The organism is Mesorhizobium sp. M0848 (assembly GCF_040319805.1).
Classification (GTDB): domain Bacteria; phylum Pseudomonadota; class Alphaproteobacteria; order Rhizobiales; family Rhizobiaceae; genus Mesorhizobium.
Genome location: NZ_JAMYOM010000009.1, coordinates 1 through 112,234 on the forward strand (window position 1 = coordinate 1; position 112,234 = coordinate 112,234).

The 112,234-nt window shown below is 63.9% G+C and carries 114 protein-coding genes (1 of these 114 cut by a window edge); 42 read left to right on the forward strand and 72 right to left on the reverse strand.

Annotation, left to right across the window (positions count from 1 at the left end):
- Positions 1-151: 151 nt before the first annotated feature.
- The 4 genes from NKH95_RS12105 to NKH95_RS12120 form a co-directional block, all read right to left on the reverse strand.
- The gene (locus NKH95_RS12105) at positions 152-1,183 is read right to left on the reverse strand and encodes a BMP family protein (protein ID WP_023811183.1); all 1,032 of its coding nucleotides are present in this window, start codon (positions 1,181-1,183) and stop codon (positions 152-154) included.
- A gap of 154 nt (positions 1,184-1,337) precedes the next feature.
- Positions 1,338-2,543 (reverse strand): 3-oxoadipyl-CoA thiolase, encoded by a 1,206-nt coding sequence (gene pcaF / locus NKH95_RS12110; protein ID WP_352442123.1) that lies wholly within the window; start codon positions 2,541-2,543, stop codon positions 1,338-1,340.
- 1 nt (position 2,544) lies between these two features.
- Complete coding sequence (locus NKH95_RS12115) at positions 2,545-3,342, reverse strand: CoA-transferase subunit beta (protein WP_352442122.1); 798 nt, start codon at positions 3,340-3,342, stop codon at positions 2,545-2,547.
- A complete protein-coding gene (locus tag NKH95_RS12120; RefSeq protein WP_023811186.1) occupies positions 3,339-4,196 on the reverse strand; it encodes a CoA transferase subunit A in 858 nt (285 codons plus the stop codon). The genes NKH95_RS12115 and NKH95_RS12120 overlap by 4 nt, the downstream gene beginning before the upstream one ends.
- A gap of 120 nt (positions 4,197-4,316) precedes the next feature.
- Here NKH95_RS12120 and NKH95_RS12125 point away from each other — a divergent pair, with 120 nt between their 5' ends.
- Positions 4,317-5,087, forward strand: coding sequence for an IclR family transcriptional regulator domain-containing protein (locus tag NKH95_RS12125; protein WP_352555572.1), 771 nt, complete (start codon positions 4,317-4,319; stop codon positions 5,085-5,087).
- 238 nt (positions 5,088-5,325) lie between these two features.
- Here the strand turns inward: NKH95_RS12125 and NKH95_RS12130 are convergent, their stop codons facing one another.
- From NKH95_RS12130 to NKH95_RS12145, 4 genes are read right to left on the reverse strand one after another with little or no spacing between them, the layout of a single operon-like run.
- Positions 5,326-6,627, reverse strand: a complete 1,302-nt coding sequence (locus NKH95_RS12130) for an NAD(P)/FAD-dependent oxidoreductase (RefSeq protein WP_352891629.1) — start codon at positions 6,625-6,627, stop codon at positions 5,326-5,328.
- 2 nt (positions 6,628-6,629) lie between these two features.
- A complete protein-coding gene (locus NKH95_RS12135; protein ID WP_352891711.1) occupies positions 6,630-8,009 on the reverse strand; it encodes a glutamine synthetase family protein in 1,380 nt (459 codons plus the stop codon).
- 5 nt (positions 8,010-8,014) lie between these two features.
- The gene (locus NKH95_RS12140; protein ID WP_352891630.1) at positions 8,015-9,298 is read right to left on the reverse strand and encodes a nucleotide disphospho-sugar-binding domain-containing protein; all 1,284 of its coding nucleotides are present in this window, start codon (positions 9,296-9,298) and stop codon (positions 8,015-8,017) included.
- Positions 9,299-9,308: 10 nt separating this feature from the next.
- Positions 9,309-10,247 (reverse strand): GntR family transcriptional regulator, encoded by a 939-nt coding sequence (locus NKH95_RS12145; protein ID WP_352891631.1) that lies wholly within the window; start codon positions 10,245-10,247, stop codon positions 9,309-9,311.
- 239 nt (positions 10,248-10,486) lie between these two features.
- On the opposite strand from NKH95_RS12145, the gene NKH95_RS12150 reads away from it, so the two are divergent.
- From NKH95_RS12150 to NKH95_RS12190, 9 genes are all read left to right on the forward strand, one after another.
- Positions 10,487-11,551 carry a polyamine ABC transporter substrate-binding protein gene (locus NKH95_RS12150; RefSeq protein ID WP_023811192.1) on the forward strand — a complete coding sequence of 355 codons (1,065 nt, stop codon included), beginning with the start codon at positions 10,487-10,489 and terminating at the stop codon, positions 11,549-11,551.
- 318 nt (positions 11,552-11,869) lie between these two features.
- On the forward strand, positions 11,870-12,712 hold the full coding sequence (locus tag NKH95_RS12155) for an ABC transporter permease (protein WP_352891712.1): 843 nt from the start codon (positions 11,870-11,872) through the stop codon (positions 12,710-12,712).
- Complete coding sequence (locus NKH95_RS12160) at positions 12,705-13,499, forward strand: ABC transporter permease (RefSeq protein WP_352891632.1); 795 nt, start codon at positions 12,705-12,707, stop codon at positions 13,497-13,499. Before NKH95_RS12155 ends, NKH95_RS12160 begins: the two co-directional genes overlap by 8 nt.
- Positions 13,496-14,569, forward strand: coding sequence for an ABC transporter ATP-binding protein (locus NKH95_RS12165; RefSeq protein WP_352891633.1), 1,074 nt, complete (start codon positions 13,496-13,498; stop codon positions 14,567-14,569). Before NKH95_RS12160 ends, NKH95_RS12165 begins: the two co-directional genes overlap by 4 nt.
- Before the next feature lie 12 nt (positions 14,570-14,581).
- Positions 14,582-15,856, forward strand: a complete 1,275-nt coding sequence (locus NKH95_RS12170) for a glycosyltransferase (RefSeq protein ID WP_352891634.1) — start codon at positions 14,582-14,584, stop codon at positions 15,854-15,856.
- A gap of 232 nt (positions 15,857-16,088) precedes the next feature.
- A complete protein-coding gene (locus tag NKH95_RS12175; RefSeq protein WP_352891635.1) occupies positions 16,089-16,439 on the forward strand; it encodes a cupin domain-containing protein in 351 nt (116 codons plus the stop codon).
- Positions 16,440-16,456: 17 nt separating this feature from the next.
- Entirely contained in the window at positions 16,457-16,798 is a 342-nt protein-coding gene (locus NKH95_RS12180; protein ID WP_352891636.1) for a cupin domain-containing protein, read from the forward strand.
- Between the two features lie 23 nt (positions 16,799-16,821).
- Positions 16,822-17,166, forward strand: coding sequence for a cupin domain-containing protein (locus NKH95_RS12185; protein ID WP_352891637.1), 345 nt, complete (start codon positions 16,822-16,824; stop codon positions 17,164-17,166).
- Between the two features lie 20 nt (positions 17,167-17,186).
- Complete coding sequence (locus NKH95_RS12190; RefSeq protein ID WP_352891638.1) at positions 17,187-18,695, forward strand: aldehyde dehydrogenase family protein; 1,509 nt, start codon at positions 17,187-17,189, stop codon at positions 18,693-18,695.
- A 119-nt stretch (positions 18,696-18,814) separates the two neighbouring features.
- On the opposite strand, the gene NKH95_RS12195 is transcribed toward NKH95_RS12190, so the two are convergent.
- The 6 genes from NKH95_RS12195 to NKH95_RS12220 all read right to left on the reverse strand — a co-directional run bounded on the left by NKH95_RS12195 (position 18,815) and on the right by NKH95_RS12220 (position 24,690).
- A complete protein-coding gene (locus tag NKH95_RS12195; protein WP_352891639.1) occupies positions 18,815-19,585 on the reverse strand; it encodes a hypothetical protein in 771 nt (256 codons plus the stop codon).
- Positions 19,586-19,888: 303 nt separating this feature from the next.
- Complete coding sequence (locus NKH95_RS12200; RefSeq protein WP_352555545.1) at positions 19,889-20,650, reverse strand: SDR family NAD(P)-dependent oxidoreductase; 762 nt, start codon at positions 20,648-20,650, stop codon at positions 19,889-19,891.
- Between the two features lie 10 nt (positions 20,651-20,660).
- A complete protein-coding gene (locus NKH95_RS12205) occupies positions 20,661-21,473 on the reverse strand; it encodes an ABC transporter permease (RefSeq protein ID WP_352891640.1) in 813 nt (270 codons plus the stop codon).
- Positions 21,473-22,336, reverse strand: a complete 864-nt coding sequence (locus NKH95_RS12210) for an ABC transporter permease (protein ID WP_352891641.1) — start codon at positions 22,334-22,336, stop codon at positions 21,473-21,475. Before NKH95_RS12210 ends, NKH95_RS12205 begins: the two co-directional genes overlap by 1 nt.
- 73 nt (positions 22,337-22,409) lie before the next feature.
- On the reverse strand, positions 22,410-23,573 hold the full coding sequence (locus tag NKH95_RS12215) for an ABC transporter substrate-binding protein (RefSeq protein WP_352442108.1): 1,164 nt from the start codon (positions 23,571-23,573) through the stop codon (positions 22,410-22,412).
- Complete coding sequence (locus NKH95_RS12220) at positions 23,554-24,690, reverse strand: ABC transporter ATP-binding protein (RefSeq protein ID WP_352442107.1); 1,137 nt, start codon at positions 24,688-24,690, stop codon at positions 23,554-23,556. The genes NKH95_RS12215 and NKH95_RS12220 overlap by 20 nt, the downstream gene beginning before the upstream one ends.
- Positions 24,691-24,804: 114 nt before the next feature.
- Between NKH95_RS12220 and NKH95_RS12225 the strand changes: the two genes are divergently transcribed.
- Positions 24,805-25,611 (forward strand): response regulator transcription factor, encoded by an 807-nt coding sequence (locus NKH95_RS12225; protein ID WP_352864670.1) that lies wholly within the window; start codon positions 24,805-24,807, stop codon positions 25,609-25,611.
- Between the two features lie 29 nt (positions 25,612-25,640).
- Here NKH95_RS12225 and NKH95_RS12230 read toward each other — a convergent pair whose 3' ends face one another.
- From NKH95_RS12230 to NKH95_RS12270, 9 genes are all read right to left on the reverse strand, one after another.
- Positions 25,641-27,713, reverse strand: a complete 2,073-nt coding sequence (locus tag NKH95_RS12230; RefSeq protein WP_352891642.1) for a 3-hydroxyacyl-CoA dehydrogenase NAD-binding domain-containing protein — start codon at positions 27,711-27,713, stop codon at positions 25,641-25,643.
- A 336-nt stretch (positions 27,714-28,049) separates the two neighbouring features.
- Complete coding sequence (locus NKH95_RS12235) at positions 28,050-28,997, reverse strand: ABC transporter permease (RefSeq protein ID WP_023811208.1); 948 nt, start codon at positions 28,995-28,997, stop codon at positions 28,050-28,052.
- Positions 28,998-29,000: 3 nt separating this feature from the next.
- Positions 29,001-29,981, reverse strand: coding sequence for an ABC transporter permease (locus NKH95_RS12240; RefSeq protein ID WP_352891644.1), 981 nt, complete (start codon positions 29,979-29,981; stop codon positions 29,001-29,003).
- A 1-nt stretch (position 29,982) separates the two neighbouring features.
- Positions 29,983-31,452, reverse strand: a complete 1,470-nt coding sequence (locus tag NKH95_RS12245; protein ID WP_352891645.1) for a sugar ABC transporter ATP-binding protein — start codon at positions 31,450-31,452, stop codon at positions 29,983-29,985.
- A gap of 49 nt (positions 31,453-31,501) precedes the next feature.
- Positions 31,502-32,515, reverse strand: a complete 1,014-nt coding sequence (locus NKH95_RS12250) for an ABC transporter substrate-binding protein (RefSeq protein ID WP_352442103.1) — start codon at positions 32,513-32,515, stop codon at positions 31,502-31,504.
- Positions 32,516-32,605: 90 nt separating this feature from the next.
- A complete protein-coding gene (locus NKH95_RS12255) occupies positions 32,606-33,496 on the reverse strand; it encodes an SMP-30/gluconolactonase/LRE family protein (RefSeq protein ID WP_352891646.1) in 891 nt (296 codons plus the stop codon).
- A 195-nt stretch (positions 33,497-33,691) separates the two neighbouring features.
- Positions 33,692-34,660, reverse strand: a complete 969-nt coding sequence (locus tag NKH95_RS12260) for a YihY/virulence factor BrkB family protein (RefSeq protein ID WP_352891647.1) — start codon at positions 34,658-34,660, stop codon at positions 33,692-33,694.
- Between the two features lie 114 nt (positions 34,661-34,774).
- Complete coding sequence (locus NKH95_RS12265) at positions 34,775-35,497, reverse strand: response regulator (RefSeq protein ID WP_352891648.1); 723 nt, start codon at positions 35,495-35,497, stop codon at positions 34,775-34,777.
- On the reverse strand, positions 35,497-36,777 hold the full coding sequence (locus NKH95_RS12270) for a sensor histidine kinase (RefSeq protein WP_352612966.1): 1,281 nt from the start codon (positions 36,775-36,777) through the stop codon (positions 35,497-35,499). Before NKH95_RS12270 ends, NKH95_RS12265 begins: the two co-directional genes overlap by 1 nt.
- 401 nt (positions 36,778-37,178) lie before the next feature.
- Here NKH95_RS12270 and NKH95_RS12275 point away from each other — a divergent pair, with 401 nt between their 5' ends.
- The 8 genes from NKH95_RS12275 to NKH95_RS12310 all read left to right on the forward strand — a co-directional run bounded on the left by NKH95_RS12275 (position 37,179) and on the right by NKH95_RS12310 (position 46,522).
- The gene (locus tag NKH95_RS12275) at positions 37,179-39,596 is read left to right on the forward strand and encodes a glucan 1,4-alpha-glucosidase (RefSeq protein WP_352891650.1); all 2,418 of its coding nucleotides are present in this window, start codon (positions 37,179-37,181) and stop codon (positions 39,594-39,596) included.
- 64 nt (positions 39,597-39,660) lie between these two features.
- Positions 39,661-40,674, forward strand: coding sequence for a phosphogluconate dehydrogenase (NAD(+)-dependent, decarboxylating) (gene gnd / locus NKH95_RS12280; RefSeq protein ID WP_352891651.1), 1,014 nt, complete (start codon positions 39,661-39,663; stop codon positions 40,672-40,674).
- Between the two features lie 22 nt (positions 40,675-40,696).
- Positions 40,697-42,073 carry a glucose-6-phosphate dehydrogenase gene (gene zwf / locus NKH95_RS12285; RefSeq protein WP_352442098.1) on the forward strand — a complete coding sequence of 459 codons (1,377 nt, stop codon included), beginning with the start codon at positions 40,697-40,699 and terminating at the stop codon, positions 42,071-42,073.
- Between the two features lie 12 nt (positions 42,074-42,085).
- Positions 42,086-42,805 carry an ROK family protein gene (locus tag NKH95_RS12290; RefSeq protein WP_352442097.1) on the forward strand — a complete coding sequence of 240 codons (720 nt, stop codon included), beginning with the start codon at positions 42,086-42,088 and terminating at the stop codon, positions 42,803-42,805.
- A gap of 215 nt (positions 42,806-43,020) precedes the next feature.
- A complete protein-coding gene (locus NKH95_RS12295) occupies positions 43,021-43,482 on the forward strand; it encodes a Ros/MucR family transcriptional regulator (protein ID WP_023811220.1) in 462 nt (153 codons plus the stop codon).
- A 180-nt stretch (positions 43,483-43,662) separates the two neighbouring features.
- Complete coding sequence (locus NKH95_RS12300; protein WP_352891652.1) at positions 43,663-44,763, forward strand: aminotransferase class I/II-fold pyridoxal phosphate-dependent enzyme; 1,101 nt, start codon at positions 43,663-43,665, stop codon at positions 44,761-44,763.
- A gap of 162 nt (positions 44,764-44,925) precedes the next feature.
- Positions 44,926-46,164: an MFS transporter gene (locus NKH95_RS12305; protein ID WP_352891653.1), complete on the forward strand. Its 1,239-nt coding sequence runs from the start codon at positions 44,926-44,928 to the stop codon at positions 46,162-46,164.
- Positions 46,165-46,213: 49 nt separating this feature from the next.
- Positions 46,214-46,522, forward strand: a complete 309-nt coding sequence (locus NKH95_RS12310) for an NIPSNAP family protein (RefSeq protein ID WP_352891654.1) — start codon at positions 46,214-46,216, stop codon at positions 46,520-46,522.
- Positions 46,523-46,620: 98 nt separating this feature from the next.
- Here the strand turns inward: NKH95_RS12310 and NKH95_RS12315 are convergent, their stop codons facing one another.
- The 6 genes from NKH95_RS12315 to hemC all read right to left on the reverse strand — a co-directional run bounded on the left by NKH95_RS12315 (position 46,621) and on the right by hemC (position 52,710).
- Complete coding sequence (locus tag NKH95_RS12315) at positions 46,621-47,337, reverse strand: glutamine amidotransferase (RefSeq protein WP_023811224.1); 717 nt, start codon at positions 47,335-47,337, stop codon at positions 46,621-46,623.
- A gap of 14 nt (positions 47,338-47,351) precedes the next feature.
- Positions 47,352-47,831, reverse strand: coding sequence for a tellurite resistance TerB family protein (locus NKH95_RS12320; RefSeq protein ID WP_352612978.1), 480 nt, complete (start codon positions 47,829-47,831; stop codon positions 47,352-47,354).
- 36 nt (positions 47,832-47,867) lie between these two features.
- A complete protein-coding gene (locus NKH95_RS12325) occupies positions 47,868-49,469 on the reverse strand; it encodes a heme biosynthesis protein HemY (protein ID WP_352891655.1) in 1,602 nt (533 codons plus the stop codon).
- 10 nt (positions 49,470-49,479) lie between these two features.
- Positions 49,480-50,955: a COG4223 family protein gene (locus tag NKH95_RS12330; protein ID WP_352891656.1), complete on the reverse strand. Its 1,476-nt coding sequence runs from the start codon at positions 50,953-50,955 to the stop codon at positions 49,480-49,482.
- Between the two features lie 110 nt (positions 50,956-51,065).
- Complete coding sequence (locus NKH95_RS12335; protein ID WP_352891657.1) at positions 51,066-51,782, reverse strand: uroporphyrinogen-III synthase; 717 nt, start codon at positions 51,780-51,782, stop codon at positions 51,066-51,068.
- 1 nt (position 51,783) lies between these two features.
- On the reverse strand, positions 51,784-52,710 hold the full coding sequence (gene hemC, locus NKH95_RS12340) for a hydroxymethylbilane synthase (protein WP_352678978.1): 927 nt from the start codon (positions 52,708-52,710) through the stop codon (positions 51,784-51,786).
- Between the two features lie 101 nt (positions 52,711-52,811).
- On the opposite strand from hemC, the gene tsaD reads away from it, so the two are divergent.
- From tsaD to NKH95_RS12370, 6 genes are read left to right on the forward strand one after another with little or no spacing between them, the layout of a single operon-like run.
- A complete protein-coding gene (gene tsaD, locus NKH95_RS12345; RefSeq protein ID WP_352891713.1) occupies positions 52,812-53,897 on the forward strand; it encodes a tRNA (adenosine(37)-N6)-threonylcarbamoyltransferase complex transferase subunit TsaD in 1,086 nt (361 codons plus the stop codon).
- Entirely contained in the window at positions 53,894-54,916 is a 1,023-nt protein-coding gene (locus tag NKH95_RS12350) for an NAD(P)H-dependent glycerol-3-phosphate dehydrogenase (RefSeq protein WP_352891658.1), read from the forward strand. The genes tsaD and NKH95_RS12350 overlap by 4 nt, the downstream gene beginning before the upstream one ends.
- Positions 54,917-54,952: 36 nt before the next feature.
- Entirely contained in the window at positions 54,953-55,249 is a 297-nt protein-coding gene (locus tag NKH95_RS12355) for a YciI-like protein (protein WP_127296565.1), read from the forward strand.
- Between the two features lie 36 nt (positions 55,250-55,285).
- Positions 55,286-55,711 carry an EVE domain-containing protein gene (locus tag NKH95_RS12360; protein ID WP_352797744.1) on the forward strand — a complete coding sequence of 142 codons (426 nt, stop codon included), beginning with the start codon at positions 55,286-55,288 and terminating at the stop codon, positions 55,709-55,711.
- Entirely contained in the window at positions 55,666-56,364 is a 699-nt protein-coding gene (locus NKH95_RS12365; protein ID WP_352891660.1) for a class I SAM-dependent methyltransferase, read from the forward strand. Before NKH95_RS12360 ends, NKH95_RS12365 begins: the two co-directional genes overlap by 46 nt.
- A gap of 52 nt (positions 56,365-56,416) precedes the next feature.
- A complete protein-coding gene (locus NKH95_RS12370) occupies positions 56,417-56,833 on the forward strand; it encodes a DUF1761 domain-containing protein (protein WP_352891661.1) in 417 nt (138 codons plus the stop codon).
- A gap of 96 nt (positions 56,834-56,929) precedes the next feature.
- Here NKH95_RS12370 and gcvA read toward each other — a convergent pair whose 3' ends face one another.
- A complete protein-coding gene (gcvA, locus tag NKH95_RS12375; RefSeq protein WP_023811236.1) occupies positions 56,930-57,865 on the reverse strand; it encodes a transcriptional regulator GcvA in 936 nt (311 codons plus the stop codon).
- Between the two features lie 131 nt (positions 57,866-57,996).
- On the opposite strand from gcvA, the gene NKH95_RS12380 reads away from it, so the two are divergent.
- Complete coding sequence (locus tag NKH95_RS12380; protein WP_023811237.1) at positions 57,997-58,263, forward strand: hypothetical protein; 267 nt, start codon at positions 57,997-57,999, stop codon at positions 58,261-58,263.
- A gap of 136 nt (positions 58,264-58,399) precedes the next feature.
- Here the strand turns inward: NKH95_RS12380 and NKH95_RS12385 are convergent, their stop codons facing one another.
- A complete protein-coding gene (locus NKH95_RS12385; RefSeq protein ID WP_206638052.1) occupies positions 58,400-58,936 on the reverse strand; it encodes a L,D-transpeptidase family protein in 537 nt (178 codons plus the stop codon).
- A 144-nt stretch (positions 58,937-59,080) separates the two neighbouring features.
- On the opposite strand from NKH95_RS12385, the gene NKH95_RS12390 reads away from it, so the two are divergent.
- From NKH95_RS12390 to NKH95_RS12405, 4 genes are all read left to right on the forward strand, one after another.
- Positions 59,081-59,764, forward strand: coding sequence for a response regulator transcription factor (locus tag NKH95_RS12390; RefSeq protein ID WP_013528898.1), 684 nt, complete (start codon positions 59,081-59,083; stop codon positions 59,762-59,764).
- Positions 59,765-59,884: 120 nt separating this feature from the next.
- Entirely contained in the window at positions 59,885-60,340 is a 456-nt protein-coding gene (locus tag NKH95_RS12395; RefSeq protein ID WP_023811239.1) for a cyclic nucleotide-binding domain-containing protein, read from the forward strand.
- A 284-nt stretch (positions 60,341-60,624) separates the two neighbouring features.
- Positions 60,625-61,677 carry a glycosyltransferase family 9 protein gene (locus NKH95_RS12400; protein WP_352891662.1) on the forward strand — a complete coding sequence of 351 codons (1,053 nt, stop codon included), beginning with the start codon at positions 60,625-60,627 and terminating at the stop codon, positions 61,675-61,677.
- A gap of 122 nt (positions 61,678-61,799) precedes the next feature.
- A complete protein-coding gene (locus NKH95_RS12405) occupies positions 61,800-62,579 on the forward strand; it encodes a DUF8692 domain-containing protein (RefSeq protein WP_164892947.1) in 780 nt (259 codons plus the stop codon).
- A gap of 29 nt (positions 62,580-62,608) precedes the next feature.
- On the opposite strand, the gene NKH95_RS12410 is transcribed toward NKH95_RS12405, so the two are convergent.
- The 7 genes from NKH95_RS12410 to tesB all read right to left on the reverse strand — a co-directional run bounded on the left by NKH95_RS12410 (position 62,609) and on the right by tesB (position 70,824).
- Positions 62,609-63,415: an exodeoxyribonuclease III gene (locus tag NKH95_RS12410; RefSeq protein WP_128304241.1), complete on the reverse strand. Its 807-nt coding sequence runs from the start codon at positions 63,413-63,415 to the stop codon at positions 62,609-62,611.
- A gap of 235 nt (positions 63,416-63,650) precedes the next feature.
- Complete coding sequence (locus NKH95_RS12415; protein WP_128304317.1) at positions 63,651-64,334, reverse strand: outer-membrane lipoprotein carrier protein LolA; 684 nt, start codon at positions 64,332-64,334, stop codon at positions 63,651-63,653.
- Between the two features lie 151 nt (positions 64,335-64,485).
- Entirely contained in the window at positions 64,486-67,155 is a 2,670-nt protein-coding gene (locus tag NKH95_RS12420; RefSeq protein WP_352772631.1) for a DNA translocase FtsK, read from the reverse strand.
- Between the two features lie 253 nt (positions 67,156-67,408).
- The gene (locus NKH95_RS12425) at positions 67,409-67,684 is read right to left on the reverse strand and encodes a hypothetical protein (protein WP_023811245.1); all 276 of its coding nucleotides are present in this window, start codon (positions 67,682-67,684) and stop codon (positions 67,409-67,411) included.
- Between the two features lie 255 nt (positions 67,685-67,939).
- Positions 67,940-69,379, reverse strand: a complete 1,440-nt coding sequence (locus NKH95_RS12430) for an ammonium transporter (RefSeq protein ID WP_502895218.1) — start codon at positions 69,377-69,379, stop codon at positions 67,940-67,942.
- Between the two features lie 13 nt (positions 69,380-69,392).
- Positions 69,393-69,731, reverse strand: a complete 339-nt coding sequence (locus NKH95_RS12435) for a P-II family nitrogen regulator (RefSeq protein WP_013892292.1) — start codon at positions 69,729-69,731, stop codon at positions 69,393-69,395.
- A 217-nt stretch (positions 69,732-69,948) separates the two neighbouring features.
- Positions 69,949-70,824 (reverse strand): acyl-CoA thioesterase II, encoded by an 876-nt coding sequence (tesB, locus tag NKH95_RS12440; protein ID WP_352891663.1) that lies wholly within the window; start codon positions 70,822-70,824, stop codon positions 69,949-69,951.
- A gap of 97 nt (positions 70,825-70,921) precedes the next feature.
- Between tesB and NKH95_RS12445 the strand changes: the two genes are divergently transcribed.
- Positions 70,922-72,199 (forward strand): ubiquinone biosynthesis hydroxylase, encoded by a 1,278-nt coding sequence (locus tag NKH95_RS12445; RefSeq protein WP_352891715.1) that lies wholly within the window; start codon positions 70,922-70,924, stop codon positions 72,197-72,199.
- 240 nt (positions 72,200-72,439) lie between these two features.
- On the opposite strand, the gene NKH95_RS12450 is transcribed toward NKH95_RS12445, so the two are convergent.
- The 3 genes from NKH95_RS12450 to NKH95_RS12460 all read right to left on the reverse strand — a co-directional run bounded on the left by NKH95_RS12450 (position 72,440) and on the right by NKH95_RS12460 (position 73,681).
- Positions 72,440-72,967, reverse strand: a complete 528-nt coding sequence (locus NKH95_RS12450) for a hypothetical protein (RefSeq protein ID WP_352723301.1) — start codon at positions 72,965-72,967, stop codon at positions 72,440-72,442.
- Positions 72,968-73,106: 139 nt separating this feature from the next.
- Positions 73,107-73,463 (reverse strand): YciI family protein, encoded by a 357-nt coding sequence (locus NKH95_RS12455; protein ID WP_352891664.1) that lies wholly within the window; start codon positions 73,461-73,463, stop codon positions 73,107-73,109.
- Entirely contained in the window at positions 73,460-73,681 is a 222-nt protein-coding gene (locus tag NKH95_RS12460) for a hypothetical protein (RefSeq protein WP_352891665.1), read from the reverse strand. Before NKH95_RS12460 ends, NKH95_RS12455 begins: the two co-directional genes overlap by 4 nt.
- A gap of 221 nt (positions 73,682-73,902) precedes the next feature.
- Here NKH95_RS12460 and NKH95_RS12465 point away from each other — a divergent pair, with 221 nt between their 5' ends.
- Entirely contained in the window at positions 73,903-74,328 is a 426-nt protein-coding gene (locus NKH95_RS12465) for an OsmC family protein (protein ID WP_352891666.1), read from the forward strand.
- A 56-nt stretch (positions 74,329-74,384) separates the two neighbouring features.
- Here NKH95_RS12465 and NKH95_RS12470 read toward each other — a convergent pair whose 3' ends face one another.
- The 6 genes from NKH95_RS12470 to NKH95_RS12495 all read right to left on the reverse strand — a co-directional run bounded on the left by NKH95_RS12470 (position 74,385) and on the right by NKH95_RS12495 (position 79,309).
- Positions 74,385-75,014, reverse strand: a complete 630-nt coding sequence (locus NKH95_RS12470) for a YceH family protein (protein ID WP_352891667.1) — start codon at positions 75,012-75,014, stop codon at positions 74,385-74,387.
- Positions 75,015-75,047: 33 nt separating this feature from the next.
- On the reverse strand, positions 75,048-75,827 hold the full coding sequence (locus tag NKH95_RS12475) for a succinate dehydrogenase iron-sulfur subunit (protein WP_013528877.1): 780 nt from the start codon (positions 75,825-75,827) through the stop codon (positions 75,048-75,050).
- 9 nt (positions 75,828-75,836) lie between these two features.
- Positions 75,837-77,672 carry a succinate dehydrogenase flavoprotein subunit gene (gene sdhA / locus NKH95_RS12480; RefSeq protein WP_352891668.1) on the reverse strand — a complete coding sequence of 612 codons (1,836 nt, stop codon included), beginning with the start codon at positions 77,670-77,672 and terminating at the stop codon, positions 75,837-75,839.
- Position 77,673: 1 nt separating this feature from the next.
- The gene (gene sdhD, locus NKH95_RS12485) at positions 77,674-78,069 is read right to left on the reverse strand and encodes a succinate dehydrogenase, hydrophobic membrane anchor protein (protein WP_127297680.1); all 396 of its coding nucleotides are present in this window, start codon (positions 78,067-78,069) and stop codon (positions 77,674-77,676) included.
- A gap of 2 nt (positions 78,070-78,071) precedes the next feature.
- Positions 78,072-78,491 (reverse strand): succinate dehydrogenase, cytochrome b556 subunit, encoded by a 420-nt coding sequence (gene sdhC, locus NKH95_RS12490; protein ID WP_352723305.1) that lies wholly within the window; start codon positions 78,489-78,491, stop codon positions 78,072-78,074.
- Positions 78,492-78,751: 260 nt separating this feature from the next.
- Positions 78,752-79,309, reverse strand: a complete 558-nt coding sequence (locus NKH95_RS12495) for a hypothetical protein (protein WP_352891670.1) — start codon at positions 79,307-79,309, stop codon at positions 78,752-78,754.
- A 133-nt stretch (positions 79,310-79,442) separates the two neighbouring features.
- On the opposite strand from NKH95_RS12495, the gene NKH95_RS12500 reads away from it, so the two are divergent.
- On the forward strand, positions 79,443-79,805 hold the full coding sequence (locus NKH95_RS12500) for a hypothetical protein (RefSeq protein ID WP_023811258.1): 363 nt from the start codon (positions 79,443-79,445) through the stop codon (positions 79,803-79,805).
- A gap of 62 nt (positions 79,806-79,867) precedes the next feature.
- Here NKH95_RS12500 and NKH95_RS12505 read toward each other — a convergent pair whose 3' ends face one another.
- Together NKH95_RS12505 and NKH95_RS12510 are read right to left on the reverse strand one after the other, a co-directional pair.
- Positions 79,868-81,085 carry a GGDEF domain-containing protein gene (locus NKH95_RS12505; RefSeq protein ID WP_352891671.1) on the reverse strand — a complete coding sequence of 406 codons (1,218 nt, stop codon included), beginning with the start codon at positions 81,083-81,085 and terminating at the stop codon, positions 79,868-79,870.
- 75 nt (positions 81,086-81,160) lie between these two features.
- A complete protein-coding gene (locus NKH95_RS12510) occupies positions 81,161-82,357 on the reverse strand; it encodes a GGDEF domain-containing protein (protein ID WP_352891672.1) in 1,197 nt (398 codons plus the stop codon).
- A gap of 159 nt (positions 82,358-82,516) precedes the next feature.
- On the opposite strand from NKH95_RS12510, the gene NKH95_RS12515 reads away from it, so the two are divergent.
- Positions 82,517-82,834: a hypothetical protein gene (locus NKH95_RS12515; protein WP_352442073.1), complete on the forward strand. Its 318-nt coding sequence runs from the start codon at positions 82,517-82,519 to the stop codon at positions 82,832-82,834.
- A gap of 39 nt (positions 82,835-82,873) precedes the next feature.
- On the opposite strand, the gene leuC is transcribed toward NKH95_RS12515, so the two are convergent.
- From leuC to rplS, 7 genes are all read right to left on the reverse strand, one after another.
- Complete coding sequence (gene leuC / locus NKH95_RS12520) at positions 82,874-84,283, reverse strand: 3-isopropylmalate dehydratase large subunit (protein ID WP_127297674.1); 1,410 nt, start codon at positions 84,281-84,283, stop codon at positions 82,874-82,876.
- Between the two features lie 270 nt (positions 84,284-84,553).
- Positions 84,554-85,189, reverse strand: coding sequence for a class I SAM-dependent DNA methyltransferase (locus NKH95_RS12525; RefSeq protein WP_352891673.1), 636 nt, complete (start codon positions 85,187-85,189; stop codon positions 84,554-84,556).
- Positions 85,190-85,244: 55 nt separating this feature from the next.
- The gene (locus NKH95_RS12530; protein WP_352891674.1) at positions 85,245-86,057 is read right to left on the reverse strand and encodes an amino acid ABC transporter permease; all 813 of its coding nucleotides are present in this window, start codon (positions 86,055-86,057) and stop codon (positions 85,245-85,247) included.
- Between the two features lie 210 nt (positions 86,058-86,267).
- Entirely contained in the window at positions 86,268-87,065 is a 798-nt protein-coding gene (locus NKH95_RS12535; RefSeq protein WP_128304255.1) for a transporter substrate-binding domain-containing protein, read from the reverse strand.
- A 176-nt stretch (positions 87,066-87,241) separates the two neighbouring features.
- Complete coding sequence (locus NKH95_RS12540; RefSeq protein WP_023811267.1) at positions 87,242-87,745, reverse strand: MarR family winged helix-turn-helix transcriptional regulator; 504 nt, start codon at positions 87,743-87,745, stop codon at positions 87,242-87,244.
- Entirely contained in the window at positions 87,742-88,176 is a 435-nt protein-coding gene (locus NKH95_RS12545; protein WP_023811268.1) for an organic hydroperoxide resistance protein, read from the reverse strand. Before NKH95_RS12545 ends, NKH95_RS12540 begins: the two co-directional genes overlap by 4 nt.
- A gap of 140 nt (positions 88,177-88,316) precedes the next feature.
- Positions 88,317-88,865, reverse strand: coding sequence for a 50S ribosomal protein L19 (rplS, locus tag NKH95_RS12550; RefSeq protein ID WP_023811269.1), 549 nt, complete (start codon positions 88,863-88,865; stop codon positions 88,317-88,319).
- Between the two features lie 328 nt (positions 88,866-89,193).
- On the opposite strand from rplS, the gene NKH95_RS12555 reads away from it, so the two are divergent.
- The gene (locus NKH95_RS12555) at positions 89,194-89,946 is read left to right on the forward strand and encodes a sulfite exporter TauE/SafE family protein (protein ID WP_352891675.1); all 753 of its coding nucleotides are present in this window, start codon (positions 89,194-89,196) and stop codon (positions 89,944-89,946) included.
- Here the strand turns inward: NKH95_RS12555 and trmD are convergent.
- Both trmD and rimM read right to left on the reverse strand, forming a co-directional pair.
- Entirely contained in the window at positions 89,928-90,632 is a 705-nt protein-coding gene (gene trmD, locus NKH95_RS12560) for a tRNA (guanosine(37)-N1)-methyltransferase TrmD (RefSeq protein WP_352612855.1), read from the reverse strand. The two genes, NKH95_RS12555 and trmD, sit on opposite strands and share 19 nt — an antisense overlap.
- Entirely contained in the window at positions 90,629-91,228 is a 600-nt protein-coding gene (gene rimM / locus NKH95_RS12565; RefSeq protein ID WP_023811273.1) for a ribosome maturation factor RimM, read from the reverse strand. The genes trmD and rimM overlap by 4 nt, the downstream gene beginning before the upstream one ends.
- 194 nt (positions 91,229-91,422) lie before the next feature.
- On the opposite strand from rimM, the gene NKH95_RS12570 reads away from it, so the two are divergent.
- Together NKH95_RS12570 and NKH95_RS12575 are read left to right on the forward strand one after the other, a co-directional pair.
- Positions 91,423-92,361, forward strand: a complete 939-nt coding sequence (locus NKH95_RS12570) for a tyrosine recombinase XerC (protein ID WP_352677512.1) — start codon at positions 91,423-91,425, stop codon at positions 92,359-92,361.
- A gap of 122 nt (positions 92,362-92,483) precedes the next feature.
- Positions 92,484-93,554 carry a TraB/GumN family protein gene (locus tag NKH95_RS12575; RefSeq protein WP_352772753.1) on the forward strand — a complete coding sequence of 357 codons (1,071 nt, stop codon included), beginning with the start codon at positions 92,484-92,486 and terminating at the stop codon, positions 93,552-93,554.
- A 2-nt stretch (positions 93,555-93,556) separates the two neighbouring features.
- On the opposite strand, the gene NKH95_RS12580 is transcribed toward NKH95_RS12575, so the two are convergent.
- Positions 93,557-94,027 carry a DUF2867 domain-containing protein gene (locus tag NKH95_RS12580; RefSeq protein ID WP_352612853.1) on the reverse strand — a complete coding sequence of 157 codons (471 nt, stop codon included), beginning with the start codon at positions 94,025-94,027 and terminating at the stop codon, positions 93,557-93,559.
- A gap of 193 nt (positions 94,028-94,220) precedes the next feature.
- On the opposite strand from NKH95_RS12580, the gene NKH95_RS12585 reads away from it, so the two are divergent.
- A complete protein-coding gene (locus tag NKH95_RS12585) occupies positions 94,221-94,565 on the forward strand; it encodes a hypothetical protein (RefSeq protein WP_352793135.1) in 345 nt (114 codons plus the stop codon).
- 114 nt (positions 94,566-94,679) lie between these two features.
- Here NKH95_RS12585 and lpdA read toward each other — a convergent pair whose 3' ends face one another.
- From lpdA to NKH95_RS12650, 13 genes are all read right to left on the reverse strand, one after another.
- Positions 94,680-96,086 (reverse strand): dihydrolipoyl dehydrogenase, encoded by a 1,407-nt coding sequence (gene lpdA / locus NKH95_RS12590; protein ID WP_352612851.1) that lies wholly within the window; start codon positions 96,084-96,086, stop codon positions 94,680-94,682.
- A gap of 23 nt (positions 96,087-96,109) precedes the next feature.
- Positions 96,110-96,865 carry an SDR family oxidoreductase gene (locus NKH95_RS12595; protein ID WP_127296321.1) on the reverse strand — a complete coding sequence of 252 codons (756 nt, stop codon included), beginning with the start codon at positions 96,863-96,865 and terminating at the stop codon, positions 96,110-96,112.
- Complete coding sequence (locus NKH95_RS12600) at positions 96,862-97,380, reverse strand: hypothetical protein (RefSeq protein WP_023811279.1); 519 nt, start codon at positions 97,378-97,380, stop codon at positions 96,862-96,864. The genes NKH95_RS12595 and NKH95_RS12600 overlap by 4 nt, the downstream gene beginning before the upstream one ends.
- 58 nt (positions 97,381-97,438) lie before the next feature.
- The gene (odhB, locus tag NKH95_RS12605; RefSeq protein ID WP_352891677.1) at positions 97,439-98,719 is read right to left on the reverse strand and encodes a 2-oxoglutarate dehydrogenase complex dihydrolipoyllysine-residue succinyltransferase; all 1,281 of its coding nucleotides are present in this window, start codon (positions 98,717-98,719) and stop codon (positions 97,439-97,441) included.
- Between the two features lie 47 nt (positions 98,720-98,766).
- Positions 98,767-101,754 (reverse strand): 2-oxoglutarate dehydrogenase E1 component, encoded by a 2,988-nt coding sequence (locus NKH95_RS12610; RefSeq protein ID WP_128304263.1) that lies wholly within the window; start codon positions 101,752-101,754, stop codon positions 98,767-98,769.
- A 149-nt stretch (positions 101,755-101,903) separates the two neighbouring features.
- Complete coding sequence (sucD, locus tag NKH95_RS12615) at positions 101,904-102,806, reverse strand: succinate--CoA ligase subunit alpha (RefSeq protein WP_023811282.1); 903 nt, start codon at positions 102,804-102,806, stop codon at positions 101,904-101,906.
- A gap of 14 nt (positions 102,807-102,820) precedes the next feature.
- Positions 102,821-103,240, reverse strand: coding sequence for a PIN domain-containing protein (locus NKH95_RS12620; RefSeq protein WP_352891678.1), 420 nt, complete (start codon positions 103,238-103,240; stop codon positions 102,821-102,823).
- On the reverse strand, positions 103,230-103,460 hold the full coding sequence (locus tag NKH95_RS12625) for a hypothetical protein (RefSeq protein WP_023811284.1): 231 nt from the start codon (positions 103,458-103,460) through the stop codon (positions 103,230-103,232). Before NKH95_RS12625 ends, NKH95_RS12620 begins: the two co-directional genes overlap by 11 nt.
- A gap of 64 nt (positions 103,461-103,524) precedes the next feature.
- Complete coding sequence (locus NKH95_RS12630; protein WP_023811285.1) at positions 103,525-103,896, reverse strand: cupin domain-containing protein; 372 nt, start codon at positions 103,894-103,896, stop codon at positions 103,525-103,527.
- A 4-nt stretch (positions 103,897-103,900) separates the two neighbouring features.
- Positions 103,901-105,094: an ADP-forming succinate--CoA ligase subunit beta gene (sucC, locus tag NKH95_RS12635; RefSeq protein ID WP_128304265.1), complete on the reverse strand. Its 1,194-nt coding sequence runs from the start codon at positions 105,092-105,094 to the stop codon at positions 103,901-103,903.
- Between the two features lie 43 nt (positions 105,095-105,137).
- Positions 105,138-106,106, reverse strand: coding sequence for a malate dehydrogenase (gene mdh / locus NKH95_RS12640; RefSeq protein WP_013528846.1), 969 nt, complete (start codon positions 106,104-106,106; stop codon positions 105,138-105,140).
- Positions 106,107-106,853: 747 nt separating this feature from the next.
- On the reverse strand, positions 106,854-108,056 hold the full coding sequence (gene zapE, locus NKH95_RS12645; protein WP_352793140.1) for a cell division protein ZapE: 1,203 nt from the start codon (positions 108,054-108,056) through the stop codon (positions 106,854-106,856).
- A 53-nt stretch (positions 108,057-108,109) separates the two neighbouring features.
- A complete protein-coding gene (locus NKH95_RS12650; protein ID WP_023811288.1) occupies positions 108,110-108,649 on the reverse strand; it encodes a protease inhibitor Inh/omp19 family protein in 540 nt (179 codons plus the stop codon).
- A 261-nt stretch (positions 108,650-108,910) separates the two neighbouring features.
- On the opposite strand from NKH95_RS12650, the gene NKH95_RS12655 reads away from it, so the two are divergent.
- The 4 genes from NKH95_RS12655 to mtaB all read left to right on the forward strand — a co-directional run.
- A complete protein-coding gene (locus NKH95_RS12655) occupies positions 108,911-109,930 on the forward strand; it encodes an MBL fold metallo-hydrolase (protein WP_023811289.1) in 1,020 nt (339 codons plus the stop codon).
- Between the two features lie 77 nt (positions 109,931-110,007).
- Positions 110,008-110,169: a DUF1328 family protein gene (locus tag NKH95_RS12660; RefSeq protein WP_023811290.1), complete on the forward strand. Its 162-nt coding sequence runs from the start codon at positions 110,008-110,010 to the stop codon at positions 110,167-110,169.
- A gap of 96 nt (positions 110,170-110,265) precedes the next feature.
- Entirely contained in the window at positions 110,266-111,150 is an 885-nt protein-coding gene (gene dapF / locus NKH95_RS12665) for a diaminopimelate epimerase (RefSeq protein ID WP_023811291.1), read from the forward strand.
- Positions 111,150-112,234, forward strand: partial view of a tRNA (N(6)-L-threonylcarbamoyladenosine(37)-C(2))-methylthiotransferase MtaB gene (gene mtaB / locus NKH95_RS12670; protein ID WP_031213274.1) — the 5' portion only. 229 nt of this gene lie beyond the right edge of the window; 1,085 of the gene's 1,314 nt are visible here — the first part of the coding sequence; it begins with the start codon at positions 111,150-111,152; the stop codon falls past the right edge of the window. Before dapF ends, mtaB begins: the two co-directional genes overlap by 1 nt.

Below are 112,234 nucleotides of genomic sequence, written 5' to 3' on the forward strand. Positions count from 1 at the left end.
CGCTGCCCCGCCACCCCGGTTGGGGTGCGTTGGCCGCCCCACGTCACCCGACGCGTCTTGTCTGCCCGGGGTTGGGCATGCGCCCTACGAGGACCCCCACCCCGCTCCGCTTCGCGGATCGACCCTCCCCACAAGGGGGAGGGTAAAGAAATCAATCCGAAACCGGCGTATTCTCGTCCACATCCACCCGGAAATTGCCTTCCAGAATCTCCGCCTTCTTCTTTTCGACCAGCTCCTTGACGTCCGCCGGCAGCGTCTTGTCGAACTTGTGGTAGGGCGCCAAATGCGAGCCGCCCTTGGCCATGCGCGAGAAATCGCCATAGTCCTGCGCGGTGAAGACGCCGGCCCTGACCAGTTTGATCGCCTGCTCGACCGTCGGATACATGTCCCAGACCGGACCGGTGATGACCGTGTCGGGGCCGAGACTCGACTGGTCGGACATGTTGGAGATGGCGAGGATCTTCTTGTCCACCGCGGCTTCGATGACACCGAAGCGCTCGGCGTAGATGACGTCGACGCCGGCGTCGATCTGCGCGACCGCCGCTTCCTTGGCCTTGGGCGGATCGAAGAACGAGCCGATGAAGGCGACCTTCTTCTTGATGTTGGGATTGACCTCCCTGGCGCCGGCGAAGAAGGCGTTGACCAGCCGGTTCACCTCCGGAATGCCCATCGCCGCGACGGCGCCGATCGTACCCGACTTCGACATCTTGCCAGCGATCATGCCCGAGAGATAGGCGGGCTCGTGGATCCAGTTGTCGAACACCCCGAAATTGGGTTCCGCCGGGCCGGCGCCGGAGCCGAACAGCCAGGCGGTCTTCGGGAACTGCTTGGCGGTGCGGCGCGATTCGCGCTCGGCGGCGAAGGCGTCGCCCAGCACCAGTTGGTAGCCGCCTTGCGCATATTCGCGCATGACGCGGCTGAAATCGGCGGTCTGCACCTTCTCCGACCATTTGTATTCGATGCCGAGTTCCTTCTCGGCCTTCTGCAGGGCGACATGGATCTGGTTGTCCCATGGCTCCTCGATCGGCGTGGCGAAGATCGCCGCCACCTTCAGCTTCTTGTCCGCCGCGAAGGCGGCGCCCGGCAGCATCGTTGCCGCCAAACTAAGCGCGCCCAGCTCCAGTACATTGCGTCGCGAAAGCCCTTCGCGTTTTATCTGCGATTTATTGTTCCGGTTTTCCATTGCATTCCCCTCTGTTCGACAGCCGTGTCGAGCCGGCTGTTCGTGAAAATGTCAGACGGGGAAGTATGGAACGACGCCAGACTTTTGTCCACGTGGTCAAATTTGAACCGCGCACCGGATTCTTGATCTTAGCCGGCCAAGCAAGGGCCGCCGATCAAACCCGTTCCAGCGCGATCGCGATGCCCTGGCCGACACCGATGCACATCGTGGCAAGCGCATAGCGGCCGCCGCGCTCACGAAGCTCCAGCGCCGCCGTGCCGGAGATGCGGGCACCCGACATGCCCAGGGGATGGCCGAGCGCGATGGCGCCGCCATTCGGGTTGACGTGCGGTGCATCCTCGGCAATGCCAAGCTGGCGCAGCACGGCGATGCCTTGCGAGGCAAAGGCTTCGTTGAGCTCGATGACATCGAACTGTTTTGGTGTCAGGCCAAGCCGCGCGCAGAGTTTTTGCGTCGCCGGCACCGGGCCGATGCCCATGATGCGCGGCGCAATACCGGCGGCAGCGCCGCCGAGGATGCGGGCGATCGGCGTCAGGCCATACTTTTTCACGGCTGCCTCGGAGGCAACGATCAGGGCCGCCGCCCCGTCATTGACGCCGGAGGCATTGCCGGCCGTCACCGTGCCGCCCTGGCGGAACGGTGTCGGCAGCCTGGCCAGCGCATCGACCGTCGTGCCAGCACGGGGATGTTCATCCTTCGAGACGACAACCGCATCGCCCTTGCGCTGCGGGATCGTCACTGGCGTGATCTCCTTGGCCAGCCGGCCATTGGCTTGCGCGGCGACCGCCTTGTCCTGGCTGCGCACGGCAAAGGCATCCTGGTCCGCGCGGGAGATGGCGAACTCTTCCGCGACATTCTCGCCGGTCTCCGGCATCGAATCGACGCCATACTGCTTCTTCATCAGTGGGTTGACGAAGCGCCAGCCGATGGTGGTGTCGTAAATCTCGGCATTGCGCGAAAACGCCGTGTCGGCCTTGGGCATGACGAAGGGTGCCCGGCTCATCGATTCGACGCCACCCGCGATCATCAGTTCCGCCTCGCCTGCCTTGACGGCCCTGGCTGCGATGGTCAGCGCATCCATGCCGGAGCCGCACAGGCGGTTGACGGTGGAGCCCGTAATCTCCTTCGGCAAGCCTGCCAGCAGCAGCGCCATGCGCGCCACGTTGCGGTTGTCCTCGCCGGCCTGGTTGGCACAGCCATAGACGACATCGTCGACAGCCTGCCAGTCGATGCCGGGATTGCGCTCGACCAATGCCCTCAGCGGTATCGCGCCGAGATCGTCGGCACGCACGGAAGACAGCGAGCCGCCGAAGCGGCCGATCGGCGTGCGGATGTAGTCACAGATGTAGGCCTCGGCCATGTCATGCAGCCTTTGCTTTTCCGGTTCCCTCATGCGCCGCCTTGGTGCGGGCCTGCAGGTCGCGCAATGTCTTGAGTTCGAGTTCGCTTGGCGCCGGCGTTTCGTCAAGCGCCTCGCCGAACTTAACCACCCAGCCACAGCTCTCCTGCACCTGCTGGCGGGTGACGCCTGGATGCAGCGACACGACGGTGAATTCCTTGCTCACCGGATCCGGCTTCCAGATGGCGAGATCAGTGATCAGCAAGGTCGGGCCGGCGGTGTCGATGCCCAGACGCTTTCGATGATCGCCGCCCTCGCCATGGCCGAAGGAGGTGAAGAAATCGATCTTCTCGACCATGCCGCGCTTGGTCTGCGCCATGGTGATGTAGATCTCCTTCGACGACGTCGCGATCTCTGGCGCGCCGCCGCCGCCGGGCAGCCTGGTCTTTGGGTGAAAATAATCGCCGATGACCGTGGTGTTGATGTTGCCAAACTTGTCGAGCTGCGCCGCACCGAGGAAGCCGATCGAGATGCGCCCACCCTGCAGCCAGTAGCGGAACATCTCCGGCACCGCGACGGTGGTGACGGCGGTTTCGCACAATTCGCCATCGCCGATTGACAGTGGCAGCACGTCGGGCGCGGTGCCGATCGTGCCGCTCTCGTAAATCAAGGTGATGTCGGGCGCATGCGTCAGCCGCGCGACATTGCAAGCGGCGGATGGCGCGCCGATGCCGACGAAACAGACATCGTCATTGCGCAGCGCGCGGCTGGCGGCGATCGTCATCATCTCGTTGGGGGTGAAGCCCTGATTGTCGCTCATGCCGCTTTCCTCAGATGCTCGACCCGGGCCTCGAAATCGCCGGCACTCTTCTCGATGACGTTGGCCCGCATCCACGCCTGGAATTTCTCGCGGTCGGCGGCGATTTCGTCCCATTCGAGATAGGCGGCATTGTCGCGCGCATAATAGCCATGCGCGTAGGACGGATGCGAGCCTCCGGGCACGACCGATATCGCGGCAATCGTCCAGCGCGGCAGCACGGTCAGGTTGGGGTGCAGATCGTCGAAATTGTCGACCACTTCCTCGACCGTCACCACCGCGCGTTTGGCCGCCAGCACCGCTTCCTTCTGGATGCCGATGATGCCTTCGACCAGCACATTGCCTTTCTTGTCGGCCTTCTGCGCATGGATGAAGGTGACGTCAGGCCGGATCGAAGGAACAGCGGCCAGCACCTCGCCGGTGAACGGACAGGTGACAGACTTGATGTTCGGGTTGACCGCCGCGAGGCCAGCACCGCGATAGCCGCGAAACACCGCGCAGGGCAGGCCGGCAGCACCCGCTTCATAGGCGTTGGCCATGCCGGCATGGCTGTGCTCCTCGATTTCAAGTGAGCGCGGGAAACCGTTCTCGATGGCATCGCGGGCGCGGCGCAGCAGGCCGACGCCGGGATTGCCGACATAGGAGAAGACGATCTTCTTCGCCATGCCCATGCCGATCATCTGGTCGTAGATCAGGTCCGGCGTCATGCGGATCAAGGTCAGGTCGCGAAAACCCTGGCGGATCGCCTCATGCGCCGCTGCCGTCGGGATCAGATGGGTGAAGCCCTCGAAGGCAGCCGTGTCACCATCTTTCAAATTCTCGGCCACGGCCTGTTTGAGCGGCAGGAACTTGACCATCGCATCGGCTCCAGGCTGAGAAAGTTCGTATTGCGAACATATGTTTTATATGCGATACTTTCTATGCTGAGCAGAGGCGTGGAGTCAATCCTGACGCCGATGTCGTTCTGCGGAGACAAGATGGACGAAGAGGCTGTTTCCCGTGATCATGTCGGCTCGCTTGAACGCGGCCTTGCCGTCATGGAGATCCTGGCCCGCCATCCCTCGGGCATGACGTTGACTGAAATGGCCGAGGAAGCGGGCCTGACCCGCGCCGGCGCCCGCCGCTTCCTGCTGACACTCACCGCCACCGGCTATGCAACACAAGCCGGCCGCGTGTTCTCGCTGTCGCCGCGCCTGCTGACGGTTGCCCGCACATGGCTCGGCGGCGCCTCGCTATGGGCCTTCGCCGCCCCCATCATGCGCGCGGTCGCCGCACAACTGAACGAGGCCTGCTCTGCGGCCATCCTGTCGGGTGAGGATGTCGTCTATGTCGCCCGCATTCCCGGCCGCCGCATCCTCAGCGTGTCGCTCGATGTCGGCACCAGGCTGCCGGCCTATTGCACCTCGATGGGGCGCATCCTGCTGGCCGGGCTGACATCAGGGGAATTGGACGCATTCCTCGGCCAGGCGACCATCGAGAGACGGACGCCGAAGACGATCACCAACAGGCGTTTGTTAGCCAACGCCATCGCCAAGGCGAAGGCTGACGGCTTTGCCATCGTCGATGAGGAACTAGAACTCGGCCTGCGCTCGGTCGCCGTACCGATCCGCGACCGAGCGGAGCGCACGGTCGCGGCCATCAACGTCTCGACCCAGTCGGCACGATTTTCGGTCGCGGAGATGGAGCGGGAGATACTGCCGGCACTACTGGAGGCCAGGCAGCGGATTGAGGATTTCTTTGTGGTTTAAGAAGCTTCATCCAACCTTCGACGTCGGCGGGACAGCACCCCCCTCTGGCCTGCCGGCCATCTCCCCCGCAAGGAGGGAGATCAGCTGTTATCGCGGCTTTCGCCAATCTACACCGTTATAGGGTGATCGCAGCGCTGAACCTGCCAATCTCCCCCCTTGCGGGGGAGATGTCCGGCAGGACAGAGGGGGGTGTGAAGGATCGCTACGGTACTATTTGTGCCGTTGCAGCAACGCCCCCTCAATGCTTGATCCGATCCCGCATCGCATACCAAAGCATGCCCAGCACATAGAGCGGACCGCGCAGCGCCGTGCCGCCCGGGAACGGCATCGGGGTCAGCGTCGAGAACAGATCGAGCCGCGAGACATCGCCGGTGATCGCTTCGGCCAGCAGCTTGCCGGACAGCGTCGACAGGATGACGCCCTTGCCGGAATAGCCATGCGCGAAATAGACCTCGCCATAGTGCCCGACGTGCGGCAGCCGCGATGTCGTCACCGACACAAGCCCGCCCCAGGCATGATCGATGCGGCAGCCCTTGAGCTGCGGAAAGGTCTTTTCCATATGCGACCGCACGAAGCCGGCGATATCGGCCGGCGGTGAAGGCGTGTAGCGCTCGCCGCCGCCGAACAGCAGGCGTCCATCCGCCGACATCCGGTAGTAGTTGACGACGAAGCGGGTATCGGAGACCGCGACATTGGCCGGGATGACGTTGCGCTTGCCCTCAAGCGGCTCGGTGGCGACGATGTAGTTGCCGACCGGCATGATGCGGCTGTTGACGCGCGGCTCCAGCCCGTTGAGCAGAGCGTCACCCGCCAGCACGACATGTCTGGCCCGAACCGATCCCTTTGCGGTCGAGACCCGGATCGAAGGCTCACGCTCCAGCCGCACGGCGACCGAATTCTCGTGGATGGTGACGCCGGCAGCAACCGCTGCGCGGGCAAGGCCGAGCGTATAGTTCAGCGGATGCATGTGGCCGCCGAGCGGCTCATACATCGCGCCATGGTAGGGTGTATCGACCTTGGCTCGGGCTTTAGCCGCCGATAGGATTTCCGCATGCGGGAACTTCATCACCGTGGCCAGGCACTCGGCCTCTTCCTCGAGATCCCTAAGGTCGGAGCCGTTGACCGCGCCGACCAGATGGCCGGTCAGCCTGAGATCGCAATCGATGGCGTGGCGCTCGATAATATCGAGCACCAGCCCGCGCGCCTCGAAGGCAAGATCGAACAGCACCTTTGCCCGCTCCGGCCCGTAGAGTTTGACCAGTCCCTTGGCGCCCTTGCGCAGGCCGGGGATCATCTGGCCGCCATTGCGGCCCGACGCGCCCCAGCCGATCTTGCCGCCTTCGAGCAGCACCACTTTCAGGCCGCGCTCGGCGGCGTGAAGGGCGGCTGACAGGCCGGTGCAGCCGCCACCGACGACCGCCAGGTCGGCTTCGACATCGCCGACAAGCGCCGGATGGTCCGGCGCCCGATTGGCCGTGGCGACATAATAGGATTTACCGATATCGAGGCCCGAATTGAAACCCGTTGAACTGGAAGCCATGATCACACCTTCAGCAGCAGGTGGTCGCGTTCCCAGCTCGTCACCACGCCTTGGAACAGGTCGAGTTCGACGCTCTTGACGCGCAGATAGGTCTGGAAGAAATCCTCGCCGAGCAATTCCCGCACCGGATCGCAAGCAGCGAAGCGGTCCAGCGCCTCCTCCATCGTTTTCGGCAGCGTGCTCTTGATCTTGTAGGCATTGCCCGACGCTTCGGCCGAGCGTGCCAGTCTCTGTTCGACGCCGAGATAGCCGGCGAGAAGCGAACCGGCGATCGCCAGGTAAGGATTGGAATCCGCACCCGGCAACCGGTTCTCCACCCGCCGCGCGGAGCGGCCGCCGGCCGGCACGCGCAGGCCGCAGGAACGGTTGTCATGCGACCATTCGATGTTGGCCGGCGCGCTGTGGTTCGGGCGGATGCGGCGGAACGAGTTCACGTTCGGTGCGAACAGCGGCATGATTTCCGGGACATATTTCTGCAGGCCGCCGATGAAATGGCCGAACATCTCGGTGTCGGCATCGTCGTTTCCGGCAAACAGCGTCTTGCCGGCCTCGTCGATGATGGACATGTGCAGATGCATCGAGCTTCCCGCCTGCGCCGCGATCGGCTTGGCCATGAAGGTCGCATGCATTCCGCTTTGCTGCGCGGCCTGGCGCGTCAACCGCTTGAACAGCAGCACCTTGTCGGCCAGCGGCAGCGCATCGCCATGCAGGAAGTTGATCTCAAGCTGCGCCGTACCTGACTCGTGGATCAGCGTGTCGAGCGGCAAGCCGGCTGCCGCGGCGTAGTCGTAGATGCGGCGGATCACCGGCTCGAACTCCTCGAGCGCGGCCATGTCATAGGGATGCTGCACACCCTCGGCACGGCCATTGGCACCGACCGGAGCGGTCAGCGGCTGGTCGGGATCGGGATTGGGCGCGGTCAGATAGAATTCGAGCTCCGGCGCCACCACCGCCCGCCAGCCGTGCTTGGCGTAGAGGTCGAGCACGGCGCGCAGCACATGGCGCGGCGAGGCCATCCAGGGCCGGTCGTCCATATGGAAGGCATCGGCAAAGACATAGGCCTTGCCGGGAGCGGCACCCGGCGCCAGGTAGAGCGTCGATACATCAGGCACCATGCGCATGTCCGGATCCGAATAGGCAAAACCCTCGTCGATCGAGCCGGAGTAGCGGCCGTCGATGCTGACCAGGAAAGCGCTGCTCGGCAGATAGAGCGCGCGGTCTTCAAGCGCCTGGAGAAATTTGGCCGTCGGCAAGGCCTTGCCGCGCAGGACGCCATTCATGTCGGGCACCAGGCACTCGACTTCGTTGATGCCGTGCCGGACCAGCCAGGCTTTGGCATCGGTACCGCTGGAGAGCGAGATGTTCGTGTTGTTGTCAGGCATTTCGTTCATGTCCGTATCAGAGAGAGTATGGCTTGCGCGGCCACATCCGTTCCAGGTTTCAGCGCCATTTGGGCTGCATTGTCCTTGAGGCGGGTGCGCATTGCATCGTCGGCCAGCAGGCCGAGAATAGCTCTCTCCAACACTCCTTCGGTCCAGGCGTCGCGGCCGATATGGTCACCGACGCCGGCTTCTCCGGCGCGGCGCGCATTGTCGTGTCCGTCCCAGCAATAGGGCATGATCAGTGACGGCACGCCGAAGCGCAGCGCCTCGCAAAAGCTGTTGTTGCCACCGTGGTGGATGAACAGGTCTGACTTCGCCACCACCGAGGGCTGTGGAAACCAGGCGTCGAGATAGACGTTGTCGGGCACCGCGCGATAGGCATCGCGCAGGCCGCCGGCATTGACGATGAAGCGCGCCGGCAGCCTGTCGAACACGGCCAGCATGCGCTCGATCAGCCCGACATCCATGGCGCCGAGGCTACCGAAGCTGACATAGACCAGCGGCCCGCCATTGCGCGGAAATACCGGCACCTCGAATGGCCCTTCCGAACGCACGCAGCCTTCGAGATAGACGAAGCGCTCCGGGTCGAGCGGCTCGGCGCGCTCGCGGCGCACGATCGAAGGCGTCAGCAGCAAATTGAGGTCGGGCGACGTCTCCAGGAACAGGCCCTTCGGCAGCGGCGCCAGGCCGGCATCCATCCGGAAGCGGTTGAAGCGATCATGTGCGGGCGTGCAAGCCGCCAGATACCTGGCCTCGAACGCGGCGCGTTGCGGGTCGTCGACGCCAAGCCCCGACAGATAGGGCGGTACCTGTGCATCCGGCAGCTCGGTCTCGGCGCAGGAGACGACACGCACCCAGGGACAGCCGGCGGCGGCGATCGCCGGGAACATGATGACATTGTCGAGAACCACCGCGTCCGGCTTCAGCCGCGCCAGCAACTGGCGCAGCGGCGCCTCGGCATTGACCGCGGTGTCGACGATGGCCTGCCAGGTTGGCGCGACATAGGTTTCCAGCTGGTCGATCGGGCTCAGCCTGAAATGCGGCAGGTGCCTGCGCACGAAGGCCTGCCAGTAGCTCTGGCGTTCGCTGTCGCTCAGCGGCTCGTCGGTCGGCAGCTGGTATTCCTGGAAACCATAGTCGGCAAAGACGCCGGAAAAGCCGGCATGACAGATGAATACCGGCCGGGCTCCCTTGGCACGCAGCGCCTGCGCGATGCCGACGCAGTTCAACGCCGCGCCGAAGCTTGCTTCGGGGAACAGCGCGATGGTCGGGCTGGCTTTACGCGTCAATTAATCCTCGTCAATCCGGCCGGCTGATCATGCCGAACAGGGCAGGCGCCCCGCGACTGGCCGCTTGCGGTCGCTGGTTGCGGGAGAGCCGCAGGTGGATGCGCAGCAGATCGGCAGCCACCTCATACTGCAGGCTTTCAAGATGGTCGAGTATAACAAGGTGTTCGCGCAGCGATTGCCGCAGGCGGAAGACGTTGACGCCGGCATAGATGCCCGGCAGCCGGCGCAGCCTGAGGTGATCGGCGAGTGTGTCGGCCACGAAGCGGTTGGCGCAGCCTTCGGCGAGCATGCCATGAAAATCGATGTCCAGCCGCTGGAACTCGCGTGTGTCGAAGGCGGCGTCCGGCAGCGCCACCAGCGCTTCCATGCCCTGGCGCAACGTCGCCGCCCGCGCGCCATCCAGCCGGAAACCCGGCGTCAGGATGGCCGCGGGCTCCAGCAGCAGACGGAATTCATAACTGTCGCCTTGCGCCTCCGGATCGTCTGGCGTGCGTCGAAACAGCCAGGACTGGCCGGGCGCACGGTCCAGCAGATTCTCTTCGGTCAGTTTGTTGAGCGCTTTTAGTACCGTCTTGCGCTCGGCACTGTAGCGCCGCATCAGTCCCGCGACGGTCACCGTCTGGTCCAGCCGCCGCGCCGACCGGTCGCGCAGGATCGCCTCGGCCAGCTCGTCCTCCTCGGCAGCGGGCAATTCCGTGGCGACCGAAGCCTGCGCGGTGAGGTCGATCGCCAAATGATAACCCGAATCCGCCTCCCACCGTACGACGCCCCGCTCCGCAAGCAGGCTAAGGGCCGCGCGCACGGGCGTGCGCGAGACGCTGCACAGCGACGCGATCTGCTGCTCCGGCAAGCGTGCGCCCGGCTCGAAACCACGTTGCCGCGCCACATCCAGGATGCGCTGCGCCAGATCGAGATGGTTGGTGCGGGGTCGTCGGGCTACGGCTTGCATGACTGGTCCAGTGGAAAACGACATGACCGCATTGATTTGACCGATCGCCCGCACGGACGCAATCGGCCAGATTCCTCGATCGCTTGACAAATTATGGATTGACGTACTTTTTTCTGCAATAGTACTGTCAGGACAATCGGCGAGAAAAAGACCGAGGGAACAGGATCGAGGCAGCGGCAAGGTCGCAGGCGTTGGTCCGGCGAATGAAATTCGACGATCAACCGGAATGGGAGTCTGTCATGACCGCTACCAGCCTGCGGCGCCGTGCGCTGAAAACATCTTCGCTCGCACTTGGCCTGGCCTTGGCGCTGTCCGCGCCGGCGATGGCTGCTGATCTCGTCATTTCCAACTGGGATGGCTACATGGCGCCCGACGCGATGGCCGCCTTCAAGACCGCGACCGGCGTTTCGGGTGAGGTGGTGGTGCACGCCACCAATGAAGAGATCATGGGCAAGCTGATCGCCGCCGGCGGCAAGGGCTATGACGTGGTCTTTGTCTCCTCGCCCTTCGCCGAGGTGCTGAACAAGCTCGGCCTGACCGAACCGATCGACCACACCAAGATACCGAACCTCGCCAACCTCTATCCGGAAGCAACCAAGCTGCCTCACGATGCCGGCAATGCATTCTCGGTGCCCTACACCTGGGGCACCACCGGCCTCTGCTATCGCTCGGACCTGATGAAGGTCGCACCAACCAGTTGGAGCGACCTGCTCGCGCCCTCCGACGAATTGAAGGGCAAGACCACCATGCTGGCGACCGACCGTTGGCTGCTGGCCGCCGGCCAGCTCGACAAGGGCTATTCGGTCAACGAAACCGACCCGGCCAAGATGGCTGAGGTCAAGGATCTGCTGATCTCGGCCAAGAAGACCCTGCTCGCCTATGACGACACCACCTTCTATTCCAAGCTGGTGTCCGGCGAGGCGCTGATGGTGCAGGCCTGGGACGGCTGGTGCAATTACGGCATCGCCGAAAAACCCGAGATCAAATACGTCATTCCCAAGGAAGGTTCGGACCTCTGGGTCGACACGATGGTGGTGATGAAGGCCTCCGCCAACAAGGACGCCGCCTTCCAGTTCATCAACTTCATGCTCGACGCCAAGAACCACGCCTGGGCAGCGCAGAACATCGACTACAAGGTGCCGAACAAGCCGGCCATGGAAAGCCTGCCTGCCGATTTCCTGGCCAAATTCCCCAACATGGCGATGCCGGTGGCCGACCTCGTCAAGTTCGAGCAATTGCGTGACGTCGGCGACGCCCAGCGCGACTATTCGAAGATCGTCAGCGAGATCAAGGCGGCGCAGTAGGGACTGTTCCAGCAGCATCTTGGAATCAAGCTTGCGTTCCGTGTCGCCCCCCTCTGGCCTGCCGGCCATCTCCCCCTCAAGGGGGGAGATTGGCTGTGGCATTGCTTTCGCCAATCTTCGATTTTTCAAAGTAAGCGAAAGGTTGGAACTGCCGATCTCCTCCCTTGAAGGGGGTAAGAAGTGGTCCGCGCAACGGACGGAAAGCCAATTGCTTGGCTTTCCGAACGACGAACGCCCGAAGCGAAAGCGAAAGGCCGGGTCCGGCAGGGCAGAGGGGGGCATTTCGTGAAGCACCTACCCTCTCGCTCCTCCTTGCTGATGGCCCCGGCGCTGGTCTGGCTGACCGCACTGATGGTGGTGCCGTGCGCGCTGGTGCTGGCGCTCGCCTTCTTCCGGCGCGGCATCTATGGCGGCATCGACTATACCTTCACGCTGGAGAATTTCGGGTTGGTTTTCGACCCGCTCTATGCCGGCATCTTCCTCAATTCGGCGCGCATCGCCGGCACCGCCACCCTGATCGCGGTGGTGATCGGCTATGCCGCCGCCTACGCCATCGCAGCCGCCCCGCGCCGGTGGCAGCCGGTGTTTCTGTTCTTCGCCGTGCTGCCGTTCTGGTCCAACTACCTGATCCGCACCTACGCCTGGATCGTGCTGCTCAACCGCGAAGGCCTGATCACGCAGTTGTTGCGCTGGTTCGGTTACACCGGCGAGCCGCCATCGATGCTCTATACGGAAGGCGCGGTTATCGCCGGTCTGGTCTACAACTATCTCCCCTTCGTCATCCTTGCCTGTTACGCGCCGCTGTCGCGCCTCAACCCGGAACTGGCCGAAGCCTCGCGTGACCTCGGCGCCTCCGCCGCCACCACATTCCGGCGTGTCATCCTGCCGCTGACCGTGCCGGGCATCGCCGCCGGCGCGGTGTTCGTTTTCGTGCTGTCGATCGGCAATTTCGTCACGCCCGCGCTGCTTGGCGGCGGCCGTTTCCAGATGATCGGCAACCTCGTCTACGACCAGTTCCTGACCGCCAACGACTGGCCGTTCGGCGCCGCGCTCGCGATGGCGCTGATCGCCATCATGCTTCTGGTGCTGATGGCGCAGGCGCTCGCCGCCAATCGCGCCTCGGGCCACGCCGCGCAAGCCGGCGGAGACACCGATGGCTGAGCGCTCTCCCGCCACGCGGCGCACGCTCTGGGTCGTGCTCAGCCTCGTCTTCGCTTTCCTTTACATCCCGATCGCCGTGCTGGTGGCGCTGTCCTTCAACGAAGGCGGGCTGCCGACGGCGTGGTCGGGCTTTTCGCTGAAATGGTACGCCTCGCTGGCCGGCAATTCGGCGATCCTCTCCGCCGCGCTCAACACGCTGATCGTCGCGCTGGTCTCGACGACAATCGCGACCTTGCTCGGTACCTTGCTGGCGATTGGCATCGAGATGCGCCGGCAATACGGCAAGGGGCTCGAAGCGTTGATCTTCGCGCCGATGATCATTCCCGACATCGTGCTGGCGATCGCGCTGCTGTCGTTCTTCTCGATGCTCGATCTGACCATGGGCCTGCACACGATCATCCTCGCCCATGTCGTCTTCAATCTCGCCTTCGTCTGCTCGGTGGTGCGCGCAAGGCTGAAGAGCTTCGACTGGTCGATCGTCGAGGCCTCGGCCGATCTCGGCGCCTCCGCGCTCACCACCTTCCGGCGGGTGACATTGCCGGTTATCGCGCCGGCGGTGATCGCAGGCGCGCTGCTCGCCTTCACGCTCTCGGTCGACGAGTTCATCATCGCTTTCTTCACCGCCGGCGCCGGCCGCACCTCGACGACGCTGCCGATGCAGATCTACGCGATGATCCGCTTCGGCATCACGCCGGAGATCAACGCACTGGCGACCATCGTCATGGCGGTCTCGATCACCGCACTGACCCTGTCGCAGCGGCTCAACCGTGGGATCATAGGCCAATGAGCGAACCCCGCACGCTTCTGGCCATCGATCATGTGTCGAAAAATTTCGGCCGGGTAACCGCCGTCGATGGCATCTCGCTCGACATCCGCGAGAATGAGTTCTTCGCGCTGCTCGGCCCGTCGGGCTGCGGCAAGACCACGCTGCTGCGCATGCTGGCCGGCTTCGAGACGCCCAATGACGGGCGCATCCTGCTCGACGGCCGCGACATTGCCAAAACCCCGCCCAACAAGCGGCCGGTCAATCTGATGTTCCAGTCCTACGCGCTGTTTCCGCATATGAGCGTCAGGGCCAACGTCTCCTACGGCCTCGAAATGGAGCGCTTGCCGGCCGCCGAAATCCGCTCCCGCGTCGACGCCATCCTGGCGACGACCGAGCTTGTCCCCTTCGCCGACCGTAAGCCGGAGCAATTGTCGGGTGGCCAGAAGCAGCGCGTCGCGCTGGCCCGCGCGCTGGTCAAACGGCCCCGTCTGCTGCTGCTCGACGAGCCGCTTGGCGCGCTCGACAAGAAACTGCGCGGCGCCATGCAGCTGGAATTGAAGCGCCTGCAGCATGAGGTCGGCATCACCTTCGTCATCGTCACCCACGACCAGGAAGAATCGCTTGTGATGGCCGACCGCATGGCGGTGCTCAAGGACGGCAGGCTGCTGCAATGCGACACGCCGCACGCGATCTATGAGCATCCGGCCGACCGTTTCGTCGCCGACTTCATCGGCGTGATGAATTTTGTGCCGGGCAAGGCCGCCACCGATGGGGTTGTCGCCGCGAATGGCGCGCCAATATCCGGCAAGGTTCCAGCAACGCTCTCGCCCGGCGCATCCGCTGTCGCTTCGGTGCGGCCGGAGCGCATCCGGCTGTTCCCAGAAGCTCAGACCGCCAACCGCACCACCGGCACGGTCGAGGCGCTGGCCTATCAGGGGCTCGACCTGCAACTGCATGTCCGCACGGGCCTGTCGCCAAAGCCGTTCCTGGTGCGCGTCACCGCTGATGCCGCAGACCGCCGGCCGGTCGCATCGGGCGATCAGGTCGAACTCGGCTGGGACGCCGCCGATGTCAGAGTTTTCGCAGAATAAAGGAGAGGCCTGATGGCGCAGAAGACGATCGCGTTTTTTCCAGAAGCAGCTTATGGCCCGGCGCTCAATTCCGTCGGCATCGCCCAGGCGGTCGAGGCACGCGGCCACAAAGCGGTGTTCCTGTCAGATCCCGGCTTCGTCGACGTCTACAAGGGCTACGGCTTCGAGGCCCATCCGGTGAACCTGTCCGAGCCGATGCCGCCAGAGCAGATGGCCAAATTCTGGGAGGATTTCATCAACGGCCACATCCCCAACTTCCGCAAATCGCCCTACGACCAGGTCGACAATTACGTCAAGGATTGCTGGACGGCGATCGTCGACAGCGCCAAATGGGCGCAGAAGGATCTGCCGCACGTTCTCTCAGCCATCAAGCCGGATGTGATCTGCGTCGACAACGTCATCCTGTTCCCGGCTATCAAGCAGTACGGCAAGCCGTGGGTGCGGGTCATTTCCTGCTCGGAAAACGAAATCGAGGACGAGGACATCCCGCCGCATCTCTCCGGCTGCGGCGAAAACGACCATGCCGGGCATCAGCGCTACCGCGACCATTTCAACGCGGTGATCGAGCCGATCCATGAGGACTTCAACGCCTTCCTGACTGCCAACAACGAGGCGTCCTATCCGATCGGCCAGTTCTTTGAGGCCTCGCCCCATCTGAACCTGCTGCTCTATCCCGAAGCGGCAAAGTTCAAGCGCCGCCATCCACTCGACCCGGCCAAGTTTCAGTACCTGGAAGGCTGCGTGCGGCAGGAGAAGCCTTACACGGTGCCGACCTTCGCTGAAAATAACGACGGGCCGCTGCTCTATGTCTCCTTCGGCAGTCTCGGCGCCGGCGATGTCGAGCTGCTGAAGCGCATCATCGCGACGCTGGGCATGACGCGCTACCGGGCGCTGGTCAATGTCGGCGGCTACAAAGACCAGTACACGGACGTGCCCGGCAATGTCATCGTCGAGAGCTGGTTCCCGCAGCCTTCGGTCATCCCGCAGGTCGACGCTGTTATTCACCACGGCGGCAACAACTCGTTCACAGAGTGCCTCTATTTCGGCAAGTCGGCGATCATCATGCCCTATGTCTGGGACGGTCACGATAACGCCACCCGCGTCGAGGAGACCGGCCACGGCTTCGGCATGCCGCGCTACGACTGGACCGATGCCGAGCTGATCGCGAAGATCGAGGCCTGTCTGACCGACCCGAAGATGAAGGCAAAGCTGGCCAAGACATCGGCACAGATGCAGGGGCAGAATGGGCCGGAAAAGGCGGCGGGTTTGTTGGAGAAGTTGCTGTGAGCGAGATGGTTGATATATCGCGCCTGAGCACCCCCCTCTGGCCTGCCGGCCATCTCCCCCGCAAGGGGGGAGATTGGCAGCTTCACCGCCGGTTCTCACTCTGCAACCTTGGTGATTGGCGAAGGCCGAGGCAACATCCGATCTCCCCCCTTGCGGGGGAGATGGCCGGCAGGCCAGAGGGGGGTGCCCTGGCGCAGCATATGAATAGCAACCATCGCGCAGGAGCCTCCGCATGACCTCCTCCGCACCACACCTCCACCACGCCTCCACCCGAACCGATCTCGTCGACTGGGGCGCCCAACCCGACGCATTGTCAGGCACTTCGCACTCGACCGGCAGGCTCGTGCACAAGGGCCCGAACAGCCAGCCGGAATCCGGCATTTGGGTGTGCACGCCGGGGCGCTGGCGCCTGAGCATCCCGCGCGATGAATTGTGCCATTTCGTCGCCGGCCGCGCGACCTACCGGTCAGATGTCGGTGAGCTGATAGAAATCTCCGCCGGAACTGTGGTCATGTTCCCGGCTGGCTGGACAGGCGAATGCACCGTGCATGAAATCATGCGCAACGTCTACATGCTGGCGTGACCACGGAGCTTGACGACATGCCGACACCGCACTGGCCGAAGGCCTCGAGCGTGGAACAGGAGGACTGGGGCGCGGGCAGCAACACGCTCGCCGGTTCGCCGCGCGCCTCGGGCAGGGTCCTGTCCCGGAACCCGGACGGCTCCAGCGAATGCGGCCTGTGGTCATGCACGCCGGGCACGCGCAAGGTCACCTTTGGCGCCGACGAGTTCTGCCATTTCCTCTCAGGCCGTGGCAGCTATGTCCATGACGACGGCGAAGAGATCCCGGTCGAGGCCGGCATGCTGGTGTTCTTCCCGGCCGGCTGGACCGGCATCTCCATCATCACGCAAACGCTGACCAAGGCCTTCATGTGCCGCTGAGCACTCCTTTCAAGGAAATCGATATGACCACACCCATCATGAAATCCCCGCTCGCCATTACCGACCTCGTCGACTGGGGCGTCATCCCGACCATGATCGAGGGGCAATCGCACACCTCGGGGAAGCTGCTGCACAAGGGGCCGGAAGGCCGCTCCGAATGCGGGCTTTGGGTCTGCACACCAGGCAAATGGCATTGCCATGTCACCCGCGACGAGTTCTGCCACTTCCTCGAAGGGCGCTGCACCTACGTGCATGAATCCGGCGAGGTGATCGAGATCGAGCCGGACACCGCAGCCTTCTTTCCGCAGGACTGGAAAGGCGTCTGCACCGTCCATGAGACGATCAAGAAAGTCTACATGATCCGCTGAGCGGATCTGAGAGGATGCCTATGGATTTCTCAGCTGACCGGCCGGCTTTCTTCGTCAACCCGGATTACCGGCCGATGGCCGGCACAAACAAACCGGTGATCGATCCGGCGACGCTGGAAACCGTCGGGGCGATCGCTGCGGCCGGCGATAGCGAGATCGATGCCGTGCTCACCGCCGCGACCAGGGCGCAGGCCGCCTGGAAGAAGCTCGACGCCAAGAGCCGGGCCAAGCACCTGCATGCCGTCGCCAACGCCATCGAGGCGGCGGACTTCACCCGCTGCGCCGAGCTGATGGTGCGCGAGATGGGCAAGCCCTATCCCGAAGCGGTCGGCGAGATCGCCAACTGCGCGCCGATCTTCCGCTACTACGCCGAGATGGCGCGCGACGATGCCGGCAAGATCGCCGGCACGACACAGGCCGGTTCGTTCCAGTATGCGCGCTACGAGCCCTATGGCGTCTCCGTCCACATCATGCCCTATAATTTTCCGATCCTGCTGATGTGCTGGACGGTCGCCGCCTCGCTCGCCGCCGGCAATGCCTGCATCATCAAGCCGGCCGAGGCGACGACGCTGTCGACGCTGGACTACATGACCGTGTTCCGCTCGCTGCCGGAGGGGCTGGTCTCCTGCCTGCCTGGTGGAGCGACCACGGCGCAGGCGCTGATCGCCTCCGACCGCACCCACGCAGTTGCCTTCACCGGCTCGGTCGCCGCCGGCAAGGCGGTTGCGGTGGCCTGCGCCGAACGCATGAAGCCTTGCGTCATCGAGGCCGGCGGCAGCGATCCGCTGATCGTCAGCCAACATGCTCCGCTTGAGATCGCGGCAGCCGGCAGCGTCACCGCGGCCTTCCATCTCACCGGCCAGGTCTGCACTTCGGCCGAGCGCTTCTTCGTCGTCGATGCCGTCCATGACCGTTTCGTCGAACTGTTCGCCGAAAGGACACGCGCGCTGCGCATCGGCAACGGCATGGACAAGACCGAGATCGGCCCGCTGGTCAGCGAAAGCGCGCGGACCAAGGTGATGCGCTTGGTCGACGATGCGATCGCCCATGGCGCCGTCGCAGTCACCGGCGGGCGCATCCCGCCAGCGCATAACACCGGCTGGTTCTACGAACCGACGATCCTGACCGGCGTCACCCCGGACATGGCGATCGTGCGCGAGGAATGCTTTGGACCCGTCGCCGCCATCTGCCGGGTCAGGGATTTCGATGAGGCGATCCGGCTTGCCAATGACAGCCCGTTCGGGCTCGGCGCCTCTGTCTTCACCACTGATCTGGCCGAAGCCCACGAGGCGGCTGAACGGCTCGAAGCCGGAATGGTCTGGGTCAACAATCCGCTGATCGACAATGACGCCCTGCCCTTCGGCGGCTGGAAGGCCTCGGGCCTCGGCCGCGAGCTCGGACGCCAGGGGCTCGACGCCTTCCGCCGCTCCAAAATGGTGATCATCGACCACAAGCCGACAATCCAGGAATGGTGGTATCCCTATCCCGACAGCTGGTTCCGCGCGACCGGCGGCCGAAAGCACGTCTGAGTGTTTCGAACCTCGCCAGCTCCGGATAGCCAGTCCATGGCCGGGAAAAAGCAATGCCGCCGGGCGGGGCCCGGCGGCATCTTTCATCGATTGGCTACTGCCGTTTCGACGGCAAGTCGTTACGGCGTCGTTTCTGCTTCCATCGCGGCGGCCGTCTGGTCGATCTTGTCGGCAAGGACGCCCTGAGCCCAGGACGTGACCGCAGCGTCGACCGGCTTGTTGGCCATGTCCGTCAGCGCCGCGTCGAGCGATGCATCATCGGTGCCGACCTCTGCCGCGGCAGCCGCCTCATTGGCGGCGGTGACCTCTGCCTCCTGGGCAGTGATTTCGGCCTGCAGATCCGTTATCTTCCCAGGCAAGGCCGCCTGATCTTCGGGCGTCATGGCCGCAATCTGCTCGGGCGTCAGCGATGTCAGCGCGTTCAACTGCGAATTCAGCGCATCCAGCTTCTCCTGGGCCGCTTCAGCGGCGGCCTCGGCGACCTTGGCTTTGGCGGACTGCGTCACGAAGGCCTGGATGGCAGCGAACTTCTTGCTCTTCGAGTTCATATAGGCGTTGATGTTGCGCTGAAGCGAGTTCAGCCGGCCGAGCTTGGCGTGGATGTTCTTCTCCTTGGGCACGGCCGAGACCTTTGCGGTCTTGTCGACCGTGGTGTCGTCCGCTTTGGCCTTTGCCACCTGCCCCCGAGCCGACGACGACTTGCCGTGCGAAGCGCCGCTCTTGCCATTGCTATTGCCGCCGTTACCGCCGGCATTTCCCCCGCCGTTGCCGTTGCCGCCGGCATTGCCACCGCCATTGCCGCCCCCGTGGCCGTTGCCGCCGGCTATCGCCGGAGATGCCAGAAGCGCCAATGCGGCAAGCGCCGCGAACAGAGTTTTTCGGTTTGTCATGGTAATCTCCTCGGGGAATCGCCGCCCTTCGCCCAACCGCTAGGCGACCGTCGTATGAGGAATTACTAATTGTACAGAGTAAAATTTAGACAAATGTTGTCTCAATACGCGATCTGACAACCCGCCGGCACCATAACTAATTGATATTAAACACAAATCAACGCTCTTGATCGGCCATGGCACTGAAGTCCCATGCCGGCCGGACCATAGTCCTATCTGCCGACCAGCGGCACCAGGAAGGTCGTAGAGCAGTGTATTGGAAAGGCGCTGAAATAAAGGAGGTTGATGACGAAAGCATAGGTCTCAGCCGATGCTTTCGCCGCCATCGATCACCAGCGCCTGACCGGTCATGAAGGATGAGCGGTCGGAGACGAGGAACAGGATCGCTTCGGCGATCTCATCGGCGCTGGCCCAGCGCCCCATCGGAATCTTGGTGCGGACATAGGTTTCGATCGCCTCGCGTCCGCCCATCTGGGCGATGAACGGTTCGTTGAACGGCGTGTCGACCCAGCCCGGACAGAGCGCGTTGACGCGGACATTGTGCCGGGCATAGTCGAGCGACATCTGCCGCGTCATTGCCACCACCGCATGTTTGGAGGTGGCGTAGGCAATCATCTCGCGGTCGTAGAACACACCCGAATTGGAGGCGGTGTTCAGGATGACGCCGTTGCCTCGTGCGATCATCGACGGCATGACCATCCTGGCCGCCAGAAACTGCGCCCGCACATTGACCCGCCATGACGCGTCCATGCCGCCGACCTCGACCTCTGTCAGCGTTCCGCCGACTTGGATGCCGGCGTGATTGTGCAGGATGTCGATGCGACCATGCCTGTCCAGCGTGCCGGCAATGAGTTGCTCGACCGCTGCGTCATCGGCGACATCGGTGGCGATTGCCTCGGCTTGGCCACCCACTGCCCTTATGTCCAAAGCCGTTGCTTCGCCGGCGGCCTCATCCCTGTCGGCGATGACGACTACCGCGCCTTCCCTGCCCATGATCATGGCGCCGGCGCGCCCGATGCCGGAGCCGGCGCCTGTCACCACGGCGATGCGGTCTTTGAGGATCATGATGCGACTTTCAGTTCGACGGCTTGCGCTGGCGCAATTGCCATTGGGCAAGCACCACGAGCAGCACGGAGGCGACGAGCACGATCGTCGCGATAGCATTGATCTCCGGCGTCACGCCGCGCCGGATCGACGCGAAGACATAGATCGGCAGCGTCGTCTGCGCCCCGGCGACGAAGAAGGCGATGATGAAATCGTCGAAGGAAAAGGTGAAGGCGAGCAGGAAGCCGGCAACGATGGCCGGCATGATCTGCGGCAGCACGATCGAGCGGAACGTCGTCAACGGCGTGGCGTAGAGATCGCTCGACGCCTCGACCAGATTGCGGTCGAGGCTGCCGAGCCGCGTGCCGACGATCATCGTCACCAGCGCCATGGAGAACAGGCCGTGCGCTGCGATGATCGAGCCGTAACCGAGCGCCAGGCGCGGCGGCTGGTCGTCGGGCCAGATCGAGGCGAGGAACGGATTGACGACCGTGAACAGCTGGACGAGCGCGACCAGCGTCGAAATGCCGATGACGACGCCCGGAACGACGATCGCGGCGCCCAGAAGCGCATCGAATACCGCGCGTGTTCTGATGCCGACACGCGCCAGGCCGAGTGCCGCCGCCGTGCCGCAGAACGCCGCCAGCAAGGCGCTGGTGGTGGCGATGAACAGGCTGTTCTTCAGCGCTTCGACCAGGAACGGGTTCGCCAGCGCCTTGCCGTACCATTGCACCGAAAAGCCGGTGAACTCGCTGGCATGGCGGCCGGCATTGAAGGAGAACAGCACGACCAGGGCGATCGGCAGATAGAGGAAAGCGAAAACGGCAATGACGAAGGTGCGCATCAGATCAGATCCACCCGGCGAGCGCCCGAAACCCGGGTCGAGATGCGGTTGGCGGCAATCAGCACCACCACCGATACCAGCACCAGCGTGATCGCGATGGCCGATCCGAACGGCCAGTTGCGCGATTGCAGGAATAGGTCGACCAGTGCGTTGCCGATGAAGAACACCTTGCCGCCGCCAAGCAGCGTCGGGATCAGATATTCGCCGAGCAGCAGGATCATGACCAGCGAGAAGCCGGTCATCACGCCCGGCAGCGACAGTTTCAGGGTCACGCCGAGGAAGGTCGAGAGCGGCGTGGCGCCAAGATCGGCGGAGGCCTCCAGCAGCCGGCGGTCGAGCCGCTCGAGGCTGACATAGATCGGCAGGATCATCAGCGGCAGATAGCCGTAGACGATGCCGAGCAGCACTGCGCCCGGCGTATTGATCAGCCTGACATCCTCGAACCCGATATAAGCAAGCAATGCTGGGATGCCGCGCCCGCCTAGCACATACATCCAGGCATAGGTCCGCATCAGGAGGCTGGTCCAGAACGGGATGACGACCAGCGCCAGCAGGATCAGCCGCCAGCGCTGCGGCGCGCGCAGAGCGAGGTAGTAGGCGACCGGGTATGCGACGAGCAGACAGGCGAGCGCTCCCACCGGCGCCAGCACCATCGTATTCCAGAAGGCGGTCGCCCGCGCCGGAAGATTTGCGTACTGCGCGAAGGTAAAAGCCGCTTGATAGCCGCCTTCCGGTGCCCGTTCGCCGACGCTGAACACCGCGATGGCGATGAATGGCAGCACCAGAAACACCACCAGCCACGCGGTCGCCGGACCGAGCAGCATGGCGGTCAGAAAATTCCTGCGAAGACGGCTGCCGTGCATGGAGAGATTTGCCCCGTGCCGGCGGGTATGAACCCGCCGGTCAACTTATCCGAAAAGAATTTGAGGCCGTCGCTCAGGCCGACTTGAAGCGCGCCATCAATTCGGCGCGGCCGGGATCCGTCAGCGTTGCCGCCGCGCCGAATTCCAGCGGCGTCAACAGGTCGGCCGCCGGATAGAGGATCGGATTGTCGAGCACTTCCTTGGGCAGCAGCTTGTTGACCCGCGCATCGGTGGACGGCGCACCATTGGCCAGGTGCTCCTTCACCGCCACCTGCGGATTCATCAGATAGTTGAGCAGGGCGTAGCCGGCCGGCTTGTTCGGCGCATCCTTCGGAATGGCGTAGAAATCGGTCCAGATCTCGCCGCCTTCCTTGCCCAGCACATAGGCGATCTCCGGAATGTCGCGATGCAGCTGCGCGCCATCGTTCGTCCAGCACATCGTCATCCAGGCGTCGCCGGCGCGCATGCCCGGCTGGTAGTCGGAGGAGACCGCGAACAGATGCGGCTTGACCTTCAGCAGCAGTTCCTCCGCCTTGGCCAGTTCGTCCTGCTTGAGCGAGTTGAACGAGTAGCCGTAATATTTCAGCGCATTGCCGATCGTGGTCAGCTGGTAGTCATGCACCATGGTGCGGCTGTCGCCTTCCGCCATGGCAGTGTCCCAGAACTCCTTCCAGCTGGTCATCGGCTTGGTCAGCTTCTTGGTGTTGACGGCAAAGCCGGTGGTGCCCCAGTTCTTCGGCACCGCATAGGTCACCCCTTCGATCGTGCCTTCCCCGGTAAACCGCGGATCCTCCTGCGAGCCATCGAAATTCGGCAGTTTCGCCATCTCCAGCGGCTCGATGATGCCGAGTTTCTTGTAAGTCGAGATCGTGTAGTTGGTCGGCACGAAAAGGCTCCAGCCCGAGGCGCCCGCCTGCAGCTTGGCCAGCATCTCCTCGTTGGAGCCGAACACGTTGACCTCGACGGCAACGCCGGTGTCCTTCTTGAAGTTCTCGAAGGTCGCCGGGTCATGATAGTTCGGCCAGGTGGCGATCGACATGCGGTCGCCAAGGCTTTCCGCGGCAAAGGCTGGTGTCGGCATGATGCCGATCTCGCGCGCCATCACCGCCGTGGCAATGCCAAGGCCGGTGAGGCCGAGGAAGTCGCGGCGGCCGATCGAGCCGCGCTTGAGGCGCATCAACTGGTCGACGAATTTTTCAGGGCTTATCGGCAGTCCGTCACGATATGATTTCGACATGTTTATCTACCCTCTGGTTGGCCCCGTTGTTTTTGGTCTCCGCAAACGCCAGCGGCGTTCCGGAGGCAAAGCCGATGGCGACGGGTTCACCCGGCTTGAAGAGATTGCCGTGGCCGATCAGGTGATCGGCCTTGGCCAGCAGCGTTCCAATGCCCTTGACCTCGATCGCGTATTCCGCCGTCGAGCCCAGGAAGATCCGGTTACGGACGACGCCTTTGAATGGCCCGCTTGTCCGAGCGCCGAGACTGAGCGATTCAGGACGCAAGCTGACCGAAACGGCCTCGCCCTGCTGCAAGGCGGTCCGCTTGCGCGCGGCAATGACGGTGCCATCCGCTAGCGCCACCTCCACCAGCTCGCCCGCATGCCCGGCGACGGTGCCGCTCAAGAGATTGGTCTTGCCGACGAAGTCGGCGACGAACAAATCGGCGGGCTCGTCATAGATCTCGCTCGGCTGTCCGAGCTGGACGATGCGGCCGCCATTCATGACGCAGACGAAATCGCTCATCGACAGCGCTTCCTCCTGGTCGTGCGTGACCAGCACGAAGGTGATGCCGATCTCGCGCTGCAGGTTCTGCAGCTCGATCTGCATATCGGTGCGCAGCTTCTTGTCGAGCGCTGCCAGCGGCTCGTCGAGCAAAAGCACGGCCGGCTTGTTGACCAGGGCGCGGGCGAGCGCCACACGCTGCTGCTGGCCGCCGGACAGTTCATGGATCTTGCGGCGGCCGTAGCCGGCGAGCCGCACCATTTCGAGCGCCTCGCCCGCCCTTGAAGCGATCTCGCGCGACGACAGCCTTGGCCGCGTCTGGCGCAGCCCGTAGGCGACGTTGTCCTCGACATCGAGATGCGGAAAAAGCGCGTATTGCTGGAACACCATGTTGACCGGCCGCCGGTAGGGCGGCGTACCGGCCATGTCCTGCCCGCGAATGAACACCTGGCCTTCGCTCGGCTGTTCGAAACCGCCGATCATGCGCAGGCAGGTCGTCTTGCCGCAGCCGGATGGTCCAAGCAGGGCGACAAAGGCGGATGGCGGGACAGCAAGATCGATGCCGCTCACTGCCGTCACGCTGCCATAGCGCTTGGTGACGCCGCGAAACTCGATGTCTGGCACTGCGGTCAAGGCTGTAGGCTCCAGCGACAGGGCAATATCGGGACGCTACCAGAGCCAATGGCGGCTAGTATATACCTCTCAGGTGGTATATCTGATCTATTTTCTCGTTTAAGGGGGTATAGATTGTCCCGCAGCGACGAATACAGCCAGCTCGCCACGCTCGTCGCGGCGACGCGGGAGACCAGCGGCGACCTGTTCGGCAATGCGCTGGTCGATTGGCTGCGGCTCCATGTCAGCTTCGACCACTGCGTGGTCTTCGGCTATCGCGGCGCGGCGCGCCCGCCGCTGCTGTTCGAAACCTTCTCGCCGGCCGAAAGCCACGTCTTCGTCGCGCTCTATCAGGAGGGACCCTATCTGCTCGACCCGTTCCACCACGCTGCGGTCGAGCGCAAGGAAGGATTCTGGCGCATGCGCGAACTGGCGCCGGACCGTTTCTATGCCAGCGAGTATTTCCGCTCCTACTATAGCCAGACCAGGCTGGCCGAGGAGGTCGGCTTCTTCGTGCCGCTGCCGGGCAAGGATGCGCTGGTGCTCTCACTGATGCGGCTGCGCGTCTCAGGCCCGTTCGGCACCGCCGATGCCAGATTGCTTCGCGACATGGCGCCGGCGGTGATCAGCTTCGCCAGGCTGCGCTGGCCCGCCCTTCCGGCCGACGAACCGGCAGAGGCGCAGCAGGACGAGACGACCACTCCGGTCAACGAGTTCGACCGCGCCCACATCTGGCAGAGCCTGTCGCTGACGCCGCGCGAAAAACATGTCGTCGACCTGGTGCTGCAGGGGCATTCGACGGAATCGATCGCCAGGGCCATGCGCATCGTGCCGGGAACCGTGAAGGTCCATCGCCGCAACATCTACCGCAAGCTCAAGATCAAGTCGCAGGCCGGCCTGTTCGCACGTTTCGTCGAGATCATCGACGCGCGGATACGATAATTCCTACCACCCCTCAATCCGCCGTTTGATCAGGCTGTTGCGCCGGCTTCCCACGATCCGGTCTCGGCCATCCGCTTCAGCAACGGCGCTGGCTGGAACACATCCTTGCCCGTCCGCTGATGCCAGTACTCGAGCCGCTCGATAATCTTGCCCGGGCCTTCAAGGCCAGCCCAGAACAGCGGTCCGCCCTTGCCGATGGGAAAGCCGTAGCCATTGACCCAGACGACATCGATGTCGGACGCACGGGCCGCTATGCCTTCCTCCAGGATCTTGGCGCCCTCGTTGATCAGGGGGTAAAGCGTGCGCTCGATGATTTCTTCCGCACTGATCGCGCGCGGCGCGATGCCCCTCTCGGCCGCCTTGTCGCGGATCAGCACCTCGACCTCCGGATCCGGGGCCGGGGTACGCGAACCGTTCTCGTAGAGATAGAACCCCCAGCCGGTCTTCTGGCCGAAACGCCCTTGTTCGCACAGCGTATCGGCGATGACGGCCGTCTGACCGCGCGCCTTGCGGTTGCGCCAGCCGATGTCGAGGCCGGCAAGATCACCCATCTGGAACGGACCCATCGGCCAGCCGAAATCGGTGAATGCCTGGTCGATCTGGCTGGGTGTCGCGCCTTCCAGCAGCAGCGCCTCGGATTCGGCGCCACGCGCGGCCAGCATTCGATTGCCGACGAAGCCGTGGCAGACGCCGACGACGACCGCCACCTTGCCGATCCGCCGCGCCAGATCGACGACGGTGGCCAGCGCATCGGGCGCGGTCACCTCGGCACGCACGATCTCCAAGAGCTTCATGACATTGGCCGGCGAGAAGAAATGCAGACCGAGCACATCCTGCGGCCGCGAGGTCGAGGCGGCGATTTCGTTGATGTCGAGATAGGAGGTGTTGGTGGCGAGGATCGCGCCCGGTTTGGCCACGGCATCGAGCTTGCCGAACACCTCCTTCTTGACCGCCATGTCTTCGAACACCGCCTCGACGATCAGGTCGCAATCGGCGAGATCGGCATAGTCGGTGGAGCCCTTGAACAGGGCGAGGCGCTCGCGCTTGGCATCTGCCGTCAGCGAGCCGCGCGTGACGGACACCGAGTAGTTCTTGTCGATGGTCGCCAGCCCGCGCTGCAGCGCCTCATGGCTGGTTTCCAGCATGGTGACGGGGTAGCCGCCATTGGCGAAGGCCATGGCGATGCCGCCGCCCATCGTACCGGCGCCGATGACGCCGACGCGGGCGATCCTGCGCTTGACGATGTCTTTTCCGGGAAGCTTTGCCGCCTCACGTTCGGCGAAGAACACATGGCGCTGCGCCCGCGACTGGTCGCTGGCGACCAGCTTGACGAACAGCGCACGCTCCGCCGCCAGCGCCGCATCGAAGGGCAGCATGACGGCATTGCGCACCGACAGCGCACAGGCGATCGGCGCCTCGAGCCCGCGCGCTTTCCTGGCAAGATCCGCAGCCTCGGCGTCGAAAGCCGCGAGGTCGGTCTCCTTGAGCCCCTCATTGCGATCACGCACCGGCGTAAAGGGACCACCCTTGCGGGCTATTTCCCTGGCCAAGTTCACGGCATGCGTGGTCAGACCGCCTTCGAAGACGGCATCGACCAGACCGGCGGCATGCGCCTCGGTCGCACCGACCGGCGTACCGGAGACGACCATCCTGAGCGCCTTCACCGCGCCGACCAGGCGCGGCAGCCGCACCGTGCCGCCGCCCCCCGGCAACAGGCCGAGCTTCACCTCCGGCAGGCCGAGCTTGGCGCCGGCATCGGCGACGCGGAAATGGCAGCCCAGCGCCAGCTCCAGCCCGCCGCCGAGCGCGGTGCCATGGATGGCGGCGACCGTCGGCTTGGCGATGGTCTCCAGCACAGCCACAATGGCGCGTAGCTCGGGCTGTTCCATCGGCTTGCCGAATTCGGTGATGTCGGCGCCGGCGACAAAGGTCCGGCCCGCGCATGCAATGACGATGGCGGCAACCGACGGATCATCCCGCAACTCGACCAGCGCCTGCATCAGCGGTTCGCGGACATGAAAGCTCAGCGCGTTGACCGGCGGGTTGTCGATGGTGACGATGGCGACGTCGCCGTCTCGGCTGACCTTCACAAAATCGGACAAGCAAACCTCCGGACAATGGTGAACGGCCTGCAGCCGCGCGATTGGATTTACAGCGCTATGACGTGGATGGAAACCAGAGGGAGGCCTGGCACAATGATTAGCGGCTCGAGGTGCCCGGCTGCCATCATCGCCGAAGTAGAGATCCTTCACACCCCCCTCTGCCCTGCCGGGCATCTCCCCCGCAAGGGGGGAGATCGGACGTCACGACGGCCTTCCCAATTTTCAACGTTGAAAGGCGGACGAAACGGCGAAGCTGCCGATCTCCCTCCTTGCGGGGGAGATGGCCGGCAGGCCAGAGGGGGGTGCTGTCCCGCCAGCGTCGGCGTCCTGCTCCCGCTACCGCGGCGCTTTCTGCCCGCCCGCCGCCGTGATCACCCCGACAATGATCAGCCCCGTGAGCAGCAATCGCACCCCGGCACTCACCCCAAACGTGTTGAGCATGGTCAAAAGCAGCACCAGGAACAGCGCCGCGCCCCACACGCCAGGCACATTGGCCTTGCCGCCGGCGACCGACGTGCCGCCGATGACCACGACGGCGATCGAGGCCAGCAGATATTCATTGCCGATATCGACATTGGCGCCCCGGAAATAACCGGCGAGCAGCGCACCGTCGATGCCGCCGAGCGCGCCCGACAGCGTGTAGGTGAGGAAGCGGATGCGGCCGACATTGACGCCGGCGAGCCACGCCGCCCGAATGTTCTGGCCGATCGCCAGCACCGAGCGGCCATAGATCATACGCTGCAGGGCGACGGCCGCACCGATGGTGAACAGCACGGTGAGGATCGCCAGCACCGGAATGCCCAGCACCTGCCGGTTGGCGAAATCGGCGAAGCCCGGCGGCGGCTTGATCTGCAAGCCGCGTCCGTAGCTGATGTCGATCGACTGGATGATGAAGCTGGCCGACAAAGTGGCGATGATCGGCGGGATGCGCAGCGCCCAGATCAGCAGATAGTTGGCGGCGCCGATCGCCGCCCCGCAGGCAAGCGCCGCCAGCAGCCCGACCGCGATCATGGAATCGTTGCCGTCCATCACTTTCATCGCGACGGCGCTGGCAAGGCCGATATTGGCCGGCAGCGACAGGTCGACATTGCCCGGACCCAGCGTGATGACGAACATCTGGCCGACGCCGACAATGACGGTGAACACCGCAAGCGACAGGGCCGCAGTGACCATGCCGCCGGCGCCATAACCGCCGGTGAAGGCGATCGTCGCCAGCCACACCAGAAGCGCGCCAATGAACGACCAGATCCAGGGTTTGGTGAGCAGCGATTTCACCGATGTCATCGCTCACCTCTCCTTGCGGCTGATCAGCACCCGCGCCGCCAGCACGATGATCAGGATGGCGCCGTTGGCGGCCACCTGCCAGTCGGGCGGGATGTGCATGAAGGTGAGCAATGGCGATGCGGCCAGCGCCAGCGTCAGCGCGCCGATCACAGCACCTATCGGCGATACCCGGCCGCCGACGAATTCGCCGCCGCCGAGGATGACGCCGGCGATCGCCAGCAGCGTGTAGCCATTGCCGATATTGGCATCGGCCGAGGTGGTGATGCCGATCAGCGCCATGCCGGACAGCACGCCGAACAGACCCGCGAGCGCAAACAGCACGATCTTGGTCTTGAGCAGCGACCAGCCGGCGCGCCCGAGTGCCGCCGGATTGCCGCCGGACCCGCGCAGGATCACGCCGTAGGAGGTGCGCATCAGGCCAAAATGAACGATGAGGCCGATCAGCAGCGCGGCGATGATCGGGAACGGCACGAAAGGCGGCTTGAAGGCCATCAGCCCGAGCAGCCAGTCCGGCGCCTTGCCGCCGGGTTTGGGCAAAACGAGAATGGCGAGGCCCTGCCAGACGAAGCTCATGCCGAGCGTCACCACGATGGAAGGCAAATTGCGCAGATGGATCAGCGCGCCGAGCAGCGCATAGACACCGATCGATCCGAGCAGGATGGCGGCACCGATGAGCGGCGCGTCCTTCAGCCAGGTCGCCGTGACGCAGCCGACGAAGCCGACGAAGGTGCCGATCGACAGGTCGAGCTCGTTGCCGGCAATGACGAACATCTGCGCGATCGTCGCCAGGGCGATCGGGATTGCCAGGTTCAGCATCAGGCTGAAGCCGAAATAGCTGATGGCGCGCGGGTTGAGCCAGGCGATGGCGAGCAGCACCAGCGCCAGCGACAGCGCCGGCAGCAGCCCGCGCAGCAGGCGCGCGCGGGCCAGCGCGCCACGTTCGGCGGATGTCCTGGCGGCGGTGTCGAGGCTGGCGCCCGTCATCTCAGGCCGCATCGCCGAAGGAGGACTGGATGATCTTCTCTTCGGTCAACTCGTCGCGGCGCAGATTGGCGACGATGCGGCCGTTCTTGAAGACATAGATGTAATCGCAATTGTCGAGCTCTTCGGTTTCCGTGGTGTACCAGAGGAAGGTGCGGCCTCGGGCGGCCTCTTCGCGCACGAGGTCGTAGACCTCCAGCTTGGTGCCGATGTCGACGCCGCGCATCGGGTCGTCCATCAGCACGATCTGCGCGTCCGAGCCGAGCGCACGCGCAAACAGCGCCTTCTGCTGGTTGCCGCCCGACAGTGAAAAGATGTTGTTGTTCATATCCGGCGTGCGGATGCCGATCTTCTTTTGCCAGAATGCAGCAAGCTCCGCCTCGCGCTGCGGCGAGATCAACAGCCCGCTGCGCAGCCGCGCCAGCGAGCGGATGCCGATATTCTCAGCAATCGACCATTGCGGGAAAATGCCGTCCGACTGGCGGTCGCCGGCGACCAGCGCCACCGGTGCCGTCACCTCGATGCCGGTTCGGGCCCGCGACGCCGCAGCGAAGATCGTCAGCAGCAGGTCAGTCTGGCCGTGGCCAGCCAGCCCGGCAAGGCCGATGATCTCCCCGGCACAGGCGACAAGGTCGGTGCCGTCCTTCTGCGCAGCGGGCCGCGCCCGGACCCGCAGCGGACTGGCGGCGGGCTTGGCGGCAGCGATTTGCGCCGCGATCTTCTGGCGCGCTTCCGCGCCGCCCATCGCCGTCACCAGCCGGTCGCGGTCGAAGGCGCTGGCGGCGTCGGCGACAACCACCTTGCCGTCGCGCATCACCACGATGCGGTCGGCGTTGCGCAGCACCTCGCCCAGCACATGCGAGATCAGGATGCAGCTTTTGCCGCCGGCAACGAAGCGGCGCACGAAGGCCAGCAATTGGCCCGCCGTATGCGCGTCGAGCGACGAGGTCGGCTCGTCGAGGATGACGAGGTCGAGCCGGTCCTGAGTGGCGGTGAAGGCGCGCGCCACCTCGACCATCTGGCGCCGGCCGATCGACAGGTCGCCGACGATGTCCACCGCCGAAATGCTGTGGCCCGGAAAGATCTCGTCGAGCTTGGCGGCGATCAACTCGGCCGCCTTGCGCCGCCAGCCAAATCCGCGCAGCGAAGCGTGGTTGATGCGCGTGTTCTCGGCGACGCTGAGATTGGGGCACAGCGACAGTTCCTGGAACACGCAGCGTATGCCGAGCTGCTGCGCGCGCGACACCGAGTAGTTGTCCTCGGTGTCGCCATGCACGCCGATCTGCCCGCTGTCGGGCACCAGCGTGCCCGCCACCATGTGCATCAGCGTCGATTTGCCGGCGCCATTATGGCCGACGAGACCGACGCACTCGCCGGGGCCGACGTGAAAATCGACGCCGCCCAGTGCGCGAACGGCGCCGAAATGCTTTTCGGCGCCGTTCAGTCTGATGATGTCAGCGTTCCCTTCAGGCATGCTCAACGATATCCGCTCGGCGATACGGACGGCAACGCTGCCGTTATGCTCACTTGATGTTGGCTTTAATGGCCGCGATCGCGTCTTCCTGCGTGTATTCGTGGCTGGCGACGCCGCCCTTGGGGATCTTCGGCAGCTCGGCCTCGAAATCGTCCTGTGTGAAGGCCAGGTACGGCACCAGCAGATCGTGCGGAATGTCGGTGCGGCCGTCGAGCACCTGCTGCGCCACCCAGAAGGCGAGCGACGAGACGCCGGGCGCGATCGAGGCCGACCAGGTCTGGTAGCCGTCCTTGTCCTTCTGTTCCTTCCACCACTGCAGCTCGTCCTGGCGGTTGCCCATGATGATGGTCGGACGCGGCTTGCCGGCGGCGGCGAAGGCCTGGGCCGCACCGTAACCGTCACCGCCCTGGTCGACGACGCCGACGATGTCGGGCAGCGACGGCAGGATGGTCGCCACCGCCTTTTGCGCCGTCGTCTGGTCCCAGTCGCCGGTCACCGAACCGACGATCTTGAACTCGGGATGGGCGGCGACGCCTTCGAGGATGCCGGCATGGATGGCATCGTCGATCGAGGTCCCGGCAAGCCCACGGATTTCCAGAAGATTGCCGCCCTTGGGCTGGAATTTGGCCATCTGCTCGACTTCCTGCTTGCCCATGTCCTTGAAGTCGACGACGACGCGGTAGGCGCAAGGCTCGGTCACCGTGCCGTCGAAGGAGACGACGACGATGCCGGCATCGCAAGCCTGTTTGATGGCGCCGTTGAGCGCATCCGGCGAGGCGGCGTTGATGACGATCGCGTCATAGCCCTGCAGGATCAGGTTCTGCACCTGTGCTGCCTGCGTCGGCACCTCCTTGTCGGCGGTGGTGAAGATGTCGGCCGCGCCGACGATCTTGTCGGCGACCGCCTTCTTGGTGACGATGCCATAGCTGTCGAGCATCGCCTGCCGCCAGGAATTGCCGGCATAATTGTTGGAAAAAGCGATCTTCTTGCCACTGGTGTCGGCCAGCGCCGTGCCCGAGGCGAGCATTGCGGCCAGAGCGCCCAGAACGAACAGTTTCTTCATGTCGTTATCCTCCCAGATGTGTTGACTGCTGCATTCCCACCGGCTTTGACCCCGGCCTCAACTCTGATTTGAGCACGGATTGTCGCGAGCTCAAAACAGTCTCAATCCCGGCACGCGCACCCTGAGCCGGTACAGCGACGTCGACGCGGTGATGTAGAGGCTTTGCAAATCGTCGTCACCGAAGGTGAAATTCGCGCAATCTTCGGGCGTCCGGATGACGCCAAGAATGGCGCCCGACGCGTCGAAAATGTGGATGCCGCCGGGACCGGTGCAGTAAAGATTGCCGCGGCTGTCGATCTTCATGCCGTCGGGCGCTCCCGGCTCCTCGCCCTCGGTTACTGCCCAGACCGCGCCGCCATTGAGGTCGCCATTGGCTTCCACACCGAACACCCTGATGTGCCCGCGTTCGGTGTCGTTGATGAACAGCCGCGACTCGTCGAGCGAAAAGCACAGCCCGTTTGGCTGCCCGAAATCGTCGGCCAGCAATGTCAGCCGGGCGCCGTCGCCATCGATGCGGTAGACGCCTTGGAACGGCAGGTCCTGTGGCCGTGGCACGCCATAGAATTCCCTCCGGCCATAGCCCGGATCGGTGAAGTAGATCGATCCGCCGGTGGCAATAACGATGTCGTTCGGGCTGTTGAGCTGCTTGCCCTGATGATGCGTGGCAAGCACGGTCACGCTGCCGTTGGGCTCGGAGCGGGTCACGCGGCTCGTCGCATGCTCGCAGGTGACCAGCCGCCCCTGGCGGTCCAGCGTGTTGCCATTGGCCTTGTGGCTCGGCGCGCGGAACAGCTCGATCTCGCCTTCGGCACTGCGGCGATACATCCGGCTTTCCGGAATGTCGGAGAAGACCAGCCATTTCTCGTAGGGGTGCCAGACCGGCCCTTCGAGGAAGCCGAAGCCGCTCGCCAGCGTCTCAATGGTCGCATCGCCGACGACGTCGTCGAAACCGGAATGGCGCGCACGCGCCGACACCGACATCATCGGCTCCCGGCGCGAACAGCCGTGCTACTCCGCATGGTGACGAATGGCATGAGCGCTTCCCGATACAGTCTTCTTGTTGGAGTAGAGCGTAGGCGCGGTACCGACGAGTCGATACGGGTCAAAGCGCACGGCCGACTGTGCGTTTGCACAGTCGGCCGTGCCTATCGAGCATAGGATAGCGGCGACGTCAGATCAGGGCCGGCGAACACGCCGCAAAAGCGCGGTCAGGGTTGCGCTCGCGCAAGCTACGGCCACAAGCACGACCACGCCGGCAGCGTTGGATTTTTGCCCTGCGCGAAATGGGTCTTGCTGCGTGGGTTGAGGGCTGTGAACCAAGGTGTTCAGATCGGACCGGCTGCCGTGCCGAACGGAATAGGCCCTCGTGAACTCGGCACCGAGAAGGAAAATTTCCGACGAGTAGTAAACCCAGAGCAGTATGACGAGCAGTCCGCCGGCGGCGCCATACGAAGACGCAATCGCGCTGGTGCCGATATACCAGCCGATAAGCGATTTCCCCAGTGTGAACAGGGCCGCGGTCCCGACAGCGCCAATTGCCACATCGCGCCATTCCAGGGTTCGATCGGGTAAAACCTTGTAGATGGCGGCAAACATCACGGAGATAAGCGCAAACGAAACGACGCCATTGATCCCGCTGAGTATGATCGTTCCGAACGGCAGATGGGCGTTGATGAAAGCGCCCAGTGCCGAGATCGCGGCGCTTGCGATGAGAGAGACCAGCAACAGGAACCCGAGTGCGGCCACCAATCCCAGACTGGCGGCCCGCGCCCGCACCAGACGCGACAGGGAGTTGCCTTGCGGTTCGATCTTCCAGATTGTGTTCAACGACTGCTGCATCTCGCCGAAAACGCCAGACGCGGCCACCAGCAAGGTGACCAGCCCTATGATCGCGGCCCAGGTGCCGTACAGACTGTCGGATGCACTTTCCAGCGCAGTCTTCAGGAGATCGGCGCTTTCCGGTCCCATCAGCCCTGATATCTGCGCGGACAAGGCCAATTGTGCGGCATCGTGGCCGAAGACGAGACCAGCAATCGCAACCACGATCAGCAAGATCGGCGCCAGCGAGGTGGTGGCATAGAAAGCCATCGCCGCACCATGACTAAGCGCATTATCGTTGATGAAGCCGACTATGCTTTCACGCACCAGGTGCCATGAATCTGTGATTGAGGGTCGCACTTCGGGTCCGCAGGCATCGAGTTGGCGTTCACTAGCAATGCGCCGGACCTTCGGAAGTTCCGGGGCGTGGCCGCCGCTGTTTCAGTGCTCCGCCAGCCAGGCATCGAGCCGGTCCTGTTCGCGGCGCAGTGCGTCGATGTTGATCAGGCCACGCGCCATGGCGAGATAGATCGCCCGCGTCCGCGAGTTGAACACGGAAGCATCGCCGGCGCCGTCCTCCGCCGGCACGATGCCGAGCTTGTCGTAGCAGTGCTTGATGCGGCTCTGCGCACCACGGATCGACAGGCCGCGCCGCGCCGCGATCGCCCGGTCGGTCAGGCCGAGCGCGATGTCGATAACGCTCTCATATTCACCGTCGGTGATGCCCTCGAACTTGTCCTGCACGCGGTGTTGGATGCCGCGGATCTCGCGGTCGATGATGCAGTGGCCTTCGCGGAAAACCCCGCGCAGGGCGGACCGCATGCCCTCCTCCGTCGCCGATTTGAGCACATAGCCGTAGACCGAGCCGGGCGGCACGATGCGCGCCACGCCGCGCACATAGGCTTCGTCGGCGAAATTCGACCAGAACAGGATGTGCGTGCCGGCGCGGCGGTTCCAGATCGCCTTGGCAACTTCGATTCCCGTCGCCTTCGGCATCTGCAAATCGAGCACGACATGCAGTGGCTCGCGTTCGGCCGCCAGGTTGATGGCGTCCTCGCCGTCACTCGCTTCGATGACCTCGACGTCGCCGGGCCACAACTGCTCCACCGTTCGCCGCGCGAAGCTACGGTGCAGCCCGTCATTCTCGGCTATCATCACAAGCATCACATGGCCTCCGATACGGCGAGCTCGCCAGGAACCGCTGCAGCCGCCGCCAGGTCTCGCGACGGCTGGCGGTCGATCTCGACGACGACACGGGTGCCGCCGTTCTTGCGGCCGGCCTGGCCGATACGCAGCCGCGCCCCGATAAGGGCTGCCCGCGTGTGCATATGGCCGATGCCGCCATACGCGGCCGGATCAACAGCGCCGCAGCCCTGGCCGTCATCCGTCACGATCACCCGCAGCACGCTCGCGGTCGACGCCAGCAGCACGTCGATGCGGTGCGGCGCGGCATGGCGCACGGCATTGTTGATCGCTTCCTGCACGATCCGGTAGAGCGCGGTCCGCACTGGCTCGGACAGGCTGTCGGCGCCACCGTCGCTGGTGTCGGCGATGCGCACGGCGATCGGCGGCTTGGCCCTGGCGACGCTGCGGTTGAGATGCGCCTCGACCGCGTCGCGCAGGCCGAACAGTTCGAGCACACTCGGCCGCATGTCGTCGACGATGTGGCGCAGTTCCGTCAGGCAGCCGGCGACCTCCTTTTCGAGATCGGCAAGCTGTGCCGCCCGCGCCACGCCCTGGCCGCGAAGCGCCGAAAGCTGGCGCGCGATGCGGGCGAGATCGGCAAGCGTCTGGTCATGCAGGTCCATGGCCATGCGCCGGCGTTCGCGCTCCATGCCTTCGGTCAATTGCGAGGCGCCGACGCGCAGCAGCTCGACGCGGTTGCGCGCCTCGCTCTCGGCCAGCATGGCGCGGCGCGCCTCCTCAGTCTGGATCAGCGCGAAGATGTAGGGCGCGATCAGGTCGGCGCATTGCTGGGCGACCGCGACATCGGCAAGCGTGTAGCAGTCGACCTCGTGCCGGCTGATGTTGAGCGCGCCGATGATGCCGCCCCGCGCCCTGAGCGGCACGACGATGCGGCTGCGCAGCCTGGCGGCGAAGATCGGGCCGTCGATAGCGGTGGCGAAATGGAACCGCTCGTCGCTCAACGCGTCGTCGGCGAGCAGATAGGGGACTTCGCCCCACAGCACCGAGCGGATCGGGCTGACTTCGGTCGGCAGCGGATGCTGGGCAAGCTCGCTCCAGCTGGTGTGGAAGCCGGCTTCGTAACAGGCGTGCCGGCGCCCGTCATGCGACAGCACCGCCAGATCCATGTGGTCGTGCGGAATGAGCGAGCCGATCTCGATGGCGGTCGCGCGGAACGCCGTGCCGGGATCGATATGGCCGGCAAGCGCCCGCGATATCGCCAGCAGCCGGTCGATCAGGACCAGGGACACTTCCGCCATTGTTTTCACGATCCTCCCGTGCCGCGAAATAGTGGACGCATGCCGCCGCCGCTGTCAACGACGGCGCCGTTGGCCATAGGGCCCCGCACTCAGCTTGACAAAAGAGCTGACGACAGCTCGGCGGTGTCGGCAGCCTTGTGGCGGTATAGGAATTTTTTCTTGACTGCGTGCCCTCAGCTATGGTACATTTTTGTCCATGGTGCTGATTTGCGCCAGTGACCCGCCGCACAGGCGGGTTTTTCGTTTGATGCTTCGTCAGCTACGCGCGGGCGAAGGCTCCGAAGAAACCCGTCAGCCCGAGTTCGTTGCCCTGCCGTTGGCCCGCCCGATCAACTTGCGGTGCAATGATTGTAAAGGGTTCGCGTCCTGGTCTAGGGAGGAGGCCAGGAGACCGAAACAGAATGCCAGTGACGCAAAACGTTGCTCCGGGCGCCCCGGGAATCCCGGCGCGCTGGACATCAAGCGCCAAGAGTGGCGTCGGAACGTCGCTTTCGCCGGCCGGCCGGATCTGGTTCACGATCAGCCACGGCATCCTCAACGAAGTCTACTATCCGCGCGTCGACAGCGCCTGCACCCGCGACCTCGGCTTGATCGTCACCGGCCCCGGCGGCTATTTTTCGGAAGAGAAACGCGATGCCGTGCATACGATCGAACCGTTCGAGGACGGCGTGCCCGCCTACCCGCTGGTCAATACGGCGAGCGACGGCGCCTGGCGGATCGAAAAGCGCATCCTCGCCGACCCGGAGCGCCCGGCGCTGCTGCAGGAAATCACCTACACGGCGCTGAAAGGAGTGCCCGGTGACTACCGCGTCTACGCGCTTCTGGCGCCGCATCTGGTCAATGCCGGCATGGGCAACACCGCATGGGTCGGCGAGCACAAGGGAAAGCCCGTGCTGTTCGCCTCGGGGCGCGGCTCTTGCCTGGCGCTGGCTTCGTCGCTGCCCTGGAAAACCGGTTCGGCCGGCTATGTCGGCTTTTCCGACGGCTGGCAGCAACTCCACAACACCGGAGAACTCGATCCGGCTTGCCAGCGGGCCGAGGACGGCAATGTCGCGCTGACGGGCGAGATCGGCTTTTCCGCCACAGAGACCAAGGCCTTGCTGGCGCTTGGGTTTGGCGCGACATCAGACGAGGCCGCGGAACATGCTTTCGCCAGCCTGAAGCAGGGTTTTGAACCCGCGGCGAAATCCTACCTCCAGAACTGGCGCAATTGGCAAAAGGGCTTGCTGCCGCTGGACCGGCACGCGGTGCCCGGGATCAACTTCTATCGCATCTCGACGGCGGTACTGGCGACGCACCGGTCGATCGCCACACCGGGCGCCGCGGTCGCCAGCCTGTCGATCCCGTGGGGCTTCAACAAGGGTGACGACGACCTCGGCGGCTACCATCTGGTCTGGCCGCGCGATCTGGTCGAGACGGCGGGCGGCTTTCTTGCTGCCGGCGATGCTGCCTCGGCTCTGCAAATCCTCGATTACCTCAGCTCCATCCAGCAGCCGGACGGCCATTGGCCGCAGAACGCCTGGCTCGACGGATCGGCCTATTGGCCCGGCATCCAGATGGACGAATGCGCCTTTCCGCTGCTGCTGGCCGATGCTTTGCGCCGCGCCGGCCATTTGCCGCGCGCCAGGCTCATGACCTTCCTGCCGATGATCGAGCGCGCCGCCGGCTATGTCGTGCGCAACGGACCCGTCACCGGCGAGGACCGCTGGGAAGAGGATGCCGGCTACAGCCCGTTCACGCTCGCCGTCGAAATCGCCGCACTGCTTGCCGCGGCAGACCTGCTCGACGCCTGCGGCAAGACAGACGCCGCGACCTACCTGCGCGAGACATCAGACGTCTGGAACGACCAGGTCGAGCGCTGGACCTACGTCACCGGCACGGCGACCTGCAATCAAGTCGGCGTCGAAGGCTACTATGTCCGCATAGCATCACCCGACAGCGCCGAGGCCGGTTCGCCGAAGGACGGCTATGTCCCAATCAAGAACCGGCCGCCCGGCGACACGGATCGGCCCGCCAAGGAGATCGTCAGCCCGGACGCGCTGGCGCTGGTGCGCTTCGGCCTGCGGGCAGCCGGCGACCCGCGCATGACAGACACGGTCAAGGTCATCGACGCGCAATTGCGCTGCGATCTGCCGCAAGGGCCGCTCTGGTACCGCTACAACGGCGACGGCTATGGCGAGCACGAAGACGGCGCAGCCTTCGATGGCACCGGCCAGGGTCGCCCCTGGCCGCTGCTGGCCGGCGAACGCGCCCACTATGAGCTGGCAGCGGGGCGCAGGGAAAAGGCAGCCAGCCTGCTGGCAGCGCTGGAAGGCTCGGCCGGATCGGGGGGCCTGTTGCCGGAGCAGGTCTGGGACGGCGCCGATCTGCCGGAACGCGAACTGCTGCATGGCCGCCCCTCAGGCAGCGCCATGCCGCTGGTCTGGGCGCATTCGGAGCATATCAAGCTGCTGCGCTCCCTGCGCGACGGCGCGGTCTTCGACATGCCGCCGCAAGGCGTCCAGCGCTATATCGAGGACAAGACCGTATCGCCGTTCAGAACCTGGCGGTTCAACAACAAGATCCGCACCATGCCGGAGGGCAAGACACTGCGTGTCGAAGTGTTGGACCCGGCTACAGTCCACTGGAGCACCGACAACTGGGCGACCGCCCATGACAGCCGGACGGTAGAGAACGCCTTCGGCATCCATCTTGCCGATCTGCCCGCGGCAAACCTCCACGAGGGAAGCACGCTGACCTTCACTTTTTTCTGGCCCGGGACCGGCGATTGGGAGAATGTCGACTTCTCCGTCATATCGGGCGACCAAGATGGCCAGTAGATCATAGCCAGTAGACCTTCCCTCGATAGACCCCATAAATCTCCTAGAAAACAGGGACGAAACCATGCAGATCGGAATGATGGGACTGGGCCGGATGGGCGCCAACATGGTCCGGCGCCTGATGCGCGATGGCCACGAATGCGTCGTCTACGACATCAACCCGGCCAGCGTCGCGGCCCTGGTGACGGATGGCGCGTCAGGGGCGGCCTCGATGGAAGAATTCGTCGGCAAGCTGGCCAAGCCGCGCTGCGTGTGGCTGATGCTGCCGGCGGCGATCACCGGCAGGATCATCGACCAGGTGGCGGCCCTGATGGAGCCCGGCGACATCGTCATCGACGGCGGCAATTCCTATTACCACGACGCCGTCGACCAGGCCGCGAAACTGACCGGCAAGGGTATCCATCTTGTCGATGTCGGCACCAGCGGCGGCGTCTGGGGCCTGGACCGTGGCTACTGCCTGATGATCGGCGGCCCAGACGTGGCGGTGCAGCACCTCGATTCGATCTTCGCCACGCTGGCGCCGGGCGCCGATGCCGGCTCCAATCCGCCTGGGGATGCCGGGACCGCGCCCTTTGGCTATCTGCATTGCGGACCGAGCGGCGCCGGCCACTTCGTCAAGATGGTCCACAACGGCATCGAATATGGCGTCATGGCCGCCTATGCCGAAGGCATGAACATCCTGAAGTCGTCCAATGCCGGCAAGCGGCAACGGACGGCGGACGCCGAGACCAGTCCGCTGGAAAACCCGCAATACTACCAGTTCGACATCGACCTTCCCCAGGTGGCCGAGGTCTGGCGGCATGGCAGCGTTATCGGCTCCTGGCTGCTCGACCTGACGGCCGGCGCATTGAAAAGCGATCCGGGCCTGGTGAATTTCGGCGGCCGCGTCTCGGATTCCGGCGAAGGCCGCTGGACGCTGAAGGCGGCTATCGACACCGGCGTGCCGGCTCCGGTGCTGTCCTCGGCGCTGTTCGACCGCTTCTCCTCGCAGGGCGAATCCGAATTCGCCGACAAGCTGCTCTCCGCCATGCGCTATGCCTTTGGCGGCCATGTCGAGAAGCCGAAGGCCGGCAAGTGACGACACTGGGGGAGACACGCGCATGAGCCAGGAACGATCCGACACGCTGGTGCTCTTCGGGGCAACCGGCGACCTTGCCCACAAGAAGATATTTCCAGCCCTTTACCAGATGGTCGCCAAGGGCACGCTCACCGAACCGGTGATCGGCGTCGCCTTCGATGCCTGGGACCTCAAGCAATTGCAGGCGCGCGCCCGCGACGGCATCGTCAATGCGCTCGGCAAGATCGACGAAAAGGTGTTCGCCAAATTCGCCTCGCTGCTGCGCTACGTCAGCGGCGACTACCGCGATGGAGCGACGTTCGAGAAACTGAAAAACGCCCTCGGCACCGCGCAGCGGCCGCTGCACTACATGGCGGTGCCGCCGACCATGTTCGAGACCGTCGTCCAGGGACTGGAGCAATCAGGCACCGCGCATGGCGCGCGGCTGATGGTGGAAAAGCCCTTCGGCCACGACCTGCAATCGGCGCGCTGGCTGAACCGCGTCCTGCATCTGGTGTTCGACGAACAGTCGATCTTCCGTATCGACCATTATCTGGGCAAGGAAGCGATCCAGAACCTGCTCTATTTCCGCTTCGCCAATTCGCTGCTCGAGCCGATCTGGAACCGCAACTACGTCGAAAGCGTGCAGATCACCATGGCCGAGGATTTCGGCGTCGAGGGCCGTGGCCGCTTCTATGACGATGTCGGCTGCATCAGGGACGTCATCGAGAACCACCTGCTCAACATCCTGTTGCTGCTTGCCATGGAGCCGCCTGTCGGCCGTTCCGCCGACGACCTGATCGACGAGAAGGTGCAAGTGCTGCGCGCGATCAGGACGCTGACAAAAGACGATGTCGTGCGTGGCCAGTTCACCGGCTATCTCGCCGAACCCGGCGTGGCGCCGAACTCGCCGGTCGAGACCTTCGCGGCGGTGCGTTTCTTCGTCGACACCTGGCGCTGGCAGGACGTGCCGTTTTTCATCCGCGCCGGCAAGAACATGCCGGTGCACGTCACCGAAGTGGTGGTGCGGCTGAAGCGGCCGCCGCTCGATGTCTTCGATCCGATCAAGCCCGCCGACCAGAACTACGTCCGCTTCCGCATCGACCCGCAGGTGGTGATCGCCATCGGAGCACAGCGCAAGGCACCGGGCGACGACATGATCGGCGAGCAGGTCGAACTGACGGCGCTCGACGACAGCAAAAGCGACATGCCGCCCTACGAGCGGCTGATCGGTGATGCCATGAACGGCAACGGCCAGCTGTTCACCCGCCAGGACGCCAGCGAACTGGCCTGGCGCATCGTCGGCCCGGTGCTTGGCGACACCACGCCGCCGCACCTCTACGAGCCGCTCACATGGGGACCCGCGGACGTCATGGCCGGGTTCGGACCGCCCAATGGCTGGATCGATCCGGTGAAGTGAGAGGATCACACGATGGCCAAGGCAGTGAAGCAACCAGCATCGGGCACCGAGAAGCCGGACACTAAAAAAATCGTGCTCACGATCGACATCGGCGGCTCGCACGTCAAGATCCTCACCAGCGCCGGCGGCGAGGAGCGCCGCGCCGATTCGGGGCCGGGCCTGACGCCGCGGCAGATGATCGATACGGTCAACAAGCTCGCCGAAGACCTGTCCTACGACGTCGTCTCGATGGGCTATCCCGGTCCGGTCAACCACGACAGGCCGCTCGCCGACCCCGCCAATCTCGGCAAGGGCTGGGCTGGATTCGACTTTGCGGGTGCGTTCGGCAAACCGGTGAAAGTGGTCAATGACGCGCTGATGCAGGCCATCGGCAGCTACGAGGGCGGGCGTATGCTGTTCCTCGGGCTCGGCACCGGTCTCGGTGCGGCGATGATTGCCGACAACGTCGCCCAACCGATGGAACTCGCGCATTTGCCCTACAAGAAGGGCAGGAGTTTCGAGGATTATGTCGGCGAGCGCGGCCTGGAAAAGCGCGGCAAGAAGAAATGGCGCAAACACGTCTTCGACGTCGTCGACCGGCTCCGTGCCGCCATGCAGCCGGACTATGTCGTGATTGGCGGCGGCAACGTCGACAAGCTCGATGAATTGCCCGCCGACTCCAGGCGCGGCGACAACACACGCGCCTTCGAAGGCGGGTTTCGTTTGTGGCGCGACAAGGCGCTGATAGTCTGATACTGTTATTGTTTAATATAGTTGTTCAAAATAACGTGTGATATGCCATCAAGTCGTTGCAATACGCAGATTTGCCGACTAGGAATTCCGCGCTACACCAACGCCATTCGTCCCGTGGACGCACGAAGGACGCCATAGCATTTTGATTTCGCGCATGATCCTTTCCGGAAGTCGAATCCGATTTTCAGGTCATTCGCTGTAGACGGAGAAATAGAGTGACCGACGATAGCAACAGTGCCCGTAAAGACATCGATCTGCTCGAGCTGACCGCTCACATCGTGTCCGCTTACGTCGAGAAGAACCGCTTGCCCGCCTCCGGCCTGGCCGACCTCATCGCCAGCGTCAGCGCCTCGATAAACGGGCTCGGCAAGCCTGCGGTCCCGGTGGCTGCCCCCTTGGTCCCGGCGGTCAACCCCAAGAAGTCGGTGACGCCCGATTTTATCATCTGCCTCGAAGACGGCAAGAAGTTCAAATCGCTGAAGCGTCACCTGGGCGTGCATTTCGGCCTGACGCCGGACGCCTATCGCGCCAAATGGGGCTTGCCGTCGGACTATCCGATGGTCGCTCCCAACTATGCGGCCTCGCGTTCGCTGCTGGCGAAATCGATCGGCCTCGGCCGCAAGGCGGCCCCCGTGAAGGCACCCGCCAAGGGCAGGAAGGCCAAGGCCTCGGCCTGAGGCATGTCGCCCAAAAGTGCGCAGCGGTTTTGGGACGACGACCTGCCTAAAGCAGAGATCTAGTTCAGTCCTGAGCCAACAGTTAGGACGACTGGAACAGAAGCCTGCCGGCGAATCCGCCTTGGCAGGCTTGATGTTTTTATGGCTTGGATGGACGGACGGGGCCTTGGGGAGCGAGCCATGAACTACACCAGGATGGTGATCGAGAAAGAAGCGCCGGAAGAATACGGCTACGACCGTATCCGCTACAATCTTTCGGAAAGTTCGATCGCCGACCAGAAGCTCTCCGACATCGGCCTTTCGCTGCCTGATCTCACGCTTTTCTATGGCGAGCATCGCGGCGACAAGCAGTTGCGTGCACTAATATCGGCGCAGGATGCCGGCATTTCGCCGGATGATGTCTTGGTCACCGCCGGTGCCGCGGGTGCGCTGTTCATCATCTCGACCTCGCTTTTGTCGGCCAATGACCATCTCGTCGTCATCAGGCCCAACTACGCCACCAACATCGAAACCCCAAGGGCGATCGGCTGCGCCATCAGCTTTGTCGACCTGGCCTTCGAGGAAGGCTTCGCCATTGATGTCGAGCGCGTCAAGGCGGCGATGCGGCCGGACACGAAGCTGATCAGCGTCACCTGCCCGCACAACCCGACCGGCACGATGATGAGCCGAGCTGAACTCGATGCCCTGGTGGCGCTTGCCGAAAGCAGCAACTGCCGTCTGCTGGTCGACGAGACCTATCGCGACCTTTCCTACGGCCGGCGGCTGCCGATTGCTGCCTCGCTGAGCCCGAAGGCGATCAGCGTCTCGTCATTGTCCAAGGCCTTCGGCATTCCCGGTATCCGCATCGGTTGGCTGATCACCAGGGACGCTGAGCTTCAGGAAAAATTCCTCGCCGCCAAGGAGCAGATCGGCATCTGCGGCAGCGTTATCGACGAAGGCATTGCGCGCGGCATGCTCGAACGCCGGGGCGCTTTCCTGTCGACGCTGCTGCCCGAAATGGCCAGGCGCCGCGACATCGTCCAGGCTTGGATCGATCGCGAACCGCTGGTCGACTGGGTGCGGCCCGAAGGTGGCGTCGTAGGCTTCCCGCGCCTCAATGTCGAACCTGGCTTCGACCTCGACCGGTTCTATGTGAACCTGCTGGAAAACCATGGCACCTATGTCGGGCCCGGCCACTGGTTCGAGATGGAGAAGCGCTTCTTCCGCGTCGGCTTTGGCTGGCCGACGGAAGCCGAATTGCGCGGCGGCCTCGACGCGATCTCCGTCGCGCTGCGGCAGTAACTCCATAGTGTGGTCGGCGGAGCAGGCTGAAAATTTCTTGATCCAGCGCTGATTTTGACGCATATCCGCAGCGAACTGAGCTAAAAGTTCCGCCAGCCGGACCAGCGCCCATCGTGGAAGTGCCCCGCCAGCTGACGTCACTGCAACGGGGCCTCTTAAATCATGACAGCAGAACAGATATCGCCGGATCAGCGCTATGCCGCGTTCCGCCATCGCTCCTTCCTGAGCTATTGGGCGGCGCGTTTCCTCACCACATTCGCCACCATGATCGTGTCTGTCGCGGTCGGCTGGCAGATCTATGATTTGACGCGCGATCCCTTCGATCTCGGCATTGTCGGCATCGTCCAGTTCCTGCCGTCGCTGCTCCTGGTGCTGGTCACCGGCGTCGTCGCTGATCGCTTCGGCCGCCGCCTGATCATGGCGCTGGCGGTCGTGGTGGAGGCGATGTGCGCGCTGGCGCTGCTGTTCCTGACGCTGCGCGGCATCAGCGGGCCGCTGCCGATCTTCTGCGTGCTTGCCATGTTCGGCGTCGCCCGCGCCTTTTTCGGTCCGGCCTCCGCCTCGCTGTTCGCCAATCTGGTGCCGCCTCAGGATTTCGCCAACGCCATCGCCTGGAATTCATCGGCCTGGCAGACGGCGACCATCGTCGGCCCGGTGGCCGGCGGCCTGCTCTACGGCGTGTCGCCGGAAGCGGCCTACGGAACCGCGGCCGTCCTGATGCTCGTGTCCGGGCTGCTGATCTTCACCATCCCGAAGCCGTCGCAGCGCACCGAGTCGGACAAGCCGACGATGCAGCACCTGCTCGGCGGGTTCAGCTACATCTGGAGCGAGAAGATCGTGCTGGGCGCCATCTCGCTCGATCTGTTCGCCGTGCTCCTGTCCGGCGCCTCGGCGCTGCTGCCGGTCTATGCGCGCGACATCCTCCAGCTCGGCCCCTGGGGTCTCGGCCTGCTGCGATCGGCGCCCAGCATCGGCGCCATTTGCGTCGCCATCTGGCTGGCCGGGCATCCGCTGCGGGACAATGCCGGCAAGATCATGCTCGGCTTCGTCGCCGCGTTTGGCGCCTTCACGGTGCTGTTCGGTCTGTCGACCATCACCTGGCTATCGATCGTCGCCCTCGCTGGCCTTGGCGCCACCGACATGTTCAGCGTCTACATCAGGGAGACCCTGATCCAGCTGTGGACGCCCGACGAGGTGCGCGGCCGCGTCAACGCCGTCAACCAGGTCTTTGTCGGAGCCTCCAACGAGGTCGGCGAATTCCGCGCCGGCACGATGGCCGCACTGATCGGCACGGTGCCGGCCGTGGTGATCGGCGGCATCGGCGCCATCGCCGTCGCGGGCCTGTGGATGGTGCTGTTCCCGCAACTGCGCAAGGTGCGCCACCTCAACGGACGCAACTGATCTCTTACGGCTGACAGCCGACATGCCTCGCCTATACACAGGAGCTCCCATGATCACTTGCCACCTGAAATATGTCATCGACCCCTACAAGCTTGCCGAGTTCGAAGACTATGGCCGTCGCTGGATAGGCCTGGTCAACCGCCTCGGCGGAAACCATCACGGCTATTTCCTTCCGAGCGAGGGGGCTAACAATGTCGCTTTTGCCATGTTCAGCTTCCCGAGCCTCGCCGCCTACGAGGACTATCGCAAGCGTATGGCTGCCGACCCGGAATGCCAGGAAGTGTTTGAAATGGAAAAACGCAATCGCAGCATTCTCAGCTACGAGCGCAGCTTCCTGCGGCCGGTGCTCGAACCTTAAAAGGCGTCGCGTCGAAACAGATTCACGCGCCGCGCTTTAGATCTTTGTTTTATGCATGTCGTCTTCCCAACACAGAGGTCACTTTTGGGCGACATGCATTAGCTATCGCTCGGCTTGCCGAAAATCATCCGCAGGAACTCGTCCAGCCAGCGCTTGAGATGCATGTCCCAGATCAGCCGGCCGCCGAGATGGTCGCGGCCGGGCTGGGCGCCGGGCAATTCGAAGCGATGCGCGCCGCGCACCACCCAGCGCTGCATCATCACCCTGGTCAGTTCGCCATGGAACTGGATGCCCCAGGCATTGTCGCCGTAGCGGAAGGCCTGGTTGGGATAGGTTTCGGCGGTCGCCAGCAGCGTCGCGTCCCTGGGCAGCGAAAAACCCTCGCGGTGGAACTGGTAGACCATCTCCGGCCAGTGCATCAGTTGCTTGCCGGCTTCGGTCGCCTTCAGGGGATACCAGCCGACCTCGACCAGCCCTTCACCGTGACCCTCGACCTTACCGCCGAGACAGTTGACCAGCATCTGCGCGCCGAGACAGATGCCGAGACATGGCCGGTTCTCCCTCAGCGGTATTTCCAGCCAGTTGGTCTCGCGGCGAACGAACTCGTCCTCGTCATTGGCGCTCATCGGGCCGCCGAACACCACCGTGCCGGCGTGGTCGTCCAGTGTTTCGGGCAAGGCGTCGCCAAGCGGCGGCCGGCGGATATCGAGATCGAACCCTTCTTCCAGCAACATGTGTCCGACACGTCCCGGGCTCGAACTCTCCTGATGCAGCACGATCAGGATCTTTGGCTTCGAACTCGTTTGGCGCGGCATGGGAAGCGAAGATCCTATTCGTCGCTCGATGTTCCGGTGGCGCCGGGCGCGTGCGCCGCCGCCTTGCGGCGCGCCTCGACACGATCATGGCGTTCGACGCCGATCAGCTCGGCGACGCGCCAGACGGTGTTGTCCTCGAGCTCGTGCAACTCGCCATCGGCATAGACGATTTCCCACATCAGGCCGATGAAGGCCTTGCGCGCATCGGCATCGAGATGGCGCTTCAGGACACTGGTGAAGGCATAGAGATCGATCGCCTCGTTGTCGGCCCGCTCGCCGGCGGCGGCAAGCGCTTCGAGTTCCGTGCCGCTGATCGAATAGCTCTCCGCCAGCACCGCTTTGAACCGCTCCCACTCGACATCCTGGCGCACGCCATCGGCGTTCATCACATGGTAGAGCAGCGCCGAGGCAGCGATGCGCGGATCGTCCGTGCTGGCATGCGTGCCGGCACCGGCCGGCAAATCCCTGAGAAACGACAGAACGCGTTCAAACATAGATCCATACCCCAACGGCCTGACGGCCTGCCCAACTCAAAACAACCGAAACCGGCGCGGCGATTTCTCCGCTTCCTCGTCCGGATCGACGCCGGGATCGTCCGGCAGCCGCGCAAGCTCCTCGGCCGGCTCGACGCCCTCCGCATCACTCGGCACCGCGGCGAAGGCCGCTGCCGTGATCGGCCTGACATGATCCTCGTGGCGCTCGGCATCCTTGCCCGCAAACGTGTCAGGACCGGCATCATCGATCACCTCGACCGGCCTTTTTTCGCTCGTCGGCTTTGCCAATGCTTCGATGACCGGCGCCGCGCTGGTGGGCACGTCATCATGGCTGTCGATCAACTGGCCAAGACGCTCCATCGGCGCACGCCACTCGAAGGCGTCGAGCCGGCCGGTGATCGGCGACACCGGCGCCCAGCGTTCCGACACCACGCCGTCTGCGACCCAGGCCGGATCGCGCGGCGCCCGCACCGCCCTGGACAGCAGCTGCCGCACCTTGCCCTGATCGCCGGTCTCGGCCTCCTCGATGTCTGCGAGCAGCAGATAGGCGCCCTCGCGGCGGTCCATCCGGATCGCCGCCTCGGCCTCGCGGCGGGCGGTCGAATAATCCTGCGCGTCGAGCGCGGCGCGCGCCACCGTCATCGAGGACTCGGCGTGGTTCTTCTTCATTTCCTGCAGCTTCTTCGCCCGGTTGAGGCGGTCGAGCACGGCGTCGCCCGGCCTGGCATGGGTATAGAGCTCGGCAACCTCCGGATGCGGCTCCGCCTTCCACGCCGCCTCAAGGATCTTCGAGCCCTTGCGCACGTCGTTCTGCTTGAACAATGCGGCCGCGGCGGCAACGGCGGCGGGCGCGAAGTCGGGCCTGAGCTTGTTGGCCTCGATTGCCGCCGTCCTGGCGGCGGCGGGATCGATATCGGCAAGCGCCTGCGCCTTGGCGGTCAGCAGCACGGCGCGGCGACGGTTGGCGGCATCGCGTTCGATCTGCCGTGTCGATTTCTGCGCGTCGACCAGTTTCAGGGCGCCGTCCCAGTCGCTGCGCGCGGTCAGCTCTTCCAGCGTCGATTCCGCTGCCCAGGCCAGCTGCGGCGCCATCACCGCGGCGCGGCCGGCATAATGCCTGGCAGCGTTGCGGTCGCCGAGCCGTTCGGCTTCCAGATAAAGCCCGCGCAAGCCCAGCAGCCGCATCTCGGGATCGTCGAGCATGCTCTCGAACTTCTGTCGCGCGCCTTCATGATCGCCTTCGAGCAGCGACGCCTGTGCTTCCAGCAGGTGGATTAGCGGCTCCTGGTCGGAACGGATCAGCTTGGCGGCTTCCTTGGTCTTCTTGCGGGCCAGCGCGCCATCGCCGGCGCCGGCGGCAATCATGCCGGTCGACAGCGCCTGATAGCCACGGTCGCGGCGGCGGACACGGAAATAGCGCGAGATGGTGTAGGGGCTGTTCCACAGCGACTTGAGCAGCCACCACAGGATCATCACCGCGGCGACCACGGCAACGACGGCCACCGCCGCCACCATTAGGCTGACCTGGTATTGATAGCCGTTGAAAGTGACGACCATGTCGCCCGGCCGGTCGGCCAGCCAGGCAAAGCCCAGCCCGAGCGCGAAAACGACGATGAGGAAGGCGAGCAGGCGGATCATTGTGTTGCCCTCATGCCTTCATCGCGCCCGAGATCAGCGCATCGACCTGGGTTTCGACCTCGATGCGTGCTTTCAGCTTGCCGGCAAAGTCCGCGCCAGCGGCCTTGGCGGCCTCGGGCAGCGTTTCATACTCGCTGAGTGCCTTGGCGTAGTCGCCCTGGTTGACCGCCGCCTCCATGCGCGCGACGGTTTCCGGTGCGCCGGCGCCTTCGACGGCACCGATCGGCCTGACCTTGACCAGCGATTCGGCGCTCGACATCAGATTCTGCAGGAAGCCGGCATTCTCATCGACGGGCGTCGCGGCAGTGACCATGGCATTGGCGGCGGCATCAGCCTGCGATGCGATCTCGGCGCGGGTCGGAACGCCCTTTTCAGCATAGGGGCGCAGTACCGCAAGCTGCGGCGCATCGGGCGAAATCGCAGCGAGGGTTTCGAGTTCGGCCGAAAACGGCCCGCCACGCTCAAGCGCCGCCTTCAAGGCCGACGCCGCGATGGCAAGCGCGATCTTCGGCTGTCCCGCCGCCGCCTCGACCTTGCCGGACAGCTGCGACACAGACTGCTCCAGCGCCGTCAGCCGGCCCTCCTGCGCCGTCGTAGCCTCGCCGGCCGACTTCACCAGCGCGTCGAGGCCTGCCAGTTTCTCGTTGAGCGGACCGAGATCGACCGGCGCCGAGCTGCCGGCCTTGCCGAGGGCGGCGACCGCCGTCTCGATCTGCGCGACCTTGTCGCCGAGTGCGGCGACCCCGGCTGCGTCGCCTGCTCCACCTTTCTCGACAGCCGATTTCAGCGCCGCCACATCGGCCTTGACCTGTTCCAGGCCGGAGGACAGGCCGACCATCTTGGCCGCTCCATCGCCGTTGCCGCCGGCGTCCTTCAAACCGGCGATTTCGGTCTTCAACGAGGCGATGTCGCCGTTGACGCTATCGAGCGAGATGCCGGCACCGGAACCCGGCGCGCCGAGCAGGCCGGCAAATTGCAGCCCGCCGGCGCCGACCAGCGCGATGACACCGCCGATGATGCCGGCGGCGATGCCGTTGAGGCCGCCGCGCTTTTCAGGGGGTGGCGCCATTTTCTCGTCCCGTGTCTCGGGTTTTGCCTTGCTGCCGTCGGTCTGCGCTGCCGACGCGTCCTCGAAACTGTAGTCGAAGGTTTTGGCACGGTTGGGCGGCGCATCCGAGCCGGGATAAGGGAGCTCAGGCTCGGTGGCTTTGGCTCCGGCATCAGCCGGCGCTTGCGCCTCCGCTGCCCCTGCTGCGGCGTCGGCATGCTCCCAGGGCTCAAGATCGGTCTGGTCGGCATGAACCGGCTCTTCGGGAACCTCGGGCTGCGAAGCGTTCGCTGCTTCCTCGGCCTTCGCCTCGTCTGTCTGAGCCTCCTGCCTGGCGGCGTCCTCGTCGGCGATGCGTGAGACGGCGCCCGGCTCGAGATCGATGGTCACCGGCTCGCGGCGGCTTTTCGAGTGTCGCATCTTCGGCGTCTTGACCATGCCTGGGCTCCGCACAATTCGCTTCGTCTCAACGCCTGGCGGCGCATGATGGTTCAGAAAGGGTCTAGCACATCACCAAGCGGTGAAAAGGGGCGGTGTGATGACGCGGCTCAGCGCGGCGCCTGCAAAAGCGCCAGCAGTGCGTCCTCGTCACGCTGTGCCGCGATGCGGATCCTTTCACTGGCGACATCGTCGAAGGCTGCGGCGATGCGAGTGGAAAGCGCAAAAACCCATGTTTTTTCGAAGAGACCGCGCAGAGCGGGCCGTCTTGCCAAGGTCTGCATCGCCGCCGCCGCCTTGGCTGAATAGAGCAATACCGCGTCGGCAGGTTGCCCGGACAGGCGTTCGAGGATGACTTCGTCCGGATAGCCCACTGTCAGCGTGTCATAGGTCTCGACGGCGTGGACCCGAACGCCCGCCGTCCCGAGCCTCTGTTCGAACGCCGGAAAACGCACGCGCCCGCAGAGGTAGACAATCGTCTTTCCAGAAAAATCGGCGGCGAGCCTGTCGGCCAGCGCCTCCGCATCGCCCGGGCCTTCACTGACCGACAAAAACCCCGCTCGACGCGCCGCTTGCGCCGTCCTTTTGCCGACCGCATGGCAAGGCAAGGCGGCGAGCGTCGCGATGATTTCTTCCGGCGCATGGCGCACGGCATTGGCGCTGGTGACGGCCACCGCGACGGCATTGTCCGGGATCAGTCCGGCGGCGACAGGCAACGCCTTTGTTTCGGTCAGGGGCAAAAGAACCGGCTGAAAGCCCGTCTCCTCAAGCCGACGCGCAGTGCGCGAAGCACCCGGTTCCGGCCTGGTGACCAGGACGCGAAGCATTTCAGAGCCAGCCGTCGAAGAACTTTTCGCCGGCCTTGGCACGCACGCTCCGGGCTGCTTCACCGCCGATGCTGGCGGCGTCTTGCGCCGGTCCCTGCAGCTCGACCGTGTACGATTGCGTCCCGTCGGGCGAGATGATCAGCCCGGCAAAAGACAGTTTTTCGGCCTCGATCGCTGCATAGCCGGCGATCGGCGTGCGGCAGGAGCCATCCAGCGCCGCCAGGAAGGCACGCTCGCAGGCCAGCGCCTGGCCGGTCGGCACATCATGGACGGCTGCCAGCATCTTTTCGACATCGCGGTCGCCGATACGGGTTTCGATGCCGATCGCGCCTTGCCCCGGCGCCGGCGGGAAGACATCGAGCGGTATCAGATCGGTGACGACATGCTCGAGCCCAAGCCGCTTCAGCCCGGCATAGGCCAGGATCGTGCCGGCGGCGACGCCTTCTTCAAGCTTGCGCAGCCGCGTCTGCACATTGCCGCGGAACATCACCACGTCGAGATCCGGCCGCATCCGGCGGATCAGCGCTTGCCGCCGCAGCGACGACGACCCGACTTTCGCCCCGCGCGGCAGTTCGGCGATCGTCTTCGCCGCCTTGCCGACAAAGGCGTCGCGTGCGTCCTCGCGCGGCAGGAAGGCCGAGAGTTCGAGACCGTCGGGCAGTTGCGTCGGCATGTCCTTCGACGAATGCACGGCGATATCGATCCGGCCCGCCAGCAGCGCCTCCTCGATCTCCTTGGTGAACAGGCCCTTGCCGCCGGCTTCCGACAGCGGCCGGTCCTGGATGCGGTCGCCGCTGGTCGAGATGACGACCACCTCGAACGCCTCCGCCGGCATGCCATGCGCGGCCATCAGCCGCGCCTGTGCTTCATGCGCCTGTGCCAGCGCCAGCGGGCTGCCGCGTGTTCCGATTCTCAAGATTGTTTGCATGGCGCGCAGTCCGTGATAACCCCCCGGCAAGCGAGGCTTTTCCGGGGTTCTCCTAACGGGGAAAGCCCCATGATACAATCTTTAGGGACAGCGACGAATTGATCCGCGTGCTGGGCATAGAGACGAGTTGTGACGAGACCGCCGCCAGCGTGGTGGCCATCGACGGCGACGCCGCGCCAAAAATCCTGTCCAACATCGTGCTCAGCCAGATCGAGGAGCATGCCGCGTTCGGCGGCGTCGTGCCGGAAATCGCCGCGCGTGCCCATGTCGAGGCGCTGGACGGCATCATCGAGGCGGCGCTTGCCGATTCGGGCACGGCGCTCGCCGATATCGACGCGATTGCCGCCACAGCCGGTCCCGGCCTGGTCGGCGGGCTGATCGTCGGGCTGATGACCGCCAAGGCAATCGCCGCGGCGGCGAACAAGCCGCTGATCGCCATCAACCACCTCGAAGGCCATGCGCTGACCGCAAGGCTGACCGACGGGCTCGACTTTCCCTATCTCTTGCTGCTGGTCTCCGGCGGCCATACGCAAATCGTCGCCGTGCGCGGCGTCGGCGACTACCAGCGCTGGGCAACGACCATCGACGACGCGCTGGGCGAAGCCTTCGACAAGACGGCCAAGATGCTCGGCCTGGCCTATCCCGGCGGACCGAATGTCGAGAAGGCGGCACAGGCCGGCAATGCCTCGCGCTTTGCCTTTCCGCGCCCGATGAAGGGCTCGGCCCAGCCCGACTTCTCCTTCTCCGGCCTCAAGACCGCCGTGCGCCAGGCGGCGAGCGCCATTGCGCCGCTGAGCGACCAGGATGTCGCCGACATCTGCGCTTCGTTCCAGGCGGCGGTCGCCGATGCGCTGGCCGACCGCGTTTCCCGCGCGCTGAAGCGCTTTCGCGAGACATTTCCCGGCACGAAAAACCCGGCCCTCGTCGTTGCCGGTGGTGTCGCCGCCAACCGCACGATCAAGATCATGCTGGAGCGGCTCTGTGCCGAGACCGGCTTCACCTTCATTGCGCCACCGCTGAAGCTTTGCACCGACAATGCGGCGATGATCGCCTGGGCCGGCATCGAGCGGCTGCGCGCCGGCATGGCGCAGGAAAACGGCTTCGATTTCGTGCCGCGCTCGCGCTGGCCGCTGGACAGCATCTCGGCGCCGATGGTCGGCTCCGGCCGGCGCGGAGCCAAGGCATGAACGAGCGCGCAATGAGCGGCAACGACACCGCGCCAAGCGGCTGGCGCGTTGCCGTGCTCGGCGGCGGGGCCTGGGGCACTGCCTTGGCCTTGGCCATGCTGCGCGCCGGGCATTTCGTCCGCCTTTACGCGCGCGACCCGGAGACCGTCGCCGCGATCGACCGTGGCGAAAATCCGCGCTATCTGCCGGGCATTACGCTCCAGCCCGGCATCGTGGCGACCAGCAACGTCCAAGCCGCGCTCGACGGTGCCGACTGCGTGCTGGCGGTGACGCCGGCCCAGTCGCTGCGGACTACGCTGGCGGCAGCGAAGGACCATATGCCGGCCGGTGTCCCGCTGGTTATGTGTGCCAAGGGCATCGAAAGCGAGACCGGCGCCTTGCTGTCGGCGATCGTCGAAGAAATCCTGCCGCTAAATCCGGTTGCCGCTCTGTCGGGTCCGAGCTTCGCCACCGACGTCGCCCGCGGCCTGCCGACGGCCGTTGTGGTCGCTGCCCGCGACGAGGCATTGGCCGCCGATCTCGCCGCCCGCTTTTCCGCCGAAAACCTACGCTGCTATTCGAACGACGACCTGATCGGCGTCGAGATCGGCGGCGCCTTGAAGAACGTCTTCGCCATTGCCGCAGGTGCTGTCGCTGGCGCGGGTCTCGGCGCCAGCGCCCAGGCCGCAATGGTGACGCGCGGCTTTGTCGAACTGCGCCGCATCGGCGCTGCCTTCGGCGCCAGGCCCGAGACGCTGATGGGGCTTTCCGGCCTTGGCGACCTGCTGCTGACCTGCTCGTCCACCCAGTCGCGCAATTTCGCCTATGGTTTGGCGCTCGGGCAAGGCAAGCCGCTTGCCGGATTGCCGCTGGCCGAAGGCGTGCCGACGGCGGCGATCGCTGCCCGCATCGCCACCGAGCGCAACATCGACGCGCCGATCATTGCCGCCGTCGCCGCCATACTGGACGGTGCCATCACCGTCCGGCAGGCTGTGACGGCCTTGATGACCCGGCCGCTGAAGACCGAAACCAACGATTGATCCCCAACCTTGAACCCGAGACCAGGAGAGAGAACCATGCTGTTTGCTGTAATTTGCAAGGACAAGCCCGGAAGCCTGCAGGTGCGCCTCGACACGCGGCCCGAGCATATTGCCTTTCTCGAAGGGTTGAACGGCGACAAGAAGCTGGCCTTCGCTGGTCCGTTCCTTGATGCCGAGGGCAAGCCCAATGGCAGCCTCGTGGTCGTCGAAGCGCCCGACCTGGCAGGTGCGCAGGCTCTGTCGGCGGCCGACCCCTACGCCAAGGCCGGGCTGTTCGAAAGCGTCGAAATCCGCCCGTGGAACTGGACGTTCAACAAGCCGGCGGCTAGTTAATCCCGGTCGCCGCGCGACTCCTAGGAGGAGAAAGACATGAACTACTGGCTGTTCAAATCCGAGCCATTCAAGTTCTCCTTCGAGATGCTGAAGGCCAAGGGCAAGGCCGGTACGCAATGGGACGGCGTGCGCAACTACGCCGCGCGCAACAACATGAAGGCCATGCGGATCGGCGATCTCGGCTTCTTCTACCATTCCAACGAAGGGCTGAACGTCGTCGGCATCGCTGAAGTCTGCGCGCTTGCCCATCCCGACACCACCTCGGACGATCCGCGCTGGGAATGCGTCGACATCCGCGCCGTAAGGGATGTGCCGAACCCGCCGACGCTGGAACAGGTCAAGGCCAATCCGAAGCTTGCCGACATGGCGCTGGTGCGGCTCGGCCGGCTTTCCGTGCAGCCGGTGACGCCGGCCGAATGGAAGGAAGTCTGCCGCATGGGCGGCTTGACGCCGGCTCCGTGACGGCGCTGACGCCCAACAGCGCGAGGCAATTCATTCTCGACAACACGGCGCTGATGGCGCCGCCGCACGTGCCGGAGATCCTGCTTCATCTTGCCGACGAAGCGCATGATTTGTGGCAGCGGACCGAGGATGAGCTGGTCGAGATCGGCCTGCCACCGCCTTTCTGGGCCTTTGCCTGGGCCGGCGGCCAGGGCCTTGCCCGCTATGTCCTGGACAATCCCGGCACGGTGCGGGGCAAGCGCGTGCTCGACTTCGCTTCCGGCTCCGGCCTCGTCGCCATCGCTGCCGCCAAGGCAGGTGCCGCCAAGGTGATCGCAACCGACATCGATCCGTTCTGTGCCACCGCGATCCGGCTCAACAGCGAGATCAACGGTGTCGGGACCGAATTCCTCGGCACGGATTGCATCGGCACCGATGCAGGTTGGGACGTGGTCCTGGCCGGTGATGTTTTCTACGACAAATCTTTCGCGGACCGGCTGATGCCATGGTTCGCAACGCTGAAGGCCCGCGGCGCCGAGATCCTCGTCGGCGATCCCGGACGGTCGTATCTGCCGAAGGCAGGGCTGGAGCCGCTTGCGGTCTATGAGGTGGCCGTCACGCGGGCACTGGAGGATGCGCTCGTCAAGCATACTACTGTCTGGCGGTTTGCTTGACGCCAACGCCGAACAGGCGTTCCATCAAGTTCGCATCTGGAGGGGGAAGCTCATGGATTTTTCAGCAGTGAACTGGCTGGCGGTGATCGCCGCCGCAATTCTGGCATGGCTGTTCGGCGCCGCTTGGTACATGGGCCTGAGCAAGCCGTGGCTGAAAGCCGCCAAGCTCGATCCGGCGACGATGAAGAAATCGCCGCTGCCCTTCGTCATCAGCTTCATCGCCGAACTGGTCATGGCGTACATATTGGCGCTGGTCGTCGGCGCGATGACCGGCGGCGAGCCGACATGGATTGCCGGCCTGGTCTTCGGCTTCGTGCTCTGGCTGGGTTTCGTCGCCACGACGCTCTCGGTCAACCATCGCTACGAGAATTTCGGCTGGGACCTGACCCTCATCGACGGCGGCCACTGGCTCGGCGTGCTGCTGATCATCGGCGCCGTGATCGGCTGGTTCGGCGCGGCGGCAACCTGATCAAGAAGGGAGTAGGGCAGTAAGGCAGTAGGGGAATAGGGGCAAACGGCACCGACTGCAATCCCTACTGCCCTACTGCCCTACTGCCCTACTGCCCTACTGCCCTTTGTCCGTGGTCCGCGTCTTGGCGACTTCCTCGAGCATCCATTCGCGAAAGGCGACGATGCGCGGATCGTCGCCGGTATTTTCGGGATAGACCAGGAAGTAGGCGAACTCGGGCGCCACCCGCAGGCCGAGTTCGAAAGGCTGCACCAGCCTGCCCAGGGAAAGGTCGTTCGCCACCATGGCGAAATCGGCGAGCGCAACGGCATTGCCGTCGAGCGCTGCCTGGACGGCATCCGTGGAGTTTCCGAAGACGACGGTCCGGCTGTCGTCGAAATCATTGATGCCTGCCGCCGCCATCCACATCCGCCAGTTGGGCCATGTCACGCCTTGCCGCGACCATTCGATATGCGCAAGCGTGTGATTGAAGAGGTCGCGCGGCTCACGCAGCGGCGGACCGGACGTCAAAAGGCTCGGGCTGCACACCGGAATGAGGATGTTGTCGAACAGCCGGTGGGTGCGAAGACCCGGATATTTCCCGGCGCCAAAACGGATGCCGACATCGATGTCATCGAGTTCGAAATCCCGCACTTCATAGGCAATGTCGAATCGCAATTCGATATCTGGGTGATGCTTGCGAAAATCGTCGACGCGTCGCATCAGCCATTTTGACGCGAACTGCGCGTCGAGCGTTACCTTCAAAAGGGCGGTGCCGCGCGCCAGCTTCTGCGCCCGCGAAACGGCCCGGCCAAGCAGGTCGAGCGCGTCGGCCGAGGCGTCGAACAGCACCGTCCCCGCCTCGGTGAGCCGGATGGTGCGGCTGGTGCGTGTGAACAGCACCAGCCCGAGTTGATCCTCGATTTCCTTGATCTGATGGCTGACGGCGGCCGGTGTCAGGCCGAGCTCGTCGGCGGCGCGGGTGAAATTGAGGTGCCGGGCCGCTGCTTCCAGCGTCCTCAAGGCACGAGTCCCGGGCAGAAGACGAGCCATCCTATCCTCAAATAAAACTTGATGATCCAGAGAAAACTACTCGTTTCTCGCAGGGATTTCAATCTGGCATGATCCCATCATCGACACATCATCAAGCCGGATTTGATATCCGGAGACAACGGATCATAACCATGTCCATCATCGTTTTGAATTCATCGACACCCCGCCCGGCCTGGCTGGCCGAAACCCTCGACTGGCTGCGCCACGCCCGGGTCGCGATACGCCTCGCCCGCCGCGACATTGCCTACCAGGACGTCGAGGATCTCTCCGATCGCCAACTGCGCGATATCGGCGGCGAGCGCCGTGACGTCGCTCGCGCAATGGACAGAGAACTTGGCCGGCTGGGCCTGCTCGACATCGGTTGGCAGAAACCTGGTCGTAGGGGAATAGGGGAATAGGGGAATAGGAAAAATTAAGGCTGCGCCGGGACTGTCCCTACTCCCCTACTCCCCTACTCCCCTACTCCCCTACTCCCCTATTCCCCTATTCCCCTATTCCCCTACTCCCCTACTCCCCTACTCCCCTACTCCCCTACTATCTTACCACCCTCACCACCGTCCGATCCGACAGCAGTGGCAGCAGTCGCGCCATCGTACGAGCCGTGACAGCCACACAGCCTTGCGTCGGCGTGAAGCCGGGGCGCGCCAGATGGAAGAAGATGGCGCTGCCGCGCCCGCGCCGGCGCGGCGACAGGTTCCAGTCGAGCACAAGACAGGCGTCGTAGAGCCGGTCGTCGCGCCGCATGCGTTCGTGGCTGGCGCCATAGGGTATCTTGACGGGCCTGTTGTAGTTGCGGTCGTCAGGCACTTCGCACCAGCCCAGATCGGGCCCGATCGGCGTCATCGCCAGACGGGTCCTGCGGCCGCTGGAGAACTGATCTCCCCGGAAATACCCCGACAGTATCCGCATCGCGGCCAGCGGCGTGGCGCCATCGCCTTCGCGCTTGCCGGCCGAGATGCCACCGCGCCCCAACGCACAGGCAAACACCGTTTTCCCGGCCTGCAGCAGGCCCTGGCTTGAATGCCCAGGCCTGGCCCGCACGGTCAGCACACGCAGCCCTTTTCGCAAAATTGCGCCGGCTGCATTGCGATCGTGTTTTTTCTTGTATGATCGTGCCACGGAACAAATCACTGTGAACGGCTGTTGCGCCGGTCAGCTTCCGCATAAACAGGCAGCGGTCAACTGAATTTTCTTTTCAAAACAACGGATTGATCCATGACTTCACGCACCATACTGATCGTCGACGATGATGATGACCTGCGCGGCACACTGGTCGAGCAATTGTCCCTTTATGAGGAATTCGACGTGCTGCAGGAATCGACTGCGGCAAAAGGTGTCGCCGCAGCGCGCGGCGGCCTCATTGATCTGCTCATCATGGACGTCGGGCTGCCCGACATGGATGGCCGCGAAGCGGTGAAGATCCTGCGCAAGGGCGGTTACAAGGCGCCCATCATCATGCTGACCGGTCACGACACCGATTCGGATACGATTCTTGGTCTCGAGGCCGGCGCCAACGACTATGTGACGAAGCCGTTCCGCTTTGCCGTGCTGCTGGCGCGCATTCGGGCGCAGCTGCGCCAGCATGAGCAGAGCGAGGACGCCACCTTCTCGGTCGGGCCCTATACTTTCAAGCCCAGCCAGAAACTGCTGCTTGACCCGCGCGGCGGCAAGGTGCGGCTGACGGAGAAGGAAGCCTCGATTATCAAATATCTTTATCGCGCCGACCAGAAGGTGGTGACGCGCGACGTGCTGCTCGAGGAGGTGTGGGGCTACAATTCCGGTGTCACCACGCACACGCTGGAAACCCATGTCTACCGGCTGCGCCAGAAGATCGAGCGCGATCCTTCCAATGCGGAAATTCTTGTGACAGAAAGCGGCGGCTACAAGCTGGTTCCTTAAACATTTCATTATCCAATGAGCGGTCGGGCGGGGCCGCTTTCGGGTACGATCCAGTTGGAGGGTGGTTTGGATCGAACTCGCAGAGGAGGAGTCGGACTGTCGGTTCGGGGACATAGCTAGATGGCGCTGGATGACGACATCCGCGTCCTGTCCGCCGTGAGGCTCTTCGAGGGCTTCACGCAGGAACAATTGCGCCTGCTCGCCTTTGGCGCCGAGAACACCAGGCTGATTGCCAACCACAAGCTTTATCGCGAGGACGATGAGGCCGATTCCGCCTATATCGTCGTCAGTGGGCGCATCGTGCTCTACCGGGAGCAGGGTGGTGAACGCATCCCAATTGGCACGGCAGGCCCCGGCACAATCCTGAGCGAACTGGCGTTGATCGCCGACACCAACCGGTTGACCAGCGCCTCGGCCGAGATCGATTCCGAAGTGATGCGGCTCAGCCGCAAGATGTTCCGCCGCATCCTGGAGGAATATCCCGAGATCGCGGTCAAGCTCCACCAGCGCATCTCGGAGGAATTTCAGGCGATGATCCGCCGCATCGAGGAACTGGCGCCGCGCTTCTCTGGCTGAAGGCTGCCCGCCTGCGAAGCTGTTGTGTCGCGGCCAAAGGCGGAAGCGCGGCAGCGCTTTTCAACGACATTGGCCGCGATGACCTGATCGTGGCGCACTGCGGCCGGAGCGGGAATCGCCAAGGTTCGTTCATCCGGACGCCCGGATCCAGGGGCAAGGGTCCGTTGACAGGCATGAGGTGAAATCCTAAAGCACCTCGAAGGCGGCCGGCACAGCAGGCGCCATCACCACCAGGCTCCTGGGGGGAGCGAGCCATGCCATCAGGGCGGTACGAGACGATTATCTTGTATTCCCGCAATGACGCGTTCGGCGACGGATTAATCCGGATTCCGGCTTTGCGCGCCGCCAGAACGGCATTCCCCGATAGTTTCATCGTCTACGGAACCACCCGGTCGTCGTCCCTTGAACATAGCCTCAATCGCCATGCCGGCCATTTGGTCGATGCGATCAATGTGCGGACGCCCCTGGCGCGCCTGATCGCCGGTCACCGCAACGGCAAGGGGCGATTGGCCGTGGTCGATTTCCGCATCTCGGCGCGTTGGCTGCTTCAAGCCTCGGCATCACTGCTCGGCCGCGGCATCGCCTATGAGGCAAACTTTCCGGCTTTCGCCCTTTCCTGGCGCCTGGGCCAAAGGCCTGAAGCACGACCCGGGCACAATGCCTGGCGCTACCACCGCCTCATCGAACGCCTTGCCGGCAAGCGGCTGCCTTTCGATCATCGGCTGGAGCCTGGCCCGGCCGCGCGAGCGGCGGCCAGGGGCCTTGCGGACGGCAAGCATGCTCCGTTGATCATTATCGCGGCGCACGGCAGCGCCAGCAAGCGCATGTCGGCGGATCAGGTTGCCGCGATCGCCGACAGCCTGATCGCCGACGGGGCGGACCTTCTCTATGTGAAAACTCCCGGCGATGGTCCCGATATGGCTGAACTGGCTCAGCGCGTACCGAAGCTGCGGCTTGTCGATTCCGCCGCGATCGAGGGTGTCGATATCGGTGACATCTTGCTGGCGCTCGGCGAGTTTGCCGATCTTTACATCGGCGCCGAAGGCGGTACCGCACATCTCATGGCAACCGTGATGACGCCGATGGTTATCCTCAGTGGCGGCGCCAACATGGCCCGTTGGAGGCCGCTTTCGAACTGCGTGGACGTGATCGAATCCCGTCTTGCAAGCCCGACCGGCCTGGTCGCCGATGTGCCTGCGTCGACAATCGTCGAAGCGGCGCAACGGATGCTGGCGACGCGCCGCCGCGACCATCCCCATCTGCCGGATCTCGCAGGCCTGTCAGTCCAGCAATTTCGCGATAACGACATGCATGAAGACTTGAAGCGCGCGGTTTGAACTTGAATTCATTTGGCGCGCTTCGAAGCGCGTTGAGATTCAGGTCGGCCATTTGCAGGCCAGCCTCACCTGAACATCGACGCCATGGTATAATGGGTTCGGTGGGGCGAAGCGCTGCAATCATGGTGACCACCGGCACAATGCAGGCGAAGTTCTCGGCGGCAAATCTGGCGGCTGTCGTACTTTGGTTCCAGTGGAGTTCCTCTCAGTCCTCAATGAGAATAGCAATGCCAGAGAACAACGCGCTGAACACAAAGCATGGCGGCGAATGGATAATAGCCTGGCGCTTGGTCGTACTGGCGGCGACGGCGATTAATGTTGCGATGCTCTTAGCCGCGCTGTTCATCGCGCAAATTCGTGGCCTGGACGCTTGGATCTTTTATCGAGATCCATCTGCAGCCGCCGAAGTCGGCTTCTATACGGGGTGGATTTCGTCCCTGGGTGCTTCGCTATGGATCGGCACCGGCGCTGCCACCCTGTTTGCTGGCCTGCTCACGCATCGATGGGATTGCACGTTTCTCGGCGGTCTTACCCTGTTCTTGGGCCTCGATGACCTGTTGTTGATCCATGAGGACGTGCTGCCCATTGTAGGGATACCGGAGATCGTTCCGATGATTGTCTACGCCGCCGCCGGGTTGTTCTGGTTCTTTCGGCTGCGACGAAAGACATTCGACGGCACGATCGTCTTTGTGGCCGCAGGCTTCCTGCTCGCGATGTCAGCATCGATTGACCAGCTCGGAGAGCTGTTTCCTACCCCTGGTTCTGCGGCCGCCATCGCCGAAGACGTCGTCAAAGAGCTTGGCATCTTCCTTTGGGCGGCAGGTGCCGTTGGGTACGCGGCGATGGTGACACGATTGGGCCGTCCGTGGGTGGATCCAGCCGACTCCACCTCTACCGACTGACTGCCGCAGGCCCCGCATCTTCAAGCAGGCTAGTCCAGATCGAACCGCGCGATCACAGGCACATGGTCCGACGGGCGCTCCCAGCCGCGCGCCGGACGCAGGATTTCGTAGCCGGAAAAGCTGGGCACCAGGTTCGGCGACGACCAGACGTGGTCGAGACGGCGGCCGCGGTTGGACAGCTCCCAATCCTGCGCGCGATAGCTCCACCAGGTGTAGAGCTTCTGCTCATGCGGCACGTTGAGCCGCATCAGGTCGACCCAGTCGCCGGCGCGCCGCATCGCCTCGAAATTTTCTGTCTCGACCGGCGTGTGGCTGACCACGTTGAGCAATTGCTTGTGCGACCAGACGTCATGCTCGAGCGGGGCGATGTTGAGGTCGCCGACCAGCACCGAGCCGGACACCTCGTCATGTTCTGCCCGGATGGCATTCATCTCGGCAACGAAGTCGAGCTTGTGCTTGAACTTCCTGTTGATGACGGGATCCGGTTCGTCGCCGCCCGCCGGAACGTAGAAATTGTGGAGCAGGATCGCCTTGCCGCCGGCCCGCACCGTGACCGAGAGGTGCCGGCTGTCCTCGATTTCGCAAAAGCGTCGCTTTTCGACCACCTCGATCGGCCGCCGCGCCACCGTCGCGACGCCGTGGTAGCCCTTCTGGCCATGGAAGGCGATGTGCTCGTAGCCGAGCTTGCGGAAAGCCTTTTCGGGAAACAGTTCGTCGGGAACCTTGGTTTCCTGCAGGCACAGCACGTCGGGCGCATGCTCGACGAGCAGGCGCTCGACGATCGGCATGCGCAGGCGAACGGAGTTGATGTTCCAGGTGGCGATGGAGAAGGGCATTGGCAATCCAGGACAGCGTGCAGCCGGCCAGAACCGATGGGGTCCCGGCGGGGAAGACGCCTTTTGACGGAGTCAGCCCGGGAAATTGCCAGCCGCGGGCCGCAAAGACAAGCCGGGCCACGCCCGACGAGGCGCGGCCCGGTGCTTTCCACAGCTATTGAGCGTTTGAAGCCAGAGCAATTCCAGGAACAAGGAGTTGGAGCGGGTCGTCGTTCCCGTGAAACGGTGAACTGCTCTAGCGCGCCTTGTTGGTGTTGAGCTCGCGGTTCGCCGTGTAGTCGATGGCGAAAGTATCCGGCGCGAAGCTGACACCTTCCTTGGTGTTGAAGATCATCACCGTCGTATCCTTGCCCTGCGCGTCGGTGATCGTCCACTGCCGCAAATCGAAGGTTTTCGGATCGAACATCATGGTGATCCTCGAATTGCCGAACACCGATTTGTCGGCGAGCTGGATGGTGGTGAGGTCATCCTCCTGCTTGACGCTTTTGACGCGATCGCCGGAGAGGTCGATCCTGGTGTCGAGCAGCAGCTTCAGGGGCGTCTTCGACAGCGGATAGAGATCGGACGTGTTGAGCCTCTTGTTCAGGATGACCACCGATTTGCCGTCTGAAATCACCCGGAAATTCGAAGAGCCGTCATAGTTGAAGCGGATCTTGCCCGGCCGTTCAAGGAAGAACTTGCCGCCGGTCTGCTCGCCCTTGGGGCCGAACTGCACGAATTCGCCGCTCATCGATTTGACCGAGGAAAAGTGGTCGGCGATCTTCTGTGCCGCGGCCGGCACGGCCGCCTGCGCCGAGGCCAGCACCTGGAAGCCGGGTACCGCGTTGAAGGCTGCCGCCCCCGCAAACGCCAGGCCGAGGCCCAGCAACTGACGCCGGGAGGGAGCAAATGTGCTGAGCGCTGAAAGATCGTTTTTCATGTCGGTCACTCTCATCTGATTCCTGAGTTGTTCTGTGCTTGGACCCCCAGTTAGGCTGAAATTTGGCGGGTCAGGCGTCCCTTGGTCGCTTCAACGCCTTGAAAGGTTCAAGGTTGCCGGACCGGGATGTCACAAGGGTCAGGCTTTCTGGTCAGAACTTGTCCTCTTCGGTCGGCACCAGGATCTCGCGCTTGCCGGCATGGTTGGCCGGGCCGACGATACCTTCCTTCTCCATCTTCTCGATGATCGAGGCGGCGCGGTTGTAGCCGATGCCCAGCCGGCGCTGGATATAGCTGGTCGAGGCCTTGCCATCGCGCAGCACCACGGAGACCGCCTGATCGTAGGGATCGTCGGAATCCTCGAAATTGCTGTTGCCGCCACCGGACCCACCCTTGCCCGACGGCTCGTCGTCGTCCTCGCCGTCATCCTCGGTGATGGCGTCGAGGTATTCCGGCACGCCCTGCAGCTTCAGGTGCGCGACGATCTTCTCGACCTCTTCATCGGCGACGAACGGGCCGTGCACGCGCTGGATACGACCGCCGCCGGCCATGTAGAGCATGTCGCCCATGCCGAGCAGCTGCTCGGCGCCCTGCTCGCCCAGAATGGTGCGGCTGTCGATCTTGGACGTCACCTGGAAGGAGATGCGGGTCGGGAAATTGGCCTTGATGGTGCCTGTGATGACGTCCACCGACGGCCGCTGCGTCGCCATGATGACATGGATGCCGGCGGCGCGCGCCATCTGCGCCAAGCGCTGCACGGCGCCTTCGATGTCCTTGCCGGCGACCATCATCAGGTCGGCCATCTCGTCGATGATGACGACGATATAGGGCATCGGCTCGAGATCGAGGTTCTCGGTCTCGTAGATCGCCTCGCCGGTCTGGCGGTCGAAGCCGGTCTGCACGGTGCGTGAGATCTTCTCGCCCTTCTTGTCCGCCTGGCTGACGCGGGCGTTGAAGCCGTCGATGTTGCGCACGCCGACCTTGGACATCTTGCGGTAGCGGTCCTCCATCTCTCGCACGGTCCATTTCAGCGCCACCACCGCCTTCTTCGGATCGGTGACGACGGGCGTGAGCAGATGCGGGATGCCGTCATAGACAGAGAGTTCCAGCATTTTCGGATCGATCATGATCAGCCGGCAATCCTGCGGCGTCAGCCGGTAGAGCAGCGACAGGATCATGGTGTTGATGGCGACCGACTTGCCCGAGCCGGTGGTGCCGGCGACAAGCACGTGCGGCATCTTGGCGATGTCGACGATGACCGCCTCGCCATTGATGGTCTTGCCCAGCGCCAGCGCCAGCTTGGCCTTCGTCGTCTCGAAATCGCGGCTGGCCAGAATCTCTCTGAGATAGACGGTTTCGCGCTTGGCGTTCGGCAGTTCGATGCCGATGGCGTTGCGGCCTGGCACCACGGCGACGCGGCAGGCAATGGCGCTCATCGAGCGGGCGATGTCGTCGGACAGGCCGATGACGCGTGACGATTTGATGCCGGGCGCCGGTTCGAGCTCATAGAGGGTGACCACCGGGCCCGGACGGACGGCGATGATCTCGCCCTTGACGCCGAAATCCTCCAGCACGCCTTCGAGCAGGCGGGCGTTCTGTTCCAGCGCGTCCTTGGACAGGCTGGCGTCGCGCACCACGTTCTTCGGTTCGGAGAGGAAGTGCAGCGACGGCATTTCGAACTTTTCCGAGCCGATCAGCGATGTCTGCGCCTCGCGCTGCACACGGGCGCCGGGCACGGGGCGCGCCGCCGGCGCCTCGACGCGGGTGGCTGCGTCGGAGCGGAACGGCTGTACCTTGGCGGTCGACGCGCCGCGGCGTTGCACGACAGGTTCATCGTCGAAATCGGCATCCTCGCCCGCATTGTCGAAGCGGTCCTCGAAGATATCGGCATCGTCGGGATCGAGCGAGACGCTGCGGTCATTGACCATGGCGGCGAAGAATTCGGGCTCGACGCGGGCGCGGCCATCCTGGCTCATCCGCTGCTCGGCAAACTCGGCCGATTCGACCCGTTCTGCGGCGCGCCGCCAAGCGGTGGAGCGCTGCTCCATCTCCGGCTCGTACTCGTCCCGCTCCTGCCTGCGGCGCACGGCGCGGCGGTGCATCCACGCGCGCAGCGACAGCCACCAATGAGTAATTGCCCCGAGTGCCAGGATGCCCTCGTCGCCCTCGTCCTCGTCATTGTCGAACAGAAGGTCGTCCTCGCGCGGATCGGCGGCGGGCTCGTCCTCCATCACGGCGAAGCCGTTCTTGCGTCCGATCAGCGCCGAGCCATGGGCGAAGAGCCACAGTGCGGGCGCGGCCAGCAGGATGGCGATGATGCTGGCGATCAGCCCGGTCGGATAGCCGCCGATGACGACGCCGGGGATCTTCAGCACCATGTCGCCGAACACACCGCCGAGGCCGGTGGGCAGCGGCCAGGTCTTGGGCGGCACAACGCAGCCGACCATCGCCGCGGCCAGCAGCGCGAAGCCGAACCAGGTCAGCCCGCGCTTGGGCAGCCTGTCGACACCGCGCGCGGAAAACAGCAGGAAGCCCCAGATGACCGTCGGAACCAGGGCCGCGACGGCGGCGAGGCCGAAGAACTGCATGGCCAGGTCGGAGAACACGGCACCCGCATAGCCCATGGCGTTGGTGACGGTGTTGTTCGTCGCGTGGGAGAAACTCGGATCGGCGACATTCCAGGTGGCAAGGCTGGCAACGCCAAAGGCGGCTAGCGCGAACAGGCCGACGCCGACCAGCCGCCCGACCTGACGCCGCGCGAACGCCTGGATGCCGTGCCCTGTACCGGCCAGCGCGAGCGGTGCTGAAGCCCCTGAACGCATGCTCTTCCCCGTCTGTCGTGGACTCGCCGGGTGCGTGGGCGCATTCCGGCAGATTCGGGTCTCAGACTATCGGTGGGAAGGTTAAGGGCGCATTAACTATAAGAGGTTGAGACGCTCAAACCTCATTACCGCCGGTTGAGCCGTATGAAGCAATGACGGACGAGGGAGCTTCCATCGAACGACACAATGGCGGGCTGCCGCCCCGCCATTGTCGTCTGGAACAAGGATCGGGCCTCGGCCCGATCGCGGCAAATCAGTTGGCGCCGCCGAGCGCCTGCACATTGGCGCAGAATTCCGCATACGGCTTGCTCATCGCCGCATCCTGGCATTCCTTCTTCATCGCTTCCTGCTTTTCCATCGGCATGGCCATGAAAGCTGTCTTGAAATCCGCCATCGGCTTCATGGTTTTCATGCCGGAATCCGTGAAGAACGGCGCCATGTTGTCGGGCTCATCCAGAGCACCGGCAAATGCCACGCCGCCGATCATGGAAAGAGCAAGCGCTCCGAGGCAGATGTTCTTGAGGTTCATGAGATGGTTTCCTTCCCTGTTGTTGGCACGAGCGTCAGAACGACGATCGCCTCCACTGTTCGGAACCAGAGCGGTCGTTGTTTCCTCAAAAAACCTGATCACACGAACGTGATTGCGTGAAGCCGGGCATTGCCGGAACGGCTTGCCAAAAAAAGAGGCCCGGAGGTGATCCGGGCCTCAATGCGTGAACTCCTTTCGGGAGCGTCACGACGGGATGGGAGAATACGAGGCGGCCGAGGCCGCCTCGCACAGGGCTTACGAGTGATAGGCCGCTTCGCCATGCGAGGTGAGGTCGAGGCCTTCGCGCTCTGCGTCGGCTGTCGGACGCAGGCCGATGATCAGGTCGACGATCTTGTAGAGGATGGCGCTGCCGATACCCGACCATAGCAGGGTCACCAGGACACCCTTGGCCTGCGCCAGGAGCTGGGTGGCCGTGCCGGCATAGCCGGCAGCAAAGTCGGCCGTCGAATAGTCGACAATGCCGGCGCCACCGAGGGCAGGATTGACCAGGATGCCTGTGCCGAGCGCGCCGATGATGCCGCCGATGCAGTGGACGCCGAAGACATCAAGGCTGTCGTCGTAGTCGAACGCGTTCTTCACCACCGAGACGAAGAAGTAGCAGACGAAGGTGGCGACGATGCCGAGCACGATGGCGCCCATCGGGCCGGCAAAGCCGGCAGCGGGCGTGACGGCGACGAGGCCGGTCACCGCACCCGAAACAGCACCAAGCATGGAGGCTTTGCCGCGCAGCAGCGATTCAAGCACGATCCAGGTCACCGCCGCCGCCGCCGTGGCGACGAAGGTATTGATCATGGCCAGCACCGCATAGGCGTTCGCTTCAAGGTTCGAACCGGCGTTGAAGCCAAACCAGCCAACCCACAGCAGCGAAGCACCGACCATGGTCAGCGTCATCGAGTGCGGCGCCATGAGATCCTTCTTGTAGCCGCTGCGCTTGCCGATCATGAGCGCGCCGACGAGGCCGGCAATGCCCGCATTGATGTGAACGACCGTGCCGCCGGCGAAGTCAATGGCGCCGAAGCTGAAGATGAGGCCGGTCGGATCGCTATAAGCGCTCGGGCCGCCCCAGAACCAGACCATATGAGCGATCGGGAAGTAGATGAAAGTGACCCACAGGATCACGAAAAGGATCAAAGCGGAGAATTTGACGCGTTCGGCGAAGGCGCCGACGATCAGGGCCGGCGTGATGCAGGCGAAGGTCATCTGGAAGACGACGAACACCAGTTCAGGAATGGCGACACCCTTGGTAAAGGTTTCCGACAGGGTCGTCACATCGACGCCGGAGAGAAACATCTTGGAAAGGCCGCCGACGAAGGCGTTGCCCGGGGTGAAGGCGAGGCTGTAGCCGTAGAAAACCCAGATGATCATGACCACGCTGGTGATGGTGAAGACCTGCATCAGCACTGAGAGCATGTTCTTGCTGCGAACCAGGCCGCCGTAGAAAAGCGCAAGACCGGGAACCGTCATCAACAGCACCAGAACGGTGGAAACCATCATCCACGTGGTGTCGCCCTTGTCGACGGTGAAAGCTGGCGCTGCTGCAGCCGCGGCGGGAGCCGCTTCCTGCGCGAATGCGGCGACCGTGCCCAATGCTCCGAGCGCGAACGAGCCGAGCAGCGCGGAGCGCGCCGCTGACTTCAAGGTGGAAGGAATATTCATTGAACTCTCCATTGGAATACGTGATCGCCGCTCAGAGCGCGTCGGTGTCTGTTTCGCCGGTGCGGATGCGCACCGCCTGATCGATGCCGAAAACGAAGATCTTGCCGTCGCCGATCTGGCCGGTCTTGGCGGCGGCGGTGATGGCTTCGACAGCCTTGTCCACCATGTCGGAACTGACGGCGACTTCGATCTTGATCTTCGGCAGGAAGCTGACCGCGTATTCCGCCCCGCGATAGATTTCCGTATGCCCTTTCTGACGCCCGTAGCCTTTGACTTCGGTGACGGTCAGGCCCTGGATGCCGACGGCGGTAAGCGCTTCGCGTACCTCGTCGAGCTTGAACGGCTTGATGATTGCCATCACAATTTTCATAAGGTTTCACCCTTCGCTGTTGCGGTCCCCCGCGTTTGCACACCTTCACCGATCCTAAAAAGCCGGAGAGTGCCCACGAGGATTCAAGCTCCGTGCCAAGTGCCGAAGCAGGGTGTTAACCCATTGTAAACAAAGAGATTAGGGAGCACATCGACGCAACCTGCCCACAGCTGCGGCGGTGCATATGCCTAAAACTTAGGCAATTTTTGGAAAATGCCTACTCTGCAGGCGATCGCTTGAGCCGGATCAGCCCTTCCTGCGCAACCGAGGCGATCAGCGTGCCGTCGCGGGCAAATAGCGACCCGCGTGTAAAGCCGCGCGACCCCTGTGTCGACGGGCTGTCCTGCGTATAGAGCATCCAGTCGTCGAGCGCATGGCTGCGATGAAACCACATAGCGTGGTCGAGGCTCGCCGCCTGGATATCGCGATCGAAAATGGCACGGCCATGCGCGAAGGTCGATGTGTCGAGCAGCGTCATGTCGGAGAGATAGGCGAGCACCGCCGCCTGGATGGCGCGGTCCGCCGGCACCGGACCGGTGGTGCGGATCCAGATATTCTGCTTCGGCTCCAGCTTTTCGCGGCTGGTGTAATGCTTCAGCATCACCGGTTTCATCTCGATCGGCCGGTCGCGCTCCCAGTAGCGTTTGATGCCATCGGGCACCGCCTCGCCGAATTTGCCCAGCAATTCGCGTTGCGACAGCAATGTGTCCGGCCCCGGAACGTCCTGCGGCATCGGCACCTGGTGCTCGAGACCGAGCTCGTCCTGCTGGAACGAGGCTTCGAGCGAAAAGATCGCCTGGCCGTGCTGGACCGCCACCACGCGCCGCGTGGTGAAGGAGCCGCCGTCGCGAATACGGTCGACCTCGTAGACGATCGGCACCTTGGTGTCGCCGGGCCGCATGAAATAGCCGTGCAGCGAATGCACGTGCCGATCGGGATCCACTGTCCGCTGCGCCGCCACCAGCGCCTGGGCGATGGTCTGGCCGCCGAACACGCGCTGCCAGTCGAGCAAGGGGCTGCGACCACGATACAGATTGTGTTCCAGCTTCTCGAGGTCGAGAATGCCGAGAAGCTCGTCCATGGCTGCCGTCATATTTCGCGCCCTCACCGCAGAAGTGTTATGGCGGTTTCCGACAGGACGGACAGGCAGTCAAGGGTGCAGGACCCGGCGGCGCGCAGGAGCGAAGATGATGGAACGCAAGGCGGACACGAAAACCGGGGCAAACGCGAAAACAAGATCTGGGCTCGATGTCCTGGTCGCCGGCGCCGGCTATGTCGGCCTGGCCGCCGCCGTATCGCTGAAGCAGGCGCGACCGGATCTCGCCATCGCTCTCGTCGATGCCGCACCTGCTGGCGCCTGGCAAAGGGATGGCCGCGCCTCGGCCATTGCCGCCGCCGCCTGCCGCATGCTCGACCAGCTCGGCGTGTGGGCCGAGATCGTGCCCCAGGCGCAGGCGATCACCGAGATGATCATCACCGATTCGCGCACTGCCGATCCGGTGCGTCCGGTCTTCCTGACCTTCGACGGCGAAGTGGCGCCGGGCGAGCCTTTTGCGCATATGGTCGCCAACAGGGTGCTGAACGGCGCCTTGCGGGCCAGTGCCGAAAAACTCGGCATCGACATCATCGAAGGCGTCGCCGTGCAGGGGTTCGAGACCAACGGCGCCGGCATCACCGTGCATCTCGCCGACGGCGCGACGCTGAAGGCCCGGCTGCTGGTCGCCGCCGACGGCGTCAACTCGAAGCTGCGCGACATGGCCGGCATCAAGACGGTGAAGTGGGAATATGGCCAGTCCGGCATCGTCTGCACGGTGGCGCATGAACGCCCGCACAATGGTCGCGCCGAAGAGCATTTCCTGCCGGCTGGCCCCTTCGCCACATTGCCGCTCAAGCCCGGCGAGGACGGCACCAACCGCTCGTCGATCGTCTGGGTCGAGCGTACGCCCGATGCGGAGAAGCTGGTGGCCGGTGACGATCTCCTCTTCGAACACGAGCTCGAGCAGCGTTTTGGCCTGAAGCTTGGCGAGATCCGCGTTGCCGACAAGCCGCGCGCCTGGCCGCTCGGCCTGACCATTGCGCGCGCCTTCGTCGCACCCCGCGTCGCGCTCGCCGGCGATGCCGCCCACGGTATCCACCCGATCGCCGGCCAGGGCCTCAATCTCGGCTTCAAGGATGTCGCGGCCCTTGCCGAGGTGATCGTCGAGGCCGACCGGCTCGGCCGGGATATCGGCGCGCTCGACGTGCTCGAGCGCTACCAGCAGTGGCGCCGCTTCGACACGGTGCAGATGGGTGTCACCACCGACGCGCTGAACCGGCTGTTTTCCAACGATATCGGCCCGCTGCGCACCGTCCGCGACATCGGCCTCGGCCTCGTCGAACGCATGCCGCGCCTGAAGGAATTCTTCATCCGCCAGGCGTCGGGACTGTCCGCCGGCACGCCAAGACTGTTGAAGGGCGAGGCGATTTGAGCCGCCGCCAGCATCCCCAACGTCGTCATCCTTGGGCGTAGCGACGCGAAGCGGAGCGAAGACCCAAGGATCCATGCCGCGACCTTGGCTGAAGAATGCAGCGGAGCAGAATTCTGCACCGTGGTGACGCGTTTGAGTCGCGGCATGGATCCCGGGGTCTGCGCCGCGTCGCTTCGCTCCTTGCTCCGCCCCAGGATGACGAAAGCGATGGGCGTTTCCGCCAATCGCCAAGGTATGCGATCAATTGACCTCAAAACCCAGCTTTTGCCGCAGCCGCAATATCCTCTGGTCGGATATTTCGAGGCGTTTCTCGCCGCCCTGGGCGGCGCGGTTGACCATCTGCAGCAGATCGTTTCGCTCGGCGACATCCAGACGCTCGCGCAGGAACGGCGCCAGTCTGTCGATGACGATTGTGGTGTCGTCGATCTGTGACGCCGCCCATTTGGCGTAGACCACCGCTTCGTCCGTTTTCTTCTTGTCGGCGATCTCGGAAATCACGGCGCGGATGACGGCCTCGCGCTGCGGCAGTATGGGCCCATCCTCGGAGACGATCGACGTGATCAGCGTAGCCGCCGCTACGACCGGATCATCGATCGCCGTCAGCGGCGACAGCGCTGCCTGCTTGCGCAGCTTCTTGCGGCGGATGTTGCCCTGTACGCGCCCGACAACGTCCGCAACGTCACGAGCCGCGTCGTTCATCGCCTTCATCCGGTACCACCAGAACGCTGCCGCGCCCATCACGCCAAGGATAGCAATCAGGAAAGGCATGTCGAAATCCCCAAGAACCCCGGCGACGATAGGAGAACTCTCGCCTTGCTTCAACACGCAAAGTTGCGCACGAAATGAACCAGGACGATCGTTCAATCGAATGTCTTGGTTTCCGCGTGGCTGTAGCACATGGCGGGGGCTATGACCCCGGCACATCGTAGATCGCCCGCACCTCGACAGTGCCTATTTCGGCCAGCGGGATCTCGCCAGCGATCTCCAGCGCCTGGTCGAGATTGTCCGCCTCGATCATGACGAAGCCGAGCAACTGCTCCTTGGTTTCGGCGAACGGGCCGTCGGTGATCAGCCGCTTGCCCTGGCGTCGCCGCACGGTTCTGGCTGTTTTCACCGATTGCAGCGCCTGCGCGACGATCAGCAGGCCACGCTGATCCAATGAGCGGTCATGAGCCATCGAATCGGCATCGAGCTTGGCCAGACGCTCCGGCGTCATGGCATGGAGGTCGTTTTCCTCGCCATAGACCAGACAGACATATTTCATTTCCAGCTCCCTTGCTGTGACGAACCATAGGCGATCACGGTATCGGTTGAGTCCTTGCCGGCAGCAACATGGTCGAGAAGGCTGACCGCAATGCCGATAATGGCAATTGCCGCAATCAGCCGGCCGAAGCCGGAGGGCGGCACATGCAGCGGGTCGCGTTCCCCTAGATCAGCCCTTCGGCCGGTGCTTGTCCAATGGGCAGAAAACAGAATGTTCATCCGAACCTCCATCCGCCACGAGAATCCGTGGTCGCCCGCAGGACGGTCGGGGCCGATGCAAGTCGACATTTTTGCACGCACATTTTTTCAAAAAAAGATTCGGCGCGGTCCGCCGGCGTTGCATGCGCGCGCAAACAGCGCGGTGGCCTTCCCTCGCGCCCGCGCTATAGTTGGGAGGAACGCCGCCTGGCCGGCGCCACCGCTGTAACAAGGAGGAATTCATGGACCGCACCGCAAACGCCATCTGGAAAGGCGATCTGAAAGGGGGCACAGGCACGCTCGACACCCAGAGCGGGACCCTGAAAGGCACGCCCTATTCGTTCAAGGCACGCTTCGAGGACGAAAGCGGCAAATCCGGCACCAATCCGGAAGAACTTATCGCCGCCGCGCACGCCGGCTGCTTTGCCATGCAGTTTTCGCATTTCCTGGCCGAGAACGGCACCCCCGCCGCCGAACTCGACGCCAAGGCCGTGGTGACGCTGGTTCCCGGCACGGGGATCACCGGCAGCGCACTCACCGTGGTCGGCAATGTGCCCGGCATCGATGCGGCGAAGTTCACGGAGCTGGCCGAGAAGGCCAAGGCCGGATGCCCGGTCTCGAAGGCGCTCGGCGCCATAAACGTATCGCTCGACGCCAGGCTCGGCTGAAAACGCTGCATCCGGTGTGAAGACCCGGCGCGAACGCCCAGGCGCGCGCCGGGGACCTATGCTCCCAGCGCGTCCAGCCGGGCACGCAATGCGGCGACTTCCTGCTCCAACGCCTCCAACCGCGCCTCCAGGTCGGAAGCGGGCAGGACCGATGCACTTCGCTGCGCCGAAAGGACGGTAACGTCTACCGGGCCGCTCAGCAGATGTACGTAGCGGTCCTCGCGCTGGCCCGGTCCGCGCGGGATTTCCTGGATGAGTGGCGGCCGACGGCCGATCAGCATGTCGAGCTCGGCGCGCAGATCTTCGATCGACGAAAACCGTGCCATGCGCTCGGTGCGCGCCGACAATTCATGGGCCGTCTGCGGCCCGCGCAGCAACAGCAGGCCGATCAAAGCGGTCTGCGGCGTGGTCAGCGAGAAGCGCTGCGCCATCTGATGCTCGTAGCGCTCGACACGCGAACCGAACATCTGCCTCACCAGCCCCTTTTGTTCGAGCAGCTTCAGCCCCCGATGCACCTCGGTCTGCTCCAGCGCCATCACCGGCTCGCGCGCCGTCTTCTGGTTGGCGGCGGCCAGTGCTGCGTTGAGCGTCAGCGGATAGACATCCGGCGTCAGCTCCTTCTTCTCGATCAGGCAGCCGAGTATGCGCGCTTCGACGGGGGAGAGAGTGGGAAGGTCATCGCTCATTGGATTTGCTTTCGCCGGCAACCGACCGCCAGCCTAAACCCTTCTCTCCACCATCATCTTCTTGATCTCGGCGATCGCCTTGGCCGGGTTGAGGCCCTTGGGGCAGGTCTGCGCGCAGTTCATGATGGTGTGGCAGCGATAGAGCCGGAACGGGTCTTCGAGGTTGTCGAGCCGCTCGCCGGTGGCCTCGTCGCGGCTATCGATCAGCCAGCGATAGGCCTGCAGAAGCGTTGCCGGGCCGAGATAGCGGTCGCCGTTCCACCAATAGCTCGGGCACGAGGTCGAGCAGCAGGCGCACAATATGCATTCGTAGAGCCCGTCGAGCTTCTCGCGGTCCTCATGGCTCTGCAGCCACTCCTTGGCCGGCTCCGGCGACACCGTCTTCAGCCAGGGCTGGATCGAGGCATGCTGGGCATAGAAATTGGTGAGGTCCGGCACAAGATCCTTGACCACCTGCATATGCGGCAGCGGGTAGACTTTTACCGCGCCGGAAATGTCGTCGCAGCCCTTGGTGCAGGCGAGCGTGTTGGAGCCGTCGATGTTCATGGCGCAGGAGCCGCAAATGCCTTCGCGGCAGGAACGCCGCAAGGTCAGCGTCGGGTCGATCTTGTTCTTGATCCACAGCAGCGCGTCGAGCACCATCGGCCCGCAATCGTCCATGTCGACGAAATAGGTGTCGATGCGCGGGTTCTCGTCATCGTCCGGCGACCAGCGGTAGATGCGGTATTCCCGCAGATTGGTGGCGCCCTCCGGCTTCGGCCAGGTCTTCCCCGGCTTGATCTGCGAATTCTTCGGGAGCGTGAGTTCAACCATGTTCGATCCTCAATACACTCTGGCCTTGGGCGCGATCTTGGCGAGGCTGATGCCGCCGTCCTTTTCAGCCAGTTGCGGCTCGGTGTGCACCGGCCGGTAGGAGAGCGTCACCTTGCCGTCTTCGCTCAGCCTGGCCAGCGTATGCTTGCGCCAGACCGCGTCGTCGCGCGCCGAAAAGTCCTCGCGTGCGTGTGCGCCACGGCTCTCCTTGCGCGCCTCGGCGCTGTAGACCGTGGTGATGGCATTGGCCATCAGGTTTTCCAGCTCCAGCGTCTCGACCAGATCGGAGTTCCAGATCATCGAGCGGTCGGACACTTTGATGTCCTTCAACTCGCCCCAGAGCTGCGAAATGCGCTTGCAGCCGCTCTCCAGCGATTCCTGCGTGCGGAACACCGCCGCGTCTTCCTGCATCGCCTTCTGCATCTTCTCGCGCAGCACCGCTGTCGGCGTCGAGCCGTTGGCGTGGCGGAGCCGGTCGAAGCGGTCCATGATCTTTTCGACCGAGGCTTCGTTGGGCGAGGGGATCGCCGACTTGCGGTCGATGACCTGTCCGGCGCGGATCGCGGCCGCGCGGCCGAACACCACAAGATCGATCAGCGAATTCGAACCGAGCCGATTGGCGCCATGCACGGAGGCACAGCCGGCTTCGCCGACAGCCATCAATCCCGGCGACACCTGGTCGGGATTGAGCGCCGTCGGATTGAGCACCTCGCCCCAGTAATTGGTCGGCACGCCGCCCATATTGTAGTGGACCGTGGGCAGCACCGGGATCGGCTCCTTGGTCAGGTCGACGCCGGCAAAGATCTTGGCCGATTCCGAAATGCCCGGCAGCCGCTCATGTAGGACGGCGGGATCGAGATGGTCGAGATGCAGGAAGATGTGGTCCTTGTTCTTGCCGACGCCGCGACCCTCGCGGATTTCCAGCGTCATGCAGCGCGAGACGACGTCGCGCGAGGCAAGGTCCTTGGCCGACGGCGCGTAGCGCTCCATGAAGCGCTCGCCCTCGGAGTTGACGAGATAGCCGCCCTCGCCGCGTGCGCCCTCGGTGATCAGGCAGCCGGCGCCATAGATGCCGGTCGGGTGGAATTGCACGAACTCCATGTCCTGCAGCGGAAAGCCGGCACGCGCGGCCATGCCGCCGCCGTCGCCGGTGCAGGTGTGCGCCGAGGTGGCCGAGAAATAGGTGCGGCCATAGCCGCCGGTCGCCAGCACCACCATCTTGGCGGAGAAACGATGGATGGTGCCGTCATCGAGGTTCCAGGCGACGACGCCGGTGCAGGTGCCGTCCGGCTCCATGATCAGGTCGAGCGCGAAATACTCGATGAAGAACTGCGCGTTGTTCTTCAGCGACTGGCCGTAGAGCGTGTGCAGGATGGCGTGGCCGGTGCGGTCGGCGGCGGCACAGGTGCGCTGCACCGGCGGGCCGTCGCCATAGTTCATCATGTGGCCGCCGAACGGCCGCTGGTAGATCTTGCCCTCATCGGTGCGCGAAAACGGCACGCCGTAATGTTCGAGTTCGTAGACCGCGGCCGGCGCTTCGCGCACCAGATATTCCATGGCGTCGACATCGCCCAGCCAGTCCGAGCCCTTGACGGTGTCGTACATGTGCCACTGCCAGGAATCGGGACCCATGTTGGACAGCGAGGCGGCAATGCCGCCTTGCGCCGCCACCGTGTGCGAGCGGGTCGGGAACACCTTGCTGATGCAGGCGGTGCGCAGGCCCTGTTCGGCCATGCCGAGCGTGGCGCGCAGGCCGGCGCCGCCGGCGCCAACGACCACCACGTCGAACTTGTGGTCGACATAAGTATAGCCAGCGCTGTTGGCTTGTTTCGCGTCCTTGGCCAACTCAGCCTCCGAATGCCAGCTTGAGCAGGGCGAAGATCGAGGCGACGCCGACCGCTATGGTGAAAAACGTATTGAGCGCGATCAGCGCCAGCTTCATGCCTTCGCCATGCACGTAATCCTCGATGATCACCTGCATGCCGATCCGCATATGGATGAGCCCGGAGATGAGCACCAGGGCGATCACCAGCGCCACGAACGGGTTGGCCAGGGCTGTCCGCACATGTTCGTGATCGGCGCCGTTGAGCGCGATCAGGAAGCCGACGAAGAACAGGATCAGCGGGATGTTGGCGATCGCGGTGAGGCGTTGGCGCCAGAAATGCCCGGTGCCCTCACGGGCGGAGCCGAGGCCGCGGACCCTCGCCAGCGGCGTGCGCATGTCGGTGTTTTTGCCGCTCATGATCAGGCTCCCCGCGCCATAGTGCCGGCGATCCAGATCAGCAGCGTGAGCAGGATCGAGCCGGCCAGCGTCGCCCAGGCGATCTTCGAGGCGGTATGCTTCTCCAGGCCCGCGCCGGTGTCCCAGATCAGATGGCGCACGCCACCCAGCATATGGTGCATCAGCGCCCAGGTGTAGCCGAACAGGATGAGCCGGCCGAGCCAGGTGCCGAAGGCCCAATTGGCCCAATCGAAGGTCGCCTGCGAGCTTGCCGCCGCCATCAGCCACAGGGCGACCAGCAGCGTGCCGAAATACAGCGCGCCACCGGTGATGCGGTGAATGATCGACATCGTCATGGTGATCGGCGGCCGGTACACGGTGAGGTGCGGCGAAATCGGCCGTTCACGTCTGACAAATTCGCGGGTGGCTGGTGATTTGCTCATGGCTCCCCCAGTTCGGCGTCTCTCTGGAGCCTCAGGTGGAAATGCGGCATTGCCGCTTCCGGTTGCGACTTCGGACAGCCGGTTTCTAATGCTCTTTTTGCACCGCGTCAAAGCCAGAAAACCGTTTCGAAAACGTAATTTAGTCTGACTAAAAGGCCGGCTTGGGCTTCAATCGATTAGGCCGGGAGGCCCGAAGCCGGCTCGTTATCGCTGCAGTGCAACATGTCTGACCCAAGGGCCCAGCGGTGTTGAGATTGGCGTCAGCGTTTGCAGGTCTGCGGCGTCGACCCCTTCTTCATCACCAACGCCTCGCGTCCGTCGATCACGATTGCGTCATGCGTGACCGCCTGGTAGCGGCTGCTCTGGTTGGCGGGCGACGCCGCAAACTCCTCGGTCGCGCCGTCGGACCCGACCACACGCAACGATGTACCAAGATTTTGGATGGAAATCATACCGTTGTTGCCGCATCTGTAGGTGGCCGCGCCTATGCCGGACCGAGGCGCGGTAAGGTCGGTGATGATCTTGGTTGCAGCTGCCGGAGGCGCCGCGGCTGCGACGGACTGCTGAGCCGGTGCAGGTGAGACGACGACGGTATTGGCCGCCTTCGGCGCGCTGTCCTGCGGCACACAGGCAGCGACGACACCGAGCAACGGGAAAACGGACACCCAAATCGGCCGGCGTAGCGCCATATGCTGTCCTCCCGCGCGGCAAACCAGCCGCGATGCTTTGCCAAGATCAAGGTCATCCGACGCCGAGACGGACACCAGCCGCGATGGTGCGGCCGAGCATGGCCGAATGATGGCCACCAGGTTTTCCATCCAGTCGGATATTAACGGATATTAACCATGTTTACCGAGACATTGCCGCCAAACGCGCCGGCCTCTTAACAAAGGTTAAGAAAACGTTAATTTCTGATTCGAGGAGGCTTTCCCTCAAGACACGGAGGACGCCATGCGTTCGAATTCGGGCAGATCGCGCCTTGCGGCGCTCATCGTGACGGCGTCGGCCGTCGGCCTTGCAGCGCCAGCGCTTGCCGGCGCGCGGCATCAGGATCGCGTCTACGCCGATTCCTTCGGCAACCTCGTCGTCGACAGCGCCGCTGGCTACAAGCGCATCATCGTCGGCGAAGGCAGGCTGGCCAAGCAGCTTTCCGACTACACCAGCGCCGGCCAGCCCAAGGTGATCTACGAGAACGAAGCCGACGAAATCAGCGGATACAGCGATTGCTACCGGCCGCCGGTGCTGGTGAAGGGCCGCTCCTATATGTACGGTCTCTCCGACGGCGAGATGCCCGAGCTCAGCCCCTGCCGCTAGACTCTTTGTCTGGACGCAATTCCCAAGGGAAAGCGCCATGCGCTTTTCCCGGGAAAACCGTTTCACACTTTTCCTGAAATTGCTCTGGCTTCCATTCCGGCTGACGACCAATTGCCGGCAGGCCCGGCGGAGACGCGCACGCAATCGCGCCCGGCATTCTTCGCCTGATAGAGCGCCTGGTCGGCGCGCCGCATCAGATCGGCAAAGTCTTCGCTCGGATGAAGTTCGGCGACGCCGAAGCTCGCGGTGCAGCGGTTGTCAGCCGGCAGCCCGTCGATGGGCAGCCCGCCAAAGGCGCTGCGCGTGCCCTCGGCGAACAGCCGGGCCGCGGCAAGGTTGGTTCCCGGCAGGATGATGGCGAACTCCTCGCCGCCGATGCGGCCGGCAACGTGATGCGCGGCGGCGGCTTCGCGCAGGAAGCCTGCAAAAATCTCGATCACCCGGTCGCCTGACGCATGGCCGAAACTGTCGTTGACGCTCTTGAAATGATCGAGGTCGGCAATGACCAGCGCGACCGGCACGCCTTGCCGCATCGCGCCAAGCACCGCCAGCTCGGCATGGCGGGTGAAGCCGCCGCGGTTGAGCAGGCGCGAAAGCGTGTCCGTCTCCGACTTCGACGTCACTTCGGCAAGCACGTCGCGAACCAGGATGGCCAGCATCAGCAGCGCCAGCGCCAGCGCAAAGACAGTGCCGAGCGATTGCGACACCAGCGCGTAGTTGCTTTGCAGATAGGCCTGCGGATTGGCGCCCCAGCCGCCGAGCGCATGCGCGATGAACGGCTTGGAGGCAAACTGGAGGCCGCTCGCCGCCAGCACGGCCATCAATATGCGATCGAGACGGGCAAGCTTTTGCCTCGATGACCAGACGATGGCCAGCCCGACGAACTGCATGACCGCATAGGGAAGCTGGTAAGCCATGATGCGGATGAGCGACTGGCGAGGCAGGTCCTGCACGAAATACACGGCTATGGTGGTGGCCAACAGGAAAAACAGCATCGGCTTCCAGGGCGGCGCCACGCCGTATTTGCGGGCAAGCCCGCCATTGAACGCAATGGTGGCGCCAAGGAAGACCGCGAAGGCGGCAACGACCGGGAGCCGCGCGTCGGAGAAAGCGGGAATGGAGAATTCGATGGCCGAATAGGCCATGCCCAGCAGATAGCCAAATGCCAGCCAGCGCGCCGGCGCCCGGCCGACATCATGGAAGGTGACTGCCATGAAGGATGCCGCCAGCAGGCCGGCAACCGACAGATTGATCAACAGGATGAAGTTGGCGCCGCTCATGTTCTCCCGCACCCGCGCCGACAGCTAATCATCGACGGGCGAAGAAGACGTTAACGCCGTCCCGGCCGGACAGATTCAGCCGGTCTTGAGCGGCTCCGGCAGGAACGCCGTTTCCGGCCGCTCATAGGACAGGCGTACACTGTCACGGCCGTTCTTCTTGGCTTTGTAGAGCGCATCGTCGGCACGGCGCATCAGCGGCTCCAGCGCCTCGCCACCGCTGCGGGCCGCCACGCCGAAGCTTGCCGTCACCTTCGTTCCCGGGGGAAGCCCGTCGACATGGCCGGCCGAATAGACGGTGCGCACCGCTTCGGCGAACAGCCGCGCCGCCGCAAGATCGCTGAGGGGCAGCAGCACCGCGAATTCCTCGCCGCCGATACGCCCGGCAACACCGCGCGCGCCGGCCGCCGACCGAAGCTTGGCGGCGAAGTCGGCGATCACCCGATCGCCCGCCCCATGCCCATGCACATCGTTGAGCGCCTTGAAGTGATCGAGGTCGGCCAGCACCAGCGCGACCGGGAACCGGGCCGAGGCGCAGTGCTGCAAGAGCCGCATGCCTCGCTCCTCGAAGCCACGCCGGTTGAGCAGGCCCGACAGGGGGTCGGTATAGGTCTCGGTCTTCAATGCCTTCAACACGTCGAGTGCCGCGGCGGAAAACAGGCACAGCGCGATGAGCAGCGAGAGCAGCGCGTGCGACAGCAGCGCCGTCGTCCAGTAGGACGAGCCATAGAACCCGTCATAGCTGGCGAAGGGCCCATGCGCGATGACGACGGCAAGGGTGCGCACGAAGAAATTGACGCCCGACAGCAGCGACAGCACGAATAGGATTTTTTCGGTCGGGCCGTTGTTGCGTACCGGGCGCAGTTCGGCGGCAACCAGAAGGCTGATGCCGCCGAATGCGAAATTCATCGCCAGGATGCGCCAGGTGAGATCCGGCGCGACGAACAGGAACCAGCATAACGACGCCAGGCCGCCGCCCGCCAACACGGCGATCCCCACAGAGGGCACCTTGCGGCCATAACGGTGGATGACGGCGCTGGACAGGCAGCAGGCAGCGATGGTGAAGCAGATGTTCGACGTAAGCTTGGTCAGCGGCATCCCGATGGGCAAGGTGAAATACTGGAGCAGGAAGCCAGCTGCCGAGAGACTGTAGCTGATCGCCAGAACGGCCAGATAGGGGCGGTGGCGCTGATAGGACCATAGCACAAGGAACGCCGCGCCGAGCGCCAGCGCGATCGTCGGGTTGAGCAGCGCAATGAGCAGACCCGTGTCCAACCGACTGTGACTTCCCCTGGCTTACGTCAGGGAAGAGCTTAGAGGGCAAGCCCAAACAAGCGGTTAAGCCATGCGGCAAGCAGGACCGCCGCCTCAAAATAATGTCAGGGAACCGCAGTCTCCGGTCAGCGTTCCTCCGTTCACAATCTGGAGCGACCCATGGCCGACACAATCACACTGACCAACCACGATGCGATCCGCTCATGGGCTGCCGGGCGCGCCGGCTTTCCCGCAATCGTCGACATATCGCCGGAGGCGGGGACGCAGCCCATGTTGAGGCTGGTCTTCGGCCAGCATGCCTATCAGGACCAGGACCAGCCTGAACGGCCGCTCAATGCGGGAGGTTATGAGCTCGTCGAATGGGACGAATGGTTCAAGCTCTTCGAGGAACAACAGCTTGCGCTTGTGGTCGCGGCCGAACAGCCGGGACGCCGCGAGGAGTTCCACGAACTCGTCCGCCGCGACGGAAAGAGCTGACCCGAGCCGGGCGCGGCTCGGGTTCTGTTCAAATCCGGGTTACTTCCACTCCCGGATGTCGACGAAGTGGCCGGCAATCGCCGCCGCGGCCGCCATCGCCGGCGACACCAGATGGGTGCGGCCCTTGAACCCTTGCCGGCCCTCGAAATTGCGGTTCGAGGTCGAGGCGCAGCGTTCATGCGGCTTCAGCCGGTCGTCGTTCATGGCAAGGCACATCGAACAGCCCGGCTCGCGCCAGTCGAAACCGGCGGCGACAAAAATCTTGTCGAGGCCTTCGGCTTCCGCCTGTTCCTTGACCAGTCCGGAGCCCGGCACGATCATCGCATCGACATGCGGGCTGACTGTCTTGCCTTCGACCACCTTGGCGACGGCGCGCAGATCCTCGATGCGGCCATTGGTGCAGGAACCGATGAAGACGCGATCGAGCGTGATGTCGGTGATCTTGGTGCCCGGCGTCAGCCCCATATAGTCGAGCGCGCGCTGCTTGGAGGTGCGCTTGTTTTCATCGGCGATGTCGTCCGGGTTCGGCACGATGCCTTGCACCGACACCACATCCTCGGGCGACGAGCCCCAGGAGACGATCGGCGGCAGCTTGGCCGCGTCGAGCACGATCACCTTGTCGAAATGCGCGCCCTCGTCGGACTGCAGCGTCTTCCAGTATTCGAGTGCCGCATCCCAGGACGCGCCCTTCGGCGCGCGAGGCTTGTCCTTGACATAGGCGAAGGTCGTCTCGTCGGCGGCGATAAGGCCGGCGCGCGCACCGCCTTCGATCGACATGTTGCAGATCGTCATGCGGCCTTCCATCGACAGCGCACGGATCGCCTCGCCGGCATATTCGATGACATAGCCGGTGCCGCCGGCGGTGCCGATCTCGCCGATGATGGCCAGGATGATGTCCTTGGCGGTGACGCCCTGCGGCAGCTGGCCGTCGACACGCACGAGCATGTTCTTGGCCTTGCGCTGGATCAGCGTCTGTGTCGCCAGAACATGCTCGACCTCGGACGTGCCGATGCCATGCGCCAGCGCGCCGAAAGCGCCATGCGTCGAGGTGTGGCTGTCGCCGCAGACGATGGTCATGCCGGGCAGAGTAAAGCCCTGCTCCGGACCGATGATGTGGACGATGCCCTGGCGAATATCGTTCTCGGAATAATATTCGACGCCGAAATCCCTGGCGTTCTTGGCCAGCGCCTCGACCTGGATACGGCTTTCCTCGTTCTTGATGCCGAACTTGCGCTCGGGTGAGGTCGAGACATTGTGATCGACCACGGCCAGCGTCTTTTCCGGATGTCGGACTTTACGGCCGGTCATGCGCAGGCCTTCGAAGGCCTGCGGGCTGGTCACTTCATGGACCAGGTGGCGGTCGATGTAGAGCAGGCAGGTGCCGTCGTCCTGGCGGTCGACGACATGGTCGTCGAAAATCTTGTCGTAGAGGGTGCGCGGTGCGCTCATGTGCGTAAATCCGTCGATATGAGAATGGGAAAGAGCAGGTGCCGGACCTCCGGCCCGGCGAAACGACCCCGGCGGGTCGGCCTAGGGTAGTCGGCTGGTCAGCGCCCCGGACACGCGCGCGGAGAAGCGCGACGGCAGGCGTTTTCTGTCCTGCAGCACGAACCCCTTGTAGGCCGGATCGCCAAAAAGCTCTTCCATGGCGTGGCTCATATCAATGTTTTGGGTTTTCGGCAATTGCGGCGTGCTTTGGCAGAACCCAAGCCTCTCCGCTCAGATCACTTCAAACACAAACGTCTTCACCAGCGCGTCAGGCTCGGCGATCGCATAGCAGCGGAACCACGGGCTTTCCTCGATCGGCCGCCATTTCCCAGCCTGCTCCAGCTCATCGAACACCGCCTGGAAACCGCCGCTCTCAAACACCTGGTCACGCACGGTGAAGATGGCATGGCCGCCCTTGCGGGTGATGCGCACCAGCTCGCGCAGGCTAGAGGCCGGCGCATGGCTGATGGTGAACACGCCGGTGGAGAAGAAGGCGCGGAAGTGGGCGTCAGGCCATGGCAGCGTTTCGCCCAGCATTGCCTGCTTCAGCTCGCTGTAGGCATTGCGGCTGCCGGCGATCTTCAGCATATCGTGCGAGAGGTCGAGCCCCGCAATGTCGCGGTAACCGAGCGCCTTCAGCGAAGGTCCCGACAGGCCGGTGCCGCAGCCGGCATCGAGCAAGGGGCCATCGCCCGCCGGCACATGGCGCACCACCCAGGCGGTGATCAGGAAAGGCAGGAGGTAGCCGAGCGAGGTGGTCTCGCTGTCATAGGTCGCGGCCCACGCGGCATAGGCCTCCTCAAGCGCTTCCGGCGTGTCGGCCGTATAGACGGAATCCAGAGCCGCATTGGCTTTGTCGACGATCATGGGGACCTCCTGAAGGGGAATGCTCGGGGATCGTAGCGCTGCCTTGGCCGAAAAACTATTCCTCGTGCTGGCGGCGCAGCCGCCGCTCCAGCGCCCTGAGCGCCAGCGACAGCCCGACGGTCAGGATGAGATAGATGTAGGCCGTTATCGAATAGGTCTCGAAGAAGCGGAAGGAGCCGGCGGCGTAGACCTTGCCCATCTGCGTGATGTCGGCAACGCCGAGCACCGAGACCAGCGAGGAATCCTTGACCAAAGCGACGAAATCATTGCCGAGCGGCGGCAGGATGGTGCGGATTGCCTGTGGGAACACGATCAGCCGGAAACGCTGCGCGCGTGTCAGCCCAAGCGCCTTCGCCGCTTCGATCTGGCCCTTCTCCACCGCCTGGATGCCGGCCCGGAAAACCTCCGAGATGAAAGCCGAATAGCCGATGGTCAGCGCCATGATGGCGCGCCAGAGCAGCGACACGTCGCGCACCAAAAGCTCGCCGAACAGGCCGGCGCTTTGCAGCGGCGCGGTCAGCGCGTTCCAGGCCGCGACGAAGGCCGGCGCGCCGGCAAAGGCGATCCAGAACAACAGCACCAGGATCGGCACGCCGCGGATGATCTCGACATAAAAGCGCGCGATCTGGCGCAGCCAGCGCGAGCCGGACATTCCCATCAGCGCGATGCCGAGACCCATGGCCGAAGCCAGCACGAAGGCGATCACGGTGACGAAGATGGTGATGCCGATGCCCTTGGCGACCGTCGCGAAAACCTGGGTATAGAGGTTGCTGGTGGCGACGAAGACGGCCACCGCGATCGCGAGGGTTACGGCAACGACGAGCCACCAGGGGAAGTCGGCTTTGGAGGAAGAGCAAGGGACCTGCATCAGAAGGATTGCGCCAAGGCACCCCCCTCTGGCCTGCCGGCCATCTCCCCCGCAAGGAGGGAGATTGGCAGCTTCAATGCCCGCGCCTTTTCTTCAATGCTGGAGGTACGCGAAGGCAGGGCGGACAGCTGATCTCCCCCCTTGCGGGGGAGATGCCCGGCAGGGCAGAGGGGGGTGTTCAAGCGCCGTGTCTGCGTGAGGTTCAGCGAACTACTGCCCCATCTTGTAATCAAGAAACCATTTCTTGTTGAGCGCATCGAGGGTGCCGTCGGCCTTCAGCGCCGCGATGGCCGCGTTGACCGGCTTCACCAGGTCCGAACCCTTCGGAAAGATAAACCCAAAATCCTCGGTACCGAGCGGCCCCCCGATCAGCTTCAATTTGCCCTCGGAGGCGTCGACATAGCCTTTGCCGGCGGTGCCATCGGTCAAAACAACATCGACGTCGCCTGATTTCAGTGCCTGCACGGTCGCGCCGAACGTCTCGAACAGTTTGATGCGCGGGTTCTGCTCATTGCCGTCGAGCACGCTGTAGACGGCGGTGTAGAAGGGCGTGGTGCCGGCCTGCGCGCCGACCAGCCCGTCCTTGAAGGCGCCGAAGGTCTTGGCGTCGGTGAAGCGGCTCTCATCGCCGCGCACCAGCATGAACTGTTCCGAGCGCATATAGGGGTCGGAGAAATCGACCTTCTCCTTGCGGTCGTCCTTGATGGTGATGCCGGTCATGCCGATGTTGTACTGGTTGTCGGAAACCGCCTGGATCATCGCGTCCCAGGAAGTGTTCTGGTACTCGACCGTGAAATTGAGCCGCTTGGCGATCTCGTTCATCGCGTCATATTCCCAGCCGATCTGTTTGCCGGTCTTGGCATCGATGAACTGCAGCGGCGGATAGGCGTTTTCGGTCACAACCACCACCTTCTTGCCGCCGAGGTCGGGCAGCGCCTGCGCGAAGGCGGCAACGGGTGCCAGGACGAGGGCAAGCAGGCCCGCCAGCAGCAGTTTCGATTTGGTCATGACACACTCCCCGGGAATTGATGACCCGGGCATGGCCGGGCTTGCAGGAAAATCCGGCGCCGACTTTAGCTTTCCGCAAGCGTCATGCAAGACGCTCTGCCGTGTCGCCTGGGGCGAAATCGGATTCCAATGCTCTCGATCGGAAGATTCCGGGAGATCCGTGCCTTGGCCGGCGGTCAGTCAGCCGCCGGTGCCTTGGCGTCCGTCTCGCGCAGCCCAGCAATGAGCTTGGCCAGGATGCGGTGCAGGCCATCCAGTTCGACCGCGCTGAGGCGGGGAAATTGGCAGAGTATCTGGACAGCAACGTCTTTGGCGGGCCCGCGTAGCGACTGTCCCTTGGCTGTCAGCTCCAGCAGCACCCGGCGCTCGTCGGCAGCGTCGCGCCGGCGGGTGATGAAGCCGCCCGCCTCCAGCCGTTTGAGCAGGGGTGTCAGCGTCGCCGAATCGAGACCCAGCACCTCGCCGAGCCCACCCACCGTGCGTGGCGCTCGCTCCCACAGCGCCATCATCGCCAGATATTGCGGATAGGTGAGGCCGAGCGGTTCGAGCAACGGCCGGTAGAGCCGTGTCATCAGCCCGCTAGCCGAATAGAGGGCGAAGCAGATTTGGTCGTCGAGTTTCGGCACCCCGGCGAAATCCGCCGAGGCCTGCGTGGTATCGTCCGTCTGTTTTGTGTTCATGCTGCCTTTGCCGGAAGCGCCTTAGCCGAAAGCGCCACCTCGATGTTGCCCTTGATGGCGTTGGAATAGGGGCAAACCTGGTGCGCCGCCGATACAAGCGCTTCCGCCGCCGCCTGATCAAGACCTTTTGTTTCCGCTGCCAGCGAAACGCCGAGCACAAATCCGCCCTGCGCATTGCTGTGCAGGCTGACATTTGCCGTCACCGAGGCATCCTGCAGCGGCAGTTTCTGCTTGCCGGCGATGAAGCGCATGGCGCTTTCGAAGCAGGCGGCATAGCCGGCGGCGAAAAGCTGTTCGGGATTGGTGGCGCCACCTTTGCCGCCAAGCTCCTTGGGCATGGCAAGATCGAGGCTGAGCAAGCCATCATCGCTCTGGACATGGCCGGCGCGGCCGCCGACGGCGCGGGCTTGGGTAGAATACAATGCAGGCATTTCATTTCTCCATTTAAATCGTGCACGATTGTTTAGTACACGATGTAAATCGAGTCAACCGCCGACTTTTCCGCCAGCCAGCCCCCGGAAACGAAAAAAGGCGGCCGAAGCCACCTTTTCAAACTTGCTCGCCGAAAAACTTATTCGGCGGTGGCTGCTTCGGCTGCCTTTGCGGCTTCAGCTGCCTCGGCGGCGGCCTTCTTCTCGGCGGCGTCCTGAGCGGCCTTCTCGACGGCCAGAGCCTCGGCGGCTGCCACCTTCTCGGCCTCGATGCGGGCCTTCTCGGCGTTCAGAGCATCGCGCTCCTCGTCGTTCAGCTTGCGGGCGCGCACGCCGGTGTTTTCCGAAATACGGGCCGATTTGCCGCGACGATCGCGCAGGTAGTAGAGCTTGGCGCGACGCACCTTGCCGCGGCGAACGATTTCAACGCCTTCAACCATCGGCGAGTAGACCGGGAACACGCGCTCGACGCCTTCACCGTAGGAAATCTTGCGAACCGTGAAGTTCTCCTGGAAGCCGGCGCCTGCGCGGGCGATGACGACGCCCTCATAGGCCTGGACGCGGGTGCGGGTGCCTTCGGTCACGCGGACCTGGACGCGCACGGTGTCGCCGGGCTGGAATTCGGGAAGCTTGCGCTTGGCTTCGATCTTGGCGGCCTGTTCGGCCTCGAGCTGACGGAGAATATCCATCTCAAAAGTCCACTTCTTGTTCTTCCGACAGTCAGAGCGTCCGACACTCGCCTTGCAGTTCCATTGACCGCTCGGCTATGCCCTTTGTCTCCAAGACATTTGTCTTTGAAACATCAGGCAGGGGCGACTACACCGTCATTGTTGACGGGTCCGGCAGATTCTTTCTGGCCGGTACGGGCGGGCACATACAGCTATTTCGCCGCTTTGTCACGCCTTGGCAGCGCATTTTCTGCTCGCATGGCACCATCGTAATCCTGCCGTGCCGGGTTGCGCCGGTCGTTCAGGCTTTCTAAGCCTGAAATAACACAGTTTTGAGCGGCCGCAATTCATGTCTGTCTTCGATGCCATCCTGCTCTTTCTGGCGGGCTTTCTGTCAGGCGCCGCCAATGCGGTCGCCGGTGGCGGCACCTTCATCACCTTCGGCGCCATGACGTTGGTCGGCCTGCCGCCGATCGTCGCCAACGCCACCTCCTCGGTGACGCAATTTCCAGGCTACATCACCTCGACCCTCGCCTACTCGGCCGATATCAGGCATTTCTGGCGCGGCGCACTGCTGCTGTGCCTGATCTCGGCCGTGGGCGCACTGGCCGGCGCGTTAATCCTTTTGGCGCTCGACAATCCCTCGTTTCGCGCTCTGGTGCCGTGGCTGCTCTTGGCCGCGACAGCCCTGTTCGCCGCCGGCCCCTGGCTGAAACCAGTGCCGAAGCTCGGCCATGAAGCGGCGGTGGGCTCGCTCGCCGGCTTCCTGGCGCAGTTTCTCACCGCCATCTATGGCGGCTTCTTCGGCGCCGGCATGGGCGTGATGATGCTGGCGACGCTCGGCCTCACCCAAGCCGGCGACTATCACCGGCTGAATGCGTTGAAGAACATGCTGGCCATGGTCATCGCCGCGGTCGCGATCGTCGTCTTCGTCTCGGGCCGCGTCGTCGCCTGGCCGCAGGCGATCATCATGATCCCGGGCGGCGCGCTCGGCGGCTATGCCGGCGTCTGGATCGCCAAGCGCGTGCCGCAAAACGCGGTGCGCGGCTTCGTCGTCGCCGTCGGCCTGTTTCTGGCTTTCTATTACTTTTGGAAAGGCTGAGCGGCGGCGCCCAACAAATCCGGACGCCGCTCTTTCGTCAACGCCTCTGACTCCGCTCGCCGCCAGGCGGCGATCTTCTTGTGATTGCCCGAGACCAGCACCTCGGGAATCTCGCGGCCCTCGAATTCCTGCGGCCGCGTGTAGTGCGGATGTTCGAGCAGGCCGTTTTCGAAACTCTCCTCCTCGCCCGACACCGCGTTGCCCATCACGCCGGGCAACAGCCGCACCACCGCATCGAGCAGAACGAGCGCTGCCGGCTCACCACCGGAGAGGATGAAGTCACCGATGGAGATCTCCTCCAATCCCCGCGCGTCGATCACCCGCTGGTCGACGCCTTCGAAGCGGCCGCACAGGATGACGGCACCCGGCCCAGCGGCCAGCTCGCGCACACGCGCCTGGGTCAGCGGCTTGCCGCGCGGGCTCATCAGCAGCCGAGGCCGCAGGTCGCCTTCCGGCGAAGTGTGGTCGATGGCTTTCGCCAGCACGTCGGCGCGCATCACCATGCCGGCGCCGCCGCCGGCTGGCGTGTCGTCGACGGTGCGATGACGGTCGGTGGCGAAGTCACGGATCTGGATCGCCTCCAGCGACCACGTGCCGGCCTCGAGCGCCCGGCCGGCCAACGACAGGCCGACCGCGCCGGGAAACATCTCGGGGTAAAGCGTCAGCACCGAAGCGGAAAAACTCACCGGTTGCCCCCGGCATCGCTCGGTCCGCGCGGCCTGCCCTTCGGATCGAAGTCTTCCTCTCGCGGGCCGTCGCCATCCTCGTCCTCGACAAGTCCGGCCGCCGCCGGGTCGACACGGACGAAGCCTTCGGCGATCGACACTTGTGGCACGGCAGCCTGTGTGAACGGGATCAGCACGCCCTTGCGCCCGCCCAGCGTCACGTCGAGAATGTCGCCGCCGCCGAAATTGTGCACCGCGACCACCTTGCCAAGCACGGCACCCGTGTCGTCGCGGACTTCGAGGCCGACGAGGTCGGCATGGTAGAACTCGTCTTCCTCGCCGTCGTCCGGCAGCATCGAACGGTCGACGAACAGCTCCGTGCCGGCCAGCGCCTCGGCCGCGTTGCGGTCGGCAACGCCCTTGAAGCGGACCACGACAACGGTGTTGGCGGGCCTGATGTCGATGATCTGGAAGGCGCGGCCGTCACGGGCGTAGAGCGGGCCGTAGTCGGCCAGCGCCAGCGGTTCACCGGTGAAGGTCTTCACCCGCAATTCGCCCTTGATGCCATGGGCGGCGCCGATCACGGCCATCTGGACAGGGTTCTGGGGCTTGCTCATGGCGCTTTTACCTTCGTCATCCACGGGCGGAGCAGGCGCGAAGCGACTGCGCAGATTTCAGCCAATCACCAAGGTTTGTGACTTGCCGCCAATCGACGATCTCCTAGCCCCAGCCGGCCATCTTTTCAATGACGGACTCTTCACCGCTTTCTAACCTGCCTGCGAGAAAATGGCGGCGAACCGGATCAGACGCCATGCAGGAATTCCTCATCCCGGCTAAACCCGATCTCCAGGCGGCGCGTGAAAGCTGGCTGAAGATGCTGGCGCGAGAACGTCGGCTGTCGCCTAAGACGGTGGAAGCCTATGAGCGCGACACGCGCCAGTTCCTGCATTTCCTCACCGGCCATTGCGGCGGCTCGCCCGGCATTTCGGACATCGCCGATCTGCGCCCGGCCGACCTGCGCGGCTTCCTCGCTGCGCGGCGCAATGCCGGCGCCGGTGCCCGCACGCTCGGCCGAGGTCTCGCCGGCATCCGCTCGCTGCTGCGTTTCCTCGAGCGGCGCGGCCTTGCCAATGCGGCGGGTGCGGCAGCCCTGCGCGCACCGCGCCAGCCCAAATCGCTGCCCAAGCCGCTGACGGCGAGCGACGCCAAGCATATCGTTTCCATCGAAGGCCAATTGGCGGAAGAACCCTGGATCGCGGCCCGCAACGCCGCTGTGCTGACACTGCTCTACGGCTCCGGCCTGCGCATTTCCGAGGCGCTCGGTCTGGCGGGCGCCGATCTGGCGTCGGCGGACGACACGGTGCTGCGCGTCACCGGCAAGGGCGGCAAGACGCGCCTGGTGCCGGTGCTGCCGGTGGCGCTCAGGGCGATCGCCGAATATCGCCGGCTCTGCCCCTACCATCTCGACCCCAAGGGCCTGCTGTTTCGCGGCGCCCGTGGCGGCCCGCTCAACCCGGCCATCGTCCAGCGCGACATGGCCAAACTGCGCTCGGCGCTCAACCTGCCCGATACCGCGACGCCGCATGCGCTGCGCCATTCCTTCGCCACGCATCTGCTCGGCCGCGGCGGCGATTTGCGCACCATCCAGGAACTGCTCGGCCACGCCAGCCTGTCGACGACGCAAATCTACACCGGCGTCGACACCGCTAGGCTGCTCGAGATTTACGAATCAGCCCATCCACGGGCATGAACCCTTCAATTTCGCAGTACCAATTAACCGTTTTGCCGCTTTTCGGTTCTAGACTGACCATGATCCCGAAAAGTGGGACCCGGTTTTCGGAAAAGATCATGGTCAAACATGAAGACAAAACCATGAAACGCGTCATCGCCATCGCCGACCGTGCAGCTTCCGTGTCGCTGAAGCTGCTCGTCGCGCTCAATGTTTTGTTCTTCCTGTCGTTCCTCGCCGTGCTGCTGTTCGCGGCCGGCAAGGCGCATGCCGGAATCCCGACCTGCACCGGCGCCGACATGCTGTCGGCCTTGCAGAAGAACGATCCGGCGACCTACCGCAAGATCGAAGCGGAAGCCGCAGCGACACCGAACGGCAAGGGCCTGTTGTGGAAGCTGGAGAAGCCCGGCGAGAAGCCGTCCTTCCTGTTCGGCACCATGCATATGACCGACCCGCGCGTCACCACGCTGCCTCCCGACGCGCAGAAAGCCTATGACGCCGCCGGCACCATCGTCATCGAAACCACCGACGTGCTCGACAAGCAGAAGATGATGGTCGCGATGCTCCAGGAGCCGGACCTGATGATGTTCACTGATTCGACGACGCTGGCGTCGCTGCTGTCGCCCGACGATGCGGCGGCCATGAACGCCGCGCTCGACGCACGCGGCATTCCTCCGGCAACGGTTGCCAAGATGAAGCCGTGGATGCTCTCGGCCATGATGGCACTGCCGGCCTGCGAGCTGGCCCGCCAGTCAGGCGGCGCCCCGGTGCTCGATGTCAGGCTGGCGCAAGGTGCGAAGGCTTCCGGCAAGCCGGTGGAAGGATTGGAGACGGCTGAAAGCCAGCTGCGGGCCATGGCCTCGCTGCCGCTGGCGTTTCACATGAAGGGTCTCGTCGACACGCTGAAGCTCGGCGATAAGATCAACGACATCAACGAAACCATGATCGTGCTCTACCAGCGCGGCGACACCGGCATGTTCTGGCCGCTGTTTCGCGTGGCCATGCCGGATGGCACGGACGACCCCGCGGGCTATGCGGTGTTCGAGGAAACCATGATCACCAGCCGCAACAAGGTGATGGTCGAGCATGCCGAACCGATCCTTGCCAGGGGCAACGTCTTCATGGCGGTCGGCGCCCTCCACCTTCCCGGTCCCGAAGGCCTCGTCGAGGATTTCCGCAAGGCCGGTTACACCGTCACGCCTGTAGGCCTGTGACCTTATCTGATCTGGGCCAGCATCGCCGGAACGACGATCCGGTGGAACGGCATGATGATCGCGAGATAGGCGCGCCCGAGCCAATTGTGCGTCTTGACGATCGTCGTCGCGGCCACCTCTTGCCGGCCCACGCCAAGATCCCTGACTTCGACCAGGACACGGAAATCGAGATGCCGGTCGTCGAGGCCAAGCACGACCTTGCCGGGAGACTGGCTGATAAGCGGAAAGATCCCGATCTTGCCGCCCGGCAACACGGCAGGTTCCAGGCCCGTCTTCAGCCGGAATGGCCTGACGGCAAGATTGCGCAGCGCTATGAGCCTTCCAACCCAGCGCGGCGTTTGCCCCAAAGCCCGTTCGGCGGCGCCGAGAGCGGTCAATGAAAGACCTTCGGTGACCAGCACATAGCGGTCGGCGAACTGGGCGCCGGCAAGAGCGTCGTGGGGGTTCGGGACAATCAGCGCTGTGGAATTCATCGCGGCAAAATCCTCTGAATCGACCATAGCAGGCACGGACTTGGCGCGCTGCGTGGCGAAACGACGCCATTCCGGCTCCGGAACGGCGGATTGTCCTTGTTTTTGGCGTTTTCCAACCCTAGCGTGAAACCAGTTCAATGATTGCGCGTTGTATGGTGTTGATTGATATTTTTCATCCACGGAGGACACTTTTATGGCGAACGCACCGAATCCAAACGACCCGTTCAATCCCAACACCACCAACACCACCATCAAGCAGAGTGGTGGCGGCGGTAGTGGCTGGCTGATTGCGCTGGTCGTCGTTATTCTGGCGGTTGTCGCGTATTATGTTTTTGGAAGAAGCGGTGAGCACCCGGCACCCGCCGAGCCGCCGGCGGCCAGCACACCGGCCCCCGCGCCCGCACCGGCAGAACCGATGAAGCCAGCCGAACCGGCGCCTGCACCTGCACCTGCACCTGCTCCGGCCCCTGCAGAACCGGCCCCGGCCCCAGCGCCCGCACCGGCTCCAGCGCCGGCTCCTGCCGCACCGGCCAACTGATCGGTTCGATATCAAATACGAACGGCCCGCTGAAAGCGGGCCGTTTTGGTTAGTGGTGTCACCGTGCCTTCGTCATCCTCGGGCTTAACCCTAGGATGACGAAGCATTGGCCTTTTAGATGTGGATGGGCTTGAAGAACGTGGCCAGCGCCGCCTCCTTGATCGCCTCCGACATCGTCGGATGCGCATGGCAGGTGCGGGCGAGATCCTCCGACGAGCCGCCGAACTCCATCAGCACCGCCGCCTCGTGGATCATCTCGCCTGCGCCGAAGCCGACAATATGCACGCCGAGCACGCGGTCGCTTTGCTTGTCGGCGAGGATCTTCACAAAACCGACGGTGTGCAGCATGGCGCGCGCCCGGCCATTGGCGCTGAACGGGAACTTTCCGACCTTGTAGTCGATGCCGGCCTTCTTCAACTCTTCCTCGGTCTTGCCGACCGAGGCGATTTCCGGGCTGGTGTAGACGACGCTCGGAATGACGTCATAGTTCACGTGGCCGGCCTGGCCGGCAATGGTTTCCGCCACCGCCACGCCCTCGTCCTCGGCCTTGTGTGCCAGCATCGGCCCGGCGATGACATCGCCGATGGCATAGATGCCCGGGACATTGGTCTTGAGATGGCCATCGGTCTTGACCCGGCCGCGCTCGTCGACCTCGACGCCGGCTTCCTTCAGCCCGAGACTGTCGGCATAGGCCCGGCGCCCGGTGGCGATCAGCACGGCATCGGCCTCGATCGTCTCGGCGGCGCCGCCCTTGACCGGCTCGAAGGTGACCGCGGCACCCTTCTTGGCCTTGGCGACGCCGGTGACCTTGGCGCCGAGCTTGAACTCGAAGCCCTGCTTTGAAAGCAAGCGCTGGAACTGCTTGGAGACCTCGCCGTCCATGCCGCCCAGGATGGTGTCGAGGAATTCGACCACGGTGACTTTGGCGCCGAGCCGCGCCCACACCGAGCCGAGCTCGAGGCCGATGACACCGCCGCCGACCACCACCAGATGGCCGGGCACCTTGTCCAGCGACAAAGCGCCGGTCGACGACACGATCACCTTCTCGTCGATGTCGACCTTGACGCCGGGAATGCCGGCGACATCAGAGCCGGTGGCGATGACGATGTTCTTTGTCTCGATCTCCTCGACTCTACCGTCCTCGCCGGTCACCGAGACCTTGCCGGCCGCGACCACCTTGCCGGTGCCGCGAAAGCTGTCGATCTTGTTCTTCTTGAACAGGAAGGCGACGCCGTTGACGTTCGACGACACCGTCGCATCCTTGTGCGCCATCATCTTCGTCAGGTTCAATTTCGGCGCTGGTATCTCGATACCGAGCGCGTCGAAGGAATGGCCGGCTTCGGCGAACATCTCGGAGGCATGGAGCAGCGCCTTCGACGGAATACAGCCGATGTTGAGGCAGGTGCCGCCGAAGGTCGCGTTCTTCTCGACCACCGCAACGCTGAGCCCGAGCTGCGCCGCCTTGATGGCGCAGACATAGCCGCCCGGTCCCGATCCGATGATAACGACGTCATAAGCCATGTTTGTTTCCCTTTGCTTGGCGCTCAGCGGCCGCCGCTTACATTCAGGATCGCGCCCGTCGTATAGGACGCGGCGTCGGATAGAAGATAGAGAACCGCGCCCGCGACTTCATCAGCCGTGCCGGCTCTTTTCATCGGCAGCAGGTCGCGGAACCGCTCTATCCTGTCCGGCTGCCCGCCGGAGGCATGGATCTCGGTATCGATGAGGCCGGGCCGCACCGCATTGACGCGAATGCCTTCCAGTGCGACCTCACGGGCGAGCCCGACGGTGAACGTGTCGATGGCACCCTTGGAGGCGGCATAGTCGACAAATTCGCCCGGCGAGCCCAATGTCGCTGCCGCCGACGAGATGTTGACGATCGATCCGCCCGCCCCCCCATGACGGGTCGACATGCGCTTCACCGCTTCGCGGGCACACAGGAACGAGCCGACGACATTGATGCGCATCATGCGCTCCAGCCGCGCGACGTCCATCTCGTCGACACGCGCCTTGACGTCGACGATGCCGGCATTGTTGACGAAGGCGTCGAGCCGGCCATAGGCGCGGTCGACGGCCTCGAACATGGCCACGATATCGGCCTCGCTGCCGACATCGCCCTTGACGGCTAAGGCCTCGCCGCCGCCGGCCTTGATCTCGGCGACCACTGCGTCAGCGGCAGCCTGGTTCGAGGCATAGTTGACCGCCACGCGGTAGCCGGCTTTCGATCCTAGCCGGCAGACCGCGGCGCCAATGCCGCGGCTGCCGCCGGTGACCAGCAGCACCTTTTTCGCCTCGCTCATTCCTGGCATCCCTTCAAGACAAACACATCCCACGGCACTTTCGAAAACCCGCTGCCGCCATAGGCCGAGGATTGGCGCAACGCCGGCCCGAGGTCCGGCAGGATCAGCGTCTTCGGCGCTTCGACCCCTTCGGCCGGCAGCAGTCCGATGTTGCCCTTGTCATCCGACGTGTAGATGACGCCATGCCAGGGCGTGCAGGCAGCAAGCTCCTCGCCGGTGACGTCGCCTTCGGGGCATTTGTACATCAGCGCGCCGTTCGGCCGCGACACGCCTTCGTTCCACATAACGATACCGTTGAGCACCACATTGTTGTCGAGGATCATGCGGAAGCTGTTGGTGACGGTCGCCGAGGTGCCGGTCGGCGTGAAATCGATTTCGCTGCCGCTCTGGGCGTCGCCATAGACGGCGAGCTCGATCGGACAGGCTGCATGGGCGCCGGCGGTGGCCAGCACCATGCCGGCCGCGATCGATGCGATCGAAAGCACCTTGGAAAGGCTAAGGGAACGGGTCGTCATTCTGCCGCGCAGATCCTTCCTCCGGCACGCATTCCAACAGCCGGATCAGCACCAGACCTCAGAGATCGAGTACCAGCCGTTCCGGATCCTCCAGGCTTTCCTTGACGCGGACCAGGAAGGTCACCGCTTCCTTACCGTCGACGATGCGGTGATCGTAGCTGAGTGCCAGGTACATCATCGGCCGGATCACGATCTGGCCGCCGACCACGACAGGCCGCTCCTGGATCTTGTGCATGCCCAGAATGCCCGACTGCGGCGCGTTGAGGATAGGCGTCGACATCAGCGACCCGTAAACGCCACCGTTGGAAATCGTAAACGTCCCGCCTTGCATGTCGGCGACCGACAGCTTGCCGTCGCGGGCGGCGATGCCCAGCCGGCCGATGTCCTTCTCGATCTCGGCGATCGACATCTGGTCGGCATTGCGCACGACCGGGACGACGAGGCCCTTTTCGGTGCCGACGGCGACGCCGATATGGGCATAGTTCTTGAAGATGATGTCGGTGCCGTCGATCTCGGCATTGACCGAAGGGATTTCCTTCAGCGCGTGGGTGACGGCCTTGGTGAAGAAGCCCATGAAGCCGAGCTTCACGCCGTGCTTCTTCTCGAACACGTCTTTGTATTTGGTGCGCAGCGCCATCACCGCAGACATGTCGACCTCGTTGAAGGTGGTCAGCATGGCGGCGGTCGACTGCGCTTCCTTGAGGCGGCGCGCGATGGTCTGGCGCAGCTTGGTCATGCGCACGCGCTCCTCGCGCGAGGCGTCGTCGCCGGAGGATGGCGCGCGCACGGCAACCGGTGCAGGTGCCGCCTTGGGCGTCTCTGCCGGCTGTGACGGCGCGCCTTTGGAGATGGCGTCGAGCACGTCGCTTTTCAGCACCTGGCCACGCTTTCCCGAACCGGAGATCTGGTCGACCGAGAGATTGCTTTCGGCGATCAGCTTGGCCGCGGCCGGTGCCGGCGGCATGGTGCGCGGTTCGACCGGGCCGGCGTCGCCGGCAATCTTGGCGGTCTCGGCCGCGGCCTGCTTGCCGGTCGATGCGGCATCCGGCGACGAGGCCTGCGACACCGCCTGCGGCTTGGTAGCCGGAGCGGCGGCCGCGCCACCTGCCGAAATCGAACCGAGCAGCGCGCCGACACCGACCGTCTCACCTTCCTTGACGGTGATCTCACCCAGCGTGCCGGCGGCGGCGGCAGGCACCTCCACCGTCACCTTGTCGGTCTCGAGCTCGACCAGCGGTTCATCGGCGGCGATTGTATCGCCAACCTTCTTGAACCATTTGCCGACGGTCGCTTCAGTGACGGATTCGCCGAGAGTGGGAACGCGGATTTCGGTAGCCATTGTGCCTGTCCGTTTTCTTTCGGTTCTGTTGTTCGCCCAGATATTCTCTATTCACCAAGCGCGTCTTCGAGCAAGGCGGCGAGCTGGGCGAGATGCTTCGACATCAGTCCGGTCGCCGGCGAGGCGGCGGCCGGACGGCCGGTGTAGCGCACCCGCTGATGCTTGGCGTCGATATGCGCCAGCACCCATTCCAGATACGGGTCGATGAACGACCAGGCGCCCATGTTCTTGGGCTCCTCCTGGCACCACACCATCTCGGCATTTCGGAACCGCGACAGTTCGGTGATCAGCGCCTTTGCCGGGAACGGATAAAGCTGCTCGACGCGCAGCAGATAGATGTCGTTGATGCCGCGCTTCTCGCGCTCCTCATAGAGGTCGTAATAGACCTTGCCCGAACACAGCACGACGCGGCGGATCTTTGAATCCTTGACCAGCTTGATCGCCTGGCCGGAAAGCAGCTGCGCATCGTCCCACAAAAGCCGGTGGAACGAGCTTTCGCCCGAAATTTCCGGCAGCGTCGACACTGCCCGCTTATGGCGCAGCAGCGACTTCGGCGTCATCAGGATCAGCGGCTTGCGGAAGTCGCGCTTCAGCTGCCGGCGCAATATGTGGAAGTAGTTGGCCGGCGTCGTGCAGTTGGCCACTTGCATGTTGTCTTCGGCGCAAAGCTGCAGGAAGCGTTCGAGCCGGGCCGAAGAGTGTTCCGGACCCTGGCCTTCATAGCCATGCGGCAACAGGCAGACGAGGCCCGACATTCTGAGCCACTTGCGCTCTCCGCTGGAGATGAACTGGTCGAACACCACCTGGGCACCGTTGGCGAAGTCGCCGAACTGCGCTTCCCACAAGGTCAGCGCCTTCGGCTCGGCCAGGCTGTAGCCATATTCGAAGCCCAGCACCGCCTCTTCCGACAGCATCGAGTTGATGACTTCGTAGCCGGCTTGAGCCGCCGACAGATTGTTGAGCGGGATGTAGCGGGTCTCGTCGCGCTGGTCGTAGAGCACGGAATGGCGCTGCGAGAAGGTGCCGCGTTCGGAATCCTGCCCCGACAGGCGGATTGGATTGCCGTCGAGCAGGATGGCGCCGAAGGCCAGCGCCTCGGCCGTCGACCAGTCGATGCCTTCGCCCGACTCGATCGCCTGACGTCGGTTTTCGAGGAAGCGGATGATCGTCTTGTGCGCCTCGAAATCCTTCGGCACCTCGGTCAGCTTCTTGCCGATTTCCTTCAGCGTCTTCACCGGCACGGCGGTCTTGCCGCGCCGCTGTTCGTCCTGGTTGTCGGCGGTGCGCAGGCCCGACCAGGCGCCGTCCAGCCAATCGGCCTTGTTGGGCTTGTAGTGCTGGCCGACTTCCCATTCCGATTCCAGATGCGCCCGCCAGTCGGCCTTGAGCTGGTCGAGCTCGGCCTGGCTAATATGGCCCTCGGCGATCAGCCGGTCGCCATAGATCTGGACCGTCGTCTTGTGGGTGCGGATGTTACGATACATGATCGGCTGGGTGAAGGCCGGCTCGTCGCCCTCATTGTGGCCGAAGCGGCGATAGCAGAACATATCGACCACAACAGGCTTGAAGAACTTCATGCGGAATTCGATCGCCACCTTGGTGGCGTGCACCACGGCTTCCGGGTCGTCGCCATTGACGTGGAAGATCGGCGCCTCGATCATCTTGGCCACGTCTGATGGATAGGGCGACGAGCGCGAGAAGCGCGGGTTGGTGGTGAAACCGATCTGGTTGTTGATGATGAAGTGCAGCGTGCCGGCGACGCGGTGGCCGCGCAGGCCGGACAGGCCGAGGATCTCGGCGATCACGCCCTGACCGGCGAAGGCGGCATCGCCATGCAGCAAGAGCGGCAGCACCTTGGCGCGCTCTTCCAGCGGCACGATCTCCTCGCGGCTGCGGCCGAACAGGTAATCCTGCTTGGCGCGCGCCTTGCCCATCACCACCGGATCGACGATTTCCAGATGCGAGGGATTGGCAGTCAGGGACAGATGCACCTTGTTGCCGTCGAACTCGCGGTCCGACGAGGCGCCGAGATGGTACTTGACGTCGCCCGAGCCCTCGACCTCGTCGGGTGCGGCCGAGCCGCCCTTGAACTCGTGGAAGATGGCGCGGTGCGGCTTGGCCATCACCTGGGAGAGCACGTTCAGCCGGCCGCGATGCGCCATGCCGAGCACGATCTCCTTCATGCCGAGCTGGCCGCCGCGCTTGACGATCTGCTCCAGCGCCGGGATCAGCGCTTCACTGCCATCGAGGCCGAAGCGCTTGGTGCCCTTGTACTTGACGTCGATGAACTGCTCGAAGCCTTCGGCCTCGACCAGCTTCTGCAGGATCGCCTTCTTGCCGGTGGCGGTGAAGGTGATCTCCTTGTCGGCGCCCTCGATGCGGGCCTGGATCCAGGCCTTTTCCTCGGGGTCCGAAATATGCATGAACTCGACGCCGAGCGTCGAGCAATAGGTTCGGGTCAGGATTTCCAGCATCTGCCGGATGGTGCCGAATTCAAGCCCGAGCACATTGTCGAGGAAGATCGGCCGGTCATAGTCGGCTTCGGTGAAGCCATAGTTCTCCGGCGACAGCTCGTTGTAATCCTCGAGCGGCTTGGCGATGCCGAGCGGATCGAGATTGGCGTGCAGATGGCCGCGCATGCGGTAGGCGCGGATCATCATGATGGCGCGCACCGAATCGCGCGTCGCCTGGTGCACGTCGGCATCGGACAGGACGACGCCGTTGGTGACCGCCTTGTCCTTGACCTTCTTTTCGATCGTCTTCTCGACGATGCCCCAATTGCCGTCGAGCGCCGACACCAGTTCGCCATTCGCCTGCAGCGGCCAGGAGGGCTTGGCCCATGAGGCGCCCTTGGCGTTCCTGCGCACATCGCCGGAATCGTCCTTCAGCCCGGCGAAGAACTCCTGCCATTCGGGATTGACCGAAGCTGGATCGTCCTCATAGGCGGCGTAGAGCGCGTCGATGTAATCGGCGTTGCCGCCATAGAGGAATGAGGTGAGCGAAAATTGGTCGTTGGCCTGATCTTGTCTTGCCATTTTTGTCCGCGGAGCCTGGCTCCGTCTCCTGTTTTTGGAGGGGAGTAGGGCAGTAGGGGAGTAAGGCAGTAGGGAAAGCAGGCGGTTGCCGCCGCTCGTCCCGTTCTTCCTATTCCCCTACTGCCATACTGCCCTACTCCCTTACTGCCTTAACCCTTGATCGCCTCGACCAGCGTCGTGCCTAGCCGCGCCGGCGAGGGCGATACTTTTATCCCAGCCGATTCCATCGCCGCGATCTTGTCTTCCGCCCCGCCCTTGCCGCCGGAGATGACCGCGCCCGCATGGCCCATGGTGCGGCCGGCCGGCGCCGTGCGCCCGGCGATGAAACCGGCCATCGGCTTGCTTCGGCCACGCTTGGCTTCGTCCTTGAGGAACTGCGCGGCGTCTTCCTCGGCGGAACCGCCGATCTCGCCGATCATGATGATCGACTTGGTCTCGTCATCGGCGAGGAACATTTCGAGCACGTCGATGAATTCGGTGCCCTTGACGGGGTCGCCGCCAATGCCAACGGCGGTGGTCTGGCCGAGGCCGACATTGGTGGTCTGGAACACTGCCTCATAGGTAAGCGTTCCCGACCGCGAAACAACGCCGACCGAGCCCTTGCGGAAGATGTTTCCGGGCATGATGCCGATCTTGCATTCGTTGGGCGTCAGCACGCCCGGGCAGTTCGGCCCGATCAGCCGCGACGTCGAGCGGTCGAGCCGCGCCTTGACCTTGATCATGTCCATCACCGGGATACCTTCGGTGATGCAGATGATCAGCGGGATCTCGGCCTCAATCGCTTCCAGGATGGCCTCGGCGGCACCCGCCGGCGGCACATAGACGACCGAGGCGTTGGCGCCGGTCTTTTCCTTGCCCTCGGCGACGGTGGCGAAGATCGGCAGGCTCTCGCCCTTCGCGCCGGTCCACGTCTCGCCACCCTTCTTCGGGTGGATGCCGCCGACCATTTTCGTGCCGTGATAAGCCAGCGCCTGTTCGGTGTGGAACGTGCCGGTCTTGCCGGTCAGGCCCTGCACCAGCACCTTGGTGTTCTTGTCGACGAGAATGGACATTTTTTGCGACCTGATCAGTGATTGCGGAAGGGGTTCATGGCGACCACGGAGCCATAAGACTGCCCGTGGTTGAGGTCTTCGGTGTAGAGTATCTTGACGCCAAGGCGCTCGGCGGCGGCGATGATGGCGCCATTCCAATATGAAATCTGGTAGCGTTGCGCGTTCGCGATGCCCCGCATTACAACGGCGCTATCCAGATCTTGGCAGGGCTTCATGGAGATCGCGGCGACCCATTCGGCCGCCTTCGCCGGCGCCAGTGTGACCTCAGCTCGCTTGGTCACGTTGACATAGAACTCCTGCAGCACCTGTGCGGAGGTCGAATAGTCTTCCTTGGCGATCAACTCCACGGCGCGCTCATACTTCGCGCGCTCGGCCTTGTGTCCGATGGCGGCATAGACGAGGATGTTCGTGTCGAGGAAGCAGTCAGCGATCATAGAGAGCTTCCCGGTTCCATTTCTTGCCACCCATGTCGCCTGCCGCCTCGCGGGCGAGCCGCAGAAGGGCCTGCCGTGCCTCGTCCTTGGCGTACCGCTTGGCGGCCACTGCCGAGAAAAACTCCCGCACCATGGCGTTGACGGTCGTTCGCTGTTCGGCGGCCGTCAGCTTGACCTGCTCCAAGACCTCGTCTTCGACTGCCAGAGTGATGTTCTTCATTTCTCTTTTCTCCTGCGCCTACTTCACACAGTATATGTGTAACTGTGTGGCAGTCGCAAGTTCGTTACAGCCGCTTCAGGTCGGCGACGGTGAGGTCGCTTTTGGCATTGCCGGTGTTGAGCGTCGTTGCCGGCTCGAACATCAGCACCACGGGTTCCGCAGTCAGCGAGCGCGGCCGGTGTTCGACGCCGCGCGGTACGACGATGAAATCGCCCTCGCCGAGCTCGACCGGACCGTCGCGGAAATCGATGGCGATACGCCCGCGCAGCACGAGGAAGGCTTCGTCCTCATTGTCATGCGCATGCCAGTCGAACATCTCGCCGAACTTGGCGACCTTCGCCTGGCTGTCGTTGACGTCGCCGGCGATATGCGGATCGAAGACCTTGGTGATGGTCCGATCCGCCGCCTCGACGAGGTTTATCTTGCGCGGAGGCATCCGCTCAGCCCTTCACCGCCGCCACGATCTTCTTGGCTGCGTCGTCGAGATCATCGGCCGACACCACGTTGAGGCCGCTGTCGTTGATGATCTTCTTGCCGAGCTCGGCATTGGTGCCTTCCAGGCGCACCACCAGCGGCACTTCCAGCCCGACTTCCTTGACCGCGGCAATGACGCCCTCGGCAATGATGTCGCACTTCATGATGCCGCCGAAGATGTTGATCAGGATACCCTTGACCGCCGGATCCCTGGTGATGATCTTGAACGCCGCCGTCACCTTCTCCTTGGACGCGCCACCGCCGACATCGAGGAAGTTGGCCGGCTCGGCGCCATAGAGCTTGATGATGTCCATCGTCGCCATGGCGAGGCCGGCGCCGTTGACCATGCAGCCGATATTGCCGTCGAGCGCGACATAGGCGAGGTCGTATTTCGACGCCTCGATTTCCTTTTCGTCCTCTTCGGTTGTGTCGCGCAGTTCGAGCACGTCGGGGTGGCGGAACAGCGCGTTGTTGTCGAACGACACTTTCGCGTCGAGCACGCGCAGCCGGCCGTTCTTCATGACGATCAGCGGGTTGACCTCGAGCAGGCTCATGTCCTTCTCGACGAAGGCCTTGTAGAGGATCGGGAACAGCGTATCGCCGTCCTTGGCCGCATCGCCGTCGAGCTTGAGCGCGCCGTTGAGCGCCTTCAGGTCGGCTGCCGTGACGCCTTTTTCCGGATCGATGGCGACGGTGATGATCTTTTCGGGCGTGTCATGGGCGACCGCTTCGATGTCCATGCCGCCCTCGGTCGAGACGACGAAGGCGATGCGGCCGACCGAACGGTCGACCAGGATCGACAGATAGAGCTCGCGCTCGATGTCGGCGCCGTCTTCGATGTAGAGGCGGTTGACCTGCTTGCCGGCCGGACCGGTCTGCTTGGTCACCAGCGTGTTGCCCAGCATCTCGTTGGCGTTGGCGATGACGTCGGCCACCGATTTCGCCAGCCGCACGCCGCCCTTGGCGTCCGGGCCGAGCTCGCTGAATTTGCCCTTGCCGCGTCCGCCGGCATGGATCTGGCTCTTCACCACATAGAGCGGGCCCGGCAGCGCCTTGGCGGCGGCTTCCGCTTCGCTCGCCTTGAACACCGGCACGCCTTCGGCCACCGGCGCGCCAAAGCTCTTCAGCAGCGCCTTGCCCTGATACTCATGGATGTTCATCTGGATGGTCTCCGGATCGACTGGGGGTTCACTTGCTGGAGATTCATTTGGAGGCGAGTTGCGGCGCGATCTTGACGCAGGCCTCGGTCAGGCCCTGCACCGTCGCCACAGAGGAGTCGAACATCTTCTGCTCGCTCTTGTTGAGTTCGATCTCGATGATGCGCTCGACGCCGCCGGCGCCGATCACCACGGGAACGCCGACATAGGTGTTCTTGACGCCATACTGGCCGGAGAGATACGCCGCGCAGGGCAGCACGCGCTTCTTGTCCTTGAGATAGGCTTCGGCCATCGAGATCGCCGAAGCGGCCGGCGCGTAATAGGCCGAACCGGTCTTGAGCAGGCCGACGATCTCGGCGCCGCCGTCGCGGGTGCGCTGCACGATCTGGTCGAGCTTCTCCTTCGAGGTCCAGCCCATCTTGATGAGGTCGGGCAGCGGAATGCCCGATACCGTCGAATAGCGGATCATCGGCACCATGGAATCGCCGTGGCCGCCGAGCACGAAGGCGGTGACGTCCTCGACCGAGACCTTGAATTCCTCTGCCAGGAAATAGCGGAAGCGCGCGCTGTCAAGCACGCCGGCCATGCCGACGACATGGCTGTTGGGCAGGCCTGAGAACTTCTGCAGCGCCCAGACCATGGCGTCGAGCGGGTTTGTGATGCAGATGACGAAGGCCTTCGGCGCGTACTTCTTCAGCCCGGCGCCGACCTGTTCCATGACCTTGAGGTTGATGCCCAAAAGGTCGTCGCGGCTCATGCCGGGCTTGCGCGGCACGCCGGCGGTGACGATGCAGACGTCGGCCCCTTCGATGCCGGCATAGTCGTTGATGCCGGTGAGCCTGGAGTCGAAGCCATCGACAGGCGACGACTGCGCGATATCGAGCCCCTTGCCCTGCGGGATACCTTCGGCAATATCGAACAGCACCACGTCGCCGAGGTCCTTGAGGCCGATCATGTGAGCGAGCGTGCCGCCGATCATGCCAGAGCCGATAAGCGCTATCTTGTTGCGTGCCATGTGAGGATGTTTTCCCTTTGTCGGTGACGACGTCTCAAATCTCTGGTGATTTGATGGCGGCGTCGAAGAAGAGGCCGGAATGCTGCGGGGAACCGCGAATTTTCGCCGCACCCAATAGCCCCGGCACGGAAAAAATTCAAACGATTATTTTGGTGTCAGTATTTTCAATCGGTTAGATCATTTGGGATTTACGTAAACGTCAAAGTTTGTAAGCCGACTTGGGAAGAAATAGCCGACGAAGATGGAAATCGTAAGGCTGGATGCAGGCGATGACGCCCTTGTGATGGCGGTCGCCAAATCTCCCCCTTGAGGGCAGGCTATCGCATATGGAATTCCTGAGATGTCTGCCCGGCACGTACCCCCACTCCTAACCCCTCCCCACACGGGGGAGGGAGACTTCCGTTGGCGCTGACCCAGGAGCATCGCCTGTCTTTTCGGCGCCAACAAGAATTAAAGGCACGCGGCAGCGTTCCCTCCCCCTTGTGGGGAGGGGTTAGGGTGGGGGTTCTTCTTCGCAAGAATCCATGTGCGATAGCCCTGCCCGCAAGGGGGGAGATGTCACCGAAGGCGACAGAGGGGGTCGCCGCGCGTGACGCGCTGGCGCCATCTGTGCCGCGCCCGGTCGAACCAACCCCCCTGGCCTGCCGGCCATCGCCCCCTCGAGGGGGAGATCCATTGCCACGCGATTTCGCCAATCTTCAACGAAGCAGGAATGAGCGGGGCGCCTAAGCTGCCAATCGCTTTTCTTTAGGCCTGCGCCTGCGACGCTTCCGACACCGCCGGCTTTCCTTTCTGCCGCTCCGCCCAATCCTCCAGCCAGTCGCGGCTTTGCATCTCGATCAGCCGCGATGCGGTGCGCTCGAACTCGAAGACTTCGACGCCGCGCTTGGCTGCATAAAGTGCTTGCGGCGGCGCTTCGGCGCTCGCCACCAGCCGCATACGATGGTCGTAGAGCGTGTCGATCAGCAGGATGAAGCGCTTGGCCTCGTTGCGTTTACCTTCGCCGAGCACCGGGACGTGGTCGATGAAAATGGTTGAGAAGCGCCCGGCGATCGCCAGGAAATCACGCGCGCCAAGCGGCTTCTCGCAGAGATCGGCGAAGGAGAACCGCGCCGCATCGCCCGCCGCACGCGGCACGATCACCTGCCGCCCTTTGAGGGCAATCGATGTCTCGGCGGTCGGCGCGCCCCGCGTCATGGCTTGCCAGGCCTCGTCGAGTAGCTGGTCCGCCGCCGCGTCGGCCGGCGTGACATAGACCGGTGTCCGGGCGAGCTTGTCCAGCCGGTAGTCCTTGTCGGCATCGAGCGCCAGCACCTGTGTGTGCCGCTCCAGTATGCCGATGAAGGGCAGGAAAAGCTGGCGGTTCAGCCCGTCGCGGTAGAGGTTTTCCGGCGCCACATTCGAGGTGGCGACCAGCACCACGCCGCTGGCAAACAGCGCCGAAAACAACCTGGACAGGATCATCGCGTCGGCAATGTCGGTAACCGAGAACTCGTCGAAGCACAGCACCCAGGCTTGCTCGGCAAGGGCCTTGGCCACCGGCGGGATCGGATCGTCTTCCCTGACGTCGCCATTCTTGCGCGCCTGCCGGTGCTTCTGGATACGGTCCTGCACGTCGGCCATGAAGTCGTTGAAGTGGACGCGGCGCTTGCGCCGCACCGGCAGCAAGTCGAAGAACATGTCCATCAGCATGGTCTTGCCGCGGCCGACGCCGCCATGGATGTAGAGGCCTTTGACGGCCTCATGCGTCTCGCGCTTGCGGGCGAACAGCCAGCCCAGCGCGCTCGACTTATGCGCCAGCCGCTTGGCCGAGATCTCATCGGTCAGCCGGTCGAGCGCCGCAACGATCCGTTCCTGCGCCGGATCGCGGTCGATCGTACCGGTTTCCACCAGATGGTCGTAGCGCTGCCTAACGGTCGCATGGGTCTGGAGGCCGTCACGCAGATGCATCGGTCACGTCGTTCTGGAGCGATTCCGGGAACCGGAATTGCGTAAAACAAAAACTATCTCGTAAGCGAAATCGGCTGGCCGTTGGAAGTCTGGCCGTCGAATTTCGAGCCGCCCGAGGAATAGAGCCGCGCCAGCGCACCGCCGCTCTCGTCATAGAGCGTCAGCTGCTTGCCGGCGACGTTCCACGACTTGATGCCGTCCATCGGCGCCGGGCAATGCAGCGGACCGGCGCGGAAGCCGGCGCCGAATTTGGTCTGCGGTGTCGCCACCTTGCAGCTCTGGCCCGCAACGCTGGCGTTCCAGACACCGGCGACGCTGGCGGCGGTCACGTCCGAAGCGCCGGCCGGCGCCGAACCATCCGAAGGCAGCGCGGCGACCTGCGTGTTCGCCGGAGCGGTCGGGAATTGCGAAGGGTCGGTGGTGCCGGGCGATGCCGGCGGCGGCAGTTGGTTCGCCGTCACCTTGCCGGCGGGCGCGGCCTCCAGCGGTGCCGGCTGCTGGTCATCCATCGAGGAAAAACGTGAGGTCGAACAGCCGCTCGCAACGAGCGCCGCCAGCGATACGGCCACCAGACCGGTTTTCGAAAAAGTCATTCCAACCTCCGTCGGATCCGGCTGGGGGGAAGCCGTCCGCACAATCTCACCCCCACCAAGATGGAGAAGGTGGCGAAATTTCAACCCGATATGGTTAAAATACAGTTTGCAGCCAGAAGTGTTGCAATTTTATCGCAATGGGGACGGCTGACCGCTTGTCGCCCGTCGCTTGGGAATTCCGGTCAACACTTCGTCGGTGGACGCTTGCGCGAACCGCCTTAGCGCCTATGTCTGGAAACGAAACCCTGCTGGAGCCGCAAATTGGCCGCGAGAAAGACTGCCGCCAATCGCTATTACAGCGGCCCGCCCAGCGACCATTTCGACGGCGCATTGTTCTTCAATCCCGACGGCCAGCCACCCGGCCGTTTCGCCGACCTGCTGAAATGGCAGTTGAATGGCCAGCGCTCGAAATGGCCGGCGAGCGATGCAAGCCCCTTTCCGCAGGCGAAACCGACGGCTCGGGTCGAGGGCGCTGCGCTGGAAGTGACCATGGTTGGTCATTCCACCTTGCTGGTCCAGACGGCCGGTCTGAACATTCTTACCGATCCGGTGTGGTCGCTGCGCGCGTCGCCGCTTTCCTTCGCCGGACCAAAACGCATCAATGCGCCAGGCATCGCCTTTGCCGACCTGCCGTCGATCGACCTCGTTCTGGTCAGCCACAACCACTATGACCATCTCGACCTCGCCACGTTGAAGCGGCTGAAGGCCGGCCACGACCCGCTGGTGCTCACTCCGCTCGGCAACGACGCCATCATCGAAGCCGCCGTGCCCGGCATGCGACTGTCGGCGCATGACTGGGGCGACAGGGTCGAGATCGGCAATGGCGCCGCCGTCCATGTCGAGCCGGTGCATCACTGGTCGGCGCGTGGCGCCCGCGACCGGCGCATGGCGCTGTGGGCCGGCTTCGTCGTCGAAACGCCTGACAGCAAGCTCTATTTCGCCGGCGACACCGGCTTCCACGATGGCATCAACTACCGGCTGATGGCTGAGAAACATGGCGGTTTCCGCTTCGCCATCCTGCCGATCGGCGCCTATGAGCCGCGCTGGTTCATGGCGCCGCAGCACCAGAACCCCTGGGAGGCGGTGCAAGGCATGGCGCTGTGCAATGCCGCCCATGCCGCCGGCTGCCACTGGGGCACTTTCCAGCTCACCGACGAGCCGATCGACGAGCCGGCGCGCAAATTGACCGAGGCGCTTGACGATCAAGGCATCCCCCGCGAGCGCTTTCGCGCCTTGCGGCCGGGTGAGGTATGGGATGTGCCGGAGCACATAGCGCCCTGATCGGTTTCGACGGAACCCCAGCGCGGCAACCGCGTTTTCATGTGGTTGAAAAATCTGCCGGTTTGCGAGGCATTGCCATGCTCAAATGGATCGTCGTTCTCCTGATCGTCGCCGCGGCGGCGAGTCTGCTCGGCATGCCGGCGCTGGCAGGTGCCGCCGCCACCGGTGCGCGCATCCTTATCGGCATCGTTCTGATCATTTTCCTGCTGATGGTGCTGGGCATTTTCGCCGTCACGTAAGTCCGGCGCTTTCGCCGTGACCAAGCGGCTGCGCACTGGTAATTCCTGCCCGTTTCCGCCATATAGCGCCAAACGGATACGGAATTTTTCGGAGCAATGGCCAGCACCGCCCCTTTCGCCAAGATGAACGGTATCGGCAACGAGATCATCGTTGCCGATATGCGTGGCCGTGCCGATCGGGTGACGGCGGCGGCGGCGATTGCGCTGAATGCCGATGCCGCGACCAGCTTCGACCAGATCATGGCGATCCATGACGCCAGGACGCCGGGCACCGCCTTTTTCATCGACATCTTGAATTCCGATGGAACCAGCGCCCAGGCCTGCGGCAATGGCATGCGCTGCGTCGTCCAGGCGCTCGCCGCCGAGACCGGCCAGAAGATCTTCACCTTCGAAACCGTGGCAGGCATCCTCAATGCGCGCGAACATGCCGACGGTTCGATCTCGGTCGACATGGGCACGCCGCGCTTCGGCTGGCAGGATATCCCGCTGGCCGAGGAGTTCCGCGACACCCGGATGATCGAGCTGCAGATCGGCCCGATCGACGCGCCGGTGCTGCATTCACCCTCGGTCGTCTCGATGGGCAATCCGCACGCCATCTTCTGGGTCGACAATGACGTCTGGTCCTATGAGCTCGACCGCTTCGGCCCGCTGCTCGAGAACCACCCGATGTTCCCCGAGCGCGCCAACATCACCATCGCTCAGGTTACTTCGCCCGAAACGATGATCATCCGCACCTGGGAGCGCGGCGCCGGACTGACCAAGGCCTGCGGCTCGGCCGCCTGCGCCGCCGTCGTGGCCGCTGCCCGCACCAACCGGACCGGCCGCAGCGTCAGTCTGTTGACCCCCGGCGGCGGCATGCTGCATGTCGAATGGCGCGACGATGACCACGTGGTCCTGACGGGCGCCGCCGAATGGGAATTTTCCGGCAGCTTCGACCCGTCGAACGGGACATGGGCCCGCGACACCGAAAGCGCGGCCTGATGTCCGCTCTGCCCAAGAGCCCGATGTCCCAGGGCATCGATGTCGTCACCTTCGGCTGTCGGCTCAACACCTATGAATCGCAGGTGATGCGGCGCGAGGCTGAAAGTGCCGGTCTGGGCGCGCTGGAAGGTGGCGCCATGATCTTCAACACCTGCGCCGTGACAGGCGAAGCAGTGCGCCAGGCCAAGCAGGCGATCCGCAAGGCGCGCCGCGACAACCCGCAGGCGCGCATCATCGTCACCGGCTGCGCCGCGCAGACCGAGCCTGAAAAATTCGCCGCCATGGACGAGGTCGATCTCGTGCTCGGCAATGAAGAGAAGCTGAAGGCCAACTCCTATCGCGCACTGCCGGATTTCGGCGTCAACGACACCGAAAAGGCACGCGTCAACGATATCTTTTCGGTGCGTGAGACCGCAGGCCACATGGTCGACGCCATCGAGGGCCGGGCACGCGCCTTCGTCCAGGTGCAGAATGGCTGCGACCACCGCTGCACCTTCTGCATCATTCCCTACGGCCGCGGCAATTCGCGCTCGGTGCCGATGGGCGCCGTGGTCGAGCAGGTCAAGCGGCTCGCCGGCAACGGCTATGCCGAGATCGTTCTGACCGGCGTCGACATGACATCATTCGGCGCCGATCTGCCGGGCGCGCCGAAGCTCGGCAGGCTGGTGAAAACAATCCTGAAACAGGTGCCGGACGTGAAGCGCCTGCGGCTGTCCTCCATCGATTCGATCGAGGCCGACGACGATCTGCTCAACGCCATCGCCACCGAGCCGCGGCTGATGCCGCATCTGCATCTGTCGCTGCAGTCGGGCGACGACATGATCCTGAAGCGGATGAAGCGCCGGCATCTGCGCGACCAGTCGATCCGCTTCTGCGAGGATGTGCGCAAGCTGCGCCCCGGTATCGTCTTCGGCGCCGACATCATCGCCGGCTTCCCGACCGAGACCGACGAAATGTTCGAGAACTCGGAAAAAATCGTCGAGGAGTGTGGCCTGACCCATCTCCACGTCTTCCCGTTCAGCCCACGCGAAGGCACGCCTGCCGCGCGCATGCCCCAGCTCCGCCGTGAATTGGTCAAGCAGCG

Excerpts from the sequence above, each read along its gene's own strand:
- NKH95_RS12105 (WP_023811183.1), bottom strand. The coding sequence starts at position 1,183 with ATGGAAAACCGGAACAATAAATCGCAGATAAAACGCGAAGGGCTTTCG.
- pcaF (WP_352442123.1), bottom strand. The coding sequence starts at position 2,543 with ATGGCCGAGGCCTACATCTGTGACTACATCCGCACGCCGATCGGCCGC.
- NKH95_RS12115 (WP_352442122.1), bottom strand. The coding sequence starts at position 3,342 with ATGAGCGACAATCAGGGCTTCACCCCCAACGAGATGATGACGATCGCC.
- NKH95_RS12120 (WP_023811186.1), bottom strand. The coding sequence starts at position 4,196 with ATGGTCAAGTTCCTGCCGCTCAAACAGGCCGTGGCCGAGAATTTGAAA.
- NKH95_RS12125 (WP_352555572.1), top strand. The coding sequence starts at position 4,317 with ATGGACGAAGAGGCTGTTTCCCGTGATCATGTCGGCTCGCTTGAACGC.
- NKH95_RS12130 (WP_352891629.1), bottom strand. The coding sequence starts at position 6,627 with ATGGCTTCCAGTTCAACGGGTTTCAATTCGGGCCTCGATATCGGTAAA.
- NKH95_RS12135 (WP_352891711.1), bottom strand. The coding sequence starts at position 8,009 with ATGCCTGACAACAACACGAACATCTCGCTCTCCAGCGGTACCGATGCC.
- NKH95_RS12145 (WP_352891631.1), bottom strand. The coding sequence starts at position 10,247 with ATGCAAGCCGTAGCCCGACGACCCCGCACCAACCATCTCGATCTGGCG.
- NKH95_RS12150 (WP_023811192.1), top strand. The coding sequence starts at position 10,487 with ATGACCGCTACCAGCCTGCGGCGCCGTGCGCTGAAAACATCTTCGCTC.
- NKH95_RS12155 (WP_352891712.1), top strand. The coding sequence starts at position 11,870 with ATGGCCCCGGCGCTGGTCTGGCTGACCGCACTGATGGTGGTGCCGTGC.
- NKH95_RS12160 (WP_352891632.1), top strand. The coding sequence starts at position 12,705 with ATGGCTGAGCGCTCTCCCGCCACGCGGCGCACGCTCTGGGTCGTGCTC.
- NKH95_RS12165 (WP_352891633.1), top strand. The coding sequence starts at position 13,496 with ATGAGCGAACCCCGCACGCTTCTGGCCATCGATCATGTGTCGAAAAAT.
- NKH95_RS12170 (WP_352891634.1), top strand. The coding sequence starts at position 14,582 with ATGGCGCAGAAGACGATCGCGTTTTTTCCAGAAGCAGCTTATGGCCCG.
- NKH95_RS12175 (WP_352891635.1), top strand. The coding sequence starts at position 16,089 with ATGACCTCCTCCGCACCACACCTCCACCACGCCTCCACCCGAACCGAT.
- NKH95_RS12180 (WP_352891636.1), top strand. The coding sequence starts at position 16,457 with ATGCCGACACCGCACTGGCCGAAGGCCTCGAGCGTGGAACAGGAGGAC.
- NKH95_RS12185 (WP_352891637.1), top strand. The coding sequence starts at position 16,822 with ATGACCACACCCATCATGAAATCCCCGCTCGCCATTACCGACCTCGTC.
- NKH95_RS12190 (WP_352891638.1), top strand. The coding sequence starts at position 17,187 with ATGGATTTCTCAGCTGACCGGCCGGCTTTCTTCGTCAACCCGGATTAC.
- NKH95_RS12195 (WP_352891639.1), bottom strand. The coding sequence starts at position 19,585 with ATGACAAACCGAAAAACTCTGTTCGCGGCGCTTGCCGCATTGGCGCTT.
- NKH95_RS12200 (WP_352555545.1), bottom strand. The coding sequence starts at position 20,650 with ATGATCCTCAAAGACCGCATCGCCGTGGTGACAGGCGCCGGCTCCGGC.
- NKH95_RS12205 (WP_352891640.1), bottom strand. The coding sequence starts at position 21,473 with ATGCGCACCTTCGTCATTGCCGTTTTCGCTTTCCTCTATCTGCCGATC.
- NKH95_RS12210 (WP_352891641.1), bottom strand. The coding sequence starts at position 22,336 with ATGCACGGCAGCCGTCTTCGCAGGAATTTTCTGACCGCCATGCTGCTC.
- NKH95_RS12215 (WP_352442108.1), bottom strand. The coding sequence starts at position 23,573 with ATGTCGAAATCATATCGTGACGGACTGCCGATAAGCCCTGAAAAATTC.
- NKH95_RS12235 (WP_023811208.1), bottom strand. The coding sequence starts at position 28,997 with ATGACATCGGTGAAATCGCTGCTCACCAAACCCTGGATCTGGTCGTTC.
- NKH95_RS12240 (WP_352891644.1), bottom strand. The coding sequence starts at position 29,981 with ATGACGGGCGCCAGCCTCGACACCGCCGCCAGGACATCCGCCGAACGT.
- NKH95_RS12245 (WP_352891645.1), bottom strand. The coding sequence starts at position 31,452 with ATGCCTGAAGGGAACGCTGACATCATCAGACTGAACGGCGCCGAAAAG.
- NKH95_RS12250 (WP_352442103.1), bottom strand. The coding sequence starts at position 32,515 with ATGAAGAAACTGTTCGTTCTGGGCGCTCTGGCCGCAATGCTCGCCTCG.
- NKH95_RS12255 (WP_352891646.1), bottom strand. The coding sequence starts at position 33,496 with ATGTCGGTGTCGGCGCGTGCGCGCCATTCCGGTTTCGACGACGTCGTC.
- NKH95_RS12265 (WP_352891648.1), bottom strand. The coding sequence starts at position 35,497 with ATGCTTGTGATGATAGCCGAGAATGACGGGCTGCACCGTAGCTTCGCG.
- NKH95_RS12270 (WP_352612966.1), bottom strand. The coding sequence starts at position 36,777 with ATGGCGGAAGTGTCCCTGGTCCTGATCGACCGGCTGCTGGCGATATCG.
- NKH95_RS12275 (WP_352891650.1), top strand. The coding sequence starts at position 37,179 with ATGCCAGTGACGCAAAACGTTGCTCCGGGCGCCCCGGGAATCCCGGCG.
- gnd (WP_352891651.1), top strand. The coding sequence starts at position 39,661 with ATGCAGATCGGAATGATGGGACTGGGCCGGATGGGCGCCAACATGGTC.
- zwf (WP_352442098.1), top strand. The coding sequence starts at position 40,697 with ATGAGCCAGGAACGATCCGACACGCTGGTGCTCTTCGGGGCAACCGGC.
- NKH95_RS12290 (WP_352442097.1), top strand. The coding sequence starts at position 42,086 with ATGGCCAAGGCAGTGAAGCAACCAGCATCGGGCACCGAGAAGCCGGAC.
- NKH95_RS12300 (WP_352891652.1), top strand. The coding sequence starts at position 43,663 with ATGAACTACACCAGGATGGTGATCGAGAAAGAAGCGCCGGAAGAATAC.
- NKH95_RS12305 (WP_352891653.1), top strand. The coding sequence starts at position 44,926 with ATGACAGCAGAACAGATATCGCCGGATCAGCGCTATGCCGCGTTCCGC.
- NKH95_RS12310 (WP_352891654.1), top strand. The coding sequence starts at position 46,214 with ATGATCACTTGCCACCTGAAATATGTCATCGACCCCTACAAGCTTGCC.
- NKH95_RS12315 (WP_023811224.1), bottom strand. The coding sequence starts at position 47,337 with ATGCCGCGCCAAACGAGTTCGAAGCCAAAGATCCTGATCGTGCTGCAT.
- NKH95_RS12320 (WP_352612978.1), bottom strand. The coding sequence starts at position 47,831 with ATGTTTGAACGCGTTCTGTCGTTTCTCAGGGATTTGCCGGCCGGTGCC.
- NKH95_RS12325 (WP_352891655.1), bottom strand. The coding sequence starts at position 49,469 with ATGATCCGCCTGCTCGCCTTCCTCATCGTCGTTTTCGCGCTCGGGCTG.
- NKH95_RS12330 (WP_352891656.1), bottom strand. The coding sequence starts at position 50,955 with ATGGTCAAGACGCCGAAGATGCGACACTCGAAAAGCCGCCGCGAGCCG.
- NKH95_RS12335 (WP_352891657.1), bottom strand. The coding sequence starts at position 51,782 with ATGCTTCGCGTCCTGGTCACCAGGCCGGAACCGGGTGCTTCGCGCACT.
- hemC (WP_352678978.1), bottom strand. The coding sequence starts at position 52,710 with ATGCAAACAATCTTGAGAATCGGAACACGCGGCAGCCCGCTGGCGCTG.
- NKH95_RS12350 (WP_352891658.1), top strand. The coding sequence starts at position 53,894 with ATGAACGAGCGCGCAATGAGCGGCAACGACACCGCGCCAAGCGGCTGG.
- NKH95_RS12355 (WP_127296565.1), top strand. The coding sequence starts at position 54,953 with ATGCTGTTTGCTGTAATTTGCAAGGACAAGCCCGGAAGCCTGCAGGTG.
- NKH95_RS12360 (WP_352797744.1), top strand. The coding sequence starts at position 55,286 with ATGAACTACTGGCTGTTCAAATCCGAGCCATTCAAGTTCTCCTTCGAG.
- NKH95_RS12365 (WP_352891660.1), top strand. The coding sequence starts at position 55,666 with ATGGAAGGAAGTCTGCCGCATGGGCGGCTTGACGCCGGCTCCGTGACG.
- NKH95_RS12370 (WP_352891661.1), top strand. The coding sequence starts at position 56,417 with ATGGATTTTTCAGCAGTGAACTGGCTGGCGGTGATCGCCGCCGCAATT.
- gcvA (WP_023811236.1), bottom strand. The coding sequence starts at position 57,865 with ATGGCTCGTCTTCTGCCCGGGACTCGTGCCTTGAGGACGCTGGAAGCA.
- NKH95_RS12380 (WP_023811237.1), top strand. The coding sequence starts at position 57,997 with ATGTCCATCATCGTTTTGAATTCATCGACACCCCGCCCGGCCTGGCTG.
- NKH95_RS12390 (WP_013528898.1), top strand. The coding sequence starts at position 59,081 with ATGACTTCACGCACCATACTGATCGTCGACGATGATGATGACCTGCGC.
- NKH95_RS12395 (WP_023811239.1), top strand. The coding sequence starts at position 59,885 with ATGGCGCTGGATGACGACATCCGCGTCCTGTCCGCCGTGAGGCTCTTC.
- NKH95_RS12405 (WP_164892947.1), top strand. The coding sequence starts at position 61,800 with ATGGTGACCACCGGCACAATGCAGGCGAAGTTCTCGGCGGCAAATCTG.
- NKH95_RS12410 (WP_128304241.1), bottom strand. The coding sequence starts at position 63,415 with ATGCCCTTCTCCATCGCCACCTGGAACATCAACTCCGTTCGCCTGCGC.
- NKH95_RS12415 (WP_128304317.1), bottom strand. The coding sequence starts at position 64,334 with ATGAAAAACGATCTTTCAGCGCTCAGCACATTTGCTCCCTCCCGGCGT.
- NKH95_RS12420 (WP_352772631.1), bottom strand. The coding sequence starts at position 67,155 with ATGCGTTCAGGGGCTTCAGCACCGCTCGCGCTGGCCGGTACAGGGCAC.
- NKH95_RS12425 (WP_023811245.1), bottom strand. The coding sequence starts at position 67,684 with ATGAACCTCAAGAACATCTGCCTCGGAGCGCTTGCTCTTTCCATGATC.
- NKH95_RS12435 (WP_013892292.1), bottom strand. The coding sequence starts at position 69,731 with ATGAAAATTGTGATGGCAATCATCAAGCCGTTCAAGCTCGACGAGGTA.
- tesB (WP_352891663.1), bottom strand. The coding sequence starts at position 70,824 with ATGACGGCAGCCATGGACGAGCTTCTCGGCATTCTCGACCTCGAGAAG.
- NKH95_RS12445 (WP_352891715.1), top strand. The coding sequence starts at position 70,922 with ATGGAACGCAAGGCGGACACGAAAACCGGGGCAAACGCGAAAACAAGA.
- NKH95_RS12450 (WP_352723301.1), bottom strand. The coding sequence starts at position 72,967 with ATGCCTTTCCTGATTGCTATCCTTGGCGTGATGGGCGCGGCAGCGTTC.
- NKH95_RS12455 (WP_352891664.1), bottom strand. The coding sequence starts at position 73,463 with ATGAAATATGTCTGTCTGGTCTATGGCGAGGAAAACGACCTCCATGCC.
- NKH95_RS12460 (WP_352891665.1), bottom strand. The coding sequence starts at position 73,681 with ATGAACATTCTGTTTTCTGCCCATTGGACAAGCACCGGCCGAAGGGCT.
- NKH95_RS12465 (WP_352891666.1), top strand. The coding sequence starts at position 73,903 with ATGGACCGCACCGCAAACGCCATCTGGAAAGGCGATCTGAAAGGGGGC.
- NKH95_RS12470 (WP_352891667.1), bottom strand. The coding sequence starts at position 75,014 with ATGAGCGATGACCTTCCCACTCTCTCCCCCGTCGAAGCGCGCATACTC.
- NKH95_RS12475 (WP_013528877.1), bottom strand. The coding sequence starts at position 75,827 with ATGGTTGAACTCACGCTCCCGAAGAATTCGCAGATCAAGCCGGGGAAG.
- sdhD (WP_127297680.1), bottom strand. The coding sequence starts at position 78,069 with ATGAGCGGCAAAAACACCGACATGCGCACGCCGCTGGCGAGGGTCCGC.
- sdhC (WP_352723305.1), bottom strand. The coding sequence starts at position 78,491 with ATGAGCAAATCACCAGCCACCCGCGAATTTGTCAGACGTGAACGGCCG.
- NKH95_RS12495 (WP_352891670.1), bottom strand. The coding sequence starts at position 79,309 with ATGGAAAACCTGGTGGCCATCATTCGGCCATGCTCGGCCGCACCATCG.
- NKH95_RS12500 (WP_023811258.1), top strand. The coding sequence starts at position 79,443 with ATGCGTTCGAATTCGGGCAGATCGCGCCTTGCGGCGCTCATCGTGACG.
- NKH95_RS12505 (WP_352891671.1), bottom strand. The coding sequence starts at position 81,085 with ATGAGCGGCGCCAACTTCATCCTGTTGATCAATCTGTCGGTTGCCGGC.
- NKH95_RS12515 (WP_352442073.1), top strand. The coding sequence starts at position 82,517 with ATGGCCGACACAATCACACTGACCAACCACGATGCGATCCGCTCATGG.
- leuC (WP_127297674.1), bottom strand. The coding sequence starts at position 84,283 with ATGAGCGCACCGCGCACCCTCTACGACAAGATTTTCGACGACCATGTC.
- NKH95_RS12525 (WP_352891673.1), bottom strand. The coding sequence starts at position 85,189 with ATGATCGTCGACAAAGCCAATGCGGCTCTGGATTCCGTCTATACGGCC.
- NKH95_RS12530 (WP_352891674.1), bottom strand. The coding sequence starts at position 86,057 with ATGCAGGTCCCTTGCTCTTCCTCCAAAGCCGACTTCCCCTGGTGGCTC.
- NKH95_RS12535 (WP_128304255.1), bottom strand. The coding sequence starts at position 87,065 with ATGACCAAATCGAAACTGCTGCTGGCGGGCCTGCTTGCCCTCGTCCTG.
- NKH95_RS12540 (WP_023811267.1), bottom strand. The coding sequence starts at position 87,745 with ATGAACACAAAACAGACGGACGATACCACGCAGGCCTCGGCGGATTTC.
- NKH95_RS12545 (WP_023811268.1), bottom strand. The coding sequence starts at position 88,176 with ATGCCTGCATTGTATTCTACCCAAGCCCGCGCCGTCGGCGGCCGCGCC.
- rplS (WP_023811269.1), bottom strand. The coding sequence starts at position 88,865 with ATGGATATTCTCCGTCAGCTCGAGGCCGAACAGGCCGCCAAGATCGAA.
- NKH95_RS12555 (WP_352891675.1), top strand. The coding sequence starts at position 89,194 with ATGTCTGTCTTCGATGCCATCCTGCTCTTTCTGGCGGGCTTTCTGTCA.
- rimM (WP_023811273.1), bottom strand. The coding sequence starts at position 91,228 with ATGAGCAAGCCCCAGAACCCTGTCCAGATGGCCGTGATCGGCGCCGCC.
- NKH95_RS12570 (WP_352677512.1), top strand. The coding sequence starts at position 91,423 with ATGCAGGAATTCCTCATCCCGGCTAAACCCGATCTCCAGGCGGCGCGT.
- NKH95_RS12575 (WP_352772753.1), top strand. The coding sequence starts at position 92,484 with ATGAAACGCGTCATCGCCATCGCCGACCGTGCAGCTTCCGTGTCGCTG.
- NKH95_RS12580 (WP_352612853.1), bottom strand. The coding sequence starts at position 94,027 with ATGAATTCCACAGCGCTGATTGTCCCGAACCCCCACGACGCTCTTGCC.
- NKH95_RS12585 (WP_352793135.1), top strand. The coding sequence starts at position 94,221 with ATGGCGAACGCACCGAATCCAAACGACCCGTTCAATCCCAACACCACC.
- lpdA (WP_352612851.1), bottom strand. The coding sequence starts at position 96,086 with ATGGCTTATGACGTCGTTATCATCGGATCGGGACCGGGCGGCTATGTC.
- NKH95_RS12595 (WP_127296321.1), bottom strand. The coding sequence starts at position 96,865 with ATGAGCGAGGCGAAAAAGGTGCTGCTGGTCACCGGCGGCAGCCGCGGC.
- NKH95_RS12600 (WP_023811279.1), bottom strand. The coding sequence starts at position 97,380 with ATGACGACCCGTTCCCTTAGCCTTTCCAAGGTGCTTTCGATCGCATCG.
- odhB (WP_352891677.1), bottom strand. The coding sequence starts at position 98,719 with ATGGCTACCGAAATCCGCGTTCCCACTCTCGGCGAATCCGTCACTGAA.
- NKH95_RS12610 (WP_128304263.1), bottom strand. The coding sequence starts at position 101,754 with ATGGCAAGACAAGATCAGGCCAACGACCAATTTTCGCTCACCTCATTC.
- sucD (WP_023811282.1), bottom strand. The coding sequence starts at position 102,806 with ATGTCCATTCTCGTCGACAAGAACACCAAGGTGCTGGTGCAGGGCCTG.
- NKH95_RS12620 (WP_352891678.1), bottom strand. The coding sequence starts at position 103,240 with ATGATCGCTGACTGCTTCCTCGACACGAACATCCTCGTCTATGCCGCC.
- NKH95_RS12625 (WP_023811284.1), bottom strand. The coding sequence starts at position 103,460 with ATGAAGAACATCACTCTGGCAGTCGAAGACGAGGTCTTGGAGCAGGTC.
- NKH95_RS12630 (WP_023811285.1), bottom strand. The coding sequence starts at position 103,896 with ATGCCTCCGCGCAAGATAAACCTCGTCGAGGCGGCGGATCGGACCATC.
- sucC (WP_128304265.1), bottom strand. The coding sequence starts at position 105,094 with ATGAACATCCATGAGTATCAGGGCAAGGCGCTGCTGAAGAGCTTTGGC.
- mdh (WP_013528846.1), bottom strand. The coding sequence starts at position 106,106 with ATGGCACGCAACAAGATAGCGCTTATCGGCTCTGGCATGATCGGCGGC.
- zapE (WP_352793140.1), bottom strand. The coding sequence starts at position 108,056 with ATGCATCTGCGTGACGGCCTCCAGACCCATGCGACCGTTAGGCAGCGC.
- NKH95_RS12650 (WP_023811288.1), bottom strand. The coding sequence starts at position 108,649 with ATGACTTTTTCGAAAACCGGTCTGGTGGCCGTATCGCTGGCGGCGCTC.
- NKH95_RS12660 (WP_023811290.1), top strand. The coding sequence starts at position 110,008 with ATGCTCAAATGGATCGTCGTTCTCCTGATCGTCGCCGCGGCGGCGAGT.
- dapF (WP_023811291.1), top strand. The coding sequence starts at position 110,266 with ATGGCCAGCACCGCCCCTTTCGCCAAGATGAACGGTATCGGCAACGAG.